General features: G+C 72.9%; 98 protein-coding genes and 4 pseudogenes (1 of these 102 only partly in view). 58 read left to right on the forward strand and 44 right to left on the reverse strand.

Annotated elements, in window-relative coordinates; translation table 11 throughout:
- Positions 1-143 (reverse strand): annotated as a pseudogene (locus tag ACF1GV_RS31355) (carboxyvinyl-carboxyphosphonate phosphorylmutase); the annotation flags it as partial.
- Positions 144-333: 190 nt separating this feature from the next.
- Entirely contained in the window at positions 334-2,859 is a 2,526-nt protein-coding gene (locus ACF1GV_RS31360) for an ATP-dependent Clp protease ATP-binding subunit (RefSeq protein ID WP_391687351.1), read from the reverse strand.
- A gap of 419 nt (positions 2,860-3,278) precedes the next feature.
- On the opposite strand from ACF1GV_RS31360, the gene ACF1GV_RS31365 reads away from it, so the two are divergent.
- Positions 3,279-3,677: a VOC family protein gene (locus ACF1GV_RS31365; RefSeq protein ID WP_391687354.1), complete on the forward strand. Its 399-nt coding sequence runs from the start codon at positions 3,279-3,281 to the stop codon at positions 3,675-3,677.
- Here ACF1GV_RS31365 and ACF1GV_RS31370 read toward each other — a convergent pair.
- From ACF1GV_RS31370 to ACF1GV_RS31380, 3 genes are all read right to left on the reverse strand, one after another.
- A complete protein-coding gene (locus tag ACF1GV_RS31370) occupies positions 3,660-4,358 on the reverse strand; it encodes a helix-turn-helix domain-containing protein (protein ID WP_391687357.1) in 699 nt (232 codons plus the stop codon). The genes ACF1GV_RS31365 and ACF1GV_RS31370 overlap by 18 nt on opposite strands.
- 107 nt (positions 4,359-4,465) lie before the next feature.
- A complete protein-coding gene (locus ACF1GV_RS31375) occupies positions 4,466-5,401 on the reverse strand; it encodes an AraC family transcriptional regulator (RefSeq protein WP_391687360.1) in 936 nt (311 codons plus the stop codon).
- Between the two features lie 268 nt (positions 5,402-5,669).
- Positions 5,670-6,836, reverse strand: a complete 1,167-nt coding sequence (locus tag ACF1GV_RS31380; RefSeq protein WP_391687363.1) for a YihY/virulence factor BrkB family protein — start codon at positions 6,834-6,836, stop codon at positions 5,670-5,672.
- Between the two features lie 135 nt (positions 6,837-6,971).
- Here ACF1GV_RS31380 and ACF1GV_RS31385 point away from each other — a divergent pair, with 135 nt between their 5' ends.
- From ACF1GV_RS31385 to ACF1GV_RS31455, 15 genes are all read left to right on the forward strand, one after another.
- Positions 6,972-8,606 carry an acyl-CoA dehydrogenase family protein gene (locus ACF1GV_RS31385; RefSeq protein ID WP_391687366.1) on the forward strand — a complete coding sequence of 545 codons (1,635 nt, stop codon included), beginning with the start codon at positions 6,972-6,974 and terminating at the stop codon, positions 8,604-8,606.
- A 286-nt stretch (positions 8,607-8,892) separates the two neighbouring features.
- Positions 8,893-10,170, forward strand: a complete 1,278-nt coding sequence (locus ACF1GV_RS31390; RefSeq protein ID WP_391687369.1) for a GAF domain-containing protein — start codon at positions 8,893-8,895, stop codon at positions 10,168-10,170.
- 148 nt (positions 10,171-10,318) lie between these two features.
- Positions 10,319-11,554, forward strand: a complete 1,236-nt coding sequence (locus tag ACF1GV_RS31395; protein ID WP_391687371.1) for a hypothetical protein — start codon at positions 10,319-10,321, stop codon at positions 11,552-11,554.
- Positions 11,555-11,683: 129 nt separating this feature from the next.
- The gene (locus ACF1GV_RS31400; protein WP_363262145.1) at positions 11,684-12,256 is read left to right on the forward strand and encodes a GNAT family N-acetyltransferase; all 573 of its coding nucleotides are present in this window, start codon (positions 11,684-11,686) and stop codon (positions 12,254-12,256) included.
- A 127-nt stretch (positions 12,257-12,383) separates the two neighbouring features.
- Positions 12,384-12,467, forward strand: a complete 84-nt coding sequence (locus ACF1GV_RS31405) for a putative leader peptide (protein ID WP_363262283.1) — start codon at positions 12,384-12,386, stop codon at positions 12,465-12,467.
- 124 nt (positions 12,468-12,591) lie between these two features.
- Complete coding sequence (locus tag ACF1GV_RS31410) at positions 12,592-14,292, forward strand: nitrite/sulfite reductase (RefSeq protein ID WP_391688003.1); 1,701 nt, start codon at positions 12,592-12,594, stop codon at positions 14,290-14,292.
- On the forward strand, positions 14,289-14,468 hold the full coding sequence (locus tag ACF1GV_RS31415; protein WP_391687374.1) for a hypothetical protein: 180 nt from the start codon (positions 14,289-14,291) through the stop codon (positions 14,466-14,468). The genes ACF1GV_RS31410 and ACF1GV_RS31415 overlap by 4 nt, the downstream gene beginning before the upstream one ends.
- Positions 14,465-15,175: a phosphoadenylyl-sulfate reductase gene (locus ACF1GV_RS31420; protein WP_391687377.1), complete on the forward strand. Its 711-nt coding sequence runs from the start codon at positions 14,465-14,467 to the stop codon at positions 15,173-15,175. Before ACF1GV_RS31415 ends, ACF1GV_RS31420 begins: the two co-directional genes overlap by 4 nt.
- Entirely contained in the window at positions 15,172-15,735 is a 564-nt protein-coding gene (gene cysC / locus ACF1GV_RS31425; RefSeq protein WP_391687380.1) for an adenylyl-sulfate kinase, read from the forward strand. Before ACF1GV_RS31420 ends, cysC begins: the two co-directional genes overlap by 4 nt.
- A complete protein-coding gene (gene cysD / locus ACF1GV_RS31430) occupies positions 15,732-16,670 on the forward strand; it encodes a sulfate adenylyltransferase subunit CysD (RefSeq protein ID WP_363262150.1) in 939 nt (312 codons plus the stop codon). Before cysC ends, cysD begins: the two co-directional genes overlap by 4 nt.
- A gap of 2 nt (positions 16,671-16,672) precedes the next feature.
- On the forward strand, positions 16,673-18,007 hold the full coding sequence (locus ACF1GV_RS31435; RefSeq protein WP_391687384.1) for a sulfate adenylyltransferase subunit 1: 1,335 nt from the start codon (positions 16,673-16,675) through the stop codon (positions 18,005-18,007).
- Positions 18,008-18,225: 218 nt separating this feature from the next.
- Positions 18,226-19,338: an aliphatic sulfonate ABC transporter substrate-binding protein gene (locus ACF1GV_RS31440; RefSeq protein ID WP_391687387.1), complete on the forward strand. Its 1,113-nt coding sequence runs from the start codon at positions 18,226-18,228 to the stop codon at positions 19,336-19,338.
- 37 nt (positions 19,339-19,375) lie between these two features.
- Complete coding sequence (locus ACF1GV_RS31445; protein ID WP_391687390.1) at positions 19,376-20,161, forward strand: ABC transporter ATP-binding protein; 786 nt, start codon at positions 19,376-19,378, stop codon at positions 20,159-20,161.
- Positions 20,148-21,080 carry an ABC transporter permease gene (locus tag ACF1GV_RS31450; protein ID WP_391687393.1) on the forward strand — a complete coding sequence of 311 codons (933 nt, stop codon included), beginning with the start codon at positions 20,148-20,150 and terminating at the stop codon, positions 21,078-21,080. Before ACF1GV_RS31445 ends, ACF1GV_RS31450 begins: the two co-directional genes overlap by 14 nt.
- A gap of 5 nt (positions 21,081-21,085) precedes the next feature.
- Positions 21,086-21,832 (forward strand): sirohydrochlorin chelatase, encoded by a 747-nt coding sequence (locus tag ACF1GV_RS31455; protein ID WP_391687396.1) that lies wholly within the window; start codon positions 21,086-21,088, stop codon positions 21,830-21,832.
- Positions 21,833-21,920: 88 nt separating this feature from the next.
- Here the strand turns inward: ACF1GV_RS31455 and ACF1GV_RS31460 are convergent, their stop codons facing one another.
- A complete protein-coding gene (locus ACF1GV_RS31460) occupies positions 21,921-23,438 on the reverse strand; it encodes an EamA family transporter (protein ID WP_391687399.1) in 1,518 nt (505 codons plus the stop codon).
- A 79-nt stretch (positions 23,439-23,517) separates the two neighbouring features.
- Between ACF1GV_RS31460 and ACF1GV_RS31465 the strand changes: the two genes are divergently transcribed.
- Positions 23,518-24,399, forward strand: a complete 882-nt coding sequence (locus ACF1GV_RS31465; protein ID WP_391688006.1) for a LysR family transcriptional regulator — start codon at positions 23,518-23,520, stop codon at positions 24,397-24,399.
- Here ACF1GV_RS31465 and ACF1GV_RS31470 read toward each other — a convergent pair.
- Positions 24,392-25,039 (reverse strand): DsbA family protein, encoded by a 648-nt coding sequence (locus ACF1GV_RS31470; RefSeq protein WP_391687402.1) that lies wholly within the window; start codon positions 25,037-25,039, stop codon positions 24,392-24,394. The two genes, ACF1GV_RS31465 and ACF1GV_RS31470, sit on opposite strands and share 8 nt — an antisense overlap.
- 146 nt (positions 25,040-25,185) lie before the next feature.
- A complete protein-coding gene (locus ACF1GV_RS31475; RefSeq protein WP_391687405.1) occupies positions 25,186-25,782 on the reverse strand; it encodes a TIGR03086 family metal-binding protein in 597 nt (198 codons plus the stop codon).
- A gap of 80 nt (positions 25,783-25,862) precedes the next feature.
- On the opposite strand from ACF1GV_RS31475, the gene ACF1GV_RS31480 reads away from it, so the two are divergent.
- A complete protein-coding gene (locus tag ACF1GV_RS31480; protein ID WP_391687408.1) occupies positions 25,863-26,723 on the forward strand; it encodes an aldo/keto reductase in 861 nt (286 codons plus the stop codon).
- On the opposite strand, the gene ACF1GV_RS31485 is transcribed toward ACF1GV_RS31480, so the two are convergent.
- Positions 26,695-27,240: a DUF1697 domain-containing protein gene (locus ACF1GV_RS31485; protein ID WP_391687410.1), complete on the reverse strand. Its 546-nt coding sequence runs from the start codon at positions 27,238-27,240 to the stop codon at positions 26,695-26,697. The genes ACF1GV_RS31480 and ACF1GV_RS31485 overlap by 29 nt on opposite strands.
- A 261-nt stretch (positions 27,241-27,501) precedes the next feature.
- Between ACF1GV_RS31485 and ACF1GV_RS31490 the strand changes: the two genes are divergently transcribed.
- Entirely contained in the window at positions 27,502-29,751 is a 2,250-nt protein-coding gene (locus ACF1GV_RS31490; RefSeq protein ID WP_391687413.1) for an MMPL family transporter, read from the forward strand.
- A gap of 99 nt (positions 29,752-29,850) precedes the next feature.
- On the opposite strand, the gene mgt is transcribed toward ACF1GV_RS31490, so the two are convergent.
- The 4 genes from mgt to ACF1GV_RS31510 are packed head-to-tail and all read right to left on the reverse strand — an operon-like array spanning position 29,851 to position 34,152.
- Positions 29,851-31,053, reverse strand: coding sequence for a macrolide-inactivating glycosyltransferase (gene mgt, locus ACF1GV_RS31495; protein WP_391687416.1), 1,203 nt, complete (start codon positions 31,051-31,053; stop codon positions 29,851-29,853).
- 59 nt (positions 31,054-31,112) lie between these two features.
- Positions 31,113-32,396: an ABC transporter substrate-binding protein gene (locus tag ACF1GV_RS31500; protein ID WP_391687419.1), complete on the reverse strand. Its 1,284-nt coding sequence runs from the start codon at positions 32,394-32,396 to the stop codon at positions 31,113-31,115.
- Positions 32,396-33,229, reverse strand: coding sequence for a carbohydrate ABC transporter permease (locus ACF1GV_RS31505; protein ID WP_391687422.1), 834 nt, complete (start codon positions 33,227-33,229; stop codon positions 32,396-32,398). The genes ACF1GV_RS31500 and ACF1GV_RS31505 overlap by 1 nt, the downstream gene beginning before the upstream one ends.
- Positions 33,226-34,152 (reverse strand): carbohydrate ABC transporter permease, encoded by a 927-nt coding sequence (locus tag ACF1GV_RS31510; protein WP_391688009.1) that lies wholly within the window; start codon positions 34,150-34,152, stop codon positions 33,226-33,228. The genes ACF1GV_RS31505 and ACF1GV_RS31510 overlap by 4 nt, the downstream gene beginning before the upstream one ends.
- 158 nt (positions 34,153-34,310) lie before the next feature.
- Between ACF1GV_RS31510 and ACF1GV_RS31515 the strand changes: the two genes are divergently transcribed.
- Positions 34,311-35,168 carry a phosphotransferase enzyme family protein gene (locus tag ACF1GV_RS31515; protein WP_391687425.1) on the forward strand — a complete coding sequence of 286 codons (858 nt, stop codon included), beginning with the start codon at positions 34,311-34,313 and terminating at the stop codon, positions 35,166-35,168.
- Positions 35,169-35,208: 40 nt separating this feature from the next.
- On the opposite strand, the gene ACF1GV_RS31520 is transcribed toward ACF1GV_RS31515, so the two are convergent.
- Complete coding sequence (locus tag ACF1GV_RS31520; protein WP_391687428.1) at positions 35,209-38,664, reverse strand: CHAT domain-containing protein; 3,456 nt, start codon at positions 38,662-38,664, stop codon at positions 35,209-35,211.
- A gap of 75 nt (positions 38,665-38,739) precedes the next feature.
- Between ACF1GV_RS31520 and ACF1GV_RS31525 the strand changes: the two genes are divergently transcribed.
- Positions 38,740-38,925 (forward strand): hypothetical protein, encoded by a 186-nt coding sequence (locus ACF1GV_RS31525; RefSeq protein ID WP_391687431.1) that lies wholly within the window; start codon positions 38,740-38,742, stop codon positions 38,923-38,925.
- On the forward strand, positions 38,922-39,665 hold the full coding sequence (locus ACF1GV_RS31530) for a hypothetical protein (RefSeq protein ID WP_391687434.1): 744 nt from the start codon (positions 38,922-38,924) through the stop codon (positions 39,663-39,665). The genes ACF1GV_RS31525 and ACF1GV_RS31530 overlap by 4 nt, the downstream gene beginning before the upstream one ends.
- Before the next feature lie 126 nt (positions 39,666-39,791).
- Here ACF1GV_RS31530 and ACF1GV_RS31535 read toward each other — a convergent pair.
- Positions 39,792-40,694 (reverse strand): annotated as a pseudogene (locus ACF1GV_RS31535) (LysR family transcriptional regulator); the annotation flags it as partial.
- Between the two features lie 94 nt (positions 40,695-40,788).
- Between ACF1GV_RS31535 and ACF1GV_RS31540 the strand changes: the two are divergent.
- The gene (locus tag ACF1GV_RS31540) at positions 40,789-41,751 is read left to right on the forward strand and encodes a DMT family transporter (protein WP_391687437.1); all 963 of its coding nucleotides are present in this window, start codon (positions 40,789-40,791) and stop codon (positions 41,749-41,751) included.
- 145 nt (positions 41,752-41,896) lie between these two features.
- Here the strand turns inward: ACF1GV_RS31540 and ACF1GV_RS31545 are convergent, their stop codons facing one another.
- Complete coding sequence (locus tag ACF1GV_RS31545; protein ID WP_391687440.1) at positions 41,897-42,619, reverse strand: 3'-5' exonuclease; 723 nt, start codon at positions 42,617-42,619, stop codon at positions 41,897-41,899.
- Positions 42,620-42,726: 107 nt separating this feature from the next.
- Positions 42,727-43,965 carry an SAV2148 family HEPN domain-containing protein gene (locus ACF1GV_RS31550; RefSeq protein WP_391687442.1) on the reverse strand — a complete coding sequence of 413 codons (1,239 nt, stop codon included), beginning with the start codon at positions 43,963-43,965 and terminating at the stop codon, positions 42,727-42,729.
- 405 nt (positions 43,966-44,370) lie between these two features.
- On the opposite strand from ACF1GV_RS31550, the gene glgX reads away from it, so the two are divergent.
- From glgX to ACF1GV_RS31565, 3 genes are all read left to right on the forward strand, one after another.
- Positions 44,371-46,482: a glycogen debranching protein GlgX gene (gene glgX, locus ACF1GV_RS31555; RefSeq protein WP_391687445.1), complete on the forward strand. Its 2,112-nt coding sequence runs from the start codon at positions 44,371-44,373 to the stop codon at positions 46,480-46,482.
- A gap of 102 nt (positions 46,483-46,584) precedes the next feature.
- The gene (gene treY / locus ACF1GV_RS31560; protein ID WP_391687448.1) at positions 46,585-48,933 is read left to right on the forward strand and encodes a malto-oligosyltrehalose synthase; all 2,349 of its coding nucleotides are present in this window, start codon (positions 46,585-46,587) and stop codon (positions 48,931-48,933) included.
- 111 nt (positions 48,934-49,044) lie between these two features.
- Positions 49,045-50,295: a M14 family zinc carboxypeptidase gene (locus tag ACF1GV_RS31565; RefSeq protein ID WP_391687451.1), complete on the forward strand. Its 1,251-nt coding sequence runs from the start codon at positions 49,045-49,047 to the stop codon at positions 50,293-50,295.
- Positions 50,296-50,384: 89 nt separating this feature from the next.
- Here ACF1GV_RS31565 and ACF1GV_RS31570 read toward each other — a convergent pair whose 3' ends face one another.
- From ACF1GV_RS31570 to ACF1GV_RS31580, 3 genes and pseudogenes are all read right to left on the reverse strand, one after another.
- Complete coding sequence (locus tag ACF1GV_RS31570) at positions 50,385-50,792, reverse strand: SSI family serine proteinase inhibitor (protein ID WP_391687454.1); 408 nt, start codon at positions 50,790-50,792, stop codon at positions 50,385-50,387.
- 97 nt (positions 50,793-50,889) lie between these two features.
- Positions 50,890-51,813: pseudogene (locus tag ACF1GV_RS31575) on the reverse strand (M14 family zinc carboxypeptidase); the annotation flags it as partial.
- A 156-nt stretch (positions 51,814-51,969) separates the two neighbouring features.
- On the reverse strand, positions 51,970-52,521 hold the full coding sequence (locus tag ACF1GV_RS31580) for a DUF1707 and FHA domain-containing protein (protein WP_363262178.1): 552 nt from the start codon (positions 52,519-52,521) through the stop codon (positions 51,970-51,972).
- 187 nt (positions 52,522-52,708) lie between these two features.
- Here ACF1GV_RS31580 and treZ point away from each other — a divergent pair, with 187 nt between their 5' ends.
- A complete protein-coding gene (gene treZ / locus ACF1GV_RS31585; protein WP_391687457.1) occupies positions 52,709-54,454 on the forward strand; it encodes a malto-oligosyltrehalose trehalohydrolase in 1,746 nt (581 codons plus the stop codon).
- A gap of 61 nt (positions 54,455-54,515) precedes the next feature.
- Here treZ and ACF1GV_RS31590 read toward each other — a convergent pair whose 3' ends face one another.
- Positions 54,516-55,442 (reverse strand): phosphotransferase family protein, encoded by a 927-nt coding sequence (locus tag ACF1GV_RS31590; RefSeq protein WP_391687459.1) that lies wholly within the window; start codon positions 55,440-55,442, stop codon positions 54,516-54,518.
- A gap of 52 nt (positions 55,443-55,494) precedes the next feature.
- The gene (locus tag ACF1GV_RS31595; protein ID WP_391687462.1) at positions 55,495-56,622 is read right to left on the reverse strand and encodes an aminopeptidase P family protein; all 1,128 of its coding nucleotides are present in this window, start codon (positions 56,620-56,622) and stop codon (positions 55,495-55,497) included.
- Between the two features lie 208 nt (positions 56,623-56,830).
- Between ACF1GV_RS31595 and ACF1GV_RS31600 the strand changes: the two genes are divergently transcribed.
- Positions 56,831-57,586, forward strand: a complete 756-nt coding sequence (locus tag ACF1GV_RS31600; protein ID WP_391687464.1) for a metallophosphoesterase — start codon at positions 56,831-56,833, stop codon at positions 57,584-57,586.
- Here ACF1GV_RS31600 and ACF1GV_RS31605 read toward each other — a convergent pair.
- Together ACF1GV_RS31605 and ACF1GV_RS31610 are read right to left on the reverse strand one after the other, a co-directional pair.
- Positions 57,579-58,166, reverse strand: a pseudogene (locus ACF1GV_RS31605) (PDZ domain-containing protein). The gene ACF1GV_RS31600 and the pseudogene ACF1GV_RS31605 overlap by 8 nt on opposite strands.
- 119 nt (positions 58,167-58,285) lie before the next feature.
- The gene (locus ACF1GV_RS31610; RefSeq protein WP_391687467.1) at positions 58,286-59,152 is read right to left on the reverse strand and encodes a LysR family transcriptional regulator; all 867 of its coding nucleotides are present in this window, start codon (positions 59,150-59,152) and stop codon (positions 58,286-58,288) included.
- Between the two features lie 87 nt (positions 59,153-59,239).
- On the opposite strand from ACF1GV_RS31610, the gene ACF1GV_RS31615 reads away from it, so the two are divergent.
- Positions 59,240-59,974 carry a hypothetical protein gene (locus tag ACF1GV_RS31615; RefSeq protein WP_391687470.1) on the forward strand — a complete coding sequence of 245 codons (735 nt, stop codon included), beginning with the start codon at positions 59,240-59,242 and terminating at the stop codon, positions 59,972-59,974.
- A 25-nt stretch (positions 59,975-59,999) separates the two neighbouring features.
- Here the strand turns inward: ACF1GV_RS31615 and phsA are convergent, their stop codons facing one another.
- Positions 60,000-61,862, reverse strand: a complete 1,863-nt coding sequence (gene phsA / locus ACF1GV_RS31620; RefSeq protein ID WP_391688012.1) for an O-aminophenol oxidase PhsA — start codon at positions 61,860-61,862, stop codon at positions 60,000-60,002.
- Positions 61,863-62,059: 197 nt separating this feature from the next.
- Here phsA and ACF1GV_RS31625 point away from each other — a divergent pair, with 197 nt between their 5' ends.
- The gene (locus tag ACF1GV_RS31625; protein ID WP_391687473.1) at positions 62,060-62,992 is read left to right on the forward strand and encodes a hypothetical protein; all 933 of its coding nucleotides are present in this window, start codon (positions 62,060-62,062) and stop codon (positions 62,990-62,992) included.
- 145 nt (positions 62,993-63,137) lie between these two features.
- On the opposite strand, the gene cyc2 is transcribed toward ACF1GV_RS31625, so the two are convergent.
- Positions 63,138-65,300 carry a germacradienol/geosmin synthase Cyc2 gene (gene cyc2 / locus ACF1GV_RS31630; protein ID WP_391687476.1) on the reverse strand — a complete coding sequence of 721 codons (2,163 nt, stop codon included), beginning with the start codon at positions 65,298-65,300 and terminating at the stop codon, positions 63,138-63,140.
- A gap of 166 nt (positions 65,301-65,466) precedes the next feature.
- Between cyc2 and ACF1GV_RS31635 the strand changes: the two genes are divergently transcribed.
- On the forward strand, positions 65,467-65,613 hold the full coding sequence (locus ACF1GV_RS31635; protein ID WP_391687479.1) for a hypothetical protein: 147 nt from the start codon (positions 65,467-65,469) through the stop codon (positions 65,611-65,613).
- Complete coding sequence (locus tag ACF1GV_RS31640) at positions 65,610-66,872, forward strand: cytochrome P450 (protein ID WP_391687482.1); 1,263 nt, start codon at positions 65,610-65,612, stop codon at positions 66,870-66,872. The genes ACF1GV_RS31635 and ACF1GV_RS31640 overlap by 4 nt, the downstream gene beginning before the upstream one ends.
- A 24-nt stretch (positions 66,873-66,896) precedes the next feature.
- Here ACF1GV_RS31640 and ACF1GV_RS31645 read toward each other — a convergent pair whose 3' ends face one another.
- The 6 genes from ACF1GV_RS31645 to ACF1GV_RS31670 all read right to left on the reverse strand — a co-directional run bounded on the left by ACF1GV_RS31645 (position 66,897) and on the right by ACF1GV_RS31670 (position 72,804).
- On the reverse strand, positions 66,897-68,078 hold the full coding sequence (locus tag ACF1GV_RS31645; RefSeq protein ID WP_391687485.1) for a damage-control phosphatase ARMT1 family protein: 1,182 nt from the start codon (positions 68,076-68,078) through the stop codon (positions 66,897-66,899).
- A gap of 232 nt (positions 68,079-68,310) precedes the next feature.
- The gene (locus ACF1GV_RS31650; RefSeq protein WP_391687488.1) at positions 68,311-68,964 is read right to left on the reverse strand and encodes a ScbR family autoregulator-binding transcription factor; all 654 of its coding nucleotides are present in this window, start codon (positions 68,962-68,964) and stop codon (positions 68,311-68,313) included.
- A gap of 302 nt (positions 68,965-69,266) precedes the next feature.
- A complete protein-coding gene (locus ACF1GV_RS31655; protein WP_391687491.1) occupies positions 69,267-70,223 on the reverse strand; it encodes an ABC transporter substrate-binding protein in 957 nt (318 codons plus the stop codon).
- A gap of 90 nt (positions 70,224-70,313) precedes the next feature.
- Positions 70,314-70,982, reverse strand: coding sequence for an ABC transporter permease (locus ACF1GV_RS31660; protein WP_391687494.1), 669 nt, complete (start codon positions 70,980-70,982; stop codon positions 70,314-70,316).
- A complete protein-coding gene (locus ACF1GV_RS31665; protein ID WP_391687497.1) occupies positions 70,979-71,686 on the reverse strand; it encodes an ABC transporter permease in 708 nt (235 codons plus the stop codon). The genes ACF1GV_RS31660 and ACF1GV_RS31665 overlap by 4 nt, the downstream gene beginning before the upstream one ends.
- On the reverse strand, positions 71,683-72,804 hold the full coding sequence (locus ACF1GV_RS31670; protein WP_391687500.1) for an ABC transporter ATP-binding protein: 1,122 nt from the start codon (positions 72,802-72,804) through the stop codon (positions 71,683-71,685). The genes ACF1GV_RS31665 and ACF1GV_RS31670 overlap by 4 nt, the downstream gene beginning before the upstream one ends.
- Positions 72,805-73,021: 217 nt before the next feature.
- Between ACF1GV_RS31670 and ACF1GV_RS31675 the strand changes: the two genes are divergently transcribed.
- From ACF1GV_RS31675 to ACF1GV_RS31685, 3 genes are read left to right on the forward strand one after another with little or no spacing between them, the layout of a single operon-like run.
- On the forward strand, positions 73,022-73,618 hold the full coding sequence (locus ACF1GV_RS31675; RefSeq protein ID WP_391687503.1) for a LysE family translocator: 597 nt from the start codon (positions 73,022-73,024) through the stop codon (positions 73,616-73,618).
- A 2-nt stretch (positions 73,619-73,620) separates the two neighbouring features.
- Complete coding sequence (locus tag ACF1GV_RS31680; protein WP_391687506.1) at positions 73,621-74,322, forward strand: B3/4 domain-containing protein; 702 nt, start codon at positions 73,621-73,623, stop codon at positions 74,320-74,322.
- Positions 74,323-74,346: 24 nt separating this feature from the next.
- Positions 74,347-75,801, forward strand: coding sequence for a PLP-dependent aminotransferase family protein (locus ACF1GV_RS31685; protein WP_391687509.1), 1,455 nt, complete (start codon positions 74,347-74,349; stop codon positions 75,799-75,801).
- A gap of 39 nt (positions 75,802-75,840) precedes the next feature.
- Here ACF1GV_RS31685 and ACF1GV_RS31690 read toward each other — a convergent pair whose 3' ends face one another.
- The 5 genes from ACF1GV_RS31690 to ACF1GV_RS31710 form a co-directional block, all read right to left on the reverse strand.
- Positions 75,841-76,590, reverse strand: a complete 750-nt coding sequence (locus tag ACF1GV_RS31690) for a PP2C family protein-serine/threonine phosphatase (protein WP_391687512.1) — start codon at positions 76,588-76,590, stop codon at positions 75,841-75,843.
- 95 nt (positions 76,591-76,685) lie between these two features.
- Positions 76,686-77,093 (reverse strand): peptide-methionine (R)-S-oxide reductase MsrB, encoded by a 408-nt coding sequence (gene msrB / locus ACF1GV_RS31695; RefSeq protein WP_363262200.1) that lies wholly within the window; start codon positions 77,091-77,093, stop codon positions 76,686-76,688.
- 14 nt (positions 77,094-77,107) lie between these two features.
- Positions 77,108-78,496 (reverse strand): UDP-N-acetylmuramate--L-alanine ligase, encoded by a 1,389-nt coding sequence (gene murC, locus ACF1GV_RS31700; RefSeq protein ID WP_391687515.1) that lies wholly within the window; start codon positions 78,494-78,496, stop codon positions 77,108-77,110.
- A gap of 189 nt (positions 78,497-78,685) precedes the next feature.
- Positions 78,686-79,159 (reverse strand): indole-3-glycerol phosphate synthase, encoded by a 474-nt coding sequence (locus ACF1GV_RS31705; RefSeq protein ID WP_391687518.1) that lies wholly within the window; start codon positions 79,157-79,159, stop codon positions 78,686-78,688.
- Positions 79,160-79,374: 215 nt separating this feature from the next.
- Positions 79,375-80,163, reverse strand: coding sequence for a pyrimidine reductase family protein (locus tag ACF1GV_RS31710; RefSeq protein WP_391688015.1), 789 nt, complete (start codon positions 80,161-80,163; stop codon positions 79,375-79,377).
- Between the two features lie 323 nt (positions 80,164-80,486).
- On the opposite strand from ACF1GV_RS31710, the gene zapE reads away from it, so the two are divergent.
- The 14 genes from zapE to ACF1GV_RS31780 all read left to right on the forward strand — a co-directional run bounded on the left by zapE (position 80,487) and on the right by ACF1GV_RS31780 (position 95,744).
- Complete coding sequence (gene zapE, locus ACF1GV_RS31715; RefSeq protein ID WP_391687521.1) at positions 80,487-81,596, forward strand: cell division protein ZapE; 1,110 nt, start codon at positions 80,487-80,489, stop codon at positions 81,594-81,596.
- Positions 81,597-82,013: 417 nt separating this feature from the next.
- The gene (locus tag ACF1GV_RS31720; protein WP_391687524.1) at positions 82,014-82,409 is read left to right on the forward strand and encodes a hypothetical protein; all 396 of its coding nucleotides are present in this window, start codon (positions 82,014-82,016) and stop codon (positions 82,407-82,409) included.
- A gap of 108 nt (positions 82,410-82,517) precedes the next feature.
- Positions 82,518-83,099 carry a carbonic anhydrase gene (locus ACF1GV_RS31725; protein WP_391687527.1) on the forward strand — a complete coding sequence of 194 codons (582 nt, stop codon included), beginning with the start codon at positions 82,518-82,520 and terminating at the stop codon, positions 83,097-83,099.
- Between the two features lie 8 nt (positions 83,100-83,107).
- Complete coding sequence (locus tag ACF1GV_RS31730) at positions 83,108-84,574, forward strand: SulP family inorganic anion transporter (protein WP_391687529.1); 1,467 nt, start codon at positions 83,108-83,110, stop codon at positions 84,572-84,574.
- Positions 84,575-84,678: 104 nt separating this feature from the next.
- Positions 84,679-85,587 carry a slipin family protein gene (locus ACF1GV_RS31735; RefSeq protein ID WP_391687532.1) on the forward strand — a complete coding sequence of 303 codons (909 nt, stop codon included), beginning with the start codon at positions 84,679-84,681 and terminating at the stop codon, positions 85,585-85,587.
- Between the two features lie 128 nt (positions 85,588-85,715).
- On the forward strand, positions 85,716-87,083 hold the full coding sequence (locus ACF1GV_RS31740) for a PhoX family protein (protein ID WP_391687535.1): 1,368 nt from the start codon (positions 85,716-85,718) through the stop codon (positions 87,081-87,083).
- Positions 87,084-87,133: 50 nt separating this feature from the next.
- A complete protein-coding gene (locus ACF1GV_RS31745) occupies positions 87,134-88,654 on the forward strand; it encodes an FAD-dependent oxidoreductase (protein ID WP_391687538.1) in 1,521 nt (506 codons plus the stop codon).
- A gap of 238 nt (positions 88,655-88,892) precedes the next feature.
- Positions 88,893-89,762: a polysaccharide deacetylase family protein gene (locus tag ACF1GV_RS31750; RefSeq protein WP_391687541.1), complete on the forward strand. Its 870-nt coding sequence runs from the start codon at positions 88,893-88,895 to the stop codon at positions 89,760-89,762.
- Between the two features lie 30 nt (positions 89,763-89,792).
- Positions 89,793-89,984 carry a hypothetical protein gene (locus tag ACF1GV_RS31755; RefSeq protein WP_391687544.1) on the forward strand — a complete coding sequence of 64 codons (192 nt, stop codon included), beginning with the start codon at positions 89,793-89,795 and terminating at the stop codon, positions 89,982-89,984.
- 45 nt (positions 89,985-90,029) lie between these two features.
- Positions 90,030-90,746 (forward strand): aminoacyl-tRNA hydrolase, encoded by a 717-nt coding sequence (locus ACF1GV_RS31760; protein ID WP_391687547.1) that lies wholly within the window; start codon positions 90,030-90,032, stop codon positions 90,744-90,746.
- 178 nt (positions 90,747-90,924) lie between these two features.
- Positions 90,925-92,247, forward strand: coding sequence for a DUF692 domain-containing protein (locus ACF1GV_RS31765; RefSeq protein WP_391687550.1), 1,323 nt, complete (start codon positions 90,925-90,927; stop codon positions 92,245-92,247).
- A 135-nt stretch (positions 92,248-92,382) separates the two neighbouring features.
- On the forward strand, positions 92,383-93,093 hold the full coding sequence (locus ACF1GV_RS31770) for a DUF4142 domain-containing protein (protein ID WP_391687553.1): 711 nt from the start codon (positions 92,383-92,385) through the stop codon (positions 93,091-93,093).
- A 93-nt stretch (positions 93,094-93,186) separates the two neighbouring features.
- Positions 93,187-93,975, forward strand: a complete 789-nt coding sequence (locus ACF1GV_RS31775; RefSeq protein ID WP_391687556.1) for a TIGR04222 domain-containing membrane protein — start codon at positions 93,187-93,189, stop codon at positions 93,973-93,975.
- 107 nt (positions 93,976-94,082) lie between these two features.
- Positions 94,083-95,744 (forward strand): alpha/beta hydrolase, encoded by a 1,662-nt coding sequence (locus ACF1GV_RS31780; RefSeq protein WP_391687559.1) that lies wholly within the window; start codon positions 94,083-94,085, stop codon positions 95,742-95,744.
- Between the two features lie 89 nt (positions 95,745-95,833).
- Here the strand turns inward: ACF1GV_RS31780 and hemQ are convergent, their stop codons facing one another.
- Positions 95,834-96,565: a hydrogen peroxide-dependent heme synthase gene (gene hemQ, locus ACF1GV_RS31785; RefSeq protein WP_391687563.1), complete on the reverse strand. Its 732-nt coding sequence runs from the start codon at positions 96,563-96,565 to the stop codon at positions 95,834-95,836.
- 4 nt (positions 96,566-96,569) lie between these two features.
- A complete protein-coding gene (gene hemG, locus ACF1GV_RS31790) occupies positions 96,570-98,018 on the reverse strand; it encodes a protoporphyrinogen oxidase (RefSeq protein WP_391687566.1) in 1,449 nt (482 codons plus the stop codon).
- 151 nt (positions 98,019-98,169) lie between these two features.
- On the opposite strand from hemG, the gene ACF1GV_RS31795 reads away from it, so the two are divergent.
- A complete protein-coding gene (locus ACF1GV_RS31795; protein ID WP_391687569.1) occupies positions 98,170-99,111 on the forward strand; it encodes a DUF4349 domain-containing protein in 942 nt (313 codons plus the stop codon).
- Positions 99,112-99,144: 33 nt separating this feature from the next.
- Complete coding sequence (locus tag ACF1GV_RS31800; protein WP_391688018.1) at positions 99,145-100,548, forward strand: FAD-dependent oxidoreductase; 1,404 nt, start codon at positions 99,145-99,147, stop codon at positions 100,546-100,548.
- Between the two features lie 141 nt (positions 100,549-100,689).
- On the opposite strand, the gene ACF1GV_RS31805 is transcribed toward ACF1GV_RS31800, so the two are convergent.
- Positions 100,690-100,956, reverse strand: coding sequence for a hypothetical protein (locus ACF1GV_RS31805; RefSeq protein ID WP_391687572.1), 267 nt, complete (start codon positions 100,954-100,956; stop codon positions 100,690-100,692).
- 124 nt (positions 100,957-101,080) lie between these two features.
- On the opposite strand from ACF1GV_RS31805, the gene ACF1GV_RS31810 reads away from it, so the two are divergent.
- Complete coding sequence (locus ACF1GV_RS31810; RefSeq protein WP_391687576.1) at positions 101,081-101,905, forward strand: rhomboid family intramembrane serine protease; 825 nt, start codon at positions 101,081-101,083, stop codon at positions 101,903-101,905.
- Between the two features lie 11 nt (positions 101,906-101,916).
- Here ACF1GV_RS31810 and hemE read toward each other — a convergent pair whose 3' ends face one another.
- A complete protein-coding gene (gene hemE / locus ACF1GV_RS31815) occupies positions 101,917-102,984 on the reverse strand; it encodes a uroporphyrinogen decarboxylase (RefSeq protein ID WP_391687579.1) in 1,068 nt (355 codons plus the stop codon).
- 118 nt (positions 102,985-103,102) lie between these two features.
- On the opposite strand from hemE, the gene ACF1GV_RS31820 reads away from it, so the two are divergent.
- From ACF1GV_RS31820 to ACF1GV_RS31840, 5 genes are all read left to right on the forward strand, one after another.
- On the forward strand, positions 103,103-103,774 hold the full coding sequence (locus ACF1GV_RS31820; protein ID WP_391687582.1) for a DUF3000 domain-containing protein: 672 nt from the start codon (positions 103,103-103,105) through the stop codon (positions 103,772-103,774).
- A gap of 273 nt (positions 103,775-104,047) precedes the next feature.
- Positions 104,048-104,710: a response regulator transcription factor gene (locus tag ACF1GV_RS31825; protein WP_361624703.1), complete on the forward strand. Its 663-nt coding sequence runs from the start codon at positions 104,048-104,050 to the stop codon at positions 104,708-104,710.
- 260 nt (positions 104,711-104,970) lie between these two features.
- On the forward strand, positions 104,971-106,251 hold the full coding sequence (locus ACF1GV_RS31830) for a ribonuclease D (protein WP_391687585.1): 1,281 nt from the start codon (positions 104,971-104,973) through the stop codon (positions 106,249-106,251).
- Positions 106,252-106,530: 279 nt separating this feature from the next.
- A complete protein-coding gene (locus ACF1GV_RS31835) occupies positions 106,531-107,751 on the forward strand; it encodes a thiolase family protein (RefSeq protein ID WP_391687588.1) in 1,221 nt (406 codons plus the stop codon).
- A complete protein-coding gene (locus ACF1GV_RS31840) occupies positions 107,748-109,877 on the forward strand; it encodes a 3-hydroxyacyl-CoA dehydrogenase NAD-binding domain-containing protein (protein WP_391687591.1) in 2,130 nt (709 codons plus the stop codon). Before ACF1GV_RS31835 ends, ACF1GV_RS31840 begins: the two co-directional genes overlap by 4 nt.
- A gap of 66 nt (positions 109,878-109,943) precedes the next feature.
- Here the strand turns inward: ACF1GV_RS31840 and ACF1GV_RS31845 are convergent, their stop codons facing one another.
- From ACF1GV_RS31845 to ACF1GV_RS31855, 3 genes are read right to left on the reverse strand one after another with little or no spacing between them, the layout of a single operon-like run.
- Positions 109,944-110,192, reverse strand: a complete 249-nt coding sequence (locus ACF1GV_RS31845) for a hypothetical protein (RefSeq protein ID WP_391687593.1) — start codon at positions 110,190-110,192, stop codon at positions 109,944-109,946.
- Between the two features lie 13 nt (positions 110,193-110,205).
- The gene (locus ACF1GV_RS31850) at positions 110,206-111,726 is read right to left on the reverse strand and encodes a hypothetical protein (RefSeq protein ID WP_391687596.1); all 1,521 of its coding nucleotides are present in this window, start codon (positions 111,724-111,726) and stop codon (positions 110,206-110,208) included.
- 55 nt (positions 111,727-111,781) lie between these two features.
- Positions 111,782-113,236 carry a hypothetical protein gene (locus tag ACF1GV_RS31855; RefSeq protein WP_391687599.1) on the reverse strand — a complete coding sequence of 485 codons (1,455 nt, stop codon included), beginning with the start codon at positions 113,234-113,236 and terminating at the stop codon, positions 111,782-111,784.
- A 75-nt stretch (positions 113,237-113,311) separates the two neighbouring features.
- On the opposite strand from ACF1GV_RS31855, the gene ACF1GV_RS31860 reads away from it, so the two are divergent.
- On the forward strand, positions 113,312-113,808 hold the 5' portion of the coding sequence (locus tag ACF1GV_RS31860) for an endonuclease/exonuclease/phosphatase family protein (RefSeq protein ID WP_391687602.1). It continues 415 nt past the right edge of the window; 497 of the gene's 912 nt are visible here — the first part of the coding sequence; its start codon is at positions 113,312-113,314; its stop codon lies beyond the right edge, outside the window.

Raw genomic sequence — 113,808 nt, forward strand, 5'->3', positions numbered from 1 at the left:
GACGCGGCGAAGCCGAACCCGGAGACGAACATCCCGTCGTAGTGCCGGGCGGCGATCGAGGCGGAGTACATGTCGTACACGCCGATCAGCGGGGTGGTCCCGGGTGCGGCGATCTGCTCGCGCAGCTTGTTCCCGTAAGTCAACGTCCAGCTCCTTGGATGGGGTTGAACACATTGCGCCCGAAGGGCGGCCGCGGGGACCACGGACACCCTTTACCGAGACAAAAGGATCTCTGTACCAAGCGTCGACCCTCTTGTTGGGATCGCTTTACTCACCCCAATGGCGGAACCGGTTCACCGGAGAAACGTCACTGAAGGGCCATCCGACGGTCCGTCACGAGGCCGCCGTGGCGCCTTCGGTTCCCGGCGCCGCCTGCGCGTGGTGCTCCACCCGGCAGATCAGGGCGTCGCCCACGACGTCGGCGACGATCGTGTCACCGGGGCCGGCCTCGTCGGCCAGCAGCAGGGAGGCGATGCGGTTGTCGAGTTCGGCCTGGATGGTGCGGCGCAGCGGGCGGGCGCCGAACTCCGGCTGGTGGCCGTGCGCGACGAGGAGCCGCCTGGCCGCCTCGGTGACCTCCAGGTCCATGCCCTGGGCGCGCACCCGGCGCCGGCTGGCGTCCAGCAGCAGGTCCACGATCCGGTCCAGGTCGGGTTCGGTGAGGGCGTGGAAGACGACGATGTCGTCGATCCGGTTGAGGAACTCCGGCAGGAACCGGCCGCGCAGGTCCTGCATCAGCTCGTCCTTGATGGCGCCGACGTCGCCGTGGCGGGCGAGGATGCGCTGGGCGCCGATGTTGGAGGTCATCACGACGACCGTGTTGCGGAAGTCGACCGTGCGGCCCTGGGCGTCGGTGAGCCGCCCGTCGTCGAGGACCTGCAGCAGGGTGTTGAACACGTCCGGGTGAGCCTTCTCCACCTCGTCGAACAGCAGCACGCTGTACGGCTGGCGGCGCACTTTCTCCGTGAGCTGGCCGGCCTCCTCGTGGCCGACGTATCCGGGCGGGGCACCGACGAGCCGGGAGACGGTGTGCTTCTCCTGGAACTCGCTCATGTCGAACCGCACCAGCCGGTTCTCGTCGCCGAAGAGCAGCTCGGCGAGCGCCTTGGCCAGTTCGGTCTTGCCGACGCCGGTCGGGCCGAGGAAGAGGAAGGAACCGACGGGCCGGTTCGGGTCGCCCATGCCGGCCCGGTTGCGGCGCACTGCCTGGGCGATCGCGGTGACCGCCTCGTCCTGGCCGACGACCCGGGAGTGCAGGGCCTCCTCCAGTTTCAGCAGGCGCTCCTTCTCGGTCTGCGTCAGCTGGGCCACCGGGATACCGGTGCGCCGGGAGAGGACCTCGGCGATGTCGGCGGCGGTGACCTCCATGACGCCCTCGCGGCGTTCCGCCACACCGGCGATCTCGCCCTCCACCTCGGCGACACGGTCCTTGAGTTCGGCGGCCTTCTCGAAGTCCTCGGCGGCGACGGCCTGGTCCTTCTCCCGGTTCAGCTTGGCCAGCCGGTCCTCGCGCTCGGCGACCTCGGTGGACCTGCCCAGCGAGCGCAGCCGCACCCGCGCCCCGGCCTGGTCGAGCAGGTCGATGGCCTTGTCGGGCAGGAAGCGGTCGGTGACGTAGCGGTCGGACAGCGCGGCCGCCGCGGCGAGCGCGTCGTCGGTGTAGCGGACCTGGTGATGGGCCTCGTAGGAGTCGCGCAGGCCCTCCAGGATCTGCACCGTCTCCTCGACGCTGGGCTCGGGCACCGTCACCGGCTGGAAGCGGCGCTCCAGCGCGGCGTCCTTCTCCACGTACCGCCGGTACTCGTCGAGGGTCGTCGCGCCGACGACGTGCAGCTCACCGCGGGCGAGGGCGGGCTTGAGAATGTTCCCGGCGTCCATCGAGCCCTCGCCGGTGGCGCCGGCGCCGACGACGGTGTGCAGTTCGTCGATGAACAGGATCGTCGACTCGGCGGCGGCCTTGACCTCGTCGATGACGTTCTTCAGCCGCTCCTCGAACTGCCCCCGGTACTGGGCGCCCGCGATCAGCCCGGTCAGGTCCAGGGCGACGACCCGCTTGTCCTTCAGCGTCTGCGGCACGTCACCGGCGACGATCCGCTGCGCGAGGCCCTCGACGATCGCGGTCTTGCCGACGCCGGGCTCGCCGATGAGGACCGGGTTGTTCTTCGAGCGGCGGGAGAGGATCTCCACGGTCTGCTCGATCTCCTCGGCGCGGCCCACGACCGGGTCGAGCTTGCCGGCCCTGGCCTCCTCGGTGAGGTCGCGGCCGTACTCGTCGAGGGTGGGGGTCGTACTCGCCGGACGGCTCTCGGCCCGGTCCGGGCGTGCGGTGGGCTCGGCGGCGCGGCGCAGCCCGTCGAGTTCCATGCCGGATCCGGTGAGCAGCTTGGCGGCCGCCGCGTCCGGCGTGTCCAGCAGCGCGCCGAGGATGTGCTCCGGTCCGATGTACGACACGCCGGTCGCCTGCGAGCGGGCGTGGGCGCGCAGCAGCACCCGTTTGGCGGCCGGGGTGAGGCCGGGCTGCGCCGAGGGGGTACCGCTCTCGCCGGGCAGCACGGCGGCGATCTTCTTGGCCAGGTCGTCCGGGTCGAGACCGGCCTGGGACAGCAGGCCGCGGGCCGGCTCGACCTGGGTGCAGGCCCACAGCAGGTGCTCGGTGTCCAGGTCGGCGCTGCCGTCCTCGGCGGCCTTGCGGGTCGCGCGGTTGATCAGGTCCTGCGCGGACTCGGTCAGCAGCCGCCCGATCGGCACCCGCTGCACCTGCGGCGGGGAGGCCCCCGGGGACATCCCGAAGAACCGGTTGAGGATCTCCGAGAAGGGGTCCTGGCCGCCGAAGGAGGCACCGAAGGGGGACATCGTCATGATCGCCGTCCGGAACGTGGAGGGGCAGGGAGTCAGGCGGGCAGGAGCCACGGCGGGCGAGCTCCGTCGGCGCACCGCGCGCACACGGGCCGGTCCACGGCGACCGCTCTCCAGTGGAACAACAGGGAGACGACCCCGCAACGCGAGGCCGCGGGAGCGTCAGGCGGTCGAGCAGCCCGCGCGCGAAACGCGCGGGCCTGCGGGCTCCCAGTGCGGCGGGCCACTGCGTGTCGGCGTCGGCGCCCGACCCGGAGCGGTTGCCGCCCCCTGCCCGACGCGCTGGGCACCGGCCTCGACCGCGCCGAGGGACCGCTCGGCGAGGTCGTTCACGGGAGACGGCGCGGACGGACGGTGACGTGCGAGCAGGAACGTCCGATTCCTTCAAGACGGGCGGCCGCGCCCGTCCCTACGGTGGCCGCATGACTCCACGATTCGATGCCATCGGGCTGGTGGTCTCCGACATGGCCGCCTCCGTCGCCTTCTACCGGCGGCTCGGGTTCGCCTTCCCCGAGGGGGCCGAGCGCGAGCCGCACACCGAGGCCGAGTTGCCCGGCGGGCTGCGGCTGCTGCTGGACACCGAGGACACCGTGCGCTCCTTCCACCCCGGGTGGCGGCCGCCGACGGGCGGCTCCCGGGCTGGCCTCGCCCTGCGCTGCGCGGGGCCGCAGGAGGTCGACACGGTGTACGAGGAGATGGTGGGCGCCGGGTACCACGGCGAGCTGAAACCGTGGGACGCGTTCTGGGGACAGCGCTACGCGGTGCTGCACGATCCCGACGGCACCGGCGTCGACCTGTTCGCGTCACTGGCCCAGGGCTGAGCGGCGCAGCAGCTCACCGAGCGGCATGCCGGCCAACTCCCGTACGTCACGGGCGAGATGGGCCTGGTCGGCGTATCCGGCGCGGGTCGCGGTCTGCGCGTACGGGACGCCGGAGCGGGCCAGGGCGAGGGCGCGCTGGAGCCGCAGGACGCGGGCGAGGGTCTTCGGGCCGTAGCCGAAGGCGGCCAGCGAGCGGCGATGCAACTGGCGGGCGCTGAGGCCGAGTTCGTCGGCCGTGGCGCCGACGGGGCGGCCAGCGCCCAGCGCGTCGACCAGGTGCCGCAGCAGCGGGTCGGGCGGCTCGGCGTCGGCGGCGCGGCGCAACGCCGTCTCCTCCAGCGCCCGCGCGGGGTCGCCGGCGGCGGCGATGCGGGCGGCCAGCCGCCGTACCCCGTCGGCGGGCCACAGGTCGGCCAGGTCGACGCGGTGGTCGCGCAGTGCGTGCGCCGGGACGCCGAGCAGAGCCGGGGCGGTGCCGGGGAAGAAGCGCACGCCGACGTACGGAGCGGGCGGCCCCGCCGGCATGGACGCGCGGGTGTCGGGCCCGGCGACGATCAGCCGTCCCTCGCTCCACATCAGGTCCATACACCCGTCGGGCAGCACGGGCAGCGCACCGCCACCCGAGGGACGGTTCGTCCACACGACGGCCCCGGGCACCCGCGAAGCCCGCTCCGCATACACACCGCCAGGCTACGCGCGCACCTGCGGCGACCGGCCACTCGGCGCCGACGCGGGGCCGGGGCGGACGGCGGCGCGGGGGGGCGGCGCGGGGGCGGCGCCGTCCCTCCCTACGCCTCCCCCGTGCGGTACTGCTGCGGGCTCATCCCGTACGCCCGTTTGAATGCTGTCGAGAGGGCGAAGGCGCTGCCGTAGCCGACCTGGTGAGCTATCGCGGCGAGGGTGCCGTCCGTGTCGCGGAGGCGGTCGGCGGCCAGTGCCAGGCGCCAGGCCGTGAGGTGGGCCATCGGGGACTCGCCGACCAGCGCGGTGAAGCGGCGGGCCAGCGCCGCCCGGGAGACGCCGGTCTCGGCGGCGAGCGCGGCCACCGTCCAGGGGTGCGCCGGGTCGTCCTGGAGCAGTCGCAGCGCCCGGCCGACGACGGGGTCGGCGAGGGCCCGGTACCAGGCGGGGGCCTCGGCCTGCGGGCGGGAGAACCACGCCCGCAGCGCGGCGATGACCAGCAGGTCCAGCAGCCGGTCGAGGACGACCTCCTGGCCGGGTTCGTCGCGCACGATCTCGTCGGTCATGATCGGCGTGAGGGGGCACGGCCACTCGTCCGCACTCAGCGTGAGCAGCGGCGGCAGAGCGTCCAGCAGACGGCCGGAGATCTCACCCTGCAACGGATACGTGCCGATGAGCAGCACCGTCGCGCCGTCGAGCCGGGTCCCCCAGCTGCGCACGCCGAGGTCCATGGAGCCGTTCAGCGCGCGGCCGTCGGGGTAGGTGCAGCGCCCGCCGGGCAGGATGACGGCCTGCGGTTCGGTCGCCGGGTCGTCGGCACAGGTGTAGGCGCCCGGGCCGCGTGCGATGGCAAGGTCACCGGCCCGCAGCCGGACCCGCTCCCCCGTGTCCGGCACGATCCAGGTCTCGCCGCGCACGGCCAGCATCACCGTCAGCGGCGCCCGGTCCTCCACCCGCACGCTCCACGGCGGGTCGAAACACGCCCGGATCATGAACGCGCCACGGGCGCGGGGCCCCTCCAGAAGGGATGCGAGGGCGTCCATGAAGGGCAGCGTAGACACCCGTCCGCGGAACCATCCGTTCCGAACCCGGCGACAGCCCCTGACCAGGTTCACGCCTCGCCCCTTCGCGCCTCGCGGCACGCGGCACGCGGCAACCGGACCGCGGCGCAACCCGCGGTTCAGGCCTCTCGGTACGCTGCCCACCGCCCACCCCACCGCGGGCATCTGCCGACCGGCCGCAACGTCCCCGCCCGACCCCACCCGCCGCCCCGCCGGACCGCCCCCGGCACCACACCGGCCCCCGGCGGCCTCACTTCTCCGCCGGGCCGCCCTCCTCGCCATGAGGCTTGTGCGTGCTCTTCGCATGCGTGCGCAGGCGCCCCGTCACATCCTCCGGCGGAAGGAAGCGGGACCAGCGTTCGGGGAACTCCGACGGCATGTCGGGGTCGTCGGGGTCGTCCGGGTCGAGCTCGCGGGTCGCCGTGGCCCGGGCGACGTAGTCGGCGACCTGGACCTCGCGCAGCCGCTCCTGCGCGGCGCGCGCCGCGGCCGTGGCGGCGGCCGGCCACACCCGGTCGATCGCGGCGTTGACCGCGGCCCCGACGAGCACCGCGAACGCGGACACACCGATCCACAGCAGCACGGCGACCGCGGCCGCCAGCGAGCCGTAGATCGTCGCGCCCTCGATGGTGTGCTGGAGGTAGATCCGCAGCAGGAAGCTGCCGAGCACCCACATCGCCAGGGCGACGAGCGCGCCGGGCACGTCCTCGATCCACGGCGAGCGCACCGGCACGGACACGTGGTACAGCGTGGTCAGGAAGGCGATCGACAGCACGATCACCACCGGCCAGTACAGGACCTGCACGACCGTCGTCGACCACGGCAGGATCCCCACCACCGCATCCGGACCGGCGACCATCAGCGGCAGCGCGATCGAGCCGATCAGCAGCGCCACGACGAACAGCAGGAACGCCATCAGCCGGGTCTTGACGATGCCGCGTACGCCGTCGAGGCCGTACATGACGGTGATGGTGTCGATGAAGACGTTCACCGCGCGCGAGCCCGACCACAGGGCGAAGACGAAGCCGACGGAGATGACGTCGGGCCGGCCGCCCTTGAGCACGTCGTCGAGGATCGGCTGGGCGATCTCCCGTACGCCCCGGTCGGACAGGACGGTGCGGGACGCCTCCAGCAGGTTGTTCCTGAGGCTGGTGATGGTGTCGGTGCCGGTCCAGGCGTCGACGTAGCCGAGCAGGCCGATGAGGCTCAGCAGCAGCGGCGGCACCGACAGCAGCGAGAAGAACGCCGCCTCGGCGGCCAGGCCCAGGATGCGGTACTCGATGCAGGAGTTGACGGTGTCCTTCAGCAGCAGCCAGGCGGTCCGGCGCTTGGAGACGTTCCGGTAGAGGGCACGCGCCCGGTGCAGACGACCGGAGGGGCTCGGCGGGGGCTCGGGTGACTGACTTGCTGACTGCACGCCCTAAAGGTATCCGCCGCGGGAGGCTGCGCTCACATCGCAGGTCACCCCGGTGCCGGGCGGGCCCGGGCGGGCAGGCGCGCGGCCTGTGTCGGGCAGGTCATGAGCGCGCGACCGGCGGGTAGGTTGCCGTACATGGCAGGCAGCACGCACACCGTGACCAACCAGCCGGACCCGCTGGCCGGGTACGACGTCTTCTCCGCCGACCGAGCGCTGGTGGCCGCGGTGCGGCGGCACCTGGAGCCCGGCCTGCACGAGGAGGCACTGGCCGAGCTGTCCGGGCTGGGCCGCTCGGCGGGGTCGGCGCAGGTTCAGGAGTGGGGCGCGCAGGCCAACGACGACCCACCCCGGCTGCGCACCCATGACCGTTACGGCAACCGGATCGACGAGGTCGACTTCCACCCGGCCTGGCACCGGCTGCTCGGCAAGGGCGTCGGGGCGGGCCTGACCTCGGCGTGGAACCGGCCGGGCGGGCATGTGCGGCGGGCGGCCGCGTTCGCCGTGTGGACGCAGGTCGAGGCGGGCAACACCTGCCCGCTGTCGATGACCCACGCGGCCGTGCCCGCGCTGCGCACCGATCCGGAGCTGGCCGCCGAGTGGGAACCGCGGCTGACGTCCGCCGTCTACGACCGGGGGCTCAAGCCGGTGGCGGACAAGGCGGGCGTGCTGTTCGGGATGGGCATGACCGAGAAGCAGGGCGGCAGCGACGTCCGGGCGAACACGACGGCCGCGCGGCCGCTGGCGCAGGAGGGGACGTACGAGCTGACCGGGCACAAGTGGTTCTGCTCGGCGCCGATGTCGGACGGTTTCCTGGTGCTCGCCCAGGCACCCGGGGGCCTGACCTGTTTCCTGGTGCCGCGGGTGCTCCAGGACGGCTCGCGCAACGTCTTCCTGATCCAGCGGCTGAAGGACAAGCTCGGCAACCGGTCGAACGCCTCCGCGGAGGTGGAGTTCGCCGGGACGTGGGCGCGCCGGGTCGGCGAGGAGGGGCGCGGGGTACCGGCCATCATCGGGATGGTCGCGGCGACCCGGCTGGACTGTGCGCTCGGCTCGGCGGGGCTGATGCGGCAGGCCGTCGCCCAGGCGGTCCACCACTGCGCCCAGCGGGAGGCGTTCGGCGGGAAGCTGATCGACAAGCCGCTGATGCGCAATGTTCTGGCCGATCTGGCGGTGGAGTCGGAGGCGGCGACGACCTTGGCGCTGCGGCTCGCCGCGGCCTGTGACGAGGACAGCGAGCAGGCGCGGGCGCTGCTGCGGATCGCGGTGCCGGCCGCGAAGTACTGGGTGACCAAGCGGTGCGCGCCGTTGGTCGTGGAGGCCGCCGAGTGCCTGGGCGGCAACGGGTATGTGGAGGAGTCGGGGCTGCCCCGGCTGGTGCGCGAGTCGCCGCTGAACTCGATCTGGGAGGGTGCGGGCAATGTGCAGGCCCTGGACGTGCTGCGGGCGCTGCGGCGCGAGCCGGCCGCGCTGGACGCGTATCTGCGGGAGGTCGGGCAGGCGCGCGGCGCGGATCACCGGCTGGACGCGGCGATCAAGGACCTGCTGACGGAACTGGCCGACCTGGAGGGCGTCGAGGCGCGGGCCCGGCGGCTCACGGAGCGCCTCGCGCTGGTTCTGCAGGGATCGCTGCTGGTGCGGTTCGCGCCGCCGGAGGTGGCGGACGCCTTCTGCGCCGGGCGGCTGGGCCACGACGGCGGCGCGGCCTTCGGGACGCTGCCGCACACCCTGGACCTGGCGTCGGTCGTGGAGCGGGCCCGGCCCGCTTCCTGAACGGTTTCGTACGGGGGGTGGTGCTGCGCCGACACGGCACCACCCCCGCGCAGTGGCCCATGCAAGGCCAGGTACGCCGCTCGGGGACGGCGTAGCTCAAGTTTCAACGAATCGGGCGGCGGTCCACCAGGGTTGCAGGGGGTTGCAACTTGTCCGGAGTGGGTCCCTCCGTCGCCGGGGGTCGGCAGTATGAATCCGATCCGGCACAACCAGCGGAACAGACCGGAAACGATCCCCGTTCAGGGTTGACATCCGGCATGCGCGGCCCTTTTTCCGGGAGGACCCAGTGGCGAACCCGCCGATCAACGTGACGCATCTCGCCGCCGTCGACGCGGCGCGCGCGGCGCGGGTGCTCAGCGAGGTGCGCGCGGCCGCGCTCGCGGGGCAGCGGACGCGGGTCGCGCCCCGGCCGGTGATCGAGGAGTCCTGGGGGCGCATGCTGCGCAGCGGGGTCGATCCGGAGCACGACTTCCGCTCCGATCTGCTGAGCGAGGAGGAGTTGCGCCGGCGCCGCGACAACTCGCCGCTGAAACAGGTGCTGCCGGTGCTGCGCCAGGGCCTGCTGTCGGTGGCCGACGTCGCCCGGCACATCATGGTGGTCGCCGACTCCGAGGGCCGGGTCCTGTGGCGGGAGGGCTGTGCGCCGGTGCTGCGCAAGGCCGACGACCTCGGCTTCCAGCTCGGCGCCGACTGGCGGGAGGACGTCGTCGGCACCAACGGCGTCGGCACCCCGGCGGTGGTGCGCAGGCCCGTACAGGTCTTCGCCGGCGAGCACTTCGTGCGCAGCCAGACGTCCTGGACGTGTACGGGTGCGCCGATCACCGACCCGCGCGACGGGAAACTGCTCGGCGTGGTCGACGTCAGCGGTCCGCTGGACACGATGCATCCGGCCACGCTGGCCTGGGTGGACTCGGTGGCCAAGCTGGCCGAGGCGCGGCTGCGCGAAGTGCACCTGGACACGCTGGAGCGGCTGCGGGCGGTGGCGGCGCCGGTGCTGGCGCGGGTGGGCGGCCGGGCGCTGGTGGTGGACCGGGACGGGTGGACGGCCGCCGTGACGGGGATGCCGTACACCGGCCGGGTGGCCCTGCCGCGGGGGGTGCGGGCGGGGCGGCGGTGGCTGCCCGCGCTCGGCGTGTGCTCGCTGGAGCCGCTGGCGGGCGGCTGGCTGGTGCGGGCCGTCGACGAGCCGCTGCCACCGGGCGCGACGCGGATCGTGCTGGACCTCGCGCGGCGGCGCCGCTGGTCGGTGACCGTCTCCTCGGCGGCCGGCAGCTGGAGCCACGAACTGAGCCCACGGCACGCGGAGTTGCTGTATCTGCTGGCGGTGCAGCGGACCGGGCGCAGTGCGGCGCAGCTGGCGCGGGACATGTTCGGCGATCCGGCGCGCACGGTGACGGTGCGGGCGGAGATGTCCCGGGTACGGCGGTACCTCGGGGGGTTCCTCGCCCACCGGCCGTATCGTCTCAGCGAGGACGCCGAGGTCGACCTGCTGCTCCCCGACGATCCCCGGGACCTGTTGCCCCACTCGACGGCGCCGGGCGTGGTGCGCGGCCGCGGCACCTGAGCCGTGCCATAGGGGGCATTTCGGGCAACTGGGCGGTCTGCGCCCGGCGGTGACCCCGCTGCCGTAGCATCCCCTACGGGCCACCCCACCTGCTCCTTGCTCAACGCGAGGATCACAAGGCGCAGTTGGCCCGCCTCGGGAGGACGGTATGAAACATCGAGGACGGCACCGCCGGCGCAGGCGGGGTGCGGCACTGCGCGCGGTCCTGGCCGGGACCGCCCTCGCGCTGACCGCCGCGGCCACCATGATCAGCGCCTCGCAGGCCACGGTCGCCGACGACCCGGGCCCGCTGAAACGGCTCGCCTCCGCCGGCGGTCCCGACGCGCCGCCGCTGGCCGCCGAGCCGGTACCGCGGGACACCCTGGACCGGCTCGCCACGGCCATGGGGCAGCCGGTCGGCATGGACGCGGTGCTGCGCGGCGCCGACCACACCCTGCGCCCCGCCGACGACTGCCCGGCCGAGGAGAAGCGGGCGCTGCCCGTCGCGCCCGCCGCCACGCGCGCGTACTGCTTCCCCGGCGCGGACACCGCCACCTGGCGGCCGGGCGCCGTGGCCGTGTCCGGCGACGGCACCGGCCGGCTGCTGGCCTCCGCCTGGTCCCGCGACGCTCTCGCCAAGGTGGCGTTCGTCGACGCGAGCGACCCGCGCCACCCCGCGTACAGCTGGGCCCTGCTCGCCCTCCCGGTGGACGGCGGCCGCGACTACCGCGCCCTGACCTCGGACGTCTCCGGCATGGTCTGGGACCACGACACGCTGCTGGTGACCGCCGGCCCGCGGGACCGGGCGGCGCTGTACGCCTTCGACGTACGCCGGGCGCTGCGGGCGGACGTCGACAGCGCAGCCGTCGGCCGGCTGCCCGGCGGCTGGTCGGCGGCCGGGGCCCGGTTCGTGCTGCTGGCCGTCGCCTCTTATGTACCGGTGGGCGATACGCCACGTGCCGCCGGGCTGGGCCTGGACCGCACGGGGGCACGGGCCGCGCTGGCCGTGGCCGAGCGGGTACCGGCCGGCGAGCACCGTCCGACCCGGCTGTGGCGTTACCGGCTCGGCGCCGACGGCCTGCCGCTCACCGACACCCTCGGCCGGGCCGTGCCGGACGCGGTGTACACGACGAAGGCGACCGAGGTGCGGGGCGTCCTGCCGTACGGCTCCCGCTGGTACCTGGCCCGCGCGGGCGGCGGCACGGACGACGGGCGGGGCACGCTGTGGCGCCAGGACGCGGACGGGGCCCGCACCACGGCGTGCGGCTCCGACGACACCCACTGGTGCTGGAGCGACCCGCCCCGGTCCCTGTCCTATGCCCCCGCCACCGGCGAGCTGTGGTCCGTCTCCGGCACCACGCTCTTCGCCGTACCCCTGACCACGCTGGACGCCGCCCTGGGCTGAGCCGCGCCGCCCACGAGAGCGGGCCGGCGGTGCCTCGGCACGCCCCGAGGCGCCGCTCCCGCCTCGTGCCCCGCGTCCGGCGCGGTCCGGCGTCGACACGGCGGCGGACGGGATGATTCCCTGTCCACCATGGCCAACATCCCCGTGACCACCTGGTCCCTCGAGCAGACGTCCCCGTCCGATCTCCTGCCGGCCGCCGCGCCGGAGGGTGACGTGCGGATCGTGCGCGCCGAGGTGCCCTCACCCGAGTTCAGCCGTTTCCTGTACGCCTCGGTCGGCGGCGACATCCGCTGGACCGACCGGCTCGGCTGGAGCCACGCGCGGTGGCTGGAGCACCTGGACCGGCCCGGGGTGGAGACGTGGGTGGCGTACGACCGGGGGACGCCCGCGGGGTACGTGGAGCTGGAGGCGCAGGACGACGGGGTCGTGGAGATCGTGTACTTCGGTCTGATCCCCGCCTTCCGCGGGCGCCGCATCGGCGGCCACCTGCTGTCGTACGGCACCGCGCGCGCGTGGGACCTGGCCGAGCGCCGGCCCGGGCTCGCGCAGACCAAGCGGGTGTGGCTGCACACGTGCAGCAAGGACGGCGAGTTCGCCATGGACAACTACCGGCGCCGGGGCTTCACGCTGTTCGACACCAAGGTGGAGGAGGAACCGGACGCGCCGACTCCGGGTCCCTGGCCGGGCGCCTACCCTGCCTGACCTGCGCGGACAAGCCCCCGCACGCATCTTGTGACCGACGACACCCTTGTCTCACTCTACGGGACAAGGGTGTCCACATGTCGGACGAAGCTGGACTGTGTCCAGATCGTCGTGCCACGCTTCCGTCATGTCCGGAACTGGAATCGCCTTGGTGAGTCGGCGTCACGTCGACCTCGGCCGCATGTCCAGCGCCATCTGTCCGACGCGCTGAGACCAGACAGCACCACCGGTTCCCCCATCCCGTCGCCGCCTGCGCAACGACGCGCACGCATGCCCCCATGCGCTTGTACGCGCAGGTCAGCCGCTTCCCGCCGGTCCCGAAGGACGTATCAACCATGGCCGCCACCCCGCAGAACCCTGCCGCCTCCGCGCCCCGTCGCAAGGTGAGCCGTCACCGCGGCGAGGGTCAGTGGGCCGCGGGTCACTTCACCCCGCTCAACGGCAACGAACAGGTCAAGAAGGACGACGACGGTCTCAATGTGCGGACACGCATTGAGACGATCTACTCCAAGGCGGGCTTCGACTCGATCGACCCCAGCGACCTGCGTGGACGGATGCGCTGGTGGGGCCTGTACACCCAGCGCAAGCCCGGGATCGACGGCGGCAAGACCGCGATCCTGGAGCCGGAGGAGCTGGACGACCGCTACTTCATGCTGCGTGTGCGCATCGACGGCGGTGCGCTGACCACGCAGCAGCTGCGGGTGATCGGCGAGCTGTCGCAGGAGTTCGCGCGCGGCACGGCCGACATCACCGACCGGCAGAACGTGCAGTACCACTGGATCCGGATCGAGGACGTGCCCGAGATCTGGAACCGTCTCGAGGCCGTGGGCCTGTCCACGGTGACCGCCTGTGGTGACACCCCGCGTGTGATGATCGGCTCCCCCGTCGCGGGCATCGCCGAGGACGAGATCATCGACGGCACGCCGGCGCTGGAGGAGATGAAGCGCCGCGTCCTGAACAACCCGGCGTACTCGAACCTGCCGCGCAAGTTCAAGACCGCGATCTCCGGTTCGCCGGTGCTGGACGTGGTGCACGAGATCAACGACGTCGCGTTCGTCGGTGTCCGCCACCCCGAGCACGGCCCCGGCTTCGACGTGTGGGTCGGCGGCGGCCTGTCCACCAACCCCAAGCTGGGCGTGCGGCTCGGCGCCTGGGTGCCGGTCGACGAGGTGCCGGACGTCTACGAGGGCGTCGTGTCGATCTTCCGCGACTACGGCTACCGCCGGCTGCGCAACCGCGCCCGTCTGAAGTTCCTGGTCGCCGACTGGGGCCCGGAGAGGTTCCGGCAGGTGCTGGAGGACGAGTACCTGGGCGGACGCAAGCTGATCGACGGTCCCGCGCCGGAGCAGCCGGTGCAGCAGTGGCGCGACCACATCGGCGTCCACCGCCAGAAGGACGGCCGCTTCTACGTCGGTTTCGCCCCGCGCGTCGGCCGCGTCGACGGCTCCACCCTGACGAAGATCGCCGACCTCGCGGAGGCGCACGGCTCGGGCCGGGTGCGCACCACCGTCGAGCAGAAGATGATCGTCCTCGACGTCGAGCAGGACCAGGTCGACTCGCTGGTCGACGAGCTGGAGGCGCTGGACCTCACGGCCCGCCCGTCCACGTTCCGGCGCGGCACCATGGCCTGCACAGGCATCGAGTTCTGCAAGCTCGCCATCGTCGAGACCAAGCAGCGCGGCTCCACGCTGATCGACGAACTGGAGCGCCGCCTGCCCGAGTTCGACGAGCCGATCACCATCAACCTCAACGGCTGCCCGAACGCCTGCGCCCGTATCCAGGTCGCGGACATCGGTCTCAAGGGCCAGCTGGTCCTGAACGACCAGGGCGAGCAGGTCGAGGGTTACCAGGTGCACCTCGGCGGCGCGCTCGGCCTTCAGGCCGGCTTCGGCCGCAAGGTGCGCGGTCTGAAGGTGACCGCGGACGAGCTGCCGGACTACATCGAGCGGGTGCTCAAGCGGTTCCAGGCCGAGCGCCAGGACGGCGAGCGGTTCGCGGCCTGGGCGGCCCGTGCCTCCGAGGAGGCCCTGTCGTGAGCGAGCGAGCTGCGCCCTTCTACTGCCCCTACTGCGGCGAGGAGGACCTGCGCCCCAGCGAGGAAGGTCACGGGGCCTGGGAATGCGCGGCGTGCAACCGCGCATTCCAGCTGAAGTTCCTCGGGCTGCTGGCCCGGGGGCTGAAGCAGGCCGACAACGGAGGGGACCCGATATGACGACGGCTCAGCAAGAGCGTACGGCCGACGAGTTGAAGGCTCTCGCGGAGCAGGCCGGCCGCGACCTGGAGGACGCTTCCGCGCTGGAGATCCTCCAGTGGGCGGTCGACACCTTCGGCAAGGGCTTCTGCGTGACCTCCTCCATGGAGGACGCGGTCGTCGCGCACCTCGCGTCCCGCGTGCTCAAGGGCGTGGACGTGGTGTTCCTGGACACCGGCTACCACTTCGAGGAGACCATCGGCACCCGTGACGCGGTGGAGGCCGTGATGGACGTCAACGTCATCACGCTGACCCCGCGCCAGACGGTCGCCGAGCAGGACGCCGAGTACGGTCCGAAGCTGCACGACCGCGACCCCGACCTGTGCTGCAAGCTGCGCAAGGTCCAGCCGCTGGAAGAGGGCCTGAAGGGCTACCAGGCCTGGGCGACCGGCCTGCGCCGCGACGAGTCCCCGACCCGGGCGAACACCCCGGTGGTCGGCTGGGACGACAAGCGGCAGAAGGTCAAGATCTCCCCGATCGCGCGCTGGACCCAGGACGACGTGGACGCCTACGTCACCGAGCACGGCGTACTGACCAACCCGCTGCTGATGGACGGCTACGCCTCCGTCGGCTGCGCCCCCTGCACCCGCAGGGTGCTCGAGGGCGAGGACGCGCGCGCCGGCCGCTGGGCGGGCCGCGCCAAGACCGAGTGCGGGCTGCACGGATGACGACGAACCATCAGGAGACTGACGTGACGAGCGGAGCCACCGTCTGGCTCACGGGTCTGCCGAGCGCCGGCAAGACCACCATCGCGTACGAGCTGGCGGGCCGGCTGCGGGCCGAGGGCCACCGTGTGGAGGTGCTCGACGGCGACGAGATCCGCGAGTTCATCTCGGCGGGCCTCGGCTTCAGCCGCGAGGACCGGCACACCAACGTGCAGCGCATCGGCTTCGTCGCCGAACTGCTCGCCCGCAACGGCGTGAAGGTGCTCGTCCCGGTCATCGCGCCGTACGCGGACAGCCGTGACGCGGTGCGCAAGCGGCACGAGGCGAACGGCACGGCGTACCTGGAGATCCACGTGGCCACGCCGGTCGAGGTGTGCTCCGTGCGGGACGTCAAGGGCCTGTACGCCAAGCAGGCCGCGGGCGAGCTGAGCGGCCTGACGGGGGTCGACGACCCGTACGAGGAGCCCGAGACGCCCGATCTGCGGATCGAGTCGCAGAACCAGACCGTGCAGGAGTCCGCGGCGTCCGTTCACGCGCTGCTCACCGAAAGGGGACTGGCATGACGACCGTCGCCACCACCGCCCAGGAGGGCACGGACACCCCGTACGCCCTCTCGCACCTGGACGCCCTCGAGTCCGAGGCCGTGCACATCTTCCGCGAGGTCGCGGGCGAGTTCGAGAACCCGGTGATCCTGTTCTCCGGTGGCAAGGACTCGATCGTCATGCTGCACCTGGCGCTGAAGGCGTTCACGCCGGCGCCGGTGCCGTTCACCCTGCTGCACGTGGACACCGGGCACAACTTCCCCGAGGTCCTCGACTACCGCGACCGCACGGTCGAGAAGCACGGTCTGCGGCTGCACGTCGCCTCCGTGCAGGACTACATCGACCGCGGGGTGCTCAAGGAGCGCCCGGACGGCACCCGCAACCCGCTGCAGACGCTGCCGCTGACGGAGAAGATCCAGGCGGAGAAGTTCGACGCGGTCTTCGGCGGCGGCCGCCGCGACGAGGAGAAGGCCCGCGCCAAGGAGCGGGTGTTCTCGCTGCGCGACGAGTTCTCCCAGTGGGACCCGCGCCGCCAGCGCCCCGAGCTGTGGAACCTCTACAACGGCCGGCACGCGCCGGGCGAGCACGTCCGCGTCTTCCCGCTGTCCAACTGGACCGAGCTGGACGTGTGGCAGTACATCGCCCGCGAGGGCATCGAGCTGCCGCAGATCTACTACGCCCACGAGCGCGAGGTGTTCCAGCGCGCCGGCATGTGGCTGACCGCCGGCGAGTGGGGCGGCCCCAAGGACGGCGAGAGCGTGGAGAAGCGCCTGGTGCGCTACCGCACGGTCGGCGACATGTCCTGCACGGGCGCCGTCGACTCCGACGCCGACACGATCGAGAAGGTGATCGCGGAGATCGCCGCGTCCCGGCTCACCGAGCGGGGCGCCACCCGGGCCGACGACAAGATGTCCGAGGCGGCGATGGAAGACCGCAAGCGCGAGGGGTACTTCTAAAGATGAGCACGATCACGACCGAGGAGCTCTCGGCCACCACCCTGCTGCGGTTCGCCACCGCCGGCTCCGTCGACGACGGCAAGTCCACGCTGGTGGGCCGGCTGCTGCACGACTCCAAGTCGGTCCTCACCGACCAGCTGGAGGCCGTGGAGCGCGTCTCCGCGAGCCGTGGCCAGGAGGGCCCGGACCTCGCGCTGCTCACCGACGGCCTGCGCGCCGAGCGTGAGCAGGGCATCACCATCGACGTGGCCTACCGCTACTTCGCCACCCCGCGGCGCCGGTTCATCCTGGCCGACACCCCGGGCCATGTGCAGTACACGCGGAACATGGTCACCGGCGCCTCCACCGCCGAGCTGACGGTGATCCTGGTCGACGCCCGCAACGGCGTCGTCGAGCAGACCCGCCGGCACGCGGCGATCGCCGCCCTGCTGCGGGTGCCGCACGTCGTGCTCGCCGTGAACAAGATGGACCTCGTCGGCTACGAGGAGAAGGTGTTCGCGGCCATCGCCGAGGAGTTCACCGCGTACGCCACCGAGCTGGGCGTGCCCGAGGTGACCGCGATCCCGATCTCGGCGCTCGAGGGCGACAACGTCGTGGAGCCGTCGGCGAACATGGACTGGTACGGCGGCCCGACCGTGCTGGAGCACCTGGAGACCGTCCCGGTCGCCCACGACCTGAGGCACTGCCACGCGCGGCTGCCCGTGCAGTACGTGATCCGGCCGCAGAGCGCCGAGCACCCCGACTACCGCGGCTACGCGGGCCAGATCGCCGCCGGCACCTTCCGCGTGGGCGAGTCCGTGACGGTGCTGCCGTCCGGGCGGGCCACGAAGATCGTCGGTATCGACCTGCTGGGCGAGTCCGTCGACGTGGCCTGGACGCCGCAGTCGGTGACCCTGCTCCTCGCGGACGACATCGACATCTCCCGCGGCGACCTGATCGTGCCCAGCAAGGACGCGCCGCCGACCACGCAGGACATCGAGGCGACCGTCTGCCACGTCGCCGACGCCCCGCTCACCGTCGGCCACCGGGTGCTGCTCAAGCACGGCACCCGCACCGTCAAGGCGATCGTGAAGGACATCCCGTCCCGGCTGACGCTGGACGACCTGTCCCTGCACCCGCACCCGGGGCAGCTCGCCGCCAACGACATCGGCCGCGTGAAGATCCGCACCGCCGAGCCGCTGCCGGTCGACTCCTACGCGGACTCGCGCCGCACCGGCTCGTTCATCCTGATCGACCCCAGCGACGGCACCACGCTGACCGCGGGCATGGTCGGCGAGTCGTTCGCCGCGCCCGAGCCGGTCAAGGACCAGGCCGACGACGACGGTTGGGACTTCTAGGACATGAACTCCTACGACTACTACGGGACGTTCGCGAAGGAGGGCGGCCGCGTCGGCAGCGGTGCCCTCGGCAGCGGACAGGGCGGAGTCGCGCGATGTGTGCGCTGACCGCTGCGACCCCCCACCCGACGTCCCGGAAGAGACGAAAACCTTCTGCCGACTTCCCGGCCACGACCTAGAAGACCGTGACCGCCGGGCCTCCGAGAGGACACCCTCCCGTGCCTGCCACACGCTCGACGCTCCTTCGCCGCGGCATCACCGCCGTGGCCGCTCTTCCCCTCCTCGCCCTCGCCGCCTGCGGCTACGGGTCCGAGGCCAAGGACGGCTCCGCCGCCCAGAAGGTCGCCGCGGGCGCCACGAAGATCGACGGCCTGGACAAGGTCAAGATCGGTTACTTCGGCAACCTGACGCACGCGACCGCGCTGGTCGGCGTCCAGAAGGGCTTCTTCCAGAAGGAGCTGGGCGCCACCGAGGCGAAGTACCAGGTCTTCAACGCCGGCCCCTCCGAGATCGAGGCGCTGAACTCGGGCTCCATCGACATCGGCTGGATCGGCCCCTCCCCGGCGATCAACGGCTACACCAAGTCCAAGGGCAAGAGCCTGCGGATCATCGCGGGTTCGGCCTCCGGCGGTGTGAAGCTCGTCGTCAACCCGAAGAAGATCACGTCCGTGAAGGACGTCAAGGGCAAGAAGATCGCCACCCCGCAGCTCGGCAACACCCAGGACGTCGCGTTCCTGAACTGGATCGCCGAGCAGGGCTGGAAGGTCAACGCACAGAGCGGCAAGGGTGACGTCTCGGTCGTCCGCACCGACAACAAGGTCACCCCGGACGCCTACAAGTCGGGTTCCGTCGACGGCGCGTGGGTGCCGGAGCCGACCGCGTCCAAGCTGGTCGCCGAGGGTGCCAAGGTGCTGCTGGACGAGTCCGACCTGTGGCCGGACAAGAAGTTCGTGATCACGAACGTCATCGTGTCGCAGAAGTTCCTCAAGAAGCACCCGAAGGCCGTCGAAGCGGTGCTGAAGGCCTCCATCGAGTCCAACAAGTGGATCAACGCCAACCCGGAGCAGGCGAAGACCGCGGCCAACCAGCAGCTGGAGGCCGACTCGGGCAAGGCTCTGCCGGCCAAGGTCCTCGACCCGGCCTGGAAGTCGATCCAGTTCATCGACGACCCGCTGGCCTCGACGCTCCGCACCGAGGCCGACCACGCGGTCAAGGCAGGTCTGCTCAAGGAGCCCGAGCTGGACGGCATCTACGACCTCACCCTCCTGAACAAGGTGCTGAAGGCCGAGGGCAAGCCCGCAGTCGCCGACGCCGGACTCGGCGTCAAGTAAGCCCGACCACCCGTTCAGTCCCCAGGAGGTGACGACCATGGCCACCGCGATCATGAAGGCCGAAGGCGTCCAGGCAGTCGAGTACGCCGCGCGTATCGAGCACGTGTCGAAGTCCTTCGCCGGGCCCGGCGGGCAGCAGCTCGTGCTGGACGACATCAGCCTCGATGTCGCTCCGGGCGAGTTCGTCACCCTCCTGGGGGCCTCGGGCTGCGGCAAGTCGACGCTGCTGAACCTGGTGGCGGGCCTGGAGCGGCCCACCGCCGGCAGCATCGACACCGACGGGCGTCCGGCCCTGATGTTCCAGGAGCACGCCCTGTTCCCGTGGCTGACCGCGGGCAAGAACATCGAACTCGCCCTGAAGCTGAGGGGCGTACCCAAGAGCGAGCGGCGCGACCGCGCCGAGGAACTGCTCGAACTGGTCCGGCTCAAGGGCTCGTACGGCAAGCGGGTGCACGAACTGTCCGGCGGCATGCGCCAGCGCGTGGCGATGGCCCGCGCGCTCGCGCAGGACAGCCGGCTGCTGCTGATGGACGAGCCGTTCGCGGCGCTGGACGCCATCACCCGGGACGTGCTGCACGACGAGCTGACCCGGATCTGGCAGGAGACGGGGGTGTCGGTGCTGTTCGTCACGCACAACGTGCGCGAGGCGGTCCGGCTCGCCGAGCGCGTGGTGCTGCTGTCCTCCCGGCCGGGCCGGGTGGCGCGCGAGTGGCGGGTGGGCATCCCTCAGCCGCGGCGCATCGAGGACGCGCCCGTGGCCGAACTGTCCCTGGAGATCACTGAAGTCCTGCGTGGGGAGATCCGCCGTCATGGCCAGCACTGACACGACCGGCACGACGGCGGACAGCCCCGGCCGGGCCACCTCGGACACCGCCGACCGGGCCGGTGGCCTCGGCGGCCTGGAGGCGGGCCTGGACGCCCTGGAGTCCTCGGCGACCGGCCGTCCGCCCTTCCGCGAGACCTTCGTCCGGAAGATCCTGCCGCCGATCGTCGCGGTCGCGGTGGTCCTGGTGCTCTGGCAGGCCCTGGTCTCCCTGAAGATCGTCGACGACCCGACGAAGCTGCCCACGCCCGCGGACGTCGGCGCCGAGTTCAAGGACGCCTGGCTCAAGGGCGAGCTGCTCGGCTACATCTGGACGTCCATCTCACGCGGTCTGCTCGGCTTCCTCTTCGCGCTCGCGATCGGCACCCCGCTGGGACTGGTCGTGGCGCGGGTGAAGTTCGTGCGCGCCGCGATCGGCCCGATCCTGTCCGGTCTGCAGTCCCTGCCGAGCGTGGCGTGGGTGCCGCCGGCCGTGATCTGGCTGGGCCTGAACAACTCGATGATGTACGCGGTGATCCTGCTCGGCGCGGTCCCGTCCATCGCCAACGGCCTGGTCTCCGGCATCGACCAGGTGCCGCCGCTGTTCCTGCGGGCGGGCCGCACGATGGGCGCGACCGGTCTGCGGGGCGCCTGGCACATCGTGATGCCGGCCGCGCTGCCGGGCTATCTCGCCGGTCTGAAGCAGGGCTGGGCGTTCTCCTGGCGGTCGCTGATGGCCGCGGAGATCATCGCCTCCTCCCCCGACCTCGGCATCGGCCTGGGCGCGCTGCTGGAGAACGGCCGCAACGCCAGCTCGATGTCCATGGTGTTCGAGTCCATCGTCTTGATCCTGTTCGTCGGCATCGCGATCGACCTGCTGATCTTCAGTCCGCTGGAGCGGGCCGTGCTGCGCAGCCGCGGCCTGCTGGTGAAGAGCTGAGTTTCATGTCCCACGCCCCCGTCCTCCTCGTCATCGCCCACGGCAGCCGCGACCCGCGGCACGCGGCGACCGTGCACTCCCTGGTGGAGCGCGTACGGTCGCTGCGGCCCGGCCTGCGCGTGGAGACCGGGTTCCTGGACTTCAACATCCCCTCGGTGCAGGGGGTGCTGGAGTCCCTGGCGGCGGAAGGCGTCCGTGATGTCGTCGCCCTGCCGCTGCTGCTGACGCGGGCCTTCCACGCCAAGGCGGACATCCCGGCGGTACTGCGGGACGCCCCGCGGAGCCTGCGGATCCGGCAGGCGGACGTCCTCGGTCCGTCACCGCTGCTGCTGTCGGCGCTGCAACGGCGGCTGTACGAGGCGGGGCTGACCCCCGCCGACAAGTCCTCGACCGGGGTCGTGCTGGCCTCGGCGGGGTCCACCGACCCGGAGGCGATCGCAGTGATCGCAGCAATCGCGCGGGAGTGGCGGCACACCGGTTGGTGCGCCGTGCGGCCTGCGTTCGCCTCCGCATCCCTTCCCCGGACCGAGGACGCGGTGCGCGCGCTGCGGGCTTTGGGCTGCGAGAAGGTGGCCGTTGCGCCGTACGTCCTGGCTCCCGGGTTTCTGCCGGACCGGATCGCTCGGGGCGCGGTCGCCGCGGACGCGGATGTCCTCGCGGACGTGTTGGGGGCGGCGCCTGAGGTGGCTCGGGTGGTGCTGGAGCGGTATGCGCAGGCTTCGATGCGGGTGCCTGCGGCGCTGGGGGCGTGAGCTGCGTCTGCCGGGTTCTGTCGTTGTTTCGGCTGCGGGCTCGTTGTGGCTGGTCGCGCAGTTCCCCGCGCCCCTTTGGGGGCGTGCTTCAGCTGGCCTGCACGGTGATGTGACGGTCTGCTCCCGGGTTCTCCAGTTCGTCGAGTATCGCTACGGCCATGTCCTCCGCGCTGATGCTTGAGCTGCCGTCGGGGGCGGTCAGGAGGGTGTCGGTGCCTCGGCGGTATCGGCCGGTGCGGGGGCCGGGTGCCAGCTCGGCCGGGGGGCTCAGGTAGACCCAGTCGGCGGCGGCGTGGGACCTGCAGGCTTCCAGTTGGGCGATCCCGGCGGCCGCCACGGCCCGGTACTCGGCGGGGACGTACGCGGGGTTGTCGGCGACGAGCAGCTCCTGGTCGCCGGGGCTGCGCAGCGCACCCGCCCCGCCGACCACCAGGACGCGTGTCCCACGCTCCGCGGCGGCGTCCAGCACGGTGCGGGTGGTGCCGGTGAGGAACGCGGCGTCGGCGGGGAAGGTCCGTACGGCCAGGACGACGGCGTCGGAGCCGGCCAGCGCCTCGCGCAGGGCGGACGGGTCGTTCGCGTCGACCGCGACCGGTGTCACGCCCGGGTCGTCGCTCACGGGCTTGCGGGACAGGGCGCGCACCCGGTGTCCGCGCGAGCGGGCCTCGGCGATCACGCGGCTGCCGACCATCCCGGTGGCGCCGAGCACGGCGATCGTCTTCTGTGTGGGCATGGAAGGTCTTCTCCTGATGTCGAGTTGGGCCGCGAGCATGGCGGCCAGGGCGAGAACGAACCCGGTGGTCTGCGGCCACGTCAGCGACTCGCCCAGTGTGATGCCGACGACGGTCGCGACCAGCGGCGACAGCAGCACCAGCGGGGCGGACGCGCCGACCGGGAGCCGGCCGATCCCGCGGAACCAGAGGGTGTAGGCGATGAGTCCGCCCATGCTGCCCAGCCACAGATAGCCGCCGGCCGCACCGGCACCGATCCGCTCCGGCACTCCCTCGACGGCGAACGTGAGCGGGAGCAGCAGCAGTCCGCCCGCCGTGAGCTGCCAGCCGGCGAGGGTGAGCGGGCCGACTCCGGCGGGGCGGCCCCAGCGCTTGGTGAGGACGACACCGCCGGCCATCCCGGCCGTCCCGCCGAGGCCGGCGAGCACCCCGACGGCGTCCAGCCGGGCCTGCGGGCCGAGGACGACGAGGGCGACGCCGAGCACGCCGAGCACTCCCCAGGTCCAGCGCCAGGCCGTCGGCCGGTCGTGCAGCACGGCGATGGCGAGCCCGGCGACCAGGAGCGGCTGTGCGGCGCCGAGCGTGGCGGCGACACCGCCGGGCAGCCGCTCGGCCGCGACGAACAGCAGCGGGAAGAGCGCGCCGATGTTGAGCACGCCGAGGACGGCGGCCTTCCACCACCACTGACCGCGCGGCAGCGTCCGGGTGAGCGCCAGCCCGGCCAGCCCGGCGGGCAGGGCGCGCATCAGACCGGCGAACAGCGGGTGCCCGGGCGGCAGGAGTTGGGTGGTGACGGCGTAGGTCGTGCCCCAGCACGCGGGAGCGAGCGCGGTCAGGGCGACGGTCGCCGCCCGCCGCGTGGGCGAGGAGTGCATGCCTGGAAGTCTGTCGACCCGGCTGCCATGCGTCCAACACATGGTTGCCATGGCAGCCATGCACCAGGACCATGGTTCGGTGGATCTCCAGCAGATGCGTTACGCCGTCGCCGTCGCCGACACCCGTAACTTCACCCGGGCCGCCGAGCGCTGCTTCGTGGTGCAGTCGTCGCTCAGTCACCGCATCGCCGCGTTGGAACGGGAGTTGGGCGTGAAGCTCTTCGCCCGGTCCAGCCGTCGCGTCGAACTCACCAGCGCCGGTGCCGCGTTCGTCACGGCCGCGCGCGAGTGCCTGGCCGCCGCGGACCGCGCGGTCGCCGACGCGGCCGCCGCGACCGGGGTGGTACGGGGCCGGCTCGCCGTGGGTGTCATCGTCACCACGGCCGCCGTGGACGTACCCGAGCTGCTCCGGCGCTACCGGGACCGGCACCGGGACGTCCGGGTCGGCCTGCGCTCCGGCCGCAGCGACGAACTGGCCGCGGCGATCCGCGCCGGCGAGCTGGACATCGCCTTCCTCGGCATGCCGGAGGACGAGCGGCCCACCGGGGTGGAGACGGTCGTCCTCGACCGTGACGAGCATGTGCTGGTGGTGCCGGCCGGGCACCGGCTCGCGGGCGCCGAGCGGGTCACCCTGGCGGAGATCGCCGGGGAGACGTTCGTGGACTTCGTCGAGGGCACGCCCGCCCGGGCGCAGTCGGACCGGGCGTTCACCGCCGCCGGGCTGGTCCGTGACGTGGCGTACGAGGCCGGCGTGGTGGAGATGATCACCGGGCTCATCGCGCGCGGTCTCGGCCTGGCGCTGCTGCCGTCGGCGTACATCGGGCCGCTGGCCGCGGGCGATCCCCGTCTGGTGCTGGTGCCGGTGGTCGACGGGCCGCGCCGGGTGGAGTACCTGGCGTGGAGCCGGTTCAACCCCAGCCCGGCGACCCGGGCGATGCTCGAGGTGCTCGGGGTCAGCTGAAGGACAGTCCGCCCGTGCGGGTCCGCTTGAGTTCGAAGACGTCGGGGTCGGCGGCCAGGGTGCGGAAGCTGTCGAAGAGTTCGGCTGCACGCCGGCCGCGCGGGATCGCCCGCAGTACGGGGCCGAACCACACCGTGCCGTCGACGTGGATCGTCGGTGTCCCCACATAGACGCCCGACTCGGGTTCGGCGCCGGCCTCGTGGCTGCGGCGCACCGCGTCGTCGTAGGACGCGTCGTGCGCGGCGGCGGCGAGGTCGGCGGGCAGGCCGAGTTCGGCGAGGGCCTCCGCGATCACCGCGTCGAAGTCCTCCTGCCGCCGCTCGTGGATGCGACTGCCGAAGGCCGTGTACAGGTCGCGCAGGACCTTCTCGCCGTGGCGTTCGGCGGCGGCGACCGCCACCCGCACCGGGCCGATCGACTTGTCGACCAATGTGCGGTACCAGTCGGGCAGTTCATTGCCGGTGTTGTGCAGATACAGGCTCATCACGTGGAAGCGGAGGTCGAGAGGGCGGTGCCGTTCGACCTCCAGCAGCCAGCGGGAGGTGATCCAGGCGAAGGGGCAGGCGGGGTCGAAGTAGCAGTCGACGCGGGTGGGCGAGGTGCCGGTGGACGCGGTGCCGGTGGGCGAGGTGCTCGTCATGGCGGCGACGCTACCGGCCGGGCGGCCCGGGGGAACGGGCCATTTCGGGGCCGGTTCCCTGGGCCACCCGGCGCGGGCTCGGCGCTGTGCGGCCACGCCCCGCCGTGGGCTCACCGCTGTGCGGGCACGCCCGCCCTGCCGCGGGCTCAGCGCCGTGCCGTGACGCCCTGCCGCGGGTCGCGTCCACTGGCCGCGAGGGCCCGGTCGAAGACGGGGGCGTCGTCCGGGACGGGCACCGGGTCGGCGAAGCCGTCGTACTGGCGGTACAGCTCGGCGTGCCGGACCACCACGTCGTGCACGAAGCCGGCCGCCTCCGGGGAGATCCGGAACTCCTGGCCGGTGGCCACGGCCACGTCCCAGCCGTGCACCGCCATCTCCTTGATGACCATCCCGGCCAGCTCGGCGGCCGGCAGCGCGGCCGAGCCGAGGTCGATCTCCCCCTCCCACACGGCCGGGTCCTTCCACGCGGCGACCGCGCGCTGCAGCTGGGCCGCGTACGCCTCCGCCCAGTCCGGCTCCGCGGTGAAGTCCCGCGCGGTCAGCTCGTCGGGCAATGGGGTGCGCCGGGCGCGGTGCTCCAGACCGTGCGAGGTGTACAGGACCCAGTGGTTGACCAGGGCACGCACGTCCCAAGCGGAGCAGTGGGTCGGGTCGTTCAGCCGCTCGGCGGGGACACCGCGCGCCACGCGGGCCGCCTCGTCGGCGCATTCGCTCATGTACCGGTGTGCTGCGTCGTACGTCATGGCGTCCACGCTAGGGAAGGCCGGTACGGCCCTTCTTGAACAAACGCGACAGCGCACGAGCAGGGCGATACGCTCCCGAAATGATCGATCATATTTTCCCCCTCGGTGGTGATCTGCGGGTCCGGCGGCTGGGCTACGGCACCGCCCAGCTCACCGGCCCCGGCTACTGGGGGCCCCGCGGTGATCCCGCGGACGCGGTGGCGGTGCTGCGCCGGGCGGTGGAGCGCGGCGTGACACTGATCGACACCGCCGACAACTACGGCCCTCGTCTGGCCGAGGAGCTGATCGCCGAGGCGCTGCACCCCTACCCGGAGCACCTGGTGATCGCCACCAAGGGCGGTGTCGTACGCACGAGCGATCGCGCCTGGCACATCGACGGGCGCCCGGAGCATCTGCGCGCGGCCTGCGAGGCGAGCCTGAAGCGGCTGCGGGTGGACACCATCGATCTGTACCAGCTGCACCGCCTCGATCCCGGGATACCGCCGACCGAACAGCTCGGCGCGCTCGGCGAGTTGCGCGCGGAGGGCAAGATCCGGCACATCGGTCTGGACACGGTCACCGCCGAGCAGCTCGCCGAGGCCCTCACCTCGGCGCCGGTCGCGGCCATGCAGAACCGCTACCACCTCCGGGACCGAGTCTCGGAGCCGCTGCTGACGCTGTGCGAGGAGCGCGGCATCGCGTTCCTGCCCTGGTTCCCGCTCGGCAACGGCGCGCTCACCAGGGATCCCGGGTGCGTCTCGGTGGCCGCGGCGCACGGCGTCACCCCGGGCCAGGTCGCGCTGGCCTGGCTGCTGCACCGCTCCCCCGTACTGTGCCCGACGCCCGGCACGGGCAGCCCGGCGCACCTGGAGGAGAACCTGGCCGCGGCGGCGGTACGGCTGACGGACGGCGACATGACCCGGCTGGACGCGCTCAGCCCCCGGTCAGCTCCACGAGCTTGACCACGGTGTTCCAGTTGCGGCTCGTGGCGATCACCCCCTTGTTCACGCGCGGCCGGGACAGGACCTCGGCGAGCTTGGAGCGGCCGAGGCCTTCCGGGGCGTACAGGTACAGGGCGCGGTCGCCGAGGCGGAACTCCTCCGGGGCATAGGCGGCCGGATCGATCTCCGCGAACCGCTCGGGGCCGACCTGCTCGGAGAAGTACGTGACGTGCAGCTGCTTGCCCTCCAGTTCGGCCGCCGGGAACGGGCAGGCGCCGGCGACCGCGCGCAGGTAGGCGTGGTCGCGCACGATCACGTCGACCCGGAAGCCGAACTGCCCCTCGATCGCGGCCATGAGGTCGGCGGCCAGGGAGTCCTCGTCACCGTGCGCCGAGGAGAACACGGCCTGCCCGCTCTGCAGATAGGTGCGCACATCGTCCAGGCCGAGGCCGGTCATCAGCGTGCGCAGGTCGGCCATCGGCAGCTTCCTGCTGCCGCCCACGTTGATACCGCGCAGCAGTGCCGCATACATCGTCATCCGCCCACCATAGAGCGGCCGTCGCGCCCCGTGGGGGCGGGCACGACGGCCGTCCCACCCTGATGTACGGCCCCCAGCTCCGGCGACAGATGTAAGGGGCACCGTCCGCCCCTGTGGGGAGGGTGCGGGGGTCCGAGGGGAGGAGCGGGGGCGGCGGCAGTTCACCGGGCAGCACGACGAGATGGCATTGTCCGGCCCCTACCGTCGACGTGAAAGGTGGTGGCAGGGGGCCGCCACCGCGCACAAGGGGGCAGGCCCGTCATGGACAGTGGGGAATCGCGGGTGCGGGGGATCGCCGCCCGTGCCGGCGGCTGGAGCGCCCGGCACCGCTGGGCGGCGGTCGGCATCTGGGTGCTGTTCGTCGTCCTGGCCATGGGGCTGGGGTCCGCGGCGGGCCGGGTCGACGTCGACGACAGGGACCAGCTCAAGGGGGAGACGCACACCGCGGCTCAGATCATCAAGGACGCCGGGATCGAGGAGCCCGCGAGCGAGACCGTCCTCCTCCAGGCGAAGGACGGCCGGCTGCGGGCGACCGACGCTGAGTTCAAGTCCGCCGTGGACGCCGTCGTCAAGGCCGTCGACGGCACCGGCCGGGTCACGGACGTGACGTCGCCGTACACCACGCACACGATCTCCAAGGACGGGCACAGCGCGCTGGTGCAGTTCGACATGCGCGGCGACGCGGACACCGCCGGTGACCGGGTGGAGCCGGTGCTGAAGGCCGTCGAGGGGGTGCAGAAGGAGCACGCCGGCACGCTGCGGATCGAGGAGATCGGCGGCGCGAGCATGACGAAGACGTTCAGCGACGCGTTCGGGGACGACTTCCAGAAGGCCGAGTACTCGGCCGTACCGGTGGCGCTCGGCATCCTGCTCATCGCCTTCGGCGCGCTGGTGGCGGCCCTGCTGCCGGTGGCGCTGGCGATCACCGCGATCATGGCGACGATGGGCCTGATGGGCCTCGTCAGCCATCTCCAGCCGATGAGCGACACCGCCAACTCCGTGATGCTCCTGGTCGGCATGGCGGTCGGCGTCGACTACTGCCTGTTCTACCTGCGCCGCGAGCGCGAGGAGCGGGCGGCCGGACGGGACGCGCGCACGGCCCTCAGGATCGCCGCCGCGACCAGTGGCCGGGCGATCGTGGTCTCCGGCGTCACCGTGTGCGTGGCGATGGCGGGCATGCTGTTCACCGGGCTCGCCACCTTCGAGGCGATGGGCCTGGCCTCGCTGATGGTGGTGGCCGTCGCCATGGTCGGCTCGGTCACCGTGCTGCCGGCGGTGCTGTCGCTGCTGGGCGAGCGCGTGGAGAAGGGCCGTCTGCCCTTCCTGAGCCGTCGCCGGCGCAAGGGCAACGGGGAGAGCCGGTTCTGGTCGGCTGTCCTCAAGGGCGTCCTGGCCCGGCCCGCGGTGTCCGTGGTGGTCGCACTCGGCGCGCTGCTCGCCGTGGCGGCGCCCGCGCTCGGCATGAAGACGCAACAGCTCACCCTGGACCAGGAGTTCGGTGACTCGCTGCCCATCGTGCAGACCTACAACCGTCTCAACGACGCCTTCCCGGGCGGCTCGGAGCCGGCCCAGGTGGTCGTGAAGGCCAAGGACATCGACGCCCCGGAGGTGAAGGCGGCGCTCGCCGACTTCCGGGACCTGGCGATCTCCTCGGGCGCCTCGCGCGGCCCGGTCGACATCAAGGTCCACGAGAAGCAGAACGTCGCCTTCGTCTCCGTCCCGCTGGTCGGCGGCTCCGACCAGGACAAGGCGGGCGCCAGCCTGGAGAAGCTGCGCGACGACGTGCGCCCGGCGACGCTGGGCAAGGTGGCGGGCGTCCAGGCGCCGATCACCGGGCAGGTCGCGGGCTCGCACGACTTCAACGACCAGCTCGTCGGCTCGGTCGTACCGGTCTTCGCCTTCGTGGTGGTGTTCGCCTTCGCGCTGATGCTCCTGTCGTTCCGCTCGCTGACCATCGCGATCACCTCGATCGTGCTGAACCTGCTGTCGGTGGGCGCCGCGTACGGCATCCTCGTCGCGGTCTTCCAGCACGGCTGGGGGGCGTCCCTGGTCGGCGCGGAAGGGGTCGGCGCGATCATCACCTGGCTGCCGCTGTTCCTGTTCGTGATCCTCTTCGGCCTGTCGATGGACTACCACGTCTTCGTCGTGTCCCGGATCCGCGAGGCGCGGCTGCGCGGCCGGTCCACGAAGGACGCGATCACGCACGGCGTGGTGACCACGGCGGGTGTGGTCACCAGCGCCGCGGTCATCATGGTCGCCGTCTTCGCGATCTTCGGCACGCTGTCGATGCAGTCGATGAAGCAGATGGGCGTGGGCCTGGCGGCCGCCGTGCTGATCGACGCGACCGTCATCCGCGGTGTGCTGCTGCCGGCGGTCATGGCGCTGCTGGGCGAGCGCAACTGGTACCTGCCGAAGTGGCTGCACCGGCTGCCGGACCTGACCCACGACGAGGCACCGGAGGCCATCGCGGCCGAGCCGGCGCGGGGCGAGGGCGAGCCGCTGCGGGTGTGACGTCCCCGCAGCAGCCCGAGGGCCCGCCGGTCCGGTGACCGGCGGGCCCTCGCATGGGTACGGCGTGACCGACGGGCCTTCACGCGCGTACGTCGTGTCTCAGCGGGCGCGTGTAGGCAGTTCGGCCTCGATGAGGTCGGCTGCCCGCCGGGTGCCGCCCTCCTGGGCCATCCGGGCCTGGATCTCCTTCAGCCGCCGGGCCACCTCCGCGTCGCCGACCAGCGCGAGAGCGGCCTCGCGCAGCGCCTCCGCGGTCGCCGCCGCCGTGGCCAGCTGCCGTGCCACACCGAGCTGCTGGAGCACGTCGGCGTTGCCGAACTGGTCCGCCGCCTGTGGTACGGCGATCATCGGCGTGCCCGTGGCCAGCCCCTCCTGGCTGCCGCCCGCCCCGGCATGCGTGACGAACAGGTCGGCCTCCTTCAGGATCGCCAACTGCGGCACCCAGTCGCGCACTTCCACGTTCTTTGGTACGTCGCCCAGGTCTGCGGGGTCGACGTGCTTGCCGATCTGCAGCACCGTGTGCCATCCGGGCAGATCGCCGAAGGCGCGCACACATTCCCGGTAGAAGGTGGGCTGCTTGGTGAAGGCGGAGCCCAGCGACACCAGCACCACCTTCTCGGCGCGGGCGGGCCGCCGCCACGTGCCCTGCGCGGCGCGGTCGCCCTGGCAGGCGCCGACGAAGGTGTACACACGCTCGTCGACCCGGTCGGACTGCGGCTGCAGCGCCTTCGGGATCAGCACCAGGGAGCGGGCGGGCCGGCCGGCGAAGTCGTCGGGGTGCTGCGTGATGCCGTTCTCCTCCAGCCAGGCCCGGAAGCGGGCGTAGTACGCCTGGCCGCGTGGCGTCTTCTTCGGCTCCGCCCACATCGGCTCGGCGACCTCCTCCTCGTAGCCCTCCCAGGCGACGAGGCTGGGCGAGAGGGAGATGGCGGGGACGCCCCAGCGGTGGGCGAGGACACGGCCCGGGTAGGAGGCGATGTCGTGCAGCACGAGGTCCGGTTCGTCGCCCCGGTAGGCCTCGATCAACTGCGGCAGGGCCTGGACGGCGTCGTTCAGAAACGGTTCGACGTTGTCCAGCAGGGTGTCGCCCCACGCCGACGGGTCGTCGTCGGGCGAGGGCAGGGTGGAGTTCCAGAGCTTGGGTTCGGCACCGGTCTCGGCGATCTTGCCGGCGAGGACCGGCGGGATGGCGTACGTGACCCGGTGCCCGCGTGCGACGAGCTCCCGGATCACCTCGAGGCTGGGGTTCACATGGCCGTGGGCGGCGATGGAGAACATGGCGATGTGGGCGCGACTGGTCATGGCCAGCACCCTAGTCGAGACGAGACGTCTCGTCCAAGTATTTCGTCGGTGACCGGAAGTCAGCGCTGGTAGCGGGCCAGGACCAGGTTGCCGTCGTCTTCGAGGCGGCGGCGCAGTTCGGGGAGGCCGATCGCGCCGCTGTAGTACTCCTGGAAGGCGGGGGTGGCCACCTTGTCCTTCCACTCGGGGTAGCCGCGCACCGACTGCGCGGGCGCCGAGGTGAGCCGGCCGGCCAGGGCGGTGCCGGTGGCCCAGCCGTCCTTCGCGGTGTGCAGGGCGGGGTCGCTCAACGCCTCGGTGCCCGTGGGCAGCATCCAGTCGCCGAGCGCCAGCCGGACCATGTTCTTCGGCCGCAGCAGGAAGTCGAGGAAGGCGGCGGCCTCCTTCTTGTGCGGGCTGTCCTCGGCGATCGAGAGGGTCTGCGGGCTGACGCCCTGGGTGAGCCCGCCCGCGCCGGCCGGGGCGGGCAGCACCTGCCAGGCGAAGCCCTTCGGCGCCTGCTGGGCGATCTGCTGGCGGTAGGAGAAGCCGAGCGGCACCATCGCGTACCGGCCGCCGAAGAAGCCGGGCAGGGTGTCGGAGCCGCCGCTGCCGAGGGTGGAGCGCGGGGCACTGTGGTCTCCGCTCACCTGGTCGCGGATGGTGCGCGGCACTTCGGCGTCGGCGGACTCGAAACGGACGGTGACCTTCCCGTCGGCGCCGCGGTGGAAGAGCCGGCCGCCCGCGGACAGGGACAGGTTGAGCGTCGCGGACACCGGCTCCTTCAGCGGCCAGGCCACTCCGTATCGGCCGTTGCCGCTGAGCCGCTTGGTCACCTGCCGGAACTCCGGCCAGCTCCAGGGGTGTTCGGGCGACGGGATGCGGACGCCCGAGCGGCGCAGCCAGGTCGCGTTGGCGATGAGCACGCGCGGCTCCTGGAGGAACGGCACACCGTAGACGCCGTCGCCGAAGGTCGCCGTCGCCCAACTGTGCTGCGGGATGCCGTCCTTGAGCCGTTGCGGGAGCAGGCCGGTGAGGTCGGCGAGGTAGCCGCCGTGCGCGAAGTCGGCGAGGTCGTCGGCGGCGTCGTGGATGACGTCGGGGGCCTCGCCGCCCTCGAAGGAGGTGAGCAGCTGGTCGTGGACGCTGTCCCAACTGCCCTGGACGTACTCGACCCGTACGTCCGGATGCGCGGCGTTCCACTCGCGCACCAGCTCCTTCGTGGCACGCACGGACTCGTCCTGCCAGGCGAGGGACTGGAAGCGCAGGGTGACGCGCCCGTCGTCCCCGGCATGCGGTGAGCACGCGGCGAGGAGCAGCACGAGCACCGTCAGCAACCGGGTGCGCGTCAGCGTGGTACGCATCAGCCTCTCACCGCCCCGGCGAGCAGCCCGCCCGCGATCCGCCGCTGCACCAGCGCGAAGAAGGCCAGCGAGGGGACCGTGGCGAGCACGGACGCGGCGGCCAGCGGCCCGAGGTCGGCGACGCCCTCCGCGCCGATGAAGTGGGTGAGCACCACCGGCAGGGTCTGTTTCTCCGGGCTCTTGAGCAGCACCAGCGCGAAGAAGAACTCGTTCCACGCGGTGACGAACGCGAACAGCGCGGTCGCCGCGATGCCCGGCGCGAGCAGCGGTGCCGTCACCGACACGAGGATCCGCAGCCGCCCGGCCCCGTCGACGGCCGCCGCCTCCTCCAGTTCCACCGGCACGGCCCGGACGTACCCGGTGAGCAGCCACAACGCGAACGGCAGCGCCCACACGACGTACACCATGACCAGCCCCGCCGGGGAGTCGACCAGCCGCAGGTCGCGCAGCAGCAGGAACAGCGGGACGATCAGCAGCACGAAGGGGAACGCCTGGCTGACCACCACCCAGCCGCTCGCCGCCCGCGCGAGCCGGGTGCGGTGCCGGGCCAGGGCGTACGCCATTGGCGTGGCCAGGCATACGGCGATCAGGGCGGCGGCGAGCGCGATGAGCAGGGAGTTGGCCGCGGCCCGCAGCAGGGGCTGCTCGTCGAAGGCCTGGCGGAAGTTGGCGAGGGTGGGGTCCTTCGGGAGCCAGGTGGGGTGCAGACGGGCCAGCTCGCGCGGCGGCTTGAAGGCGGTGGACAGCAGCCACAGGAAGGGGAACGCGAGGAAGACCAGGTACGCCAGCAGGGCGGCGTACTGGCCGGCGCGGGCGCTCCTGCGGACCTTCACCGCTCCTCGCCTCCCCGCAGCCGGCCCGCCAGGAACACGGCGAGACAGACGGCGACCACCGCGACCAGCACACAGCCCATCGCGGCCGCATAGCCGAACTGCCCGTAACGGAAGGCCTCTTCGTAGGCGAAGAGCATAGGAAGCCGGGTGCGTCCGCCGGGACCGCCGCTGGTGAGGACGTAGATCAGGGCGAAGGCGTTGACGTTCCAGATGAGGTTGAGCGCGGTGACGGCGAGGGCGACCGGGCGCAGTGCGGGCCAGGTGACGGCGCGAAAGCGGCGCCAGGCGCCCGCGCCGTCCAGGGCGGCGGCCTCGTGCAGGTCACGCGGGGTGTTCTGCAGGCCGGCGAGGAGGGCGACCGTGGTCTGCGGCAGGCCCGCCCAGACGCCGACGACGATCACGGCGGGCAGGGCGGTGTACAGGGAGCCGAGCCAGTCACGGCCGCCACCGAGGCCGAGGCCGCGCAGCATCTCGTTGAGCACGCCGGCGTCGGTGTTGTAGACGAGCCGCCACATGATGCCGACGACGACCTCGGGCATGGCCCACGGCACGATCGCCAGCGCCCGGGCGAGCCAGCGCAGCCTCAAGTCCTGGTTCAGCAGGAGGGCGAGGCCGAGCGCGAGCAGGAACTGCGGGACGGTCACGCCGACGGCCCACACCAGGCCGATCCGGAACGACTCCCAGAAGAGGGTGTCGTGCAGCAGGTCGCGGAAGTTGAGGGCGCCGATCCAGTGGGTGGGCGCGGCGCGGCCGGACTGCGCGTCGGTGAACGCCAGCAGGAGGCCGTAGAGCAGCGGGCCGACGCTCAGCACGAGGATGGGCAGCAGTGCGGGCAGGACGAGGAACCAGGCGCCGCGGTCGCGGGGCCGCCGCGGGCCCCGGGAGCGCGGCGCGTGCGGGGCCGGCCGCCTCACGTCCGCCACTGCCGTCACGGAATCAGCCCCTTTGGACACCCTTGGGTTGGCATGACCATGGTTGTAAACCGCGTGGCCGCCGTCAAGGGACCGCGCACCGGGGCCGACCTGTACGAATGCGAGACTGACGCAGACACGGTGCGGAAACGTGAACACGGAGGCGGAGGATGGACGAGGCGCGGGCGCGGGAGGTACTGGCCACGGCGAAGGTGCCGGAGGCCGGGGACGCGCGGCTGCTCGCCCTGGGCGAGAACGCGGTGTTCGCCGCCGGTGACCTGGTCGTCAAGGTGGGCCGCGACGCCGAACTGCTGGAACGCGCCCACCGCGAACTGGACATCGCGCGGTGGCTGGCGGACGCGGACGTCCCGGCCGTCCGCGCGGCCGAGCCGGAGCCGCTGCTGGTCGAGGGGCATCCGGTCACCGTGTGGCACCGGCTGCCGGACGCGGTACGGCCCGCCGAGCCCCGCGATCTGGCCGCGCTGCTGCGGATCGTGCACGCCCTGCCCACGCCCTCCTTCGAGCTGCCGCGCCGGGAGCTGCTGGGCGGGGTGGAGCGCTGGCTGCGGCTCGCGGGTGGCGCCATCGACCCGGCCGACGCCGCCTACCTGCGCGAGCGCCGGGACGGCTTCGCCTCGGCCGCCGCGGCGCTCACCCCGCACCTGGCGCCGGGCCCGATCCATGGCGACGCCCTGCCCCGCAACGTCCACATCGGCCCCGACGGCCCGGTCCTGGTCGACCTGGAGACCTTCTCCTCGGACCTGCGCGAGCACGACCTCGTGGTCATGGCCCTCTCCCGCGACCGCTACGGCCTGCCCGCCGACGCCTACGACGCCTTCACCGCCGCCTACGGCTGGGACGTACGGGAGTGGGAGGGCTGCGCTGTGCTGCGCGGCGCGCGGGAGACGGCCAGCTGCGCCTGGGTCGCCCAGCACGCGCCGGGCAACCCCAAGGCCCTCGCCGAGTTCCGCCGCCGGGTGGCGTCACTGCGCGAGGGCGACGCGACGGTGCGGTGGTTCCCCTTCTAGGCGCTTCTGAGCGGTCGAGGCCGCCCGCGACGGTGACGGATCAGGTGCCGAAGAACACGAACGCGCCCCAGCCGGCCGCGTCGGCGAACACCGGGAAGCGGTAGCCGCCCCCGGAGACGGCCAGACGACGGTGCCGGTCGGTGTCGAGGGGCAGGGCCCCGGCGTGGCGGGCGGACGCGCCGACTGGCGGGACGTCCGCGCCGGTGGGCGGGACGTCCGCGTCGGCCGTGCCCGCCAGCCGGTGGGCCAGCCGCAGCATCTCGCGGCTCAGATCGTCGGCCGCGGCGGGGCGCTGCGGCGTCTCCAGCCGGGAGCACGCCCAGCCGACCAGGTCGGCGGCGGTCATGGCCGCCATACGCCGCTGTGCGCGGGCCAGCGCGTCCGCGACCACCCCGGCGTCCCAGGAGGGCTCGGCGGCCAGTGACTCGTAGAACAGGGACATCAGCACCGCCGTCTCATGGTCCAGCACCGGCCACTGACTGACGATCAGCCCGCGCGCACCGGCGGACAGCAGGGCGTGCCCGAGGCCGGTCAGCTCGTCGCCGCGCCGCACCCGGTGACGGCCGCTGCCGCAGGCGCTGAGGGTGACGAGCGCGCCCGACCAGTCCAGAGCGGCGAGCTGGTCCACGGTCATCACCTCGCCCCCGGCGGACCCGGTGCCGCGGGCGAGCAGCAGGCCGCTGCGTTCGGGTCGCCGCTCGTCGAACGTCGCATGGCAGGCCAGATGCACCAACGACAGCTGCTCCGCTGCGGTGACCGCCTCCTGAAGCCACTCGCCCGTGACCGTGTGGCCGACCCGCGCGGTGCCGCCCAGCCGGTGGGCGACCTCGGCGCACTCACTGCGGCAGAACACCAGCTCCGGGCTGCCGTCGGCGCGCCCGGCGCCGGGGAAGCCGCCCACCACGACCGTGCCGTCCCGGTGCCAGGGGCCGCCGGACGAGCGCAGCAGCGACGCCGACGGCAGGTAGCGCAGCGGCGGGCGGTTGTGGGCACCGGCAGGGTCGGGCGACAGGTGCATCGGTACACCGTGCAGCGGACCGTGGGGCACGACGAGCACCGAGCCCGCCGGGTTCACGCCATGCGCTGTGCCCGCGGAGTCCGCGGAGTCCGCCCCGTTCGCCGGGCCCGCCGGGTTCCCCGCACGTGCGGCTCCGTCGACGACCGAGCGGAGGGCCGCGTGCAGGGGGCCCACCAGCAGGGAGCCGAGGGCGCGTTGCCGGTCCCGGCGGTCGCGGGCGGTGCGCAGTGCCCGCATCCGGTCGGTTCCGTCCCGCAGGCCGAGGGTGTCGTGCCGGCCCACGGTCACCAGTTCCGGTTCGGCGCGGCCCGGCACGATCACGAACGCGTACAGGGCCTCCGCCCCGCTCCACAGCTCCACCAGGGCGGTGGCCCCGGAGCGGGCGAGCAGACGCGCCGCCTCGCGTGCCGTGATGGGCTCGGCCATCCGGTGGCGGCGTACCTCGGGGCGCGTGTCCGCCAACCGGTCCCAGAGGGCGGCCAGTTCGGCGCGTACCGCCACCAGCTCGTCCTCGACGGCGTACAGCCGGCGGATCCGCTCGTCGGGCCGCTCGTCCTGCCGCCACAGCGACAACTCCTCGCGCAGCCGGCGCTGGCGGCGCCACAGCTCCTGTTCGCGGGCGAGCGGGTCGGCGGCGGCATGGTCGGTGGAGGCGGCGGGGGCCGGGGCGTCCATCACTCCGTGCCGCACCGCGTCCAGCAGCGAACGGCTCCGGTCCCGCTCCGCCAGGGTGAAGCCCTGTTCGACCTGGCCGATCGCCAGCGCGACCTCCACCGCTTCCGCGTAGGGCGGGGTGGTGAGCGTGTGGAAGTCGGGCAGCGGTCCGAGGTCCAGGGCACGCCGGCGCACCTCCTCGTGGGCGTCGCACGCCGCGGTCAGCCGGTCGAGCAGCTCCGGGCTGCGTTCGCCGCGGCGGAAGCGGTACGCGCCGACCGCCAGGGACGCCACCATGACCGTCTGCGGTGCGGGGTGGCGCGCGGCGAGTGCGGTGAGCCGCTCGACCGTCTCGGCGGCCTCCGTGTCCCGCCCGGTCCTCTCGGCCAGGTACAGCCGTACGGTCAGCCGTGCCGCCAGCCGGTATGCCGACGGACCGTCGTCGGACCCGGCGGCCGCGATGCCGAGTTCACTGTAATCGCGGGCCAACTCGTAGGCGCCGTAGCCCATGCAGATCTGTGCCAGCTGGCCGTCGTGCACCCCGAAGTCGTCTCCGGGCGCGTCCTCGGGCAGGGTGGAGGCGGCCGCGCCGAGACGCCTGCGCAGGGAGAAACGGCTGAGCGCCCGTGCCCGCAGCAGGAGCGTGAGCTCGTCCTCCTCACCGATGCCGAACCGGTTGACGGCGATGGCCAGATGGCGCAGCGCGATGCTCTCCCGGAACGCGTCGCCGAGGCCGTGCGTCACCTCCCGCGACCGCGCGAGCATCTCGTGAGCACGGTCGTGGGCGCCCGCGTACAGCAGGATGATCCCGCGCAGATTCCACACCCGCGGCATCTCGTGCAGTGCCTGAAGATGGGCCCAGTGCGTCTCGGCGCGGTGCAGCAGCTCCTCCGCGCCCGCCAGGTCCCCTTCCTCGAACCGCCGTTCGGCCTGATCGGCCAGGTCCCGGCCCGCAGTCGCGTGCAGCCCGATGTCGAGCCCGATCTCCGCTTCCCCCACGCCCGGCTCAGCCGCGTACCGCTCGCGCAGCACCTGCACAGTACGGGCCTCGATGGCCCGGACCCGCCCGTCGTACCCGGGGCCGTAGTGTTCCTCGTCGATCCGGGCGTGCAGCCGTAACCCCAGGTCGTGGGCGCGGGTGAACGCGACGCCGGCGGCAGCCTCGTCACCGGCGGCACGGTGCAGGTCCGCCAGGTTCAGCCAGGCCTTGTACGCGTCGTGCTCGGCGCCCGCGGCGGTCAGCAGCCGCGCCGCCTCCTCGGTGTGCCGCGCGGCCTCCTCCCAGTGACCCTGCCGGTCGAGCTCCCGGGCGAGGTTGTCGGTGACGATGCCACGCTGGGCGCCGGTGAGTTCCTCCACCTCCAGCGCCGCGCGCAGCAACTCCTCGGCGCCGTCGCGGCCGTGCCGGATCAGGGCCGTGGCGTGGTTCTGCAGGACCATGGCGTAGCCCATGGCATCGCCGGCGTTCCGGGCGGCCCGGGCCGCCTCCTCGAACCAGCCGATGGCCCGCCGCAAGTCCCCCAGCGCCACCGCTGTGAGGGCGAGCCCCTCCAGGGCACCGCTGCGGGTCTGCTCCGTCGTGGCGGCGTCCCGGCATTTCTCGTAGTACGCGAGTGCCTCCGCCGGCCGCCCCTCGGTCCGCGCCACCTGGCCGAGCAGCCGGTAGAGCAGGAACCGCGCGTCGGCGTCGGCCACCTGTTCCGAGACGGTCTCCAGCGCGAGCAACAGCCGTTTCGCCTCCGCCGGGCGCCCCTGGGCGAGTTGGCCGTGGGCGTACAGCAACGCCTCCTGGTACCGGGCGAGTCGGACGTCGTCGTCGGTCACACCGCCTCCGGTGGGTCTGCGCGATCCGGTGACGGGTCACCCATGGCGGCCCGCCGTTCAGACATACTCTGACGCATGAGCATCCCGGACGACATCGATCCGCCCACCCCGCAAGCGGGTGCCGTGCGGCTGTCGGAGGACGGCGAACTGCAGTACTGGGACGGCACCGAATGGCTGCCCTATCTCCGGCTGGCCGAAGGCGAGACGTTCCACCGCTCAGTGGTGTTCCGCGGTGACGATGCCGAGCCGGACGACCGGTGACCTCGCCGCTGCCCGACCCGGCCACCGCAGGGCCTACCGCCGACCCCGCCGCCACGGGCCCCGCGGACGCCGTGACCGATCTGCGGGCCACGGCCCGCTGGACGATCGCGGCCACGGCGGCCGTCGGCGCACTGCTGCTGGGCGGCGGTCCGCTGGTGGCCGTCGGCCGTATCCACGGCTGGGCGGACGCCGCCGCCGCGTTCGGCGGGCTCGCGCTGGCCGTGCTCGGTATCGGCTGGGCCATCTGGCAGACCGGTGAGGCGCTGACGCCGCGCCTGGCCACGCTCGCCGATCTCGGCACCCCCGGCATGGCCGGTCTGCGCGAGGCCGTCGCCCGCGATCCGTCCGCCTACTTCGGCCCGTACGCCTCCCTGGAAGAGCTGTCCGCCGGACGCCGGCTGCACGAGAAGATCGCCGCCGAGCTGGCGGTACGGCTGGCCCGCGAACCGGACGCGGACCGCACGCGGGTGCTCCAGCAGGGCCTTGCCGACGCCCGCGCCAACGCGCAACAGGCCCGTACGCTCCAGCAGCGGCTGCTCACGCTGATCCACGCCTGGGCGGTGCGCGACGCGGTGCGCCGGGCGCGGGTGCACACCCTGGCGGCCTTCATGGTCGTGACCCTCGGCGCGGTGCTGTTCCTGACCGCGACCCACGAGGACCCGCCCGCGCAGCCGGCCAAGTCCGCGCGGGCCTGCGTGTCACCTACGGGGGTCCACCCCGCCGCCACCGTGCCGCGTTGAGCGGGGGCTGTCAGGCTGCGGGCCGCCGGCCCGCTCGGCGTCACGTTCACCGGCGTCCCTCTCGCCGGCGTTCCTCTCGCCGGCGTTCCTCTCGTCGGCGTCGTTTTCTCCGGTGTCGTTTTCTCCGGCGTCGCGCTGTCTGATCGCCCGGGCGGCGCGGCGGAGTTCCGTCAGGACCGTGCGGACGGCCGCTCTCGCCGTGCGTTCCGGGCGGCACAGCACGTCGATGTGACGGCGGGCCTGCACGCCGCTGAGCGGCCGCAGGACCAGGTCCGGGTGGGGGCGCATGGTCCAGCGCGGCATCAGCGCGAGGCCGCCGCCGGCGGCGACGGCCTCGGCGACCACCGCGAACTCGTTGATGCGGTGCGCCAGATGCAGCCGGCGACCTGCCGCCGCAGCGATCGCCTCGATCGTCGCCAGCACCGGGAACCCGTCGTGCACCGTGATCCACGGCTCGTCGGCCACGTCCCGCGGGCTCAGCCGCTTCTTGCCGGCGAGCGGGTGCCCGGCGGGCAGCGCCACGTCGAGCGGCTCACGCAGCAGCGTCGTCGCGGCGACCCTGCCCGGCCAGGGCGGGGCGTGGTCCAGACGGTGGGCGAGCACCAGGTCGTAGACGCGGGTCAACCGGGGGAAGTCCTCCTGCGGCACGTCCTCGTCGGCCAGCGCTAGCCGAGGCCCGCCGGGGGCGCCGAGGGCACGCAGCAGCAGCGGGAAGAAGGCGGAGCCCGCGCTGTGGAACGCGGCCAACGACACCTCCCCGTCGGCCCGCCCCACGAAGTCCTCCACGGCGTGCCGGGCCCGCGCCAGCGCCGTCTCCACGTCGGCGGCCGCGGCCGCCAGCGCCTGCCCCGCGTCGGTGAGTACGAGGCGCCGGCCCTGCCGCTCGGTCAGCGGCACCGGCATCGTGCGCTGCAGCAGCCGTAGCTGCTGGGAGATCGCCGACGGGGTCACGAGCAGCGCCTCGGCGACCGCGCTGACGCTGCCCAGTTCCCCCAGCTCGCGCAGGATCCGCAGCTGCCGTTCGTCCATTCCCGCAGTGTACGGGCATGGTGTAGGGCTGCTAAAAGATCGTTGAAGGAAGTGGTGCTGGGCTTCAGGGTCGTGGCCGGTGCACGGTGGGCGGGTGTCCGACGCCCGCCGTACCGATGCGGTACTCCTCCTGGTCGCACTCGTCTGGGGCTCCAGCTATCTCTCCGCCCAGACGGCCACGGCCGCGCTGCCCGTCCTGTCCGTCCTCTTCGCTCGTTACGCCCTCTCCTTCCTGGCGTGCGTGGCCTGCCTCGCCCTGATCGCCGGCCGCCGCGGGCCACTGCGGCCGCGCCGTGACGAGTGGCGTGCCGGGCTGCCGCTCGGCGTCACCCAGGCCGCGGTGCTGGTGGTGGAGACCTACGGCGTCGCCCACACCACGGCCGCCAACGCGGGGCTGATCATCAGCCTGACCATCGTCCTCACCCCCCTTCTCGACCGCTCCGGTCACCCGGGCGGGCTGCCCGGCTCCTTTTACGCCGCCGCCGGGGTGTGCCTGCTCGCCGTCGGGCTGCTGATGTCCGGCAACGGCTTCCACGCGCCCCGCCTCGGTGACCTGCTGATGCTGGCCGCCGCCGGGGTGCGGGCGGCGCATGTGGCCCTGGTCGGCCGGCTCACCACCCGCCGCGCCGTGCGCCCGCTGCAGCTGACGACGGTGCAGACGGCCGTCGGCACGGCGCTGTTCCTGCCCGCGACCGCCGCCGGACTGCCGGACCTGCTCCGCGCCCCGGCCGCCACCTGGACGCAGTTGCTCTACCTCGCCCTGTTCTGCAGCGTGTTCGCCTTCCTCGCGCAGACCTGGGCGGTGCAGCGCACCTCCGCCAGCCGGGCCAGCCTGCTGCTGGGCACGGAGCCCGTGTGGGCCGCGGTGGTCGGCATCGCGCTCGGCGGCGAGCACCTCACGGCGCTCACGGGACTGGGCGCGGGGCTGATGGTCGCGGGGACGTACTGGGGGCAGGCGGTGGAGCGGGGGCATCGGCATCGCACGATGTCCGCGACAGCCGGCGAGCAGACGGACGGGACGGTCCCCCGGCGGGCTCCGGCACTCACCGGCACCTGACGGCACACCGCCGGGTGGAAGGTGATGTCCGGTCAGCTCAGACCCAGGGGTCCGGCTGCCCCGGGACGGGTCACACCTGCTCTGCGGGGCCCGGTCGCCCTCGGGTGGGTCACTGCTCCGCAGGCTCCGGTTGCCCCGCCGCGCGTCACACCCGCTCCCCCGCCACCTCGCGCACCGGCCACCTGCCGTCCACGACCGCGTCCGCCTCGCCCTTGCGGCGCAGGAAGGCCTGGAAGTCCGCCGCCCATTCCGCGTACCACTCGACCTGGCGGTGGTGCAGCTCCGCCGGGCCCAGGGCCGCGATCTTGGGGTGGCGGTCGGCTATCGCGCCGGCCAGGCGGGCCGCGGCGAGGGCGTCGGCGGAGGCGTCGTGCGCGGCGTCGAGCGGGACGCCGTACTCCGCGCAGACGGCTTCGAGGTTGCGCTTGCCGCGGCGGTAGCGGTCGGCCCAGCGGTCGATGGTGTAGGGGTCGACGACCGGGGCCGGGTCCTGGCCACCGAGCCGGTCCCGCAGGGACGGCAGGCCGTGCCGCAGCAGTTCGGCGGAGAGCAGGGTGAGGTCGAAGGCGGCGTTGTAGGCGACGACCGGGACGCCCGTCTTCCAGTACCCGGCCAGGACGTCCGCGATCGCGTCGGCGACCTGGTCCGCCGGCCGGCCCTCGGCCGCCGCGCGCTCGTTGCTGATGCCGTGCACCGCCACCGCGTCCGCCGGGATCTCCACCCCGGGATCCGCGAGCCATTCCCGGTGCCCCAGCACCTGCCCGGCCCTGACCTCGATCACGGCGCCGGTGACGATGCGCGCCTCACACGGATCCGTGCCGGTGGTCTCCAGGTCGAAGCCGATGAGCAGCTCGCGGTGCCAGGCCATGGCGGCCCCCCTTCTCGGTGGTGCTGTCCCCCAGTGGCCTCCACCATCGCACGGCCCACTGACAATCGGCCGACGGCCGCTTCACCCGGCCCCGACCGAGGGACACTTCAGGACACGGGACGCGAATCCGCCCAAGCCATCTCGAACTCCTCCCGGTACGTGGAGAAGAGCCCGCCGTCCTCGACGCCCTCCGACTTCACCACCCGGTTGCCGCCGCGCAGCACCAGCACCGGTGCCTCCATGCCCCGCGCCCGCCGCAGATAGGACTGCACGACGGCGATGCCGTCCGCGCCGTCGCCGTCGACGAGGTAGGCGGTGAAGCGCGGGGTGTCGTCGTACACCTGGATCTCGAACGCGCCGGGGTCGCGCAGCCGGGCGCGGACCCGGCGCATGTGCAGGATGTTCATCTCGACCGCGCGGCTCAGCTCGCCGCGCTTCATGCCCAGTTCCCGCTCGCGCCGCTTCACGGCGCTGGAGGCCGGGTTCAGGAAGAGCAGCCGGATACGGGCGCCGGCCTCGGCGAGGCGGACCAGGCGGCGGCCGGAGAAGTTCTGCACGAGCAGGTTGAGACCGATGCCGATGGCGTCGAGCCGGCGGGCCTGGCCGAAGATGTCCTCGGCCGGGAACTGGCGCATCAGCCGCACCCGGTCGGAGTGGACGGCGACGACGTCCGCGTACCGGTCGCCGACGAGGTCCTCGACGGCGTCGACGGGCAGCCGGCGCGCGGAGGGCACGTCGCCGCTGGTGCCGAGCATCTCCAGCAGCCGCGCGGAGGCCCGCTCGGCCTGCCCGAGGACCGCCTCGGACAGGGCACGGTTGCGGGAGACGACGTTGCGGGTCACCTCCAGCTCGTCCAGGGCCAGCTCGACGTCGCGGCGGTCGTCGAAGTAGGGCTCGAAGCACGGCCAGTGCTGCACCATCAGCTCACGCAGCTGCGGCAGCGTCAGGAAGCTGATGACGTTGTCGTCGGCCGGGTCCAGCAGATAGCCCTTGCGGCGGCTGACCTCGCGGACGGCTGCCGCGCGCTGCACCCACTCCTGTCCGGCGGGGCCGGCGGCGGCGACCACCCAGTCGTCGCCGTGGACGGGCTCGTAGACGGGCCGCAGCACGGCGGCCACGACGGCGCGCAGCCGCTGCTCGACGAGGTTCAGCCAGATGTAGGCCCGGCCGGCCCGCTGGGCTCGGATGCGCACCTCGCGCCAGGCGTCGGCGTCCCAGTCCAGCTCCGGTCCGATGGCGCCACTCTGCATGGGCCTGGCCAGCGACACCGCTCCGGGCGGGACCTCTGCGGAGTTCCCCTCACGACCCTCGTCACCAGGGGGTAGCTCCAGCTCTCCCGAGCCCACCCGCGCACCGCCTTCCGCTCCCCCGAGCACTCCCCGCTCTCAACGATCAAGGAAGGGTACTCCGCGAGCGCCCGGCCATGCAGCCCGATGAGCCGGGTCTCTTCTCAACTGCGCCGATTCCCGGGGCCGTTCCGGACAGCCGGGTGCACGGAGTGAGCGGATTCATAGCGCGCACCGACACCCGGTCACATGCGCACGGACGTTCCCCTGCCCTCACCGGCCCCACCACTACCTTGTCCCTCAACGGCCCCATCACCCACTCGTGCACCATTTGGCGCAAGATCGACGTTTCGCTCCACTTACCCGGCAAAAAGGGAGGTACGTCACAGGTGGTTCCCGCACTTTGGGGGAGACTCGCTGGCAAGGCGCTCCCTCAGACGCCGTACACCTGAAAGAGTCGTATCCATGCAGGTCTGGCCTGGCGAGGCGTATCCCCTCGGCGCCACCTATGACGGCGCCGGAACGAATTTCGCGGTCTTCACGGAGGCCGCGGACCGAGTAGAGCTGTGTCTGCTGCACGACGACGGCTCAGAGACGGCGATCGAGCTGCGCGAGAGCGACGCCTTCGTGCGGCACGCGTACGTGCCGGGCGTGATGCCCGGACAGCGCTACGGCTACCGGGTGCACGGCCCGTACGCGCCCGAACGCGGACTGCGGTGCAACTCCGCGAAGCTGCTCCTGGACCCGTACGCACGTGCGATCAGCGGCTCGATCAACTGGGGCGAGGAGGTGTACGGCTACCACTTCGACGCCCCCGACAAGCGCAACGACCTGGACTCGGCGCCCCACACGATGACGTCGGTGGTGGTCAACCCGTACTTCGACTGGGGCGACGACCGCAGTCCGCGCACCGAATACCACCACACGGTGATCTATGAGGCCCACGTCAAGGGGCTGACCATGCGGCACCCCGGGCTGCCGGAGGAGCTGCGCGGCACCTACGCCGCGCTCGCCCACCCCGTGATCATCGATCACCTGGTGGAGCTGGGCGTGACCGCGCTGGAGCTGATGCCGGTGCACCAGTTCGTCAACGACCACCGGCTGGTCGACATGGGTCTGAACAATTACTGGGGCTACAACACGATCGGTTTCTTCGCGCCGCACAACGCCTACGCCTCCTGGGGCGACCGCGGGCAGCAGGTGCTGGAGTTCAAGTCCGCGGTGCGCGCGCTCCACGAGGCCGGGATCGAGGTGATCCTCGATGTCGTCTACAACCACACCGCCGAGGGCAACCACCTGGGCCCGACGCTGTCCTTCAAGGGTCTCGACAACCCGCAGTACTACCGGCTCGCGGACGACCCCCGCTACTACATGGACACCACCGGCACCGGGAACTCGCTGCTCATGCGGTCCCCGCACGTACTGCAGCTGATCATGGACTCGCTGCGGTACTGGGTGACGGACATGCACGTCGACGGGTTCCGCTTCGATCTCGCGGCGACGCTGGCCCGCCAGTTCCACGAGGTGGACCGGCTGTCGTCGTTCTTCGACCTGGTCCAGCAGGACCCGGTGGTCTCCCAGGTGAAGCTGATCGCCGAGCCGTGGGACGTGGGCGAGGGCGGCTACCAGGTGGGGAACTTCCCGCCCTTGTGGACCGAGTGGAACGGCAAGTACCGCGACACCGTGCGGGACCTGTGGCGGGGTGAGCCGCGCACCCTGGCGGAGTTCGCCTCCCGGCTGACCGGGTCATCCGACCTCTACCAGGACGACGGGCGCCGGCCGCTGGCCTCGATCAACTTCGTGACCTGCCACGACGGCTTCACCCTGCACGACATGGTGTCGTACAACGACAAGCACAACCAGGCCAACGGGGAGGACAACCGGGACGGAGAGAGCCACAACCGGTCCTGGAACTGCGGGGTCGAGGGCGAGACCGACGATGCGGACGTGCTGCGGCTGCGCGCGCGGCAGATGCGCAACTTCATCGCCACGCTGATGCTGTCCCAGGGCGTGCCCATGATCAGCCACGGGGACGAGTTCGCGCGCACCCAGAAGGGCAACAACAACGCGTACTGCCAGGACAGCGACCTGTCGTGGGTGCACTGGCCCGAGGACGGCGGGCACCCCATGCTCGACTTCACGCGCGCGATGGTGTGGCTGCGCCGCGACCACCCGGTCTTCCGGCGGCGGCGCTTCTTCCACGGGCGTGCCGTGGAGGGAACCCACGACGATCTCTCCGACATCGCCTGGTTCACCCCCGAGGGCCGGGAGATGACCCAGCGTGACTGGGAGTCCTCGCCGGCGTCGGCGCTCGCGGTGTTCCTCAACGGCAACGCGATCTCGGAGCCGGGGCCGCGCGGCGAGCGCATCACGGACGACTCGTTCCTGCTGCTGTTCAACGCCTCGCCCAAGCCGCTGGACTTCGTGGTGCCGGTCGACCACGGCCGGCAGTGGCAGGTCGTCGTCGACACCGCGCTGCCGGAGGGCGTCCCGCCGGACACGGGCCCGAAGGTGCAGGCCGGCGACAAGCTGCGGCTGGTCGACCGCAGCATGACGGTCCTGAGGCGGCCGACCTAGGAGGCGTCTCCCCGATCGTGCCGGGGTCGCGGGGCGGGCGCGGGCCGTGCAGTTGGAGGAGCCGGTGACACGAAAGGCGGCGGGGCGGGTACGTACGTTTCCATGACACCCGAGCGAAACGCCCCCTCCCTGCCGACGGCCACCTACCGGCTGCAGCTGCAGCCCGCGTTCCCGTTCGCCGCCGCGGCGGCAGCCGTGCCGTATCTGGCCTCGCTCGGCGTCTCCCATCTGCATCTGTCACCCGTGCTGCAGGCGGTGCCCGGCTCGGCGCACGGCTACGACGTGGTGGACCACGCACGCGTGCGCGACGAGCTGGGCGGCGAGGAGGGGCTGCGCGCGCTCGCCCGCACGGCGCGGGAGCACGGCCTCGGCCTGATCGCGGACATCGTGCCGAACCACATGGCCATGGCCCCGCGCCACAACCGCGCCTTGTGGGAGGTCCTGAGGGAGGGGCCGAAGTCGCCGTACGCGCGCTGGTTCGACATCGACTGGGAGGCGCAGGGCGGGCAGCTGCTGCTGCCCGTGCTGGGCGGTCCCCTGGGTGACGTGATCGGTGACCTGCGTGTCGACGGCGACCTGCTGCGCTACCACGACCACCTCTTCCCGCTGCGCGAGGGCACCGAGGACCTGCCGCTGCCGCAACTGCTGGACGCCCAGTGGTACCGCCCGGTGTGGTGGCGACTGGCCCGCACCGAGCTGAACTACCGGCGGTTCTTCAGCATCTCCGAGCTGATCGGGGTGCGCGTGGAGGACCCGGAGGTCTTCGACGCGACCCACGGCAAGATCCTCCAGCTGCTCGACGAGGGCGTCCTCGACGGGCTGCGCGTCGACCACCCGGACGGGCTCGCCGACCCCGGCGCCTACCTGCGGCGGCTGCACGAGGCCACCGGGGGCCGCTGGACGGTCGTGGAGAAGATCCTCTCCGACGGGGAGCACCTGCCTGCGTCCTGGCCCGTCGCCGGCACCACCGGCTACGACGCCCTGCGCCACATCGACGGGCTGTTCGCCGACCCGGCGGGCGCCGCCGATCTCACCGCCGCCTACCGGCGGTTCGCGGCCCCGCAGACCGACCGGGGCGGCGACTGGGCGGCGACGGCCCGCCGGGCGGCGTACGGCGTCCTCACGCACGAGCTGGCCACCGAGGTCGACCGTCTCACCCGGGTCGCGTACCGGGCGTGTGCCGGCTCGCCCGATCCGGCGCTGCGCGACCGCGCCCCGTGGGCGCTGCGCACGGCGCTGCAGGAGCTGCTGGTGCGGCTGGAGGTGTACCGGCCGTACACCGCGGACGACGCGGCACGGGTGATCACCGAGGAGGCGGCCGCGCAGGCGCGGCAGGCGTTCCTGGTGCCCGAGGAGGCCGGGGCGGTCGACGTCGTGCGCGACCTGCTGCTCGGGCGGTACGGCGACGGGCCCGACCAGGTGGAACTGCGCACCCGGTTCGCGCAGACGGCGTCCGCGCTGCGCGCCAAGTCGGTGGAGGACACGGCGTTCTACCGCTATGTGCCGCTGCTGTCGGCGACCGAGGTCGGCGGCGAACCGGACGCCCCGGCGGTGTCCCCGCGGGACTTCCACGGCTACTGCGCGCGCCTGCAGCGCGACTGGCCCGCCACCGGTACGGCCGTCTCCACGCACGACACCAAGCGCAGCGCCGACGTCCGCGCGGCCCTCGCGGTGCTCACCGAGTGCCCGGACCGCTGGGCGGAGCTGCTGGCCGACGTCACGCGCGTGGCGGAGGACGTACCGGACGGGCAGCTGGCGTGGGCGGCCTGGCAGACGGTGTTCGGGCTCGGCCCGGCCGACCCGGGGCGGGTGCGTGAGGCGCTGCTGAAGCACGTGCGGGAGGCGGGCCTGTACACCAGCTGGACGGAGCAGGAGCCGCCGTACGAGGAGGCGGTGGCGGCATTCGTGACGGCGGGGCCGTGCGGGGCGCCGGGTGAGCGGGTCGCCGCCTTCCGCGCGGAGCTGGCGCGGCACATCCGGGCGAACGTGCTGGGCATCGCCCTGGTCCAGCTGACCATGCCGGGCGTGCCGGACGTCTACCAGGGCACCGAGGCGGAGTACCGGGCCCTGGTCGACCCCGACAACCGGCGGCCGGCGGCGTTCCCGCCGGCGGACCCGGGCGTCAAGGGTGCGGTGACCGCGGCGGCCCTGCGGCTGCGCCGGCGACGGCCGGAGGTCTTCGGCACGTCCGCGACGTACGAGGCGCTGCCGGCGGACGGGCCGGCGGCGGACCACTGTGTGGCGTTCGCCCGCTCCGGGCAGGTGATCACGGCCGTGACCCGGTTGTCGCTGCGGCTGGCACAGGCCGGCGGCTGGCGGGATACGGTGCTGGCGCTGCCGCCCGGGCGGTGGGTGGACACGCTGGATCCGGAGCGGGAGTACGAGGGCCACGCACGCGTGGCGGAGCTGTTCGGGCAGCTGCCGGTGGCGCTGCTGGAGCAGGTCCGGTAGTGATGGCGTGAGGCCGCCGACACGGCCGTTACCACGTGCGCTCCCGGCTTCTTGACAGGGGCACGCGTCCGTGGGGTACTGCCAGGGCGAGGCCGGGACGACGAGTCGGGGGTGAGTCTCCTGCCGGAGCTGCGCTACCCCAGTGTTCTCGAACTTCAGGCGTCCGCGCGGGCGCTGGCCGCGGAGCGGCCCGGCCTGTGCGTGCTGCGCCAGGTGGGTGTCTCCCGGGCGGGCCGGCCGCTGCACCTGCTGTCGGTGGGCCACGCTCGGCGCGCCGTCCTCGTCGTCGCCGGCGCCCACGCCAACGAGCCGACCGGCGGCGCCACGCTGCGCTTCCTGGCCGAACGGGTCGTCGAGGAGCGGTCCCTGCGGGACGGTGTCTCCTGGCACTTCCTGCTGTGCGCGGACCCGGACGGGGCGAGCCTGCACGTCACTCCGGCGCCGCGCAGCCTGTTCGACTACCACCTCGGCTTCTTCCGGCCCGCCGGTGACGAGCAGCCGGAGTGGTCCCCGTCCGTGCTGCCGCCGGACCGGCTGCCGCCCGAGACCCGCGCGCTGACGGCGGTGATCGACGAGGTGCGCCCCTACTTGCAGGTCACTCTGCACGGCACCGACCTCGGCGGCACCTGGGTGCAGCTGACGAAGGACATCCCCGGGCTCGCCGAGCCGTTCGCGAAGTCCGCGGCGGAACTGCACATACCGGTGGAGGCGGGCGCCTCGGACGCGGCCGGCTGGCCCGCCTCGGGACCGGGCGTGCACGTGATGCCCGCACCGGGGGCGGGCGCGGCCTACCCGAGCATGCCGGACGACGCCCGGCACAGCACCTGGTACCACGCGCACCGGTACGGCGGGCTGACGGCGATCGTCGAGGTGCCGATGTGGGCGAGCGACCTGGTCGGTGATCCGGCGCCGCACCCCGCCCCGGCCGCCGCGCTGGGCCGGCTCGCGCACCGGCTGCGCAGCGACGCACTCCTGGTGGAGGAGGCGCTCGCCGAGGCCCAGCCGCGGCTGGCGGGCCGTGACGGCGCGCTGCTGCGGGCGGCGCGGTGGACGCTGGCCCTGGTGCCGGGCCTGGCCGAGGACTGGGTGCGCACCTCCCCGGCCGACACGACGATGGCGTACGTCGGCAGCGTGGACGCGTTCGCGCGGCGGCTGCCACTGCGGGCGGCGGCGATGCTGCTGCGGGTGCTGCGCGACGTCGACGACCCCGCGGCACCGCGCCTGGAGCGGCTCGTGGCGCACTGGAGCGAGAACTTCGCCCGCCGCTTCCACGCCCGCTGGGTCCCCCTCGGCGATCAGGTGGAGCACCAGTCCCGCACGGTCGTCACGGCGGCCCAGCAGGCGCGCGAACAGGCGGGCTGAGCCGAGGGGAGGACACGCGCGTGGCGCCCGAACGGCACGCGCGTGCCCCGCACGCGGCGGTCACCTGCCGACCGCGCACCCCGCTCCGGTCACCTGTCGACCGCGAACACCGCTCCCGTGCGTGCCCGCATCTCGCAGCGGTTGGCGAAGGTCTGCCGGTAGGCGACCGGGCGGCCGTGCCAGCGACCGTGGGCCTCGGCGGTCACCGGGGCGTAGATCATGGTGCAGACGGCCCCCTTCGTGGCCGGGAAGGCGCCGATGTCGCCGTCCACGGTGGCCAGCTGCGCGCAGGCCTCCGCCGCGCGCGGGTGGCCCTGGGGCGGGTCGCAGCGCAGCAGGGCGCTCCGGGCGTCGCCGGCGCGGTCCTCGCCGCGGCTGACGGTGATCTCGAGCCAGTCGCCGTGCCGCGTGCGCAGGGCGACGGCGGGGGCGGTCGCGGTCAGGACGGCGGTCGCTGCGAGGAGCCCGGCCACCGCCGATCGTGTCAGATGCGTCATTCCCGGTGCATCGGCACGGCGCGGCCGGAACACCAGCCCGGCTCACCCGAACGGGAGCGCGCGGACGCCTGTTCGCCGGCTAGCTCGAACGCGGCGAGTAGTCGTCGACGGGGGCGAGCAGCCGCGCCGCGTCCGCCGTGCCCGTGACGTGCGGCCGGATCCGGGCGAGGAGGCGCTCCAGGAGCCGCGTCTCGCGCCGCAGCGTGGCGCTGACCGCGCGCAGGGTCGCGTCGGCGTCGGCGGGCGGGGAGCCGTCCTCGACTGCGGGCACGGCCCACATGGGCGCCTCGACGATCGCGGTGACGGTGCCGTGCCGGCAGGGGTGGAACCAGGTGGACTGCACGGCCGCCTCGGTGATCGCGGCGGCCAGGCCGCTCGGGCGGGGCAGTGGGATGCGGTAGACGGCCGGGCCGAGGTTCGGCCAGTACAGGGTGTCGTAGGGGCCGAGTTCGCGGGGGACGCCGAGGCGGGCCGCGGCCCGCGCGACCCGCAGGTCGAGGCCGGGCAGCTCGTGGGTCACCTCGACGAAGCCGCCGCCGACGTCGACGCCGTGCAGGGACGCTTGGAAGAAAGGTTTCAGCTCGTCCTGGAGGCCGAGCAGCGCCCGCGTCTCCGGCAGCGCGGCGGCCTGCGCGCCGTCCGGCAGCCACTCGGGCTGCTCCAGGAAGCCCGGGCGGAAGAAGTGCCGGAAGTAGCGGCCGAGCGTGTACGGGCCGGACAGCCAGCCCTCGTTACGGTGCAGCCCGTCGGGGTCGAGGCAGAGCAGCAGGTTCCAGGTGGCGTCCGCGCCTTCGGTGAGGCTCGGATCGGCGAGGGCGCGTTCGGCGAGGCGGAGCGCGGTGGCGCCGCCGACGGGCTCGTTGGCGTGCGGTCCGGCGACCACGAGGGCCTGACGGCTGCCGTGGCCGACGGAGAGCAGCCACAGCGGCCGGCCCGCGCGGGAGGTGCCGACCTGGCGCAGCCGGACGTCCCGGGGGCGGCGGGCGGCCGGCGCGGCGGCGCGGGTGGCCAGCTCGTCCACGTCCGGGTAGCGGAGGAGCGGCGGCAGGGCACACCTCCACGAGTGGGACCGACGGTTCACCTGGTGTCCATGGTGTACGCACAGTCAGTCACGGCGTCGCGGGTACGTCAACACCATGCCCTGCGGGCCCCGTTGCGGTGGGACGGGAGCCCGCGTTCACTGCCCCGCGAGGCGGAACGCCAGCTGCCCGAAGGCCACCAGGTCGCCCTCGCGCACGACGGCGGCGCCGACGACCCGCCGGCCGTTGACCGTGGTGCCGTTGGTCGAGCCGAGGTCGCGCAGCACCCATATCCCGCCCTGGCGCCGCAGCTCGGCGTGGACCCGGGAGACGGTCTCGTGGTTCAGCCTCAGGCCGCTGGCGGGGTCGCGCCCGATGCGCAGCGGGTGGCCCGCGCCGGGGTGCGGCAGCAGCAGCTTGGGCAGCCGCTCGGCCTGCCAGGCCCTGCGCAGCCGTACGGTGAAACCCGAGACGGCCTCGACGGCGCCGAACAGGGCGCGCGAGACACGGCCGTCCTGGGGCAGGTCGGCGGTGAGCGCGGCGAGTTCGTCGGCGTGGCGGGCGGCCAGCGCCAGTTCCATGCGCCGCACGAAGGTGTCCTGCGACAGCCGGCCCAGGGCGACGCCGTCGCGCAGCGCCTTCAGCGCGTGGTCGCGCTCCGCGTCGGACAGCCGCGCGGGGTATGTGGGGAACTCGAAGGACGACGTCACGCATGTGATTGTCGGTCAGCGGACACAGGGTGTCCAGGAAACGGGGCATCGGCCGTCACGCGCGTGTGCCCCTGGGCTCCGCCGGGCGGCGACACCCCGCAATCGGGAGGATCCGAAAGCGGATTCACCGGGTGTGACGCACCATGGACGGGCTACATCACGGTGAGCAGACGAAGGGGAACCGTCCGTGCAGTTCGAGGTGTGGGCACCACAGACCGATCGTGTGACGCTGATGTGCGACGGCGCCACGCGCGCGATGGAGCGTGATCCGGAACGAGCGGGGTGGTGGATCGGTGAGGCGGAGGCGCACGAGGGCTCGCGGTACGGCTTCGCGCTGGGCGACGGGCCGGTGCTGCCCGATCCGCGCTCGCGGCGGCAGCCGGACGGCCCGGACGGGCTGAGCGCGGTCGTCGACCACGCGCGCTACGAGTGGCGCACACCGTGGCCGGGCCGGCCGCTGCCGGGCGCGGTCCTGTACGAGCTGCACGTGGGCACCTACACGCCCCAGGGCACGCTGGACGCGGCCGCCGAACGGCTCGACCACCTCGCCGAACTGGGGGTGACACACGTCGAGTTGATGCCACTGTGCCCGTTCCCGGGGCGGCACGGCTGGGGATACGAGGGGGTCTCCCTGTGGGCCGTGCACGAGCCGTACGGCGGGCCGGAAGCGCTGAAGCGGTTCGTCGACCGGGCGCACGAGCTGGGACTCGGGGTCGTGCTCGACGTGGTGCACAACCACTTCGGGCCGTCCGGCAACCATCTCCCCGCCTTCGGCCCCTACCTCACCGACACGCACCACACTCCCTGGGGCGCCGCGGTGAACCTGGACGCGCCCGGCTCGGACGAGGTGCGCGCCTATCTGGTGGGCAGCGCTCTGGCATGGCTGCGGGACTTCCACCTCGACGGGCTGCGGCTGGACGCCGTGCACGCGCTGATCGACACACGCGCGTACCACTTCCTGGAGGAGCTGACGGAGGCCGTGGACGCGCTGGCCGGGGAGAGCGGCCGCCCGCTGTTCCTGATCGCCGAGTCCGATCTGAACGACCCGCGGCTGATCACCCCGCGAGAGGAGCACGGCCTCGGCCTGCGGGCACAGTGGAACGACGACTTCCATCACGCCCTGCACACCGCGCTGACCGGCGAGTCGCAGGGCTACTACGCCGACTTCGCGCGCGCCCCGTTCGCCGCCCTCGCCAAGACGCTCGGCGGCGGCTACTTCCACGACGGCACCTACTCCTCCTTCCGCGGCCGCTCCCACGGGCGCCCGCTGGACCGGTCCCGCACGGCCGCGCACCGGCTGCTGGGCTACAGCCAGACCCACGACCAGGTCGGCAACCGTGCCCAGGGCGACCGGCTGTCGGCGGCCCTCTCCCCCGGCCTGCTGGCCTGCGCCGCCACACTCGTCCTCACCGCGCCGTTCACGCCCATGCTGTTCATGGGCGAGGAGTGGGGCGCGTCCACGCCCTGGCAGTTCTTCACCGACCACACCGATCCGGAGCTCGCGGAGGCGGTACGGCGCGGCAGGCGGCGCGAGTTCGCGGCGCACGGCTGGGCCGAGGAGGACGTGCCCGACCCGCAGGACCCGGCGACACGCGACCGCTCCTGCCTGGACTGGGCCGAGCGGGAGCGCGAGCCGCACGCGCGCGTGCTGGCCTGGTACCGGCAGCTGATCGCCCTGCGGCACACCCATCCGGATCTCACCGACCCGGACCTCGCCGACACGAAGGCGGCCTACGACGAGGACGCCCGCTGGCTCGCCTTCCGGCGCGGGGACGTGCGGGTGGCGGTGAACCTGGGCCGGGAGGCGGCGGCGATTCCGCTGGGCACGCGCCCGGCGCGGATCCTCGCCGCATGGGAGCCGGTGGAGGGGCCGGACGGCAGGGGGGTGCTGCACCTGCCCGGAGAGTCGAGCGTGGTGCTGGAACAGGCGTAAACGCTTGCGCAAGCGGTTGCGCGGGCTCCGGGGCTCGGGCCTCGGGCCGGCCGCTGTCCGCCTACTCCTCCCGCAGCTCCGTCACCCGTTCCAGCAGGATCGCCTCCCAGGCCCGCTTCAGCTGGGTCTGGAGAAGTTCCAGGGGGCCGTGGTCGCGGCCCTCGAGGCGTTCGGCGAGGCGGATGACGGTGTCGCAGCGGGCCAGCCACAGGCCGCGCAGGCAGGGGCGGGCGCCGTACCCGGCCAGGGTTGCGGCGCGCACGGCGGCGCCGGAGCCGACGGCGAGCGCGAGACCGGCGATGTCCTCGGCCGGGTCGCCGAGGACGGCGCCGGTCCAGTCCAGGATGCCGCGCACCCGGCCGTCGGCGCTGACCACGAGATGCTCGCCCCTGAGGTTGTGGTGGACGAGGACGGCGCTGCCCGGCTGCGCGGCGAGCTGGGCAGCGCCGGGCGGGGTGAGCTGCGCCAGGCGCGCCGGGTCGAACTCCTCGGCGGTGGCCAGGGTCCGGGCGGCGGGCACGGCCATCCGGCGCAGCGCCTCCAAGGAGCGCGGGGCGGCGCGCGGCACGCCGAGCGTCTCGGCCTGCCGGGCGGGCACCGCGCGCATCCCGGTGAGGAACCCGGCGAGGTCGGCCTCGCCGATGGCGGACACGTCGTGCTCCTCGGCCGTACCGCCGGGCACCAGGGTGTCGAGGGTGTAGGTCAGGCCGGGGCTCCACTCGCCGTGGGACACGCTGGTGGGCACGGCGACGGGCAGATGCGGGCGCACCAGTTCCCGCAGCCGCAGTTCACGGCGCCGGCGGATCGCGGCGTCGCGGTCGGGGGCGAGGCGCAGCACATGGCGGGTGCCGACCCACCACGTGCCGTGCTCGCCGCCCTCGGCGACGGGCCGGACGTCGGGGCCGGCCGGGTCGTTCCCCGCTTCCTTCAGCAGGGTTCTGACCAGTGCGCGGACGGTGTCCGCGGTGGGTGTCGGTGCCTGGGTCATGGTCGCGCCGTCGTCACTCGTTCGATGGGTGAGGGTGGTACCAGTGTCGCCTTCAGTCCACTATGACCATCTCGCGGGTGGTGTTGTTGAGCCGCCGGCCGCCGTCCTCGGTGACGGTGACGATGTCCTCGATGCGGACCCCGAACCGGCCGGGCAGGTAGATGCCGGGTTCCACGGAGAAGCACATGCCGGGCACGAGCGGCTGCTCCTCGCCCTCGATCATGTAGGGCGGTTCGTGCGTGGTGACGCCGATGCCGTGGCCGGTGCGGTGGATGAAGTACTTCCCGTACCCGGCGTCCTCGATGACCTTGCGGGCGGCGCGGTCGATCTCCTGGCAGGCGACGCCGGGACGTACGGCGGCGCAGCCCGCCTCCTGCGCGGCGCGCACGATGTCGTGCACCCGGCGTTCCTCGTCGGTGGGTTCGCCGACGTGGACGGTGCGGGTGGTGTCGGAGCCGTAGCCGTCCTTCAGGCCGCCGAAGTCGAGGACGACCGTGTCGCCGCGTTCGATGACGCGGTCGCCGACCTCGTGGTGCGGGTTGGCGCCGTTGGGTCCGGAGCCGACGATGGTGAAGTCGACCTGGGAGTGGCCGAACCGGCGCAGCAAGTCGGCGAGGTCGGCGCCGACCTCGCGTTCCCGGCGGCCGGCGAAGGCGGCCTTGCGGATCTCCTCGAAGGCCGCGTCGGCGGCGGCGCCCGCGGCGGCCAGGAGCTCCAGTTCGGCCTCGTCCTTGACGGCGCGCAGCATCGGCAGGGCGTCGGTGAGAGCGGCGTAGGAGCTGCCGGGCAGGGCGCGTTGCAGACCGAGCAGGTGCATCGCCCAGGTGTTGTCGCTGATGCCGAACCGGCCGCCGGAGCCGAGGAGGCCCGCGGTGGCGGCGTAGGGGTCGGTGCCGTCGGTCCAGTCGCGCAGGGTCAGGGCGGGGGCACCGGCCGCGTGGGCGGCGTCCGGGGCCTCCAGGGTGGGGACGACGAGGACGGGATCGCGGCCCGGGGCGAGGACCAGCAGAGTGAGGCGTTCGGTGACGGCGGTGGGTGCGTAGCCGGTGAGCCACACGAGGTCGGGCCCCGGCGCGACGAGCAGCCCGGCGAGGCCCGCGTCGGCGGCGGTGCGCGCGGCGCGCTCCATCCGGGCCCGGTAGTCGTCGGCGCCGAACGGTGCGGGCGCGGTGCCGGTCATCGGCCTCTCCTGTCTGATGGGCTGCCCGGAAGTCCCGGCCCGGACTCCCGGAAGGATCACTCTGGCCTGCCAGCATCCTGCCCGCCCCGCCGTGGCCACGCGAGCCGGTTTCCCCACCCGTGACCAACGGCGACCCGTTGCCCCACCGTTGCCTCTAATGTTTCGATGCCGGAACACCATTAGATTTCATGGGGGAGGACGTACGGCCGTGCTGGTACTCGCACACATCAGCGATCTGCATCTCGACGGGACCGCCCGGGCCACGCGCCGCGCCGAGCAGGTGCGCGACCGGCTCTGGGAGCTGCCGGGCCGGGTGGACGCCCTGCTGGTCACCGGGGACATCGCGGACCACGGGGCCGAAGCCGAGTACGAGGAGGCGGCCCGCGTCCTGGGCCTGCACGACGGCTCGGCACCCGTCCCGGTGCTCACCTGCCCCGGCAACCACGACCGCCGCGCCGCCTACCGCAAGGCCCTGCTGGGGCTGCCCGCGTCCGGCGAACCGATCAACAGCGTGCGCGTGTTCGCCGGGGGCGCCGTGCTGATGTGCGACTCCAGCATTCCTGGGCGGGACGACGGGGCGCTGGAGGCGGCGACGTACGACTGGATCGAGGCGACGCTCGACGAACTCGGCGGGCGCCTTCCGGTCCTGCTCGCCTTCCACCACCCGCCCGTCGCGCTGCACCACCCGCTGCCCGACTCCTACCGGCTGGGCCGGCCGCAGGCGCTGGCCGCCCTGATGGAGCGGCGGCCCGAGATCGCCGGCCTCGTCACCGGGCACGCGCACTCGGCGGCCGCCACCACCTTCGCCGGGCGGCCGCTGGTCGTCGGGCCGGGCGTGACGTGGACGCTGCGGCTGCCCTGGGAGGGCGAGCAGGTGGCCGACCGGGACGCCCCGGTCGGCCTGGCCTTCCATGTGCTGGACGACGCAGGGCGGCTCACCAGCCACTTCCGCGTGGTCAGGTGACAACTCCCGGTACGGCGGTCAACTGCGGTAGCCGCCGCTGCGGTGGCGCACCGTCAGCACGACCGGTGCGCCGGGCCGTCGCCGCGGCGACGGCCCGGCCCAGGTCGGCGGCGGAGTCGACGCGGCTCTGGCCCACGGCGAGGACGATGTCGCCGCGGGCCAGGCCGGCCGTGTAGCCGGGGGCCGGGGACGTGCACGCCGACGACGAGGGCGCCCGGCTTCTCACCGTCCATCACCTCCGCGCCGAGTGAAGCCCGTACCGGGCCGGGGCTCCGGCGGGCGTGGGGCCGGGCTCGCGGCGCCGTGGGAGGGGCTTTCCCGAAGGACGGGGCGGAGCCGGGCGTTGCGGTGTGTCCTTGCAGCTCGGCGAGTTCGCTCAGGCCGGTCACGGTGGCGCCGACGGCGCCGAGCCCGACGCCGGTCAGGACCAGGACCGCTCCGACGAGCAGGCCGAGCAGCCAGGTGGTGAGTCGCCGGCCGCGGCGCCGCGCGGCGTGCGGACGCCGGGCTGCCCCGCGGGGCGGGCACCGCCGGGATCACGGCACGGCATCGGCTTGGGACACAACGCAGTGTCTTCCATGGTTCGCCTCCGGCCGGTGACCTACCCGGCGCACCGGCGCGGAACGTGCCACGAACGAGTGAGACTGACCGGCCGTCAACGGTGAGGGGACAGGCCGCCCGGGCCGCGGTCGCGCCGGCTCACGGCTGTGTCCCGAGGGCGTCCGCCAGGGCCGCCGCCGCGCCTCGGGGCGGGCCCGTGAACAGCAGTTCCGTCCGGTGCACGAGCCGGGGGCTGCCCACCGGTACGGCGACCGCGCCGGGCACGGCCTCGGCCGCCGTGCGGGGCAGCAGCGTCAGGCCGTGCCCGGCGGCGGCCAGCGCGGTCAGGGCGCGCACGTCGGTGCCCTCGTAGCGCAGGGACGGGCGGAAGCCGTGGCCGCCGTGCGCGGCCCGCAGTGGGGCGAGCGGCAGGCCCGCGTCCGGGGCGTCCAGCCAGCGCGCGTCGGCGAGGTCGCCGAGCCGTACCTGGGGGCGGCGGGCCAGCGGATGCGCCGCGGGCAACAGCACGCACACCGGCTCCTCCCCGACGCCGTACCCCCTCAGGGGTGCCACGTCGGGCAGGCGGAGCGGGTCGCTGGGCGCGGCGAGGCCGTCGGCCAGGCCCAGGTCCGCCGCGCCGGTGGCGACCGCGGCGGGGACCTCGTCGCGGGGCAGCACCTTGACGGTGACGCCCGCGCTCGGCAGGGCCGCCACGACGGCCGGCCCCAGCGCCGTGGCCGTGGCCGCGAGGGTCAGTCCCTGGTCGGGTGCGGCAGCGATGCGGGCCACGTCGGCGCGGGCGGCGTCCAGGCGCAGCAGGAGCAAGGCCGCGTGCTCCAGCAGCCGCTCCCCGGCCGCGGTCGGGGCGACGGGCCGGCGGGTGAGCAGTGGCGCGCCGAGGTCCTGCTCCAGCGCCGCGATGTGCTGGGAGACGGCCGACTGGGTGTAGCCCAGCTCGCGGGCCGCGTCGGAGAAGGAGGCCAGGCGCGCGACGGCGACGAAGGTGCGCAGCAGGTGCGGGTCCATGGCGCCAGCATGGCATCAGCGTTCCTTATGGACGATGCAGGGATCATCGTTGGACGTGAACGAGGCCGCGCGCCCAGGATGAGGCCCATGACCGACACGATCAGCCCTGTAGCGAAGGTCGCCCTGGTCGGCGACCGCTCCCCCGACGTCGTCTCGCACACCCGCATCCCCGAGCTGCTGCACGCGCTCGCCACGCACGACCGGCTCGTCCTGGACGCCTACTGGATCCCGTCGCAGGACGCGGAGGCCGAGGGCGCCGTGCGCGGCTTCGACGCCGTGTGGGTGGTGCCGGGCAGCCCGTACCGCAGCGAGGCGGGTGTCCTCGCCGCGATCCGCACCGCGCGTACGGAGGGCATCCCGTTCCTCGGCACGTGCGGCGGCTTCCAGCACGCGCTGCTGGAGTTCGCCCGGGGCGCCTGCGGGCTGACCGGCGTGGCGCACGCGGAGAACGACCCCGACGCCGACGACTTCCTCATCGAGCCGCTGGCCTGCTCACTGGCCGGCCATGAGGCCACCGTCGTACTGGAGGAGGGGTCGCTCGCCCAGACGATGATCGGCGCGGAGCGGACCGTGGAGCGCTACTCCTGCCACTACGGCCCGTCCCGGCACCTCGACACCCTGCGGGAGCACGGGCTGCGCTTCAGCGGGCGCGACGCGCAGGGGCAGGTCCGCATGGCCGAACTGCCGGGCCATCCCTTCTTCCTGGCGTCCCTCTTCCAGCCGGAGCTGTCCGGCGACGGCTCGCGCCCGCACCCGATGATCCGGGGACTGGCGCGAGCCGCGGTCGATCACGCGGCACGCGGGGCCCGTCAACCCGCGTGACGCGCGGGCCCCCTGAGGGCGCGCCTCACCCGGTGTGCCCCTCTCCGTGCCCGCCGTGGGCACCACCGTGGTCGAACTTCAGCGCCTCGGGCGGCATGACGACGAACGGCCGCATCATCCCCATGTCCTCGTGCTCCAGCAGATGGCAGTGGTACATGAACCGGCCGTACGCCCCGTCGAACCGGCCCATGACGCGCAGTATCTGGCCGCCGGGCACCCGGAAGACGTCCTTGTGGCCCCTCTCGTTGGGCGCGAGGGGGATCGTCCGGCCCGCGTCGAACCGGATCGGCGTGCGAGTGCCGCCCACCGCCGGGTCGAAGCCGGAGATGTCGTAGGCGTCGCGGCCGAGGATCTGGAAGTCCGCCAGGTGGATGTGCATCGGGTGCACGATCGGGGCGAGGTTGAGGAAGCTCCACTGCTCGTGGCTGCCCTCGCCGATGGTGAAGCCGAGCCCGTCGTTGAACGTGCGCGCCGTGCGCCGGTACGTCTTCGTGGTGCCGTCGGCTCCGGTGACCTGGAGGACGCCGTCGGCGGGGAGCTGAAGCCCGGACGGGTCGGCCACCTCGGTCATCTCCCAGATCTCCGGGTGGCCGCCGGCCCCCTTGGTGGCGGGCGGGGTCAGCACGATCAGGCGGTGGCCGTGCGGGATGTCGTGCGTGAGGCGGCGGAAGGAGCCGGAGAGCACCTCGGGCAGTTCGAAGGCGTCCGGCTCGCAGCTCTCGCGGACACGGAACTCCATCACCTCCGGGTAGCGCACGTCACCGGCCGGGTCGCTCACGCCCGGCGGCTGGTTGCGGCCCTTGTTCACCAGGCGCAGCGTCCGGCCGGCCAGTGCGCGGAAGTCGACGAGCAGGTCGAACCGCTCGGCCGGCGCGGCGGTCAGGGTGGGCAGCGTCACGTCGAAGTCGATCGGCACCGGGCGCGGCAGCAGCCCGCCGTCGCTGCCGATCTGGTGCACGACGCCCGGCACCGGCGTGCCGTCCTCGTCGACGAGGACGAGGTCGTAGATGCGCGCGTTGGAGGCGTTGACCAGCCGGAAGCGGTACCAGGCGGCGTCCACCTCGGCATACGGCCAGATGCGGCCGTTGACCGTGGTGTACGGGCCGGTGAACGGGATGGACACCGGTTTGCCGGTCTCCGGGTTGCTCTGCTGCACGATCACCGTCTTGTGCAGCAGCCGGCCGTTGAGGCGGCCGTCCTCGTCGGTGTCGAGGTTGCGGTCGGCCAGCAGCAGCGGGATCTCCCGGTCACCGGATGGCAGATGGAGGGCGTCCTCCTCGTCGTCACGGACCAGGTAGGTGCCGTACAGGCCCGTCATCACGTTCCACCGGGTGATGTTCATGGCGTGGTCGTGGTACCACCACTGCACCGCCTGGTGGTCGTTCGGGTACTCGGAGAGCTGGGCGTCGCCGTGGCCCACGGCGTTGTCCGCCCAGCCGTCGTTGCCGCCGCCGGTCTGCGCGCCGTGCAGATGCGTGACCGACCAGGCGGGCAGGGCGGCGACGTCCTTGTTCGGCTCCACGCCCTCGCGGCCGGGTTCGGTGGTCGCGGGCGGGCGACCGTCGGTGCGCAGCGGCACCTCCACCGACGTGACCGGGTACTCGCTGTCCTTCGGTATGCGGTTGGTCCAGGCGATACGGATCCGCTGTCCGCGCCGCACCTCGATGGTCGGTCCCGGCACGTGCCCGTCGTAGCCCCACATCAGTGTGGGTGGCAGCTGCGGGTGCAGGCGCACCCAGGTGGGACGCAGGGCGATCTCGGTCTCGCGCAGGACGTCGCCGGTGGCCGGGCGCAGGACGGGCGGGACGGGCAGCGGCGCGACGTACGGCGTCAGTTCGGCCGGAGCCGGTGCCGGAGCCTCGTCCTCTTTCTTCTCGCTCGCCGTGATCGTCTGGTCGACGAGGTCGGTCAAGGTGAACACCCCCGTGTTCTGTCGTCTGTTCCCCTCACCCTGGAAGACTCCCCGAACGCGGCCGAAGTTCCCTGAACACCCCATTCCGGACGAGAAGATCCGGTGACCGGCGCGGCGGCCGCGCAGCGTCACGCCGACCGGCGTTGTCAGTGGGCCCTGTTACGTTCTGTGACATGATCGATCACGCGCTGCGGAAGCTGCGGGACGACCCGCGCCTGGCCGAACTGGCCGCCTCTGCCTTCGACTTCGACGTGGACCGGGCGGCCCACTGTCATGTGGAGCCGGTGCGGCTGGCCTCGGGCGGTCCCCTGACCGCGGTGGCCGGGGACGACACGGGCGGCACCTACTTCGTGTGCGCCGACGGCTGTGTGCTGCACGCCGATTCCGAGGGCGGCGCGTGCCTGATCGGCACGAGTGTCGACGAGGCGCTCGAGGTGGTCGTCGGACTGGCCGACTGGGGCGCGTTCGCGGATCTGACGCCCGGGGACGGCGCGCAGCGGATCCTCGCGCGCAAGGCCGAGGTCGAGGAGGAGATCCGCGAGCACTACGGCATCGACGACGAGCGCGAGGAGCTGCTCGCCGGACTCGGCCTGCCGCGCCGCACACCGATGGAGCTGGTGGGCATGCTGCACCGGGCGCTGATGCGCACCGAACCCGACCACGTGCTGCTCAACGCCCGTGAGCTGAACGCCTACCGGTTCCTCCACGACCACGACGACCTTCCGCCGCTGTGGGAGTACTTGGGCGTCGACGCGGGCGGGTTCGCGGAACCGGCCGCGCAGCCGGCGGCGACCTGGACCCGTCCGGCCCTGGCGCAGGGCCGCACGGAGGCGGTGCGGGTGGCCCTCATCCGCCGCCTGGACGCGATCGAAATGAACCAGAGCCTGCTGGGCATACCGGGGGCGCCCGGGCAGTTGGACACCTCCCCGCTGCGGGAGCTCGCCGAGGAGTTCGAGCACCTCGGCGACCTCCCCCAGGCGCTGCGCGCCCAGCACCTGTACACCGCGCTGCAGGACACCCCGCAGGAGCGGGCGGCCGCCCGCTCGATACGCGACCGCCTGGCGGAGCGGGTGCGCCGCGCGCCGCAGGTGCCGGTCGCCGGCTGAGCCTCAGGGCGGGGTGCACCGGGGCCGGCCGTCGGCTGGGCCGCGGGGCTGGGTGCACAGGGGCCGCTGGTGGCCGAGCGGCCGGGTGCGCGCGGGCGCGGGCCGTCAGCCGAGCGGCCGAGCGGGAGAAGCAGGCGCGGGCCCGTCAGCCGAGCGTCAGGGCGGGCACGGCGGGCGCGCGGTCCGGCAGGAAGCCGTGGGCGCGGCGGGCCAGCCACTCGGCCTTGTAGCGGTCCACGCTGCGGTGCCAGTTGAGGATGCCGGCCATCCAGTTCTGCAGATCGGTGACATACCCCTGCATGGCCGCGCGGGCCTCCCCGGACAGGGCGAAGTCGTCGTACAGCACGGGAAGTTCGTGCGCGGCCACGTGCTCGAACTGCTCCATGCGCCGGGTCATCAGGTCGTGGACCACTCCGAGCGCCTGCGGGTAGTCACAGCCGAAGAAGTTCTGGACGACAAGGATCGCGTTGTGGATCTCCCCCTCGTACTCGATCTCCTTCTGGTAGGAGAAGACGTCGTTGAGCAGGCAGGCGTAGTCGATGGCGGCGTTCTCCAGGGAGCGGACCGGTCCGCCGGCGTACACCTCGGGCGGCACGGCGGGGCCGTGCCCCATGCGGCACAGGCTGAGGGTGAGGTCGGAGCCGAAGGTCTGGCGGCGCATCTCCAGGTAGTCGACGGGGTCGGGGACGCGGTTCTGCAGCTGGTTCGACAGCTCCCACACCCAGCTCTCGGTCATCACGTCGACGGACGCCTTCAGGATGCGCCGCTGCTCGGCGGTCATCCCCGCCGTGGTGCGCGCCCACAGGTCGATCAGGGCCCGTTCCATGGCGTTGGCCGGGACGAGCGGTTCCTCGCCGTCGACGGGCATGCACGCGGACAGCCGGGCCGTGGTGAGGCGGGCGGCGGCCAGGTCGCGGCGGTGGCCGTAGACCAGCGGGTAGTAGTCGTCGCCGTAGGTGCCGAAGGCGAGCCAGCAGGAACTGAGGTCGAGGGCTTCGGGGGTGGCGTCCGGGTCGAGGCCGGCCGAGCACAGGGCGAGGTCGTAGGCGCGGAGCTTGTCCTCGTCCCACACTCCCTCGCTCAGGATGCCGATCTCCCGGCACCAGTCGGCCAGGCGCGCGCGTGTGCCGTCCAGGTGCGGGCTGAGTTCGAGCGGGAAGGGCATGTACAGGTCCGGGATGCGGGACGGACCGACATTCTGGAAGGGCACGTTCCGGTAGGCGCGCAGCCGGTCCTGGGCGGCCGAGGCGAGCAGCGCGCCGACGTCGGCGGCGGAGGTGCCGCGCCCGGTGAGCGCCTGCCACGGCGAGTCGGTCCGGGCTCCCTTGTTCATGTAGCGGCTGGAGCGCATGTGCCACTCGTGGCCGCCGGACTGCCAGTCCTGCAGCCCCTTGGTGTAGGCGGCGACGGCCGCGACCTCGGCCGGACCGAGCCCGTGCTCCAGGGCCAGCGCGGGCACCTCGGTGAGCGCGGTGTGCTCGAACTGGTGCAGTCGCGAGGTGAGGATGTCGTTGACGGTCTCCGCGGCCTCCTGGGTCGTACAGCCGAAGAAAGTCTCCAGCACGAGGACGCCGTTGCTGTTCTCGCCCTCGTCCTCCACCTCGCGCTGGTAGGAGAAGAGGTCGTTGCGCAGGTGCACGGCGTCCGAGAAGGTCTCCATCAGCACCCGCAGCGGCCGGGCGCGCGCCACCGCCGCCGGGACCTCGGCCGTCGCGTACTCCACGAGCCCCGCCGACCAGGGCGCGCCGCCCACCTTGCGGCGCATCTCGATGTACTCGACCGGGTTGGCGATACGGCCCTCGTTGATGTTGGACAACTCCCACATCGACTCGTTGAGCAGGTGCTCGGTGGCGACGGAGAAGCGGCGCCGCCAGCCGGCCGACATGGACGGCACGGTGCGCTGCCAGAGGTCCTTGAGCCCCGCCTCCACGGGGTTCTCCGGCTCCGGCACGTCCGTGGCGGGCTCCAGCGGCATGAACAGCGGCAGCCGGTCGAGGTGGGCCTTTCCGGCGGCGCGGTCCTGGGTGCGCTTGAACATGTCCAGGAAATGGTCGTCGAAGAAGAACACCCACACGTACCAGTCGGTGATCAGCGACAGGGCGGGCCCGTCGCAGTCCGGGTGGGTGTAGGCGCAGAGCAGCCCGTAGTCGTGCGCTTCGAGGTCGGACTGCTCCCAGACCCCGGACCCCTCGAGCATGCCCATCTCGCGCGCCCACTGCGTGGAGTGGGCGCGGGCCTCCTCCAGATGCGGGTTCAGCCGCGCGGGATACGGCATGTAGAAGTGCGGGAGTTCGAACGGCTGCGTCATGGCCGGGGCCCTACCCAGGGCCGTCGGAGCGCATCCGGAGGGGCGGACGTGATCACACCATCGCGTGAACTCGGGCCCGAACAGCGTCGAACCGCCCCGAACGGGCCCCTGCGGGAGCCCCTTCCGGCCCCTGGACGCCGTGCGGGCCGCGGTGCACCGTGGTCGCATGACGACGTTCACGCTCCCGCACGAGCTGCGCGGCCACGGCGATGCGCGGGGCGCCGACGTGCCGTTCCCCACCGGACGGGCCGCCCGGGACCAGGAGAACGCCCCACATGCCCCGGAGACGGCCGGCGAGAGCGAGGCCGCATGACCGCCTCCACCGCCCCGCCCGTGCCCGACGTGTTCGACCCGCGGCAGTACGCCGACGGCGTGCCGTACGCCGCCTACCGCGTGCTGCGCGACCACCACCCGGTGGCCTGGCAGGCCGAGCCGGAGGTGCTGGGCTGGCCCGCGGGCCCAGGATTCTGGGCGGTGACCCGGCACGCGGACGTGGTGCGGGTGCTCAGGGACGCGACGACGTACTCCTCGCACCTGGGCGCCACCCAGATCCGCGATCCCGACCCCGGGGATCTGCCGTTCATCCGGCGGATGATGCTCAACCAGGACCCGCCGCGCCACGGCAGGCTGCGCCGCCTGGTCAGCCGGGCGTTCACACCGGGCCGCGTCGAACGCTTCACGGATGTCGCCCGGGACCGGGCCCGGGAGCTGCTCGTCCGGGCCCTGGCCGGGGCCCCGGCCGGCGGCGGCACCGTGGATCTGGTGTCGGCGGTCACCGACGACTACGCGCTGCTCAACCTCACCGATCTGCTGGGCGTACCGGAGAGCGACCGCGGGCTCCTCCTGCACTGGACGCAGCGCGTCATCGGCTACCAGGACCCCGACGAGGCGGGCCCGTCGGTGCGGGACGCGGCGGGCCGCCCGGTGAACCCGCGCTCGCCCGCGATGCTGCGGGACATGTTCGCGTACGCCCAGCAGCTCGCCGCGTTCAAGCGCCGCCATCCGGCCGACGACATCATGACGGCCCTCGCCCACGACGCCGAACTCACCGGCCCGGAGCTGGAGATGTTCTTCTTCCTGCTCACGGTCGCCGGCAACGACACCGTGCGCAGCGCGGCCCCCGGCGGCCTGCTGGCGCTCGCCGAACACCCGGAGCAGTACGAGGCGCTGCGCGCGCCGAAGGGCGATCTCGCCTTGGCCGTGGACGAGTTGCTGCGCTGGCATCCGCCGGTGCTCACCTTCCGCCGTACCGCGCTGCGGGACACGGAGCTGGCAGGGCGGCGCATCCGGGCGGGCGAGAAGGTGGTCGTCTTCCACGCCGCCGCCAACCGCGACGAGCGGGTCTTCGCCGGACCCGACCGGCTGGACCTCGCCCGCTCCCCGAATCCGCAGGTGTCCTTCGGGGACGGCCCGCATGTGTGCCTGGGCGCGCACTTCGCGCGGCTGCAACTGCGGCTGCTGTACGGCGAGGTGCTGCGGACACTGCCCGCACTGCACACGGCGGGGCCGCCGAAGCGGCTGGTGTCGAACTTCATCAACGGCATCAAGGCGCTCCCGGTGCACGCCGGTTGAGCGCCGCCGCACGCTGGACGCGGGTCACTGCCCCAGCTGGATCAGCGCATGCGTGCCGCTGGTCCGCCACCGTGGCCCCTCGGCGGAGTCGAGCGCGGCCACGGTGGCGGCGTCGAGACCGGTGACCACGTCCGACTTCAGGGTGCGCAGCGCGGCGACCGGCCCCGGGAAGTGGGCGGTGACCTCGGCGAACGGGGTGGTGGCGGGCCACATCCGGTCGCCGACCAGGCGGCGGTAGTTCAGGTCGCCCTTGACCACGGTCAGGGTGCAGGCGGCGAACTCGGCGCGCAGGTCGTCGGGCATCCGCGCGTACGGCAGCGGACCGGCGGAGAACGGGTGGGCGCGCACGGTGAGGGTGCCGTCGGTCATGGCCTGCCACAGCCGCCGCCCGTGCTCTGCGCCCGCGCCCGCAGCGGCGGTGAGCCGGCGCAGGGCGTCGACGACGTCGGCGGTGGTGGCGTCGGAGACGTAGTACGGGTGCGGCTTGACGTGCAGCAGGACCCGGGCGACGTGGCCATGGGCGAGCAGGTGGGAGATCAGCAGCAGGTCCGGGACGAGTTCGCGGCCGGCGTTGTCGGCGACGAGGCAGAGGGTGCCGTCCGCGCGGCCGGGCGGGAGCAGCGCCCACAGGGCCGCGCTGTCGTCGGCGAGCAGGGCCGGGGTGGTGTCCCGGGCGGCGCCCTCGGCGGTCTGGAGGCGGAAGCTCAGGTCGGCTCGGTTGCCCCACAGGGAGCCGTGCAGCAGGGCGGTGGCCTGTTCGTCCCGGCCCAGGTCGGCGAGCCGGTCCAGGGCGGCGAGTTCGTCGCCGGTCTCGGGGGCGTCGAGTTCGCCGCGTTTGGCGGGCCGGAAGGGGTCGATGCCACGCCAGGGGCCGTCGTCGAAGTAGCCGACGGTCTGCAGCAGCAGGCGGTAGAAGTAGCTCTCCGACCACAGCCACGGCACCTCGAACCAGGACCGGCCGGTGTACGTCGAAAGCCCCCAAGCCAGCCAGCGGTCGCGGTCTGGGGCGTCGGACGGGAGCGGTCCGATCACGCCGTCGGTGCACTGGGCGAGCAGCGCGTCGAGGGCGGCGTGCAGGTCGGGGCCGTACGGGAAGGAGTCGCGGACCTGCCGGATGATGGCGGGGTGCCGTTCGGCGAGCACACTGTGCGGGAAGGAGCCGGGCTCGTCGGCGCGCAGCTCCGGGGGCTGCGGGGTGTCGGGCATGCCGCTCACCGTACCTCCGGCCCTCCGGCCGCGCCGCGCACCGTACCTCCGGCCCTCCGGCCGCGCCGCGCACCGCACCTCCGGCTGCACGGCCGCGCCGCTCACCGCACCTCCGCCCACGACCGCGCCGTATACGCCGCTCACCGCACCTGCGGGCCCCGGCCGAACCGTATACGCCGCTCACCGTGCCGTCGGGCGCCGTCGGTCCGGCGCTGTGGCCGGGAGGCCGGGGTCAGACGGCGGCCGCAGCGGTCTCGCGCTCCAGCCGGGAGACGAGCGTCAGATAGCGCGGGCGGCGCGGCACGGGCACCAGGCCGCGGATGAGCAGGTGCCACATCTCGGCCATCCGGCGGGGCAGCCGGGTGACGGGCTCCAGGGAGCGGCCGACGACACGGGTGCCGACGAAAAAGGAGACCAGGGAGTGGGTGACGGCATCGATGTCGACGTCCGGGTGGAGGTCGGACTCGCGGACCGCACCGCGCAGCCGCCGGGAGACCAGCTCGCGCCACTCGGTGAAGGGGTGGCGCAGCGGGGGGCGGACCGGGACGGATCCGGTGGCGAGCCGGAGGCCGGCCCGGGCGATCGGGCCCTCCACGGACAGCCGGGCGAAGCCGAAGGTGATGCGCATCAGGGCTTCCAGGGACGGATAGCCGTGGCCGTCGACGTCGCCCGCGACCTTGCGGGAGGCCTCGGACTGGATCTCCAGGATGGCGTGCGCCAGATCTTCCTTGGCGGCGAAGTGGAAGTAGAGGGCGCCTTTGGTGACCTTGGCGTGCTCGACGATGTCGCTGAGGCTCGTCGATTCGTAGCCGTGCCGGTCGAACAGGTCGGCTGCGGCGGTGAGGATCGTCGCGCGGGTCTGTTCGGCGCGTAACTGCCTCGGCATCGGCGGGTCACTCCTGGGGGACGGAAAAGAACGGACCATGCCGTTTGTTCTACTCACTCCCCGTACATGCTAGCTCACCGGTCGCCGGGGCCCACAGGGACCGCCGAGTCCCCGCGGGCCCGGGCCCGCACGCCGGGCGCGCGGGCCGTACGCCCGTCAACTCGCCCTGACCGCACGGCCTTCGGTACCGGCGAGGGATCGAGCCGTACGCTCACGAACCAACCCTTCGTGAGCCGAGGACCACTCAGCTTCCGCCGGAAGTGCCGGAATTACCGGGACGCGCGGTCTGTTTTGCTTGCCCCTCAGCCCAGCTGCACCGACTTCAGCCACGCCTGCGCCACGTCCAGCGGGTCCTTCTTGTCCAGCTGGACCTGGGCGTCCAGGTCCAGCAGCGTCTTCGTGTCCAGCTTGGCGGAGACGGCGTTCAGGGCGTCGGCACCCGGCTGCGGCAGGCCCTTCCTGTAGACGAGGGGCTGCACGTTCTGGAAGCCGAAGAGGTTCTTCGGGTCCTGCAGGACGACGAACTTCTCCTTCTGCACGGTGGCGTCGGTGGAGAAGAGGTCCGCGACCTGGACGTTGTTCTGCTTCAGCGCCGCCTGGGTCAGCGGGCCGCCCGCGTCGAGCGCCTTGAACGACTTGAACTCCAGGCCGTACACCGACTTCAGGCCCTCCAGGCCCTGCTGCCGCTTCTGGAACTCCGGCGAGGCGCCGACGACCAAGTCCCCCGCGATGTCCTTGAGGTCGGCGATGGTCGAGGAGGACGTGAGGTGGTACTTCGCCGCCGTCTCGGAGTTGACCGCCAGCGCGTCCTTGTCCTCGGCGGGTGACGGCTGCAGCAGCGTCAGCTCGGGGGCGAGCTTGGCCGCGATGGCCCGGGTGGTCTCCTCGGCCGACTTCGGCGTGGCCTTGCGGTCGAGGTAGGCGAGCAGCGCGCCGTTGTACTCGGGCAGGACGGTGAGGGAGCCGTTCTTGATCAGGCCGTAGGTCGTCTCGCGGGTGCCAATGTTGGGCTTGTAGGTGACCTTGATGCCCTTGGCCCGCAGGGCCTCGCCGTAGATGTCGGCGAGCAGCGTGGACTCGGGGAAGTTGTTGGAGCCGACGACCACCGTCTTGCCGTCGGAGTCGTTCTCCGCGAGCGGGTTGTCACCCTTGCTGTCGGAGGAACACCCTGCCAGCAGCACCGACGTCGCGGCGAGCACGACGGCGGCGGCGCCGGGGAGGGTCCTGCGGGGCCTGCTGCGCTGGGCGGTAGTAGTCACCCACTGATCCAATCCAGCCACTTCTCCCCCGTCAAGGGCATTTGCGTTACCAATGGCGTTCGTCACGCTGCCCGTTGGAGTGCCGCCGTCTCAGCCGCGCCGGCGCACCCCCGGCGACACCGCGTAGCGGCCGGCGGCCCAGAACAGCGCGAGGGTGACGAGGGCCAGTCCGGCCACCAGGGTGGCGCCGCCGACGACCTTCTCGTAGTCGTGCTGGTACAGGCCGTCGATGACGTACCGGCCGAGGCCGCCGAAGCTGACGTACGCCGCGATGGTGGCCGTCGAGACGATCTGGATGGCCGCCGAGCGCAGGCCGCTGAGGATCAGCGGGAGCGCGACGGGCAGTTCGACCCGGAAGAGGATGCCCGTCTCGGGCATGCCCATGCCCCGTGCCGCGTCCACCGGGGACGGGTCGACGGAGCGCACCGCCTCGTAAGTGGTGACGAGGATGGGCGGGATCGCGAGGACCACCAGCGGGATCATCACGGGCAGCAGTCCGAAGCCCAGCAGGATGAACATCAGCACGAGCAGGCCGAAGCTGGGCAGCGCGCGGGCGGCGGTGGCGATCAGCGCGAGCGCGTTGCCGCCGCGTCCGGTGTGCCCGGTGAGCAGGCCGGCCGGAAGTCCCACGGCGGCGGCGATCGCCAGCGCGAGGAGCGAGTACTGGACGTGCTCGCGCAGCCGGGTGGGGATGCCGTCGTAGCCGTGCCAGTGCGAGCTGTCGCTGAAGAAGGCGTCGATGAAGTGGAGGATGTTCACCGCAAGGCCTCCTCGGCCCCGGACACGGCCGGTTCCGGCCGCGGCCCGGCGGACACCGTGCGGGTGCCGCGCGGCATCCAGGGCGTCAGCAGCAGGCGTACGGCGACGAGGACGGCGTCCGCGAGGACGGCGAGGACGGCGGTGCCGATGACCGACAGCCACACCAGCCGGGGCTGCTGGTAGGTCATGCCGTCGTTCAGCAGGTTGCCGAGGCCTCCCTGGTTGCCGATCAGCATGCCGACGCTCACCAGGGACATGCTGGAGACGGTCGCGACGCGCAGCCCGGCGAGGATCGCGGGCACGGCGATCGGCAACTGCACCGTCAGATAGCGGCGCACGGGCCCGAATCCCATGGCGGTCGCGGCGTCGAGAGTGTCCTGTGGCACCGAGCGGACGCCGTCGACGACGGCCGGGACGAGGACCACCAGGCTGTAGAGGCCGAGCGGGATCATCACGGTCGTCTCGCTCTGGCCGGTGTAGTCGATCAGGAAGACGATGAGCGCGAGGGAGGGGACGGCGTACAGCACGGTCGTCACCCCGAGCACCGGCGGGTAGAGCCAGCGCAGCCGCACGCACAGCTGGGCGAGGGGCAGCGCCACCAGCAGTCCGGCGAGGACCGGGATCAGCGCCTCGCGCAGATGCATGCCGACCAGGCCGAGGTAGGTGTTCTGCAGGTCGCTTGGCAGGTCGAACAGGCCGTTCATCGCAGGGCCTTCGGCTCGCTCGAGGTCTCGGCGTGGGCGGCGCGGATCGCCGCCCCGATGGACTGCTGCGACACGACACCGCGCACGCGCCCGGTGTCGTCCACGGCGACGGCCCAGCCGGTCGGCGACAGCACGGCGCAGTCCAGCGCGGCCCGCAGCGAGTCGCTGCCGGCGACGAACGGGCGCCCGTACGGCAGCAGTCGGGCCGTGTCGATGCTTCCGGCACTCAGCGCGCCGGGCTCGCCCCAGCCGAGCGGCCTGCCGTCGGAGTCGGTGACCAGCAGACAGGGCGCGTCGGCGGCGGCGAGCTGCTCGGCGGTGGCGTCGACGGCGACGACCGGCGCCGTGAGCAGGTCGAGGCCGGCGGAGGAGAAGAAGGACAGCCGCCGGATGCCGCGGTCGGCGCCGAGGAAGTCCTCGACGAAGGCGTCGGCCGGGTGGGACAGCAGCTCGGCGGGCGGCGCGTACTGGGCGAGCCGGCCGCCGGTGCGCAGGACGGCGACCATGGTGCCCAGCTTGACGGCCTCGTCGATGTCGTGGGTGACGAAGACGATCGTCTTTCCCAGCTCGTCCTGGAGGCGCAGCAGTTCGTCCTGGAGGCCCTTGCGGACCACCGGGTCGACCGCGGAGAACGGCTCGTCCATCAGCAGCACCGGCGGGTCGGCGGCGAGGGCCCGGGCGACGCCCACGCGCTGCTGCTGGCCGCCGGAGAGCTGGTGCGGGTAGCGCCGCGCGAGCGAGCCGTCGAGGCCGACGCGTTCCATCAACTCCCGGGCGCGCTCCCGGGACTTGGCCTTGCTCCAGCCGAGCAGGCGCGGGACGGTGGCGATGTTGTCGACGATCGTGCGGTGCTGGAAGAGTCCGGCGTGCTGGATGACGTATCCCATGGACCGGCGCAGGGTGTGCACCGGCTGCTGCTGGAGGTCGGTGCCGTCCAGCAGGATGCGGCCCTCGCTGGGCTCGACCATCCGGTTGATCATCCGCAGGGTCGTCGTCTTGCCGCAGCCGGAGGGGCCGACCAGGACGGTGATCGCCTTCTCGGGTATCTCCAGCGTGAGCCGGTCGACCGCCACCGTGCCGTCCGGGTACCGCTTGGTGACTGATTCCATCCGTATCAAAACGCCGAACGCCCTTCGGTTGGCAGCACGTGCCTGGCGGTGGACGTCTTCCGTACGTGCGTACGAACGCCCGCTGCCGGGAGAGTCTAGACGCCGTGAACGTCCCTACCCGGTACGGCCACGGTTATGGACCCGTGAACGGCGCCGTCTTTGGCCCTGTCCGGCGGGCCAAGCCGCGGACAGGGTGGGAGACCTCGCCCTTCTCGCGGAGGTTTCCTTGAGCTTCACGTTCCTGCTGACCACCCTGGTCGTGGTCGTCACCCCGGGCACCGGCGTGGTGTACACGCTGGCCGCCGGGCTCACCCACGGCCGCCGGGCCGGCGTGGTGGCCGCGTTCGGCTGCACCCTCGCCACCCTGCCGCACCTGTTCGCCGCCGTGACCGGACTGGCCGCGCTGCTGCACGCGGGCACCGTCGCGTTCACCGTGGTGAAGTACCTCGGTGCCGCCTACCTGCTGTACATGGCGTGGGCGATGCTGCGCGACCGCTCGGCGCTGGTGGTCGACCCGGAGGCGGCACCGCGCTCCACCTCCCGCCTGATCGGCTCCGCCGTTCTGGTCAACCTGTTCAACCCCAAACCCGCCCTGTTCTTCCTGGCGTTCCTGCCGCAGTTCGTCGCGGCGGGCGACGTCCGCGCCATGCTGCGGCTGGGCGCCGTGTTCATGGCCCTGACCTTCGTCGTCTTCACCGCGTACGGCCTCGGCGCCGCCGCACTGCGGAAGCGGCTGCCGCAGCACCCCGGGCTGCTGACGGGGATGCGCCGGGGCTTCGCGGCCTGCTTCGTCGCCCTGAGCCTGCGGCTGGCGGTGGCGTGAGCATGCGTTTCCGGCACGCGGACACGATCTGGTCCGCCCACCCGCAGCTCACCGCCGGCGTGCTGTACGCCGACGGGGTCGACGACCGTGCGGACACGGGCCCGCGAGCAGCCGCGCACACCGAGCGGGCCGCGGCCCGCCTGGCCGGGGCACCGGAGGGCGAGTTCCCGGAGATCACGGCCTGGCGCCGCACCTTCTCCGGGCTGGGCCTGCGGCCCACGCAGTACCGGTGCGCGGCGGAGTCGCTGCTGCGGCGGCTGCGCAAGGAGGGCGGACTGCCGCGGATCCACCCGGTGGTGGACCTGTGCAACGCGATCTCGGTGGCCCACGCCGTCCCCGTCGCCGCCCTCGACGCGGACCGGATCGCCGCTCCCCTGCTCGAAGTACGGCCCGCCCGGGGCGAGGAGGTGTACACGGCGTTCGACGGCACCACGGAGCATCCCGCGCCCGGCGAGGTCACGTTCGTCGACTCCGCCGGCCGGGCCCACGCCCGCCGCTGGACCCACCGGCAGAGCGGTTGGTCCGCCGTCGGCCCGGACACCCGCCGCGTCCTGGTGGTGACCGAAGCGATGCACGACGGCGGCGAGCGGACCGTGCGCGCGCTGCTGAAGACGGTCGCGGAGGAGCTGGCCGCGCACTGGCCGGTGGTCACCAGCGACGCCGTTCTCACGGCGGGGGCACCGGAGTTCGCCTTCGGCGGCTGAGCGGCACGTGACAGCATGAGCCCGATGAACGCAGCGTCCGGCGGCTCCGACTTCCTGCAGCTGGACATCGGTGCGGCACCGGCCGGGGGCAAGGCGCGGTGGCTGGCCGAGCGCCTGCGCCGGGCCATTGCCGACGGCCGGCTCACGGTGGGCAGCAGGCTGCCCCCCACCCGGGTGCTCGCCGCCGAACTGCGCGTCTCACGGGGCGTGGTGGCGGAGGCGTACCGACGGCTGGCCGAGGACGGCCACCTGGAGGGACGGCGGCGCGGAGGCACGGTCGTGGTCGCGGTCCCGCAGGAGCCGGTACGCGGCGAAGCTCCCGGGAAGGCCGGCCCGGAAATCGCTCCGTTCACCGGCGAACCGGGCCCGGACGTCTTCGACGCGTTGCGCGCGGCCCCGGCCCCGTTCGACTTCACCCCCGGCCGGCCCGACCTGGCGGCGTTCCCGCGCGCCGCGTATCTGCGCGCCGAACGGGCCGTCCTCACCGGGCTGTCGGCGGACAGTCTCGGCTACGGCGACCCGCGCGGCGCGCTCCCGCTGCGCCGGGCCGTGGCCGACTGGCTCGCGCGCAACAGGGGTGTGCGGGTGGCCCCCGACGACGTACTGATCGTGGCCGGCACCGCACAGGCGCTCACCCTGCTGCACGCGGTCCTGCGCGCGGACGGCATCGACGCGGTCGCGCTGGAGGACCCCGGCTCGCTCGGCTCCCGCCAGCATCTGCGCAACGGCGGGCTGGCCACCCCACCGGTACCGGTGGACGAGGCCGGCATACGCGTCGACGCCCTGCGCGCCTCGGGCGCCCGCGCGGTACTGCTCACCCCGGCCCATCAGTTCCCCACCGGAGTCGTCACCAGCGGCGAGCGCCGCCGTGAGCTGCTGCGCTGGGCGCAGGACGGCGGGCTGATCCTGGAGGACGACTACGACGCCGAGCACCGCTACGACCGGCCGCCGGTACCGGCGCTGCGCGAACTGCTGGCCGACCGCGTCTGCTACATGGGCAGCGTGTCGAAGCTGCTCGCGCCCGCCCTGCGGATCGGCTGGCTGATCCCCCCGCCCGCCTACCACGCCGCCCTCACCACCGCGAAGCGCTTCACCGACCTGGGCAACGCGGTGCTCCCCCAGCTCACGCTGGCCCGGCTGATGGACTCCGGCGACCTCGAACGCCACCTCCGGCTGCTGCGCGGCCGCCACCGCCGGCGCCGAGACGCGATGATCGGCGCCCTGGCAGCCCATCTGCCGGGCGCGGTCGTACACGGCGCCGCAGCCGGCCTGCACCTGACGGTCACCTACGCGGCGGACGTCCCGGACACCGCCCTGGCCGCGGCGGCACTCACCCACGGCGTCAAGTGCCACCCCCTCTCCTGGCACCGGCAACGCCCGGGCCACCCGGGCCTGGTCCTCGGCTACGCGGCGACACCTACGGGAGTGATCACCGAGGGGGTGGCGCGGCTGGGCGAGGCGCTGCGGGAACTCAGCTGACCACCCCCCCGGGCGCACCGAAGGCGCGACAGCAACCGGTCAGGGACTTCCGTCCCCGCCCACCCGCACGACCGCCAGCGTGATGTTGTCCGGTCCGCCCGCCTGGATGGCCGCGTGCCACAGCTCGAAGGCAGCCCGGCCGTCGTCGTTCTCGCGCATCACCGCCTCCAGCACGTCCTCGGTCACCGGGTCGGTCAGCCCGTCGGTGCACACGAGGTAGCGGTCGCCGGGCCGCAGGGGCACGGTGGTGACATGCGGCCGGACGTCGCGGTGGGCGGCGGAGCCGCCCAGGCACTGGGTGACCAGGGACGTGGTGCGCTGCCCGGGTTCGAGGGGCGGGCTGTCGTCGACGCTGACCTGGCGCAGTCCGTCGGAGGATGCCGCGAAGACCCGGCTGTCGCCGACGTTGAAGACGAGCACCGAGTCGTGCAGCAGGACGAGACCGGCCACGGTCGTGCCCATGGCGGTGAGGTCGCCGCCCTCGGCGGCCTGGTACACGGCGCGGTTGCAGTCGCTCAGCGCCTCCCGTACCGCCTCCTCGTCCCCCAGTACCGGCCCGGCCCGTGCGAGCAGGCGGGCCACGAGCGCACTGGCCACCTCACCTCCGGGATGACCGCCGAGCCCGTCGGCGACGGCGACCACGACGGGCGACCGCAGCGGAAAGACCAGGGTCTGCGGGCTCTCCGTCACCGTGGCGCACAGGGTCCACGGTCCGGCGACGAGACTGTCCTCGTTGTGTTCGCGCACCAGCCCGGGATGGCTCAGCGCACTGACGGCGACGTACGGCATGCAGGTCCACCGCCTTCCCGCTCCGGACCCTGCCGGTCCTGCGCCGGCCGTGGGCCGGGCCTCCCCAGTCAGTCTAGATCGGCCCGGTCACGCGCTCAGCCCTCTTCGGGTTCCAGGCGCAGCGCGATGCTGTTGATGCAGTAGCGCTGGTCGGTCGGGGTGGGGTAGCCCTCCCCCTCGAAGACGTGCCCGAGGTGGGAGCCGCAGCGGGCGCAGCGCACCTCGGTGCGGACCATGCCGTGGGAGCTGTCCTGCACCAGCTCCACCGCGTCGGTGTCCTTCGGGTCGAAGAAGGACGGCCAGCCGCAGTGGGACTCGAACTTGGTCTGCGAGGTGAACAGTTCGGCCCCGCAGGCCCGGCAGGAGTACACACCCTTGGTCTTGGTGTCCGTGTACTCACCGACGAACGCGGGCTCCGTGGCGGCCTGGCGCAGCACCGCGTACTCGGCCGGGGTCAGCTCCGCGCGCCACTGCTCGTCCGGCTTCTCGACGTCGTACGACATGTCGGCCAACCCCTTCACTTGTGCGCGAGACGGTCCAGGATGCGCGGGCCGAGGTCCGTGACGTCGCCCGCCCCCATGGTGAGAACGAGATCACCGGCCCGCGCCATTCCCGCGACCACGTCCGGCACCTCCGCCTTGTCGTGGACGGCCGTGACGTCGGCGCCCGCGGCGCGCGCGGCCTCGATGATCAGCTCGCTCGTGATGCCGGGGATCGGGTCCTCGCGGGCCGGGTAGATGTCGAGGACGACGGAGGCGTCGGCGAGGGACAGCGACTGGCCCATCTCCTTGCCCAGCTCCTGGGTGCGGGAGAACAGGTGGGGCTGGAAGACGACGAGGATGCGCGCCTGGCCGGCGGCGCCCCGCATGGCCTCCAGGTCGGCGGTCATCTCGGTGGGGTGGTGGGCGTAGGAGTCGATCACCTGGACGCCGGCCGCCTCGCCCTTGAGCTGAAGGCGCCGCTTGACGCCCGTGTACGCGGCGAGCGCCGGGGCCAGCTCGGCGGCCGGGATGCCGAGGGCGGCGCCCGCGGTGAGCGCGGCGACCGCGTTGAGGGCGTAGTGACGGCCGGGGACGGATACCTCGAAGGTCAGCTCCTGACCGTCGAGGACGACCGTGACCTGGCTCTTGAGGCCCTGCGGCACGATCGACAGCACACGCACGTCGGCGTCCTCGGCCTCGCCGTAGGTCACCACGCGCACGTCCTCGACGCGCCGGGTCAGCTCGCGCGCGCCCGCGTGGTCGGCGGAGATCACCAGCGTGCCACCGGGCACGATCTTCCCGGCGAAGGTCTCGAAGGACGCGTAGATCTCATCCATCGAGGCGTAGTTGGCGTGGTGGTCCAGCTCGACGTTGAGGACGATCGCGACCTCGGGGGCGTACTTGTGGAAGCTGCGGTCGCTTTCGTCGGCCTCGGCGACGAAGATCTCGCCGTCGCCGTGCAGCGCGTTGGAGCCGGGCGCGTCGAGATCGCCGCCGATGGCGTACGACGGGTTCAGGCCCAGCGCGGTCAGGGAGACCGCGAGCATGGACGTGGTGGTCGTCTTGCCGTGGGTGCCGGCGACGGCGATCGGGCGCAGGCCCTCCATCAGCGCGGCGAGCGCGTCGGAGCGGTGCACGACCGGGATGCCCCGCTCGGCGGCGCGCACCAGCTCGGGGTTGTCCTTGCGGATGGCGGAGGAGACGACCACGCAGCTCGCGTCGTCGGCGAGGTGCTCGGCGGCGTGACCGATGTGCACGGTCGCGCCCAGCGCGCGCAGCGCCTCGGCGGTGGCGGACTCCTTGGCGTCGCTGCCGGCCACCTTGGCGCCGCGCTGCGCGAGGATCTTGGCGATGCCCGACATCCCGGCGCCGCCGATGCCGATGAAGTGCGGTCGGTCCATGGCGGTAGGAAGGCCGGGTGCCATGCGTTCTTCTCCCAGATACAGTGCGGACTGGAGCGTGCCTAGCCTATGTGCTCAGGCGCCGGGCTCCTTGCAGCGCGGGCCCCGGTCCGACGCAAGGGGCGCGGGGAACTGCGCGACCAGCCACAACGAGTCCGCACCCGGACAGGCGCCGCGCCCCGAACGGCGCGGACCGGCCACACCCGCGGAGCGCTACGCCTTGCTGTGGGAGAAAAGCTTCAGCACCGGCACCCCCACCTTGTGCCGCGCCCGCGAGGCCCAGTCGCGGTGGAAGAACTCCTCGACATAGTGCGGGTCGGTGAGCACGATCACCTCGTCCGCCCCGATCTCGTCCACCAGCCCCCTGAGCGCGTCCAGGGGGTGGTCCTCGACGAGCCGGCCCTCGGCGGGGCTGCCGGCCGAGCGCAGGGCGGTCAGGGACACATCCAGCGCCTGCCGGCCGACGCTCCTGGCCTCGTCGCCCTCGGGTGTCTCGCTCTCGCGGGCGGCCTCGTCGATCTCGCCGAGCGCGATGTCGTCGATGGCTCTCAGGAGCCGGTCGGCCTGGTCACCCCGGGGCTGAAGCAGGACGTGGAAGGTGACCGGCTCGTCCCCGTGCAAGCTGGTGACGAACTCCACGTCGGCGGACGTCAGGGCCTTCTCGATCATCAAAACGCTTGTGAACACCAGGCGCCCCTTCTGCTGCGGGGGCCCCGTGCCCCCTGTCCTCCGTGGGCCGTGCCAGGCCCTGCGGAAACCATCCTGCCCCGTGATCGCACGGGTTCTGCCGGATTTAGTGTGCCCGTCACAAGTAAATCGGAACGGCATATTCCGTCGATGTCGGCGCTCCGGGCGGCCGCCCGCCCGCCGGGGGGCCGACGGACGGGTTCCCGGGGCCGCACTCAGGGCTGCGACCTGCGATAACGGCTGTAGAGGAAGCCGTCCTCCTCCAGTAGGGACACCAGTGCGAAGCGGTGCGGGACGGTGACGGACGGCCCTCCCGCGATCCGCTGGGCGTCCCCGGCGGTGAGCATCGGGGAGATGGTCAGGCACAGCTCGTCGAGCACCTCGGCGGCCACCATCTGCCCGAGCAGCCGTGGGCCGCCCTCCGTCAGCAGGCGGGTGTGCCCCAGCTCGGCGAGGGCCTGCACGACGCGGACCGGGTCCACGCCGACGCCGTCACCGGCGATGACGACCTTCGCGCCCGCCTTCTCGGCCGCCGCCCGGCGCTCCGGGGAGGACGCGGCGCCGGTGAGCACGATCGTCGGCACCACGGGCGAGGTGAACAGCGGCAGCGAGAAGTCGAGGTCCAGGCTCGCGGTGACGACGGCGACCGCGGGCACCGGGTCCTGTCCGGCGGCCTCACGCATCGACGCGAACTCCGCACGCACGCGTGCCGGGCGGTAGCCCTCCTTGCGTACCGTTTCCGCCCCGACGACCACCACGTCGGCCAGGGCCCGCAGCGTGCCGAAGATGCGCATGTCGGTGGCGTTGGAGATGGGCTGGGAGCGGCCCTCGTGCTGGGCGGCGCCGTCGAGGCTGGAGACCATGTTGGCCCGCAGCCACGGCTGCCGCTGCCCGGCGGGCGGCTCGGGGTAGGCGTACGCGGCGGCCAGCTCGGCAAGGCTCCACTCACGTCCGTCGGCCCCGCCGGCGAACGTGGGCAGCCCGACGGGGCCCTCACCGGGCACGGGATCCGCGGAACCTCCGCCGGTCGCGTCCCGCGCAGCGCCGGCGGTCACGGGGCCGCCGCGGGGCTCACCGCCGGAGCCGGCGGCGGCCGCGTCCGAGTCGTCCGGGGTCCCGCCCTCCACGACCGCCCCGCCCGCGATCGCCGCGGCCGCCCTCGCGGTCCCGGGAGTCGCCTCACCACCGGCTGCCCCCGGCACCCCCGCAGCCCCGGCGACCACCCCCTCCTCGGAAGCCTCCCGCAGGGTCTGGACTGCTGTTTCTTCGGTCACAGGGAACAGGCGTCGCATGGTGTGCAGTCTGGCACGCCCTAAGCTGGGGAACCGTGTCGTCCTCCACCTCCGCCTCCGGCCTCGCCCCGATAGCCGACGCGACCCCGCTGTCCCTGTGCGCCCGTGAGCCGCGTGTCCCCGCGGACCGGCTGGTGGCCGAGATGGTGCCGCCGCCGCGGTTCGACTCGGTCCGCTTCAGCACGTACATCCCGGACCCGAACCAGCCCAGCCAGACCGAGGCCGTCCAGGTCCTCGAGCGCTTCGCTGCCGGACTCGACGGGGCGGGTGCCGGGGGCGCCAAGCGCGGCCTCTTCGGCTTCGGCAAGGCGAAGGCCAAGGCGGCGAAGGCCACGGCGGGCCCCCGCGGCGTCTACCTCGACGGCGGGTACGGCGTCGGCAAGACCCACCTGCTCGCCTCCCTGTGGCACGCCACCCCGGCCGAGCCGTCGAAGAAGGCGTTCGGCACCTTCGTGGAGCTGACCAACCTGGTGGGCGCCCTCGGCTTCCAGCAGACCGTGCAGACCCTCTCCGGCCACCGTCTGCTGTGCATCGACGAGTTCGAGCTGGACGACCCGGGCGACACCGTCCTCGTCTCCACGCTGCTCGGCAAGCTGGTCGACGCGGGTGTCGCGCTCGCCGCCACCTCCAACACACTGCCCGGCAAGCTCGGCGAGGGCCGGTTCGCGGCCGCCGACTTCCTGCGCGAGATCCAGGGGCTGTCCGCCCACTTCCGCGCCCTGCGCATCGACGGCGAGGACTACCGCCACCGCGGTCTGCCCGAGGCCCCCGCGCCGTTCACCGACGAGCAGGTCGAGCGGACCGCGCGGGCCACCGCCGGCGCCTCGCTGGACGCCTTCCCGCAGCTGCTGGACCACTTGGCCAAGGTGCACCCCAGCCGCTACGGCGCGCTGACCGACGGACTCGAGGCGGTGTGCCTGACGGACGTGCGCCCGGTGCCCGACCAGTCCACCGCGCTGCGGCTCGTCGTCCTCGCCGACCGGCTCTACGACCGCGAGGTGCCCGTCCTCGCCTCGGGGCTGCCGTTCGACCAGCTGTTCAGCGAGGAGATGCTGAACGGCGGCTACCGCAAGAAGTACTTCCGGGCCATCTCCCGCCTCACGGCCCTGGCCCGCGACGCCAAGGGCCTCGTCGAGAAGGGTTAGCGCCTAGCCGCCGTCGGCTCCATCGGCCCTGCCGTGCCCGCGCGCCTCGCCGTGCCCGCGGCCGGGCCGTGCTACCGGGCGATGCCAGGTCAGCGCAGGGGGAAGCGGCGGCAGGGCGAGCCGGAGGGCCGCCGCTCGTCCGCAGCCGACGACGTACCGGCTCAGCAGCCTCTTCGTCGTACCGGCTCAGCAGTCGCTTCGTGCCGCGCGGCACGCCCATGACGCCAGATCGGGAGCGCCCGCCGCCCGGGGGCAGGCGCCGCTTCGCGCCAAACCACCCTCGCTTTTCAGGCTCTCTTCAGCTCGTAACACGTAGTTAACCTTGCAAACGCGCTGACACCGCTACCGTGTCTCTTGACCGTTCATTGACCAAACATTGGTCAGTGCATGACGCGTTAGCCGGGCGGGGGGAGGGACATGTTCCGAGGTACGACGGGCCGGGCCGTCCTCGCGGTGCTCACCGCGGTCCTGCTCGCCCTCCCCTTCCTCGCCTGCACAGAGACCTTCGCACAAGCGCACACACCGCGTCATGCACAGGCCACGGCCCGCCCCGGTTCCGCGCTCCCCGTCACGGCCCTGCGCGAGGAGACCGTCGCCTCCCGGGACTGCGGACACCTCCCCGGCCCGGCCGACCCGCTGCGCCCCCGCGACCGGCGGCGCACGGCCGATTCGGCGCCCCAGGCACCCGAACGCCCGCTGTCGGCCCCGGACCCGGCCGCCCCGCGCCCCTTCACCACCCGCAGAGCCCCACCGCACTCCCCCAGACCCGCACCGGCCCCCTCCCCGGCCGCACTCCAGGTCTTCCGCTGCTGAGAACAGGGCAGTACCCCGCACCTTCGCGCCGAGCGGAGGCAGTGCACCCCACCTCTGTCCTTGAAGCCCGACGCGCCCCCCACGGCGCGCCAGGAGGAGTCACCACACATGCAACCCCTCATCGACCACGCCCGTGCCTTCGGCCAGCGCCCTGAGGAGTTCGCCCCGCTGGCCCAGGGCCAGTCGCCGCAGGTCCTGTTCATCACCTGCTCCGATTCCCGGGTCGTCCCGGCCCTGATCACGGGCGCCCGCCCCGGTCAGCTCTTCGAGCTGCGCACCGCGGGCAACATCGTCCCGCCCTACACACCGGACCGGCCCACCTCCGAGGCGGCCACCATCGAGTACGCCGTGAACGTCCTCGGCGTACAGGACGTCGTCGTCTGCGGCCACTCGCACTGCGGCGCCGTCGGCGCCCTGGTGCGCGGCGACGACCTCGACGCCGTACCGGCCGTGCGGGACTGGCTCGCGCACGCCGCCGAGGACCCCCGGGCAGCCGACCCGCAGGACCCGACCGTGGCCGAGGCCGTGCAGCACCACGTGCTCGCCCAGCTGCTGCGGCTGCGCTCCTACCCGTGCGTGGAGCGGCGGCTGACGGACGGTCGGCTGAACCTGCACGGCTGGTACTACGAGGTGCACACCGGTGCGGTGCGCGAACACCGCGTGGCCACCGACTCCTTCGAGGCACTGTGAGGTTTGGCATGCGCGCGTTTCCTCATCTGCGGCAGGACTTCCTCGCCTCCATAGTCGTCTTCCTGGTCGCGGTGCCCCTGTGCGTGGGCGTGGCGGTCGCGTCGGGCGTCCCGGCCGAACTCGGCCTCGTCACCGGCATCGTGGGCGGTCTGGTCACCGGGCTCCTGCCCGGCAGCAGCCTTCAGGTGTCGGGGCCGGCCGCCGGTCTGACGGTGATCGTCTTCGAGGCCGTCAGCGAGTTCGGTGTGGGCACCCTCGGGGTGATCGTGCTGATCTCCGGTCTGTTGCAGCTCGCCATGGGCTTTTGCGGGATCGGCCGCTGGTTCCGGGCGATATCCGTCTCGGTCGTCGAGGGCATGCTCTGCGGCATCGGCCTGGTGATCATCGCCGGGCAGATCTACGCGGCCGCGGGGCTCACGGCCCCGAAGACCGGCATCGACAAGATTGCGGGCGTGCCCGGGGCGTTCGCCGACGCGATCGGCAGCACGGAGGCCCTCGCCTCGCTCGCGATCGGCGCCGGCACCATCGCCGTCATCGTGGTGTGGAAGAGGCTGCCGAAGGCGGTGCGGGCCGTGCCGGGCGCGCTCGCCGCGGTCGTCCTGGCGACGGTCGCCGCCCTCGCTCTCGATCTGCCGGTCGCCACGGTGCAGGTCGAGGGTCTGCTCGGGGTCGTCCAGCTGCCGGGTGCCGATGCCTTCGGCGATCTGGCGCAGCCGGCCATCTGGGGCACCGTCGTCGCGTTCACACTGATCGCCTCGGCCGAGAGCCTGTTCAGCGCGGCGGCGGTGGACCGGCTGCACGACGGTCCGCGCACTCAGTACGACAAGGAGATGATCGCCCAGGGCGCAGGCAACACGGTGTGCGGTCTGCTGGGCGCGCTGCCGATGACGGCCGTGATCGTGCGCAGCTCCGCCAACGTCCAGGCGGGCGCGAAGACGAAGGCGTCGCGGGTACTGCACGGCGTGTGGCTGCTGCTGTTCGCCGCCGCGCTGCCCGCCACGCTGGCGCTGATACCGATTCCCGCGCTGGCCGGCATCCTCGTCCACGCGGGCTGGAAGCTGATCCCGTTCCGCCAGATCGCCGACCTGTGGCGCGACCACCGGGGTGAGGCGCTGATCCTCGTGGTCACGGCCGTGGCGATCGTCGCGGTGAACATGTTCGAGGGCGTGCTGATCGGCCTGGCCCTGTCCGTGGTCAAGACCGCCTGGGAGGCCTCGCACATCCGGCTGGAGGTCGTCGACAAGGGCGCCGGCCCCGTCCAGGCGCATCTGTCGGGCAACGCGACGTTCCTGCGGCTGCCGAAGATCCTCGACAGCCTGGAGGCTCTTCCGCAGGACCGGCCCGTCGAGCTGGACCTGTCCGGGCTGCACCACCTGGACCACGCCTGCCGTACGGCGCTGCAGTCGTGGGCCGAGCGGCACAGCGCGGTCGGCACGGAACCGGTGAAGCTGGTGAGGGTGACGACGGCGGCGTAGCACATGCCGGTGTCCGGCCTCCTGCTCCGGGCGTGGCCCGGGACCGGAGGCCGGGCATATCGTTACAGGAGCAGACAAACGGACCTCTCGGTGAGGAGGTCGTCATGCTCCAGGAGCTGCTGGGAGCGATCGTGGGGGCCGGAGTGGTGGGCGTGGTGTACCTGACCGCGGCGGCCCGCGTCGTCAAACAGTACGAGCGCGGAGTGGTCCTCCGGCTCGGCAGGCTGCGCGGTGGCGTGCGACCCCCGGGACTGACCCTGATCCTCCCCGGGGTCGACCGGATGCGGAAGGTCAACATGCAGATCGTGACCATGCCGGTGCCGGGTCAGGAGGGCATCACCCGGGACAACGTCACGGTGCGGGTGGACGCCGTCGTGTACTTCAAGGTCGTGGACCCCACCGCGGCGGTCATCAACGTGGAGGACTACCGGTTCGCGGTCTCCCAGATGGCACAGACCTCGCTGCGGTCGATCATCGGCAAGAGCGAGCTGGACGACCTGCTCTCCGACCGCGAGAAGCTGAACCAGGGCCTGGAGCTGATGATCGACAGCCCGGCCGTCGGCTGGGGCGTGCAGATCGACCGCGTCGAGATCAAGGACGTCTCGCTGCCCGACACGATGAAGCGGTCCATGGCCCGCCAGGCCGAGGCCGACCGTGAGCGGCGGGCGCGGATCATCAACGCCGACGCCGAGCTCCAGGCCTCGAAGAAGCTGGCCCAGGCCGCCCAGGCCATGGAGGACACCCCCTCCGCGCTCCAGCTCCGGCTGCTGCAGACGGTGATGGCGGTGGCGGCGGAGAAGAACTCCACGCTGGTGCTGCCCATCCCGGTGGAGCTGCTGCGCTTCCTGGAGAGGGGCGCCGAGCGGACCGAGCAGACGCCGAAGAGCCACGTCAACGATCAGGCCCCGAAGGGCCTGGCCGGCGAACAGGCCCCCAAGGGCCTCACCGACGAGCAGGTGCCGAAGGGCCTCGCCGACGAGCAGGTGCCGAACGGGCACGTCATCGAGCCGTGACGCGGCGGTGATACGCGCGGTGACACGTGCTACACGCGTGGTTCCCGCGCACGGCGGCAGATGATAGACACAGCGGGGTCAGTAGTTCCTGTGCATTTCCTGTCCGCCAGCAGGAAGGTTGCTGCCGCATGTCTGCAACTCGACGTCAGGTTCTGGCCCGTGCGAGTGGCCTGGGAGCGGGCATCGCCTTCACCGGGGCCTTGTCCGAGCTCTTCGCGGGCACCGCCGCCGCGCAGACCCTGGGCCACGCCGGCTACGGCCCGCTCGTCCCCGACCCGAACGGACTGCTCGACCTGCCGAAAGGTTTCCGCTACACCGTGCTCTCCCGTGAGGGCGACCCGCTGCGCTCCGGTGAGGGCCCGGTCCCCTCCCACCATGACGGCATGGCCGCGTTCGCCGGCCGAGGGGGCCGTACCCACCTCGTGCGCAACCACGAGAACCGCGTCACCGCGGCCGTCCCGGTACCCACGATCGACGGCCTCACCTACGACCCGGCGGCCAAGGGCGGCTGTACGGCCCTGACACTGGACTCCCGCAATCGGGTCCTGTCCGAGCGTGTCGCCATCGCCGGCACGGCCGTGAACTGCGCCGGTGGGCGCACCCCCTGGGGCACCTGGCTGACCTGCGAGGAGACCGAGGACAAGGCCGGCACCAACGGCTACGCCAAGGACCACGGCTTCATCTTCGAGGTCCACCCGAGCGACCCGCACCGCACCGGCGCCGTCCCGCTGACCGCGATGGGCCGCTTCCAGCACGAGGCGATCGCGATCGACCCGGGCAGCGGCGTCGTCTACGAGACGGAGGACGCCTTCCTCAGGCCGTTCGGCCTCTTCTACCGCTTCCTGCCGGACAAGCCGCTGGGCGGCGTCGGTTCGCTGCGCGCGGGCGGCCGGCTCCAGGCGATGCGCGTGCCCGGCGTACCGGATCTGTCCACGATCCAGGAGACCGGCGCGCACTTCGACGGCGTGGAGTGGGTGGACGTACCCGACCCGCTGGCCGTGACCGCCCCGACCCGGCTGCAGGACTACGGCCCCGGGGGCATCACGCACGCGCAGAAGCTGGAGGGCTGTTACTGGGGCGGCTCGTGCGTCTACTTCGTGTCGTCCTTCGCCCGCAGCGCGGACGGCTCGGGCGCCGACCACTACGGCCAGATCTGGCGCTACGACCCGAAGCGGCACCGCCTGACGCTGGTGATCGTCTTCGGCCCCGGCACCGATGTGCAACTGCCCGGCGAGTCCCCGGACAACATCTGCCTGGCGCCCAGCGGCGGGCTGATGGTGTGCGAGGACGGCAACGGCGCGCAGCACGTCTTCGGGGTGACCCGCGGGGGCGAGGTGTATCCGATGGCCCGCGGCCGGCAGAACATCGGAACACCCGAGGCACCGGAGTGGGGCGAGTTCGCCGGGGTCACCTTCTCCCCCGACGGCGACACGATGTACGTCAACTGCTACACGCCGGGCACGACGTTCGCGGTGGCCGGCCCCTGGCGCCGATAGCGGGACGGTCCGCAGCCGTGATCATGCCGGGACGGGGTACCCGCTCCGGCATGACGCGGAAAGAGCAGGTCAGCGGCTCGTACTGGCTGCAGACGGAGCCCGGCGGCAGTCCTCGGCCCACCCTGACGGAGGACCTGACGGTCGACGTTGCCGTGATCGGCGCCGGGATGGCCGGGCTGAGCACGGCGTGGGAGCTGACCCGCGCCGGGCTCTCCGTGGCCGTACTGGAGGCCGACCGGGTCGCGGCCGGGGTGACCGGCCACACCACCGCCAAGGTCACCGCCCTGCACACCCTGATCTACGACAAGCTGCGGCGCACCCGCGGTGGCGAGGCCGCGCGGCTGTACGCCCGCTCGCAGTCCGAGGCGATCGAGCGGGCCGCCGGGATCGTGGCCGAACTGGGCATCGACTGCGACTGGGAGGAGCGCAGCGCCTACACCTACGTGAGCGACGGCGACCGCCTCGAGGAGGTGCGCGCGGAGGCGCGGGCGGCGAAGGAGGCGGGGCTGCCGGCGTCGTTCGTGACGGAGACCAGGCTGCCGTTCCCGGTCGCGGGCGCGGTGAAGGTGACCGGGCAGGCGCAGTTCCATCCGCGCAAGTACTTGCTGGCCTTGGCCGAGGACCTGGAGGCGCGCGGCGGGCGCATCCACGAGTACACGCGCGTGACCGGGCTGACCGAGGGCCAGCCGTGCCGGCTGACGACCGACGCGGGGGTCACGGTGACCGCGCGGGACGTGGTCGTCGCCACGCACTACCCGGTGTTCGACCGGGCTCTGCTGTTCACGCGGCTCTCCCCGCGCCGCGAGCTGGTCGTGGCCGGGACGATCCCCGCCGACCGCGACCCGGACGGCATGTACATCACGCCGGACGAGAACACGAGGTCGGTGCGGACCGCGCCCTACGGCGACGGACAGCGGTTCCTGGTGGTCACCGGGCAGCACTTCACGCCCGGCACCGGCGACACTCCGGCGCTCTTCGAGGAGCTGACGGACTGGGCGTCCACGCACTTCCCCGGCGTGTACCTCACCCATCGCTGGGCCACGCAGGACAACGACCCCACGGACACCGTGCCGATGGTCGGCCTGCTGCACCCCGGCGCCCGGCACACCTATGTGGCGACCGGCTTCGGCGGCTGGGGGCTGAGCGGCGGGATGATGGCCGGGCGGCTGCTCACAGCGCTGATCCGGGGCGAGAAGTGCGCGTGGAGCGAGCTGTACGACCCGCGCCGGCTGGGCACGGCGGTGCGTGAGGCGCCGACGTTCCTGAAGACGCAGGCCAAGGTGGCCCGGCACTTCGTCGTCGACCGGCTGCGTCCGGCGAAGTCCCTGGAGGACGTCGCGCCCGGCGAGGGCGCGGTGGTCCGGGCCGGCGGAGACCGGGTCGCGGCCTACCGCGACGAGGACGGCGAGCTGCATGCCCTGTCCGCCCGCTGCACCCACCTGGGCTGTCTGGTGAACTTCAACGCCGCCGAGCGTTCCTGGGACTGCCCCTGCCACGGGTCGCGCTTCGGCATCGACGGCGAGATCCTTCAGGGGCCGGCGCTGCGGCCGCTGAAACGGCACAAGCGGTGAGTTCGTCCGGCGCCTGAGGAGGCGGGTGGTTCTGAGCGTCGGCGGCTGCGGGTCCGTCGTGGCTGGGCGCGCAGTTCCCCGCGCCCCTTGAGGTGGGCCGACTTGGCCCGCGTGGTTCCCCTGCCATCAGGTCGGTCGGCCCGCCCCGGGTCGTGCTGGTGGCGCCGGGTGGGTGACGTGCCGTCGCGTCGGTGGGCGGTCGGCGGGATCGGCACCGGATCGGTCATATCTTCATACTGTGATCGTTCCCCTTCGCCGTCTCACCGCGCTGTGCGCCCTTTGCGCCGCCCTCGCCGCCTGCGGAACCGCACGGACCCCCGCGCCGCACACGGCACCGCAGACCGCCCGGCCGGCGCCGAGCGCGGCGTCGCCGTCGGTGGCGGTGTCCCGGCCGCCGACGCTCGCCCCCGGCCCGGCCGGGCTGACGCCCGTCTTCAAGAACGGCCCGCGCACCGGGCACGGCAAGGTCGTCGCACTGACCTTCGACGCCGACATGACCGCCGACCAGGGACCGCGCGCGGCAGCGGGCGAGCACTTCGACAACCCGGGGCTGATCAGGGCACTGCGCACCCTGAAGGTCCCGGCGACGGTGTTCATGACGGGCCGGTGGGCGCAGCAGTACCCGGCGCAGGCACGGGCCATCGACAAGGACCCGCTGTTCGAGATCGCCAACCACTCCTACAGCCACTATGCCTTCACCGGCGACTGCTACGGCCTGCCCACGGTCGACCCCGGCCGGATGCGCGAGGACGTCGAGCGCGCCTACACCGCCTTCCGCGCGGCCGGGGTGAAGGACGCGCGGCCGTACTTCCGCTTCCCCGGCGGCTGCTACGACCGCGACGCGCTGAAGGCGCTGAGCGGCACCGGCGTGACGGCCGTGCAGTGGGACGTGGTCAGCGGCGACGCGTTCGCGACGGACGCGGACGCGGTCGCCCGTCAGGTGCTGGACGGAGTGAAACCGGGGTCCGTGGTCGTCATGCACTGCACCCGCAGCGCCGCCCCGACCACCGAGCGCGTGGTGCGGACCGTGGTGCCGGAGCTGCGCAAACGCGGTTACACCTTCGTCAGGGTGTCCGAGCTGATCGGCGAGGCGAGCGGCCGGCCCTGACACCCCGCACGCCCTCGTACGCTGGAAGACATGAGCGACGACGACTCACCCGTGGACTACTGCCTGATCGACGCGACCCGCCCGCCGAAGGCCGACGGCCCGCCGTACGCGGAGTGCGTGCTGTGCCGCGAGCCCACCGAGTATCCGGAGTCGTACAAGGGCGTCACGCTGTGCCCTGTCTGCGAGTGGCAGGAGGCGCAGCGCACCGCCTGCTCGGGGTGAGACGCGCGGGCGGGCGCGCCGGAGCTGCTTGGCAGACTGGACGGCGTGAACAGTGAACCCACGCCCCTGCAGGACAGCCCCTACCGCTCCGAACCCGGTGACCGCGACCTCGCCCCGCAGTACGTGCTGCCGATGGTCGTGCGGCTGGAGAAGGCCGCGCCGCCCGCCCGTACCGACGCCCTCGAGACGGCGGCCCGCGCGGTGCTGGTGATGCTGAGCGACGAGCGTTCGCTCGGGGACGGCGAGTGGGCGCAGGTGATGCGGGACTGGCAGGACGCGCGCATCCGCAAGGTGGTGCGCCGGGCGCGCGGCGCGGAGTGGCGGCGCGCGGAGTCGCTGCCCGGCATCACGGTCACCGGGAAGTCGGCCGAGGTGCGGGTGTTCCCGCCGGTGCCGCTGGACGGCTGGCCCAAGGATCTGGCCAAGTTGCAGGTGTCCGGCACCGAGCTGGACGACCCGGAGCCACCCGCCGAGCCGGACCTGTCCGGACCGGTGCTGTGGATGAGCCCCGACGTGGAGATGTCGGCCGGCAAGGCGATGGCGCAGGCCGGGCACGGCGCCCAGCTGGCCTGGTGGGAGCTGTCGGACGAGGAGCGGGCCGCCTGGCGGGACGCCGGTTTCCCACTGGCCGTGCGCACCGCGGACCCCGCGCGCTGGCGTGAACTGACCCGCGCCGGCCTGCCGTTGGTGCGCGACGCGGGGTTCACCGAGATCGCGCCCGGCAGTTGCACGGTGGTCGCGGACCATCCGGCGCTGCGCTGACTCACCCGGCTGTGAGCTGATCACCCGACGGTGAATCGACACCCGGCGGTGACCTGATCATCCGCTTCGAAGCTCAAATGTTGCTCTGAACCCCGGCCCCGCGCGGTTCGCCGCCCGTCGCCGGGGCCATACCCCCGTCACATCGTCCGCCCGCGGTGAGCGACGAGGAGGGGGACCCATGGAGCGACTGGGCACGGGCATCGGCTGGCGGCCCGAGATCGCCGAGGCCGTCGAGCGCATGCCGGGCATCGACTGGGTGGAGGCCGTGGCGGAGAACGTCTGCCCCGGTCACCTGCCTGACTCGCTGCGCCGGTTGCGCGAGCGCGGCGTCACCGTGGTGCCGCACGGCGTCTCGCTGGGCCTCGGCGGCGCCGACCGCCCCGACCCCCACCGGCTCACCGCGCTCGCCGAACGGGCCGAGGCACTGGGATCGCCGCTGGTCACCGAGCACATCGCGTTCGTGCGGGCGGGCGGCGAGCTGACCGCCTCGCCCCGGCTGGAGGCCGGTCACCTGCTGCCGGTGCCGCGCACCCGGGACGCCCTGGACGTGCTGTGCGAGAACGTGCGCATCGCCCAGGACGCCCTGCCGGTCCCGCTCGCCGTGGAGAACATCGCCGCGCTGATCGGCTGGCCCGGCGAGGAGCTGACGGAGGGGCAGTTCCTGTACGAGCTGGCCGACCGCACCGGCGTGCGGCTGCTGATCGACGTGGCGAACCTGCACACCAACCACGTCAACCGGGGCGAGGACCCGGCCAAGGCGCTGGCCGACCTGCCCGTGGAGGCCCTGGCCTACGTCCATGTCGCGGGCGGCGTCGAGCGGGACGGCGTATGGCACGACAGCCACGCTCACCCGGTGCCGGGACCGGTCCTCGACATCCTCACCGACCTGGCCGCCCGCACCAGTCCGCCGGGCGTCCTGCTGGAACGGGACGACAACTTCCCCGAACCGTCCGAGCTGGAGCGGGAGCTCGCCTCGATACGCGGGGCGGTGGAGCGGGGCCGGGCGTCGGCGACCGCGGCGGAGGTCTCCCCCGCCGGGCACCAGCCGCAGCCGGCGCAACTGCCGGACCTGCCGTCCATCGCCGACGCCACGCGGGCGCGGCTCGCCGTCGCGCAGACCGCGCTGCTGTCCGCGCTGGTCGCGGGCACGCCCGTGCCGGAGGGTTTCGACCGGGCACGGCTGACCGTGCAGGCGCGGGCGCTGGCCGGGAAGCGGGCAGACGTGGTGGCCAAGGTCGCCCCGGAGCTGCCTGGCATCCTGGGCGCCGCCTACCGCCCGGCGTTCCTGGCCTACGCGCAGCACCACCCGATGAGCGGCGGGTACCGCCTGGACGCGCTGGAGTTCGCCGGGGCGCTGCTGCGCACCGGCGCGGTGGCGGACGACCGGGCGCGGCGCGAGCTGCACGAGTGGTGGCGGGACCGGTCCGGGCCCCGGCCGCGTGCCCACCATCCGGCGGCCCGGCTGGCCCGCGCCACCCGGCGGGTACTGCTGCGCCGGTGACGCCGGGCCGGTGGGCTGGGGGACGCGGGATGCGGGACGCGGTACGACCATCCGCTTTTCGTGGCGCAGTACTATGCCTCTTCCCGCACCCGGGAGAAGCCCCCGGCCGTGCGGTGCCGTAAGCAGGAGAGCACCATGCGACCGCGACCCCCCGTCCAGGGCCGAGGCATTGTCAGTGGCACCGGTCTGATCATCGCCGGCCTCACCGCCACTCTCCTGGCGCTGATCATCCCGATCTGGTCCTACGCCGACCGCCCCACGGACGACGGCACCGGCACCACCGTGGACACCCTGAGCACGGGCGCAGGCACAGGCACAGGCACAGGCACTGAGGACATGCTGACGCAGTACGGCGTGCTGTCCGCGCTCGACCGGGACTTCGTCTTCAAGGTCCGGCTGGCCGGCCTGTGGGAGCTGCCCGCCGGCCGGCTCGCGCAAGAGCGGGGCACCACCGACGCCGTACGCACCGCGGGGCGGCATCTGGTCGAGGGACACACCTTCCTCGACGAGCGGGTGCGCGGCGTCGCCGCCCGGCTCGGGCTGCCCCTGCCGGACAAGCCGAACGAGCAGCAGCAGGCCTGGCTGCGGCAGTTGCGCGCGGCGCGAGGCACCGCGTTCGACCGGGCGTTCGCGAACATTCTGCGTCTGGCGCACGGCAAGGTGCTCACCCTGGTCGCCCAGGTCCGCGCCGGCACGCGCAACGCGCTCGTGCGCGACCTCGCCGACGACGCCGAGACGACCGTGCTGGACCACATCCGGGTCCTGGAGGCCACCGGCTACGTCGACTTCGACGCGCTGGCCCGCGACCTTTCGGCGTCCGCTTCCCCGGCGGCGCCCGCACGGTAGCCGGGGAAACGGAACGTCACATACCCACAACTCTGTGTCCGTATGGTGAACAGCCCATGGCGGACCGCGGAGCCCGTGGCATAGAAACGCGGCATGTTCTGGGTCCTCTTGCTGCTGCTCGCCTGGATCGTCACCGCCCTGGCGTGCACCCGTCTGTGCCTGGCCGCCGTCCGCGCGGCCGCCGACGAGGCGCAGGAGGCGACCGGGGTACCCGGACACGATCTGACGCTGTACGAGGCCGCGTTCCTCTCCGGCGGCCCCGAGCGGGTCGCCGAACTCACCCTTGTGTCGATGGCCCGCCAGCGCCGGCTGCTGCTCGCGCACACCGGGTGGGCGACGGTCGTCGATCCGCGCGGGCGGGACGAGATGGAGCGGTCGGTGATAGGGGCCATAGGGCCCGAGGGCCAGTCGAGGATCGCGCCGGTACGGGCCGCCGCGTCCGCCGCCGGCGCGGTGCGCCACCTGGCCGACCGGCTCGTGCGGGCGGGTCTGGCCGTACCGGACGGGGCGCGCACGACGGTCGCGGCAGGAGTGCGCCGGGTGCGGCTGGCCGCGCTGGCCGTCACGGCCCTGGGTGCGATCGCGCTGCTGACGCCGGGGCCGACGGGCGTGCCGCGCGCCCTGGTCGCGATGTGGTTCGGGCTGCCCCTCGCCCTGGCCCTCGGCTGCCTGCTCCTGGCCCGGGTCGAGGCGCACCCCTACTCCCGCTGGGCCTCACCGGCGGGACAACGGCTGCTGAGCGCCCTGGCCCGGAAGACCGACGCCGGGGACGACCTGAGATACCTGATCCGCGTCGCCGTACGCGGCGTCCGCGCCGTCGGCGAACCGGACCTGCGCGCCGCGTTCGCCCACCGCGACCGGACCGGCTCGCACGCCCTCTAGGGGGCGCACTGGGGGCATTGGCGCCGACACCCGCGGGCGGTGCTTGCCTTCACCGCTCCGCGGACGAACATCCCTTGTGTTGCAGACGCGCACGAAAGGGATACGCCATGAGAGCCGCCGCCCTCTGCTCGGCCGCCGGGTCGCTCCTGCTGACCGCCCTGGCCGCCGCCCCGGCCGGCAGCGCGCCGGGCGTGCCCCCGGCCGTGCCGCCCGGCCCCACTGGAACCACCGCCCGGGCCGCCGACACGCGGGGCGCGGTGGCCGCGCAGGCGGAACGCGCCGCCGAGATGCGCGGAGTGAGGGTGGCGGCTGCCCGGGCCGCCGCGCGCGGCATCGACTTCGGCGCCTGCTCCGACGCGTCCGACATGCCGGGGAGCATGCAGTGCGGCACCGTGACGGTCCCCCTCGACTACGCCCACCCCGAGGGCCTGCAGATCAAACTCGCCGTCAGCCGCGTGCAGGCCACCCACCGCGACCCGCGAAACAGCAAGCGGCGCGTGCCCCGCCAGGGCTCCCTGGTCTACAACCCGGGCGGCCCCGGCGGCGACGGGCTGTACTTCCCGCTGGTCGGCCTCACCCCGCAGTGGAAGCGCATCGGCGCCGCCTACGACCTGATCGGCTACTCCCCCCGGGGGGTGGGCCGCTCCGCGCCCCTGTCCTGCCAGGACCCGGGGCACTTCCTCAAGGCTCCGTCGCAGGCGCCGACGTACCCCTCCGCCGCGTACAAGCAGCAGCGGATCACGCAGGCGAAGGCCTACGCGCGCGGGTGCGCGCAGCGGGCCGGAAACGCGCTGGCGCACTACACCTCCCTGAACAACGCCCGCGACCTCGACGTCATCCGCGCCGCGCTGGGCGAGGACCGGCTGACGTTCCTGGGCGCCTCGTACGGCACCTACTTCGGCGCGCTGTACGCGACGCTGTTCCCCTCGCACGTACTGCGGATGGTGTTCGACTCGGCGGTGGATCCCGACCCGGCGAAGATCTGGTACCGCAACAACCTCGCCCAGTCGGCGGCGTTCGAGGGCCGCTGGGCGGACCTGAGGGAATGGATCGCCCGGCACGACGACGTCTACAAGCTGGGCGACACGCCCGAGAAGGTGCTCGCGAGCTACGAACGGGCGCTGGCCCGGCTGGCCGTGAAACCGGCCGGCGGCAAGGTCGGCCCGGCGCAGCTGCAGGACGCGTTCCTGCAGGCCGGGTACTTCGACGACTACTGGCCGCAGCGGGCGCACGCGCTGTCGGCGTATCTGAGGGGTGACGCCAAGCCGCTGATCGAGCAGGCGGCGCCGATCGGTCAGGCGGCGGCCGAGGCGGAGAACGCGAGCGCCGTCTACACGGCCGTGGAGTGCAACGACGCGCCTTGGCCGACGGACTTCCGTGTCTGGGACCGGGACAACACGCGGCTGGCGCGGGTGGCGCCGTTCGAGACGTGGGACAACGTGTGGGCGAACCTGCCCTGTGCGTACTGGCTCGCGCCGCGTCAGAGGGTGGTCGATGTGCGGACCGGACCCGGTGAGCTGCCGCCCGTTCTGATTCTGGCCGCTGAGCGGGATGCGGCGGCGCCTTATGAGGGGGCGCTGGAGTTGCAGCGGCGGTTGTCCGGGGCGGTGCTGGTGACGGAGCGGGACGCGGGGACGCACGGGGTTGCGGGTGGGCCCAACCGGTGCGTCAACGGGTATCTGGAGGCGTATCTGCTCGAGGGGCGGCTTCCGGCGCGGCGTGCGTCGTGCGCGCCGCATGCGGAGCCGGAACCCACGGTGGCTCGTTGACGCCGGGTGCGGGTGGTCCGCGGCCGGTCGCGCCGGTCCCCGCGCCCCCTTCGGGGGCGCGGTTCACACCGGCGTGAGAAGCGGCCGTCCTACGCGAGGCCCGCGATCAGTTCGCTGATGTCCTTGCGGCGGCCCGTGAAGAACGGGACTTCCTCGCGGACGTGCCTGCGGGCCTCCGAGGCGCGCAGGTGGCGCATGAGGTCGACGATGCGGTACAGCTCGTCGGCCTCGAAGGCGAGGATCCACTCGTAGTCGCCCAGGGAGAACGAGGCGACCGTGTTGGCGCGCACGTCCGGGTAGCCCCGGGCCATCTTGCCGTGGTCGGCGAGCATGCGGCGGCGGTCCTCGTCCGGCAGCAGGTACCAGTCGTAGGAGCGGACGAACGGGTAGACGCTCACGTAGTTGCGGGGCGTCTCGTCGGCGAGGAACGCCGGGATGTGGGCGCGGTTGAACTCGGCAGGGCGGTGCAGCGCCATGTTCGACCACACCGGCTCGAGGGCGCGGCCCAGCCTGGTGCGGCGGAAGAGGTTGTACGCCTCCTGGAGCTGGTCGCTGGTCTCGGCGTGCCACCAGATCATGAGGTCGGCGTCGGCGCGCAGGCCGGACACGTCGTACGTGCCGCGGATCGTCACGTCCTTCGCGGCGAGCTGGTCGAACAGCTCCTGGACCTCTTCGGCGTAGCCGGCGCGGTCCTCGGGGAGCACGTCCTTCAGCTTGAAGACGGACCACAGCGTGTAGCGGATGACCTCGTTGAGGTCCTTGGCCAGCTTGCCCTTGTTCGGAATCCGGTCAGGGGCAGTGGTGGGGGCGTCGTCACTCATGACCCTATTCTCCCGCTCCGCCGTGCAGGCTCTGCACCGGGTGGGCGGTGAGCTCCTCCACACCCCGAAGATCGCCGCGGAGCTGGTCGACGGCCGCGTACGCGCTCGCGATGCAGGCCGGGATGCCGACGCCGTCGTACTGCGCGCCGCACACCGCGAGGCCGGGCAGGCGGGAGACGTGCTCGCGGATGCGGGCCACGCGCGCGTGGTGGCCGACGGGGTACTGGGGCAGGCCGTCGTCCCAGCGGGTGACACGGGTGGCGAGCGGGGTGGCGTCGAGCCCGGTGGCCTCCTTGAGGTCCTGCCGGGAGACCTCGACCAGCTCGGCGTCGTCGCGCCGGAGGATCTCCGTCTCGCCGTGCCGGCCGACCGAGGTGCGCAGCACGATCACGTCGGGGTCCTCGTCGGCGATCCAGCCCCACTTGTTCGAGGCGAAGGTGGACGCCTTGATCGTGCGGCCGTCGACCGGCGGGACGAGGAAGCCGCTGCCGTCGGGCAGCCGGGTCTCGGCGCGCCGGTAGGCGAGGGTGATCAGAGCCATGGAGGCGTACGCGATCGTGCGCAGCTCGGCGGCGGCCTGCGGGGACTCGGCGGCCAGCAGACGGGCGGCGGCGGGTGCGGGGAGCGCGAGGACCACGGCGTCCACGTGCAGGGTCCGCTCGCCGGCCGTGACGCGCCAGGTCCCGCCGGGCTCGCGGCGCAGCTCCGTCGCGGGTGTGCCGGTGGTGATCTCGCCGCCGCGCGCCCGTACGGCGTCGGCGACGGCGAGCGGCAGGGAGCCGATGCCGCCCGCGATGCCCATGAAGACGGGCCCGGTCTGCTGGTTCGCGGCGGCCTTGGCCTGGATCTCGCGGACGGCCTCGGTGAGTGAGGTGTGGGTCCGCGCGGCCTGGTAGAGCTGGGGGACGGCCGAGCGCAGGGAGATGCGGTAGGCGTCGCCCGCGTAGACCCCGCCGAGCAGGGGCTCGACGAGGCGGTCGACGACCTCGCGGCCGAGGCGCGCCGCCACGTACTCCCCCACCGCGACGTCGTCGCCGACCTCGGTGCGCGGCAGCTCGGCGTCCCGCTCGATGCGGGCCAGGCCCTCGTCGGACAGGACGCCCGCGAGGGCGGAGGCGGTGCCGGGGACGCCCATGACGTGGCCCTTGGGCATGGGGCGCAGGGCGCCGCGGGTCCAGATCGACGCCGTCGCGGTGGACGGGGGCTGGAGGCGGTCGGCGAGACCGACCTCGCGGGCCAGGCCCACCGCCTCGGGGCGGCGGGCGAGCATCGACTCGGCGCCGAGGTCGACGCGGACGCCGGCGATCTCGCCGGGCAGCAGCTTGCCGCCGACCCGGTCGGAGGCCTCCAGGACGGTCACGCGGGCGCCGCGGTCGAGCAGCCGGTGGGCTGCGGCCAGCCCGGCGATCCCGGCCCCGATGACGACGACGTGCTGTGTACCCGTTGCGCTCATGTTCCCCACTCTCTCAAACGGCACCGACAACGCCGGTGTCCGGGCCGAGTCCGGACCGTGACCGCATCGGAACCGCCGATCGCCGACGCCACACCCCGCTGCGGCGTCGAAGGAGCGTTGCAGTTGTCCATCACCCGGGGGTTCGACTCTGATGCGCTCACGACACTCCGTACGAGGGCCCGTTCCCGTCCTGGCCGGCCTGCTGCTGGCCGCCGCCGTCGCCCTCACCGGCTGCGGTGCCGCCGCCGACGCGGGCGGCGGCGCGAAGAGCGACACCGGCGCCGCCGGGCCCGCCGAGGCCACCGCCGGGCCGCAGGACGCCGCGGGTCCGGCGCAGGCCGCGGACAGCGCCGGCGGTGACGCCGGCAGCGCTGCGGGCGACGCCCGTAAGGCCACCGCGCCGCCGCGGCTCACCGCGGACCGGATCATCCGGACGGCCACGCTGACCGTGCAGGTCAAGGATGTGCCCAAGGCGCTGGACGGCGCGCGGGCCGCCGCGGAGGACGCCGGCGGTTACGTCGGCGACGAGACGACCACCCGGGACGAGGACGGCGGCGAGCAGACGCGCGTGGTGCTGCGGGTGCCCGTGGAGAAGTACGACACGGTGCTCGCCGCGCTCCAGGGCGCGGGCCGGCTGATGGCACGCGAGTCCAAGGCGCAGGACGTCACGGACCAGGTCGTCGACGTGGAGAGCCGGATCCGGTCGCAGCGGGCCAGCGTGGCGCGGGTGCGCGAACTGATGGACCGGGCGGCGAAGCTCAGCGACGTGGTGGAGCTGGAGGGCGAGCTGAGCCACCGCGAGGCCGACCTGGAGGCGCTGCTGGCCCGGCAGGCGTCGCTGAAGGACCGCACGAGCCTGGCGACGATCACGCTGTCGCTGCACGGGAAGCCGGTGCGGAAGGCCGACGGCGACGACGACTCGGCGGGCTTCGTGGACGCGCTGGCAGGCGGCTGGGGCGCGTTCGTGACGATGCTGCGCTGGATCGCGGTGGCGCTGGGCGCGGCACTGCCCTTCCTCGCGGTGGCGGCGCTGCTCCTGGCGGCGTGGCTGCGGCTGGTGCGGCCCCGGTTCAGGAGCCGCGGGCAGGACTGAAATGCCGTCCGCGTCTAGCGTGTTCGCATGACCATGACTGGTGCGGCACGGGGTGCGCGGGAACGACTGGTGGTGATCGGCGGCGACGCCGCGGGGATGTCCGCGGCGTCGCAGGGCCGTCGGCTCAAGGGGCCCGACGAGCTGGAGATCGTGGCGTTCGAACGCGGCCACTTCACCTCCTACTCGGCGTGCGGCATCCCGTACTGGGTCGGCGGTGACGTCGCCGAGCGGGACGAGCTGATCGCCCGCACCCCCGAGGAACACCGGGCGCGCGGCATCGATCTGCGCATGCGGACCGAGGTCGTGGAGATCGACGTGGCCGGGCAGCGGGTACGCGCGCGTGACGTGGACTCGGGGGCCGAGTCGTGGACGTCGTACGACAAGCTCGTGATCGCGACCGGGGCGCGGCCGATCCGGCCGCAGATGCCGGGGGTGGACGCGCCGGGGGTGCACGGCGTGCAGACCCTCGACGACGGGCAGGCGCTGCTCGACACGCTGGCACGCACGCGTGGGCGGCGCGCGGTGGTCGTCGGCGCCGGGTACATCGGCGTGGAGATGGCCGAGGCGCTGATCAACCGCGGGTACCAGGTGACCGTCGTCAACCGGGGCAGCGAGCCGATGTCGACGCTCGATGCGGACATGGGCGCTCTGGTGCACGAGGCGATGGTGGGCCTGGGCATCACCATGGTCGACGACACCGAGGTCACCAAGGTGCTCACCGGGGACGACGGCCGGGTGCGGGCGGTGGCCACGGAGACCGGCGAGTTCCCGGCGGACGTGGTGGTGCTCGGCATCGGCGTACGCCCCGAGACGGCGCTGGCGCGCGCGGCGGGCCTCCCGCTGGGCCGGCACGGCGGTCTGCTGACCGACCTGTCGATGCGCGTGCGCGGGCACGGGAACATCTGGGCCGGCGGCGACTGCGTCGAGGTGCTCGACCTGGTCTCCGGGCAGGAACGGCACATCGCGCTCGGCACCCACGCCAACAAGCACGGGCAGGTCATCGGCACCAACGTGGGCGGTGGCTACGCCACCTTCCCCGGTGTGGTCGGTACGGCGGTCAGCAAGGTGTGCGATCTGGAGATCGCACGGACCGGGCTGCGGGAGAAGGACGCCCGCAGGGTCGGCCTGCAGTTCGAGACGGTGACGATCGAGTCGACGAGCCGTGCGGGCTACTACCCGGGCGCCTCCCCCATGACGGTGAAGATGCTCGCCGAGCGCCGCACGGGCCGTCTGCTCGGGGTGCAGATCGTCGGCCGCGAGGGCGCCGCCAAACGGGTGGACATCGCGGCGGTGGCCCTCACGGCCGGTCTGACGGTGGAGCAGATGACGGCGCTGGACCTCGGCTACGCACCCCCCTTCTCCCCGGTGTGGGACCCGGTGCTGGTGGCGGCGCGCAAGGCGGCGGCGAAGGTGCGGTCCACCACGCCCTCCGGTTGATCCGCCCTCCAGCCGATCCCGCCCGCCACGCCCTCCAGCCGATCCCGCCCACGGGCCGCCGTCGCCGACCCCGCCCACCGGCGGTCGCCTCCGACCCGCCCGCAGGGCCTTCGCAGCCGGCCACGCCCGCCCTTACGGCCCCTACGCCGTCCCGCTGATCCTCGGCAGCGCCGACACCGCCGCGGTCGGCTGCTCCCCGGCCGGTTTCGCGTGCGCGGCGACCGGGCGGGAGCGCAGCCGGTGGCTCACCGCCTCGTCCAGGGTCACCGGCCGCTGCGCCTGGGCGGCCAGCCGCCCCGCCTCCTGGCCCAGCCGGGCGACGTCCTCCCACGGCAGCCGGAGCACCACGGCGAGTTCGGCCTCGCCGTCGGGCAGCGCGTGCATCGCGGGAGTCACTCGGTCGTTCATCTGCTGTCCCCTCGTCGGCCCCGCGGCGCGCCTTCCCCGCGCCGCGAGCGGTTGAGCAGACATACGCGCCACGGACCGCGCACGTTCACCGGTTCGCCCGCCGCTGCGCGGGCAGTAGTGTCTCGTGGTCATCCCCGTCCATGACGTGAACCCCGTGCGCAGCACCCCCTGGGTGACATACGCGCTGATCGCCGCCAACGTCCTCGTGTTCCTGTTCACGCCCGGCCTCGCCGGGTCCGTGGCGGGTGAGAGCAGCCAGGCACAGCTGTGCCACCTGCACGCGTTCCTGGATCACTGGGCGGCCGTGCCGCGCGAGCTGATCCACCACCAGATGCCGCACCTGGTGCCCACCGGGGACGTGGGCATCGGCCCGCACGGTCCGGGCTGCGTGATCGCTCCTGCGCACTACGACAAGTCGCCCGCGCTGAGCGTGTTCACGGCGATGTTCCTGCACGGCAGCTGGCTGCATCTGCTGGGCAACATGCTGTTCCTGCTGATCTTCGGCAACAACGTCGAGGACCGCATGGGGCACGTGCGCTTCGCGCTCTTCTACGTCGTCTGCGGCTACGCCGCCGGCTACGGCTTCGCCGTCCTCAACGCCGGTTCCGGCGACCCGCTGATCGGCGCGTCCGGGGCCATCGCGGGCGTGCTCGGCGCGTACCTGGTGCTGTATCCGAAGGCGCGGGTGTGGGTGCTCGTGCCGTTCCTGATCTTCCTGCCGCTGCGGCTGCCCGCCTGGCTGGTGCTGGGCTTCTGGTTCGTGCTCCAGGCGGTGTACTCCGCGGGCGAGGGCATCTCGGCGGCCGGCACCGTGGCGTACGCGGCGCACGTCGTCGGCTTCCTGGCGGGCATGCTCATCGCCCTGCCGCTGCGTCCGGGCACCCCACCACCGCCGGAGCCGCGCGGCCTGCTGTTCGGCAGGAACGCGCGGCCCCGTCAGACGTGGTGAGTGCCCGTCGGTCAGTGGGCGGTCTGCGTGTGGACGTACTCCACGAGCCGGGTCAGGGCGTCGGGATCGGTGGACGGCATGACGCCGTGGCCGAGGTTGAACACGTGGCCCTCCAGGGAGGCGGCCGAGTCCAGCACCTCGCGGGTCTTGGCCTCGACGGCGGCCCGCGAGGCGAACAGGACCGTCGGGTCGAGGTTGCCCTGGAGCGCCTTGCCGGGGCCGACGCGGCGGGCTGCCTCGTCGAGCGGGACGCGCCAGTCGACACCGACGACGTCCGCGCCGGCCTCGCCCATCAGGCCCAGCAGCTCACCGGTGCCGACACCGAAGTGGATACGCGGCACGCCGTAGGACTCGACGGCACGGAAGACCTTGGCGGAGGCGGGCAGCACCGAGCGGCGGTAGTCCACGGGGGCGAGGGCGCCGGCCCAGGAGTCGAAGAGCTGCACGGCGGAGGCGCCGGCCTCGATCTGCACCTTGAGGAAGGCGGACGTGACCTCCGCGAGCCGGTCCAGCAGGTCGGCCCACAGCTCGGGGTCGCCGTACATCATCGCCTTGGCGTTCTCGTACGTGCGCGACGGCCCGCCCTCGACGAGGTAGCTCGCCAGAGTGAACGGGGCGCCCGCGAAGCCGATCAGCGGGGTCGCGCCGAGCTCGGCCGTGAGCAGCCCGATGGCCTCGGTGACGTAGGGGACGTCCTCGGGGGTGAGGTCGCGCAGCTGCGCGAGGTCGGCGCGGGTGCGGATCGGGTGCTGCACCACCGGGCCGACGCCGGGCTTGATGTCCAGGTCGACGCCGATGGCCTTCAGGGGCACGACGATGTCGCTGAAGAAGATCGCGGCGTCCACACCGTGCCGGCGCACCGGCTGCAGGGTGATCTCGGTGACCAGGTCGGGCCGCATGCAGGAGTCGAGCATGCCGACGCCCTCGCGCACCTTGCGGTACTCCGGCAGGGAGCGCCCGGCCTGCCGCATGAACCACACCGGCGTGTGCGGCACGGGCTCGCGCCTGCACGCCCTCAGGAAGGCGCTGTCGTACGTCGCTGTCGGCTGCTTGCCCGAGGGGCTTCCGTTGGCACTCACGACGGCAAGTCTCGCACGGCGCACCAGGCCCGCCGCCCGCACCCGCCCGGCAACCGGGTCGGCCGACGGGGGGTGTCTTGCCCTGCGCGACGGCCCGCTTCCCCTTACTCTTCCCCGCATGGCTGCGGCTCAGGGACGACTGTCGGACGGCGCTGACGGAATGGACGACGCGAGGGACACGGGGGAGGCACGAGGGGGCACAGCGGTTCCGCTGCCCTTCCGGGCCGCCGTCGACGCGCTGCGCACCGCGCGGCTGCGCCCCCAGGTGGAGATCGAGCCGACCCCTGCCCCGCAGCGGCTCGCGCCGTACGCGTACGCGCTGGAGGCCGCGGTGGTCGACGACGAGCAGGACCTGGCCGACGGGCGGCTGGTGCTGCTGCACGATCCGGCCGGGCACGACGCCTGGCGGGGCACGTTCCGGCTGGTGACGCTGGTGCGCGCGGAACTGGAGCCGGAGATGGCCGCCGACCCGCTGCTGCCCGAGGTGTGCTGGTCGTGGCTGACCGGGGCGCTGACGGCGCGCGGACTGGCCTGCGGCGAGCCGAGCGGCACCGTCACGCGGGCGGGCTCCCACTACTTCGGGGGGCTGTCGGACCGCCCGCCGGCGTCGCAGATCGAGATCCGCGCGTCCTGGACGCCCCGGGAGGGGCTGGGCGGGGTGCCGGACACGGCGGCGCATCTGGCCGCCTGGTGCGATCTGCTGGCCCAGGTCGGGGGTCTGCCGCCGGCCGGTCCGGGCGACGCCTCGGTGGTCACGCTGCCGCAGCGGCGCGATCCGCAGTCGCGCTGAGTCCGCGCTTCCACGGCCGGTGACCCGGCCGCTCCCACGGTTTCACCCACGGAACGGGTTTGTGGCGGCGGCTTGACCGTCACTTTGTCGATACGGCCACTTTCAGTCACGAGCGCCACTCGAACGAACCGATTCGTTCACCGAACGATCGACCGCATGTCCGAATTGCACAGATTGTTACTCACTAAATCGTGATCTTTCTCTAAAGGGCCCGGGCTTCGCTGCCGAAGACGACTGTGACCTTGAAAGCCGTCCCGCCCCTCAGGAGGCCTGGTGTCCGTTCTCCTCGAGCAGCCCTCAAGCCTGGTCGCCTACCGCCCGAACAAGCCAACCGCCATGGTCGTCGTCGCCGATCCCCGCGTCCGCTCCACCGTCACCCGCCATCTGTGGGCGCTCGGTGTGCGCGACGTCATCGAGGCATCGTCCATCGCGGAGGCCCGTCCCCGCGTCGGCAACCCCAGAGACATCTGCGTCGCCGACGTCCATCTGCCGGACGGCTCCGGCCTCACCCTGCTGTCCGAGACCCGCGCCGCGGGCTGGCCCAACGGGCTCGCCCTGTCCGCCGCGGACGACATCGGCGCCGTGCGCAACGCCCTCGCGGGCGGAGTCAAGGGCTATGTCGTCACCGGCACCCGCACCGCCGTCGGGCTCCCCACCCGGCCCGGTGCCGCCCCCATCGGCGCGGCCGCCGCCCGCCTCCACCGCCGCCCCCCGGGTGCCCCGAGCCACCCGGGCGGCTACCGCGAGCTGTCCGGCCGCGAGGTGGAGGTACTGCGGCTGGTGGCGGAGGGCCAGTCGAACAAGGCCATCGGCGTGTCCATGGGCCTGTCCGCACTGACCGTCAAGAGCCACCTCGCCCGCATCGCCCGCAAGCTGGGCACCGGCGACCGCGCCGGGATGGTCGCCGTGGCCCTGCGCACCGGCATCATCCACTGACCCGCAACGCCACCGACCCCGCGATCACCGACCCCGCACCCACCGAACCGATCATGCACCGCTCCCGCCGCACCGATCGCCCACTGCCCGCCGTACCGATCGTTCACTGGCGTGAACGGGATCGCCCGCCGCTCCCGGACCCGTCACCAGGGGATCGTGAACCCGGCATGACAGCCGACTGACCGGTTTACGACCCTTCGGCACCCGTCGACGGAACGTTCCGTCGACGGGCGCCGTCCACACATGGATACCCTTGACAGGTGACCGACGCCCACGACACCGCAGCAGACACTTCACTGCGAACCACCGGAGGCGCCCCTCCGGACGACGGCGGATCTTCTGCTACGGAGGCGCCGATCCCGTTGCTGGAGCCCCGCGAGGGCATTCCGCCCGTCGTCGCGGACCAGGCGGCGCTCGCCGAGGTGGTCGCGGCCTTCGCGGCCGGCTCCGGACCCGTCGCCGTCGACGCCGAGCGCGCCTCCGGCTACCGCTACGGCCAGCGCGCCTACCTGGTCCAGCTGCGCCGCGAGGGCGCGGGGACGGCCCTGATCGACCCCGTGGCCTGCGGCGACCTGTCGGATCTCGGCGAGGTGCTGGCCGACACGGAGTGGGTGCTGCACGCCGCCACCCAGGACCTGCCCTGCCTGCGCGAGATAGGCATGGTGCCGGAGCGGCTGTTCGACACCGAGCTCGCCGGCCGGCTCGCCGGTTTCCCGCGCGTCGGCCTCGGCGCGATGGTCGAGAACGTCCTCGGCTTCAGCCTGGAGAAGGGCCACTCCGCCGTCGACTGGTCCACCCGCCCGCTGCCCGAGCCGTGGCTGCGCTACGCCGCCCTCGACGTCGAGCTGCTGGTCGACCTGCGCGACGCGCTGGAGAAGGAGCTGGAACGCCAGGGCAAGCTGGAGTGGGCCCGCCAGGAGTTCGACGCGATCGCCTCCGCCCCACCGGCCGAGCCGCGCAAGGACCCGTGGCGGCGCACGTCCGGCATGCACAAGGTCCGCCGCCGCCGGCAGCTGGCCGTGGTGCGCGAGCTGTGGCAGATGCGGGACCGGATCGCACAGCGCCGGGACGTCTCGCCCGGCAAGGTGCTGTCCGACGCGGCCATCGTCGAGGCGGCCCTGGCGCTGCCGTCCAACGTGCACGCGCTCGCCGCGCTCGGCGGGTTCGGGCACCGGGTGGGGCGGCGCCAGCTCGAGCAGTGGCAGGCGGCCGTCGACCGGGCGAAGGCCCTGCCGGAGGCGGAGCTGCCGCAGCAGGGGCAGCCGGTGACCGGGCCGCCGCCGCCGCGGGCGTGGGCGGAGAAGGACCCGGCGGCCGCGGCGCGGCTGTCCGCCGCGAAGGCCGGGGTCTCGGCGCTGGCCGAGCGGCTGAATCTGCCCCAGGAGAATCTGATCACTCCGGATACGGTGCGGCGGGTCTGCTGGGAGCCGCCGAAGGCCGTGTCCGCGGATGCCGTGGCCGCGGCGCTGGCCGGGTACGGGGCTCGGGCGTGGCAGGTGGAGCTGGTGACGCCGGTTCTGGTGGAGGCGTTGTCGGCGTAGCCGCCGAGGTTTCGGTCGTCTCGCGGCCGCGGGTGCGCTGTGGCTGGTCGCGCAGCTCCCCGCGCCCCTTGCCGGGCGTGTTCCTGCCCGGCACTGCGAAATGTGCCGTCCGGATCCGGCCAAGGTCGCCGGACCCGACCGCCGCCGTCGGTGTGACCTTCGCCGCTCCCGTCGTGGGGACTGGGCAGCTACGTTACTCATAAGTAGCATGGGGCTGAGCGCGCGCTCAGTGCATGCGTGCCGCAGCAGTGCCACCCCGCACCCTGGAGGAGAGCCATCGTGCCTCGTACCGTCAGGGACGTCGTCTTCGTCGACGGCGTCCGCACCCCGTTCGGCAAGGCGGGCCCGAAGGGCATCTACCACGAGACCCGGGCCGACGACCTCGTCGTGAAGGCGATCCGGGAGCTGCTGCGCCGCAACCCCGGCCTGGACCCGGCCCAGATCGACGAGGTCGCCATCGCCGCGACCACGCAGATCGGTGACCAGGGCCTGACCATCGGCCGCACGGCCGGCATCCTCGCGGGTCTGCCGCAGTCCGTCCCCGGTTACTCCATCGACCGCATGTGCGCCGGTGCCCTGACGGCCGTCACCTCGGTCGCCGGCTCCGTCGCCTTCGGCGCGTACGACGTCGCCATCGCCGGCGGTGTCGAGCACATGGGCCGTCACCCGATGGGCGAGGGCGTGGACCCCAACCCGCGCTTCGTGAGCGAGAAGCTGGTCGACGAGTCCGCCCTGTTCATGGGCATGACCGCGGAGAACCTGCACGACCGCTACCCGTCGATCACCAAGCTGCGCGCCGACGAGTACGCGGTGCGTTCGCAGGAGAAGGCCGCCAAGGCATACGCCAACGGCAAGATCCAGGCCGACCTGGTGCCGATCTCGGTGCGCCGGACCAGCCCCGAGGCCGGCGAGACCGGCTGGGGCCTGGTCACCGCCGACGAGCCGATGCGCCCGGGCACCACGCTGGAGAACCTCCAGGGCCTCAAGACGCCGTTCCGTGTGCACGGCCGGGTCACCGCGGGCAACGCGGCCGGTCTGAACGACGGTGCCACCGCGTCGGTCATCGCGAGCGAGGACTTCGCCCGCGAGCACGGCCTGCCGGTCAAGATGCGCCTGGTCTCCTACGCCTTCGCGGGCGTGGAGCCGGAGGTCATGGGCTACGGCCCGATCCCGGCCACCGAGAAGGCCCTCGCCAAGGCGGGCCTGTCGATCTCGGACATCGGCCTGTTCGAGATCAACGAGGCCTTCGCCGTACAGGTGCTGGCCTTCCTCGAGCACTACGGCATCGCCGACGACGACTCGCGCGTCAACCAGTACGGCGGCGCGATCGCGTTCGGCCACCCGCTGGCCTCCTCCGGCGTCCGCCTGATGACGCAGCTGGCCCGCCAGTTCGAGGAGCAGCCGCACGTCCGCTACGGCCTGACCACCATGTGCGTCGGCTTCGGCATGGGCGCGACGGTCATCTGGGAGAACCCGCACTTCGACGGAGGCGACAAGTGAGCACCACCGCTGAACTCCTGAAGGGCGCGGCCGAGCTGTTCCCGGACGAGGTCGTCACGCAGGCGCACGTACGCCACTTCGACCTGCCGCTGGGTGCGGGCCGCTTCGCCCTGATCACCCTGGACAACGGCCACGACCACACCAAGCCGACCACCTTCGGCCCCCAGTCGCTGGCGAACCTGAACACCGCCATCGACCAGGTCGAGAAGGAGGCGGCCGAGGGCGCGATCGTCGGCGTCGGCATCACCGGCAAGCCGTTCATCTTCGCCGTCGGCGCCGACCTCAAGGGCGTCGAGCTGCTGAAGGAGTGGGACCACGCCTACGCCATCGGCAAGGGCGGCCACGACGTCTTCAAGCGGCTCTCGGGCCTCGCGGTCCCGACCTTCGCGTACTACAACGGCGCGGCCATGGGCGGCGGCGTCGAGGTCGGCCTGCACTGCAGCTACCGCACGGTGTCCGCGGCGCTGCCGGCGTTCTCCCTGCCCGAGGTCTTCCTCGGCCTGGTGCCCGGCTGGGGCGGCTGCACGCTGCTGCCGAACCTGATCGGCGCCGACAAGGCCGTGACGGTGATCATCGAGAACAGCCTCAACCAGAACAAGCAGCTCAAGGGCCGGCAGGTCTACGAGCTGGGCATCGCCGACGCGCTGTTCGAGGGCGCGGACTTCCTGGAGCAGTCGCTGATCTGGACGGCGTCCGTCCTCAAGGGCGAGATCGTCGTCGAGCGCCCGGCCATCGACCGCGGTGAGGGCTGGGACCAGGCCGTCGCCAAGGGCCGGTTCATCGCCGACTCCAAGGTGCACGGCGCGGCCCCGGCCGCCTACCGCGCCCTGGACATCATCGCCGCCGCCAAGAACGGCGACCTGCAGCAGGGCTACGACGCCGAGGACAAGGCGCTCGCCGACCTCATCATGGGCGGCGAACTGCGCTCCGGCATCTACGCCTTCAACCTGGTGCAGAAGCGCGGCAAGCGCCCGGCCGGCGCGCCGGACAAGTCGCTGGCCCGCCCGGTGACGAAGGTCGGCGTGGTGGGCGCGGGTCTGATGGCCTCGCAGCTCGCCCTGCTCTTCCTGCGCCGCCTGGAGGTGCCGGTCGTGCTGACCGACATCGACCAGGAGCGCGTCGACAAGGGTGTGGGCTACGTCCACGCCGAGATCGACAAGCTGCTCGGCAAGGGCCGGATCAACCAGGACAAGGCCAACCGTCTCAAGGCGCTGGTGACCGGCGTCCTGGACAAGGCCGAGGGCTTCGCGGACGCGGACTTCATCATCGAGGCCGTGTTCGAGGAGATGGGCGTCAAGCAGAAGGTGTTCGCGGAGGTCGAGGCGGTCGCCCCGGCGCACGCGATCCTCGCGACCAACACCTCCTCGCTGTCGGTGTCGGAGATGGCGTCGAAGCTGAAGAACCCCGAGCGGGTCGTCGGCTTCCACTTCTTCAACCCGGTCGCGATCCTGCCGCTGCTGGAGATCGTGCGCGGCGAGCAGACGGACGACGCCTCGCTGGCCACGGCCTTCGCCGTCGCCAAGAAGCTGAAGAAGACCGCGGTCCTCACCAAGGACGCCCCGGCGTTCGTCGTGAACCGCATCCTGACCCGCTTCATGGGCGAGATCCAGAACGTCATCGACGAGGGCACCCCGGTCGAGGTCGCCGAGAAGGCGATCGAGCCGCTCGGCCTGCCGATGTCCCCGCTGGTCCTGCTGGAGCTGGTGGGCCCGGCGATCGGCCTGCACGTCTCCGAGACGCTGCACGGCGCCTTCCCGGACCGCTTCAAGGTCTCCCCGAACCTCAAGGCGGTCGTCGAGGCGGGCAAGCGCGGCTTCTACGTCTACGACAGCGGCAAGCCCGAGCTGGACCCGGAGGTCGCCGCGCTGCTGAAGCAGGGCGACACCGTCCTGACGGAGGAGCAGGTCCGCGCCCGCGTCCTGGACGCGGTGGCGCAGGAGATCGGCCTGATGCTCGAAGAGGGCGTCGTCGCCGAGGCCCAGGACATCGACCTGTGCCTGATCACCGGCGCCGGCTGGCCCTTCCACCTGGGCGGCATCACGCCGTACCTGGACCGCGAGGGCGTCTCGGAGCGCGTGAACGGCAAGAAGTTCCTGGCTCCGGGCGTGGCGTCGGTCCCGGCGTGACACCCGAATGAGAAGGGGCCCCCGCGGTAAGCGGGGGCCCCTCCCTTTTTCGTGGCCGCGGCGCGGTCAGGACTTCGGGACGATCACCACGGCGTCGGCGAGCTTCCGCTCGACCGGGACAGTGCCCCAGTCGTCCATGGGCTTGTTCATCAGCGAGCCGCCGACGACCATGGTGGCGTCACCGGCGCTGCCCGGCCCGACCGCCTCCGTGGCGCCGGGCCATTTTCTCGTGTGCTTCATCTCGTCCCCGGTGCGGTCCGGCGCGGCCGGTGCCGTGATCGCGCCGCAGGCCGCCTTCAGGGTGGCTTGGACCACTGCTGACGGACGCTCAGTAACCGGGCGAGCCGGCCCCGGAAGACACTCCCACGGTGCTGAAGGGGATGCGGCTGATCGAGGACTCGACGCCCGCGGCGTCCACGCCGAAGACGTCGACGACATGCGTACCGGTGCTCCAGGCCCAGCCGCTGTCCCACGACCACATGCCGTCCGGGCCCACGGCAGCCGCACCGAGCAGGACGCCGCTCTCCCGGAACCCCACCTGTACCGCACCCGGCGCGGAGCCGGCGAAGAGGACCCGGGCGTCCATCAGCTGCTCATGCGCCATGGGGGCGAACACCATGGGTGCGCCTCCCCCTTCCGGAGCGGTTATCGGTGCCATCGCCAGGACGCCGCCCATGGGGTGCGCCGCGGGCCCGGCCGGCACGGCGCCGTGCACCGGGCCGTCGACGGCCGTGAACTGCACCTCGGTCCGCTGCGACTGGTAGCCCACCCGGTCGATCCCGTACACCTTCACCGGGTGCTGCCCCTTGCTCCAGGCCCTGCCCAGCTCCCAGGACCAGGTGCCGTCGGGGGCCACGTCCGCCTGCCCCAGATACCTGCCGTGCTCCCAGATGCTCACGCGCACGGCGCCGGGAGCGAGTCCGCTGAACCGTACGGCGCTCCTCGCCACCTCGGAGCGCGCAGCCGGCTCGGTCACGACGGGCGGGGGGAATTCGGCCCCCCTGACCACGGCGGTGGCCTTGAGATACGAACCTATGGGGGTCCGATCGCGGTCCGGTTCCTCATAGCCGTTGCGGACATGTCCCAGTCGGGGCGGCAGTCCGTCGACCAGGAGATTGAGCAGGCCCAGCAGCGCGGGCACATTGCGCCGGGTGACCTGGGTGTGGTCGGTGATGAACGGCGACTCGCTGTAGATGAAGTTGAAGTTGTCGTAGCCGTGGAACAGGTCAAGGAAGGGCTCGACCTGCTCGGTGTACTGCTCGTCCTGCGGCGAGGACAGCAGGTAGATGTTCGCCGTGCGGTTGACCTGCGAGCGCACCAGGTCGGGCAGGATCGCGTCCACGATCCGCACGTTCTCCTCCGGCACCGTCTCGCCCAGCATGAACCGGGCCACCTTCGGATGAACCCGCTGCACGTACGACCCGACCAGGAACTGCGGCACGATCGACACGATGTTGCGGAAGCCGTAGCGCAGGCCGAAGTACAGCGCCGCGCTGCCGCCCTTCGAGCCGCCCCACAAGGTGACGTCGTCGGGCGTCAGCTCCAGGGCGGTCATCACGTTGAAGATCAGCGCGGCCACGGACTGCTCCAGCGAGAAGTCCATTTCCTTGCACAGGTAGTAGCTGTTCATCCCGTCGAACCGGTCACGGACCCACAGGATGTTGGCGCGCACGTTGTCGAGAACGCCGTTCGACCATCCGTAGTCCTGCGGGGCCGAGAAGTTGGCGAACACCACGACCAGATGCCGGTTTCCGCCCTTGGCGTGGGTGAACCTGTACGGGACGGGGAAGGCTCCCGAGGCCTCGATCCCCGTGAGCAGCTGCCGCCCGTTCGCGGGTGCTGTGGACATGTGCGGTATCACTCTCTGCTGTGCGTCGGAAACGGGCGATGGCGCAACCACGCGCTCAGTAGGCGGGTGCGCTCGAGCCGACCGGGGCGTTCATGACGGTGAAGGGCACGATCGCCGCCGGGGACTCGGCGCCCGTCTCGTCCACTGCGAACACTTCGACCGTGTAGAGGCCGTGCGGCCATGTCCGTCCGGCGTCCCAGACCCAGCCGCCGTCCGGGCCGACGGGGCTCGCCCCGAGCAGCGCGCCGTTGAGCCGGAATCCCACCTGGGCCGCCCCGGGGGCCACGCCGGCGAAACCGACCGCGTCACCCCGCACCTGGTCGTGCGCACGCGGCGTCCGCACCAGCGGTGCCAGCGCCGACCCGTGGCCGCTCGGTGCGGGCATCACGTCCTCCGAGACGGTGAACTGCACGTCGGTGCGCTCGGACTGGTAGCCGCTGGCGTCGACGGCGAAGAGCCGCACCCGGTGCTCGCCCGTGCCCCACCGCTGATCCCGTTCCCAGGCCCAGGCACCGTCTGCGCCGACCGGAGCGGAGGCCAGGTACTTGCCGTTCTCCCAGATGCTGACGCGGACCGCGCCGGGCGCCCAACCCGTCAAACGCACGGCGCCCGCGGGCAGCAGGTCGTGGGCGGCGGGGGCCGTGACGACCGGCGCGGCGAACGAACTCTGCACCACGGACGTGGACTTGAGGAAGATCTCGATACCCGTCCGGTCGGCCTCGGGCTGTTCGTACCCGTGGCCGGTGACGCCCAGGCGGGGAGCGATCCCCTCGACGAGCAGATAGGCGATCCCCAGCAGCGGCGGCGTGTTGCGCTGGGTCACCTTGCCGTGGCCGGTGATGAAGGGTGACTCGCTGAAGAGGAAGTTGAAGTTGGGGTAGCGCTCCAACAGTCCCAGGAACGGTTCGACCTGGGTGCTGTACTGCTCGTCCTGCGGTGAGGACACCAGGTAGAGATGGGCGTCCGGGTTCGCCCCGGCGGCGAGCAGGTCGGGCAGGATCGCATCCAGGGCGGCGACGTTGTCGTCCGGCATGGTGTCGCCCAGCATGTGCCGGCCGACATCCGGGTAGACCTCGCGCACGAAGCTCCCGATGCGCAGCTGCGGGACGCTGGCGACGATGTTGCGGAAGCCGTACCGCAAACCGAAGTACAGGGCCGCACTGCCGCCCTTGGAGCTGCCCCACAGGGTGACGTCCTGCGGGGTCAGCCCGAGCGACGTCATCACCCGTGAGATGAGCCCGATCACGGACCGCTCGACACCGAAGTCCATCTCGTGGCACAGGTAATAGGTGTTCTGGCCCTCGAATCGGTCGCGTATCCAGAGGATGTTCGCCCGCAGGCTGTCGAACACACCCGTGGCCCAGCCGTAGTCGTCGGGGGCGTAGATGTTGGCGAAGACGACCACGAGGTGCCGGTTGCCGTTGCGCGCGTGGGCGAACCGGTACTCGACGGGACGACCGCCGGAGGTGTCGATCCCCTTGATCGCCTGGCGTGCAGGTCCTGTTGACATCTACGCTTACACTCCCCAACGGGTTGATACACCAGGCCTGTGGCGCTTTCGCAGCAGGTCGGCCATCATGTCCTGATGTTTCCGACCGTCCTGCGGGCCGTGTCCCGGCGCCCCGGACGACGCGGTCGGCGCATCCTCGCCGCGCTGGCGGTACTGCTGGGACTCGCCACCGCCGCGGCCCTGCTGCAGACCGCCGGCCCCACCCCCTCCGCCGCGTCGGGCGGCAGCCTCACGGTCGCGACCTGGAACATGTGCGGGGTACGGCAGTGGGGCTGCGCCGGCACCGGCAGCCGTCAGGCCAAGAAGGCCCAGGTGGAACTGCTCGTCCACGCCGGCGGGGCGCAGGTGGTCTTCCTGCAGGAGGCCTGCGCCGCCGACGTGGAGGCGGTGCGCGCAGAACTCGGCGACAGGTGGCACACGGCCTTCCACTCCTACGCCTGGGGTGACCGGTCCGGCCGCGTCAGCACCGTACGGTGCGCCGAGCCGGACCAGGGCGCTGCCGGGTTGGCCATCCTCTCGGCGTTCCCGCTCTCCGCCGTCGGCACCGTCCCGGCTCAGCAGCCTTCCGTGGG

The organism is Streptomyces sp. NPDC014006, from assembly GCF_043088925.1.
GTDB lineage: Bacteria > Actinomycetota > Actinomycetes > Streptomycetales > Streptomycetaceae > Streptomyces.

Coding starts and splice junctions, on each gene's coding strand:
- ACF1GV_RS31360 (WP_391687351.1), bottom strand. CDS start 2,859: ATGACGATGTCCCCCTTCGGTGCCTCCTTCGGCGGCCAGGACCCCTTC.
- ACF1GV_RS31365 (WP_391687354.1), top strand. CDS start 3,279: ATGACTCCACGATTCGATGCCATCGGGCTGGTGGTCTCCGACATGGCC.
- ACF1GV_RS31375 (WP_391687360.1), bottom strand. CDS start 5,401: ATGGACGCCCTCGCATCCCTTCTGGAGGGGCCCCGCGCCCGTGGCGCG.
- ACF1GV_RS31385 (WP_391687366.1), top strand. CDS start 6,972: ATGGCAGGCAGCACGCACACCGTGACCAACCAGCCGGACCCGCTGGCC.
- ACF1GV_RS31395 (WP_391687371.1), top strand. CDS start 10,319: ATGAAACATCGAGGACGGCACCGCCGGCGCAGGCGGGGTGCGGCACTG.
- ACF1GV_RS31400 (WP_363262145.1), top strand. CDS start 11,684: ATGGCCAACATCCCCGTGACCACCTGGTCCCTCGAGCAGACGTCCCCG.
- ACF1GV_RS31405 (WP_363262283.1), top strand. CDS start 12,384: ATGTCCGGAACTGGAATCGCCTTGGTGAGTCGGCGTCACGTCGACCTC.
- ACF1GV_RS31410 (WP_391688003.1), top strand. CDS start 12,592: ATGGCCGCCACCCCGCAGAACCCTGCCGCCTCCGCGCCCCGTCGCAAG.
- ACF1GV_RS31420 (WP_391687377.1), top strand. CDS start 14,465: ATGACGACGGCTCAGCAAGAGCGTACGGCCGACGAGTTGAAGGCTCTC.
- cysC (WP_391687380.1), top strand. CDS start 15,172: ATGACGACGAACCATCAGGAGACTGACGTGACGAGCGGAGCCACCGTC.
- cysD (WP_363262150.1), top strand. CDS start 15,732: ATGACGACCGTCGCCACCACCGCCCAGGAGGGCACGGACACCCCGTAC.
- ACF1GV_RS31435 (WP_391687384.1), top strand. CDS start 16,673: ATGAGCACGATCACGACCGAGGAGCTCTCGGCCACCACCCTGCTGCGG.
- ACF1GV_RS31445 (WP_391687390.1), top strand. CDS start 19,376: ATGGCCACCGCGATCATGAAGGCCGAAGGCGTCCAGGCAGTCGAGTAC.
- ACF1GV_RS31450 (WP_391687393.1), top strand. CDS start 20,148: ATGGCCAGCACTGACACGACCGGCACGACGGCGGACAGCCCCGGCCGG.
- ACF1GV_RS31455 (WP_391687396.1), top strand. CDS start 21,086: ATGTCCCACGCCCCCGTCCTCCTCGTCATCGCCCACGGCAGCCGCGAC.
- ACF1GV_RS31460 (WP_391687399.1), bottom strand. CDS start 23,438: ATGCACTCCTCGCCCACGCGGCGGGCGGCGACCGTCGCCCTGACCGCG.
- ACF1GV_RS31470 (WP_391687402.1), bottom strand. CDS start 25,039: ATGACGAGCACCTCGCCCACCGGCACCGCGTCCACCGGCACCTCGCCC.
- ACF1GV_RS31475 (WP_391687405.1), bottom strand. CDS start 25,782: ATGACGTACGACGCAGCACACCGGTACATGAGCGAATGCGCCGACGAG.
- ACF1GV_RS31480 (WP_391687408.1), top strand. CDS start 25,863: ATGATCGATCATATTTTCCCCCTCGGTGGTGATCTGCGGGTCCGGCGG.
- ACF1GV_RS31485 (WP_391687410.1), bottom strand. CDS start 27,240: ATGACGATGTATGCGGCACTGCTGCGCGGTATCAACGTGGGCGGCAGC.
- ACF1GV_RS31490 (WP_391687413.1), top strand. CDS start 27,502: ATGGACAGTGGGGAATCGCGGGTGCGGGGGATCGCCGCCCGTGCCGGC.
- mgt (WP_391687416.1), bottom strand. CDS start 31,053: ATGACCAGTCGCGCCCACATCGCCATGTTCTCCATCGCCGCCCACGGC.
- ACF1GV_RS31500 (WP_391687419.1), bottom strand. CDS start 32,396: ATGCGTACCACGCTGACGCGCACCCGGTTGCTGACGGTGCTCGTGCTG.
- ACF1GV_RS31515 (WP_391687425.1), top strand. CDS start 34,311: ATGGACGAGGCGCGGGCGCGGGAGGTACTGGCCACGGCGAAGGTGCCG.
- ACF1GV_RS31525 (WP_391687431.1), top strand. CDS start 38,740: ATGAGCATCCCGGACGACATCGATCCGCCCACCCCGCAAGCGGGTGCC.
- ACF1GV_RS31545 (WP_391687440.1), bottom strand. CDS start 42,619: ATGGCCTGGCACCGCGAGCTGCTCATCGGCTTCGACCTGGAGACCACC.
- glgX (WP_391687445.1), top strand. CDS start 44,371: ATGCAGGTCTGGCCTGGCGAGGCGTATCCCCTCGGCGCCACCTATGAC.
- treY (WP_391687448.1), top strand. CDS start 46,585: ATGACACCCGAGCGAAACGCCCCCTCCCTGCCGACGGCCACCTACCGG.
- ACF1GV_RS31570 (WP_391687454.1), bottom strand. CDS start 50,792: ATGACGCATCTGACACGATCGGCGGTGGCCGGGCTCCTCGCAGCGACC.
- ACF1GV_RS31590 (WP_391687459.1), bottom strand. CDS start 55,442: ATGACCCAGGCACCGACACCCACCGCGGACACCGTCCGCGCACTGGTC.
- ACF1GV_RS31595 (WP_391687462.1), bottom strand. CDS start 56,622: ATGACCGGCACCGCGCCCGCACCGTTCGGCGCCGACGACTACCGGGCC.
- ACF1GV_RS31610 (WP_391687467.1), bottom strand. CDS start 59,152: ATGGACCCGCACCTGCTGCGCACCTTCGTCGCCGTCGCGCGCCTGGCC.
- ACF1GV_RS31615 (WP_391687470.1), top strand. CDS start 59,240: ATGACCGACACGATCAGCCCTGTAGCGAAGGTCGCCCTGGTCGGCGAC.
- ACF1GV_RS31625 (WP_391687473.1), top strand. CDS start 62,060: ATGATCGATCACGCGCTGCGGAAGCTGCGGGACGACCCGCGCCTGGCC.
- cyc2 (WP_391687476.1), bottom strand. CDS start 65,300: ATGACGCAGCCGTTCGAACTCCCGCACTTCTACATGCCGTATCCCGCG.
- ACF1GV_RS31635 (WP_391687479.1), top strand. CDS start 65,467: ATGACGACGTTCACGCTCCCGCACGAGCTGCGCGGCCACGGCGATGCG.
- ACF1GV_RS31640 (WP_391687482.1), top strand. CDS start 65,610: ATGACCGCCTCCACCGCCCCGCCCGTGCCCGACGTGTTCGACCCGCGG.
- ACF1GV_RS31645 (WP_391687485.1), bottom strand. CDS start 68,078: ATGCCCGACACCCCGCAGCCCCCGGAGCTGCGCGCCGACGAGCCCGGC.
- ACF1GV_RS31650 (WP_391687488.1), bottom strand. CDS start 68,964: ATGCCGAGGCAGTTACGCGCCGAACAGACCCGCGCGACGATCCTCACC.
- ACF1GV_RS31665 (WP_391687497.1), bottom strand. CDS start 71,686: ATGAACGGCCTGTTCGACCTGCCAAGCGACCTGCAGAACACCTACCTC.
- ACF1GV_RS31680 (WP_391687506.1), top strand. CDS start 73,621: ATGCGTTTCCGGCACGCGGACACGATCTGGTCCGCCCACCCGCAGCTC.
- ACF1GV_RS31685 (WP_391687509.1), top strand. CDS start 74,347: ATGAACGCAGCGTCCGGCGGCTCCGACTTCCTGCAGCTGGACATCGGT.
- ACF1GV_RS31690 (WP_391687512.1), bottom strand. CDS start 76,590: ATGCCGTACGTCGCCGTCAGTGCGCTGAGCCATCCCGGGCTGGTGCGC.
- msrB (WP_363262200.1), bottom strand. CDS start 77,093: ATGTCGTACGACGTCGAGAAGCCGGACGAGCAGTGGCGCGCGGAGCTG.
- murC (WP_391687515.1), bottom strand. CDS start 78,496: ATGGCACCCGGCCTTCCTACCGCCATGGACCGACCGCACTTCATCGGC.
- ACF1GV_RS31720 (WP_391687524.1), top strand. CDS start 82,014: ATGTTCCGAGGTACGACGGGCCGGGCCGTCCTCGCGGTGCTCACCGCG.
- ACF1GV_RS31725 (WP_391687527.1), top strand. CDS start 82,518: ATGCAACCCCTCATCGACCACGCCCGTGCCTTCGGCCAGCGCCCTGAG.
- ACF1GV_RS31730 (WP_391687529.1), top strand. CDS start 83,108: ATGCGCGCGTTTCCTCATCTGCGGCAGGACTTCCTCGCCTCCATAGTC.
- ACF1GV_RS31735 (WP_391687532.1), top strand. CDS start 84,679: ATGCTCCAGGAGCTGCTGGGAGCGATCGTGGGGGCCGGAGTGGTGGGC.
- ACF1GV_RS31740 (WP_391687535.1), top strand. CDS start 85,716: ATGTCTGCAACTCGACGTCAGGTTCTGGCCCGTGCGAGTGGCCTGGGA.
- ACF1GV_RS31745 (WP_391687538.1), top strand. CDS start 87,134: ATGACGCGGAAAGAGCAGGTCAGCGGCTCGTACTGGCTGCAGACGGAG.
- ACF1GV_RS31755 (WP_391687544.1), top strand. CDS start 89,793: ATGAGCGACGACGACTCACCCGTGGACTACTGCCTGATCGACGCGACC.
- ACF1GV_RS31765 (WP_391687550.1), top strand. CDS start 90,925: ATGGAGCGACTGGGCACGGGCATCGGCTGGCGGCCCGAGATCGCCGAG.
- ACF1GV_RS31770 (WP_391687553.1), top strand. CDS start 92,383: ATGCGACCGCGACCCCCCGTCCAGGGCCGAGGCATTGTCAGTGGCACC.
- ACF1GV_RS31775 (WP_391687556.1), top strand. CDS start 93,187: ATGTTCTGGGTCCTCTTGCTGCTGCTCGCCTGGATCGTCACCGCCCTG.
- ACF1GV_RS31780 (WP_391687559.1), top strand. CDS start 94,083: ATGAGAGCCGCCGCCCTCTGCTCGGCCGCCGGGTCGCTCCTGCTGACC.
- hemQ (WP_391687563.1), bottom strand. CDS start 96,565: ATGAGTGACGACGCCCCCACCACTGCCCCTGACCGGATTCCGAACAAG.
- hemG (WP_391687566.1), bottom strand. CDS start 98,018: ATGAGCGCAACGGGTACACAGCACGTCGTCGTCATCGGGGCCGGGATC.
- ACF1GV_RS31795 (WP_391687569.1), top strand. CDS start 98,170: ATGCGCTCACGACACTCCGTACGAGGGCCCGTTCCCGTCCTGGCCGGC.
- ACF1GV_RS31800 (WP_391688018.1), top strand. CDS start 99,145: ATGACTGGTGCGGCACGGGGTGCGCGGGAACGACTGGTGGTGATCGGC.
- ACF1GV_RS31805 (WP_391687572.1), bottom strand. CDS start 100,956: ATGAACGACCGAGTGACTCCCGCGATGCACGCGCTGCCCGACGGCGAG.
- ACF1GV_RS31820 (WP_391687582.1), top strand. CDS start 103,103: ATGGCTGCGGCTCAGGGACGACTGTCGGACGGCGCTGACGGAATGGAC.
- ACF1GV_RS31850 (WP_391687596.1), bottom strand. CDS start 111,726: ATGTCCACAGCACCCGCGAACGGGCGGCAGCTGCTCACGGGGATCGAG.
- ACF1GV_RS31855 (WP_391687599.1), bottom strand. CDS start 113,236: ATGTCAACAGGACCTGCACGCCAGGCGATCAAGGGGATCGACACCTCC.